The 112,579-nt window shown below is 59.1% G+C and carries 119 protein-coding genes (1 of these 119 cut by a window edge); 50 read left to right on the top strand and 69 right to left on the bottom strand.

Annotation, left to right across the window (positions count from 1 at the left end):
• A protein-coding gene (locus V6N02_RS17880; protein ID WP_371227797.1) for a WecB/TagA/CpsF family glycosyltransferase crosses the window boundary here: on the top strand, positions 1–127 show its end. The gene continues 623 nt to the left of window position 1, outside the view; the window shows 127 of its 750 coding nt (coding positions 624–750); its start codon lies off the left edge, out of view; its stop codon occupies positions 125–127.
• 6 nt (positions 128–133) lie between these two features.
• Here the strand turns inward: V6N02_RS17880 and V6N02_RS17875 are convergent, their stop codons facing one another.
• Genes V6N02_RS17875 through V6N02_RS17850 form a run of 6 tightly spaced genes read right to left on the bottom strand, consistent with a single transcriptional unit; the run spans position 134 to position 5,481 of the window.
• Positions 134–1,081, bottom strand: coding sequence for a glycosyltransferase family 2 protein (locus V6N02_RS17875; RefSeq protein ID WP_371227795.1), 948 nt, complete (start codon positions 1,079–1,081; stop codon positions 134–136).
• Positions 1,078–2,118, bottom strand: coding sequence for a glycosyltransferase family 2 protein (locus V6N02_RS17870; protein ID WP_371227793.1), 1,041 nt, complete (start codon positions 2,116–2,118; stop codon positions 1,078–1,080). The genes V6N02_RS17875 and V6N02_RS17870 overlap by 4 nt, the downstream gene beginning before the upstream one ends.
• Positions 2,119–2,121: 3 nt before the next feature.
• On the bottom strand, positions 2,122–2,676 hold the full coding sequence (locus tag V6N02_RS17865; protein WP_371227791.1) for a hypothetical protein: 555 nt from the start codon (positions 2,674–2,676) through the stop codon (positions 2,122–2,124).
• Positions 2,673–3,794 carry an exo-alpha-sialidase gene (locus V6N02_RS17860; protein ID WP_371227789.1) on the bottom strand — a complete coding sequence of 374 codons (1,122 nt, stop codon included), beginning with the start codon at positions 3,792–3,794 and terminating at the stop codon, positions 2,673–2,675. Before V6N02_RS17860 ends, V6N02_RS17865 begins: the two co-directional genes overlap by 4 nt.
• Before the next feature lie 3 nt (positions 3,795–3,797).
• Entirely contained in the window at positions 3,798–4,781 is a 984-nt protein-coding gene (locus tag V6N02_RS17855; protein ID WP_371227787.1) for an NAD(P)H-quinone oxidoreductase, read from the bottom strand.
• Positions 4,782–4,791: 10 nt separating this feature from the next.
• Positions 4,792–5,481: a COQ9 family protein gene (locus V6N02_RS17850; RefSeq protein ID WP_371227785.1), complete on the bottom strand. Its 690-nt coding sequence runs from the start codon at positions 5,479–5,481 to the stop codon at positions 4,792–4,794.
• A gap of 123 nt (positions 5,482–5,604) precedes the next feature.
• On the opposite strand from V6N02_RS17850, the gene rpsU reads away from it, so the two are divergent.
• The 3 genes from rpsU to aqpZ all read left to right on the top strand — a co-directional run bounded on the left by rpsU (position 5,605) and on the right by aqpZ (position 7,463).
• Complete coding sequence (gene rpsU, locus V6N02_RS17845; RefSeq protein ID WP_005614280.1) at positions 5,605–5,811, top strand: 30S ribosomal protein S21; 207 nt, start codon at positions 5,605–5,607, stop codon at positions 5,809–5,811.
• A 179-nt stretch (positions 5,812–5,990) separates the two neighbouring features.
• Positions 5,991–6,653, top strand: coding sequence for a hypothetical protein (locus tag V6N02_RS17840; protein ID WP_371227776.1), 663 nt, complete (start codon positions 5,991–5,993; stop codon positions 6,651–6,653).
• A gap of 123 nt (positions 6,654–6,776) precedes the next feature.
• Complete coding sequence (gene aqpZ / locus V6N02_RS17835; protein ID WP_371227774.1) at positions 6,777–7,463, top strand: aquaporin Z; 687 nt, start codon at positions 6,777–6,779, stop codon at positions 7,461–7,463.
• Positions 7,464–7,479: 16 nt separating this feature from the next.
• Here aqpZ and V6N02_RS17830 read toward each other — a convergent pair whose 3' ends face one another.
• Positions 7,480–8,514, bottom strand: a complete 1,035-nt coding sequence (locus V6N02_RS17830; protein WP_371227772.1) for a succinylglutamate desuccinylase/aspartoacylase family protein — start codon at positions 8,512–8,514, stop codon at positions 7,480–7,482.
• A gap of 118 nt (positions 8,515–8,632) precedes the next feature.
• Between V6N02_RS17830 and V6N02_RS17825 the strand changes: the two genes are divergently transcribed.
• Complete coding sequence (locus V6N02_RS17825) at positions 8,633–8,992, top strand: hypothetical protein (protein WP_371227770.1); 360 nt, start codon at positions 8,633–8,635, stop codon at positions 8,990–8,992.
• Positions 8,993–9,054: 62 nt separating this feature from the next.
• On the opposite strand, the gene V6N02_RS17820 is transcribed toward V6N02_RS17825, so the two are convergent.
• Positions 9,055–9,702, bottom strand: a complete 648-nt coding sequence (locus tag V6N02_RS17820; protein WP_371227768.1) for a peroxiredoxin — start codon at positions 9,700–9,702, stop codon at positions 9,055–9,057.
• Positions 9,703–9,877: 175 nt separating this feature from the next.
• On the opposite strand from V6N02_RS17820, the gene V6N02_RS17815 reads away from it, so the two are divergent.
• From V6N02_RS17815 to V6N02_RS17800, 4 genes are all read left to right on the top strand, one after another.
• A complete protein-coding gene (locus V6N02_RS17815) occupies positions 9,878–11,323 on the top strand; it encodes an aldehyde dehydrogenase family protein (RefSeq protein WP_371227766.1) in 1,446 nt (481 codons plus the stop codon).
• A 2-nt stretch (positions 11,324–11,325) separates the two neighbouring features.
• Positions 11,326–12,105, top strand: a complete 780-nt coding sequence (locus V6N02_RS17810; RefSeq protein ID WP_371227764.1) for a glycosyltransferase family 25 protein — start codon at positions 11,326–11,328, stop codon at positions 12,103–12,105.
• Positions 12,095–12,952, top strand: a complete 858-nt coding sequence (locus V6N02_RS17805) for an alpha-1,2-fucosyltransferase (RefSeq protein ID WP_371227762.1) — start codon at positions 12,095–12,097, stop codon at positions 12,950–12,952. The genes V6N02_RS17810 and V6N02_RS17805 overlap by 11 nt, the downstream gene beginning before the upstream one ends.
• A gap of 78 nt (positions 12,953–13,030) precedes the next feature.
• Positions 13,031–14,071, top strand: a complete 1,041-nt coding sequence (locus V6N02_RS17800; RefSeq protein ID WP_371227760.1) for a serine/threonine protein kinase — start codon at positions 13,031–13,033, stop codon at positions 14,069–14,071.
• A gap of 68 nt (positions 14,072–14,139) precedes the next feature.
• On the opposite strand, the gene V6N02_RS17795 is transcribed toward V6N02_RS17800, so the two are convergent.
• Entirely contained in the window at positions 14,140–14,718 is a 579-nt protein-coding gene (locus V6N02_RS17795) for a hypothetical protein (RefSeq protein ID WP_371227758.1), read from the bottom strand.
• Positions 14,719–14,773: 55 nt separating this feature from the next.
• Positions 14,774–15,418, bottom strand: coding sequence for an RluA family pseudouridine synthase (locus tag V6N02_RS17790; protein ID WP_371227756.1), 645 nt, complete (start codon positions 15,416–15,418; stop codon positions 14,774–14,776).
• An 87-nt stretch (positions 15,419–15,505) separates the two neighbouring features.
• Between V6N02_RS17790 and V6N02_RS17785 the strand changes: the two genes are divergently transcribed.
• A complete protein-coding gene (locus V6N02_RS17785) occupies positions 15,506–16,774 on the top strand; it encodes a flavin monoamine oxidase family protein (protein ID WP_371227754.1) in 1,269 nt (422 codons plus the stop codon).
• 68 nt (positions 16,775–16,842) lie between these two features.
• Here the strand turns inward: V6N02_RS17785 and V6N02_RS17780 are convergent, their stop codons facing one another.
• From V6N02_RS17780 to V6N02_RS17730, 11 genes are all read right to left on the bottom strand, one after another.
• Positions 16,843–17,649, bottom strand: a complete 807-nt coding sequence (locus tag V6N02_RS17780; RefSeq protein WP_371227752.1) for a methyltransferase domain-containing protein — start codon at positions 17,647–17,649, stop codon at positions 16,843–16,845.
• 222 nt (positions 17,650–17,871) lie between these two features.
• Complete coding sequence (locus V6N02_RS17775) at positions 17,872–20,316, bottom strand: GcvT family protein (RefSeq protein ID WP_371227750.1); 2,445 nt, start codon at positions 20,314–20,316, stop codon at positions 17,872–17,874.
• A 123-nt stretch (positions 20,317–20,439) separates the two neighbouring features.
• Positions 20,440–21,417: a GlxA family transcriptional regulator gene (locus tag V6N02_RS17770; RefSeq protein WP_371227748.1), complete on the bottom strand. Its 978-nt coding sequence runs from the start codon at positions 21,415–21,417 to the stop codon at positions 20,440–20,442.
• Positions 21,418–21,447: 30 nt separating this feature from the next.
• The gene (locus V6N02_RS17765; RefSeq protein ID WP_371227746.1) at positions 21,448–22,344 is read right to left on the bottom strand and encodes a homocysteine S-methyltransferase family protein; all 897 of its coding nucleotides are present in this window, start codon (positions 22,342–22,344) and stop codon (positions 21,448–21,450) included.
• Positions 22,341–23,417: an alcohol dehydrogenase catalytic domain-containing protein gene (locus V6N02_RS17760; RefSeq protein WP_371227744.1), complete on the bottom strand. Its 1,077-nt coding sequence runs from the start codon at positions 23,415–23,417 to the stop codon at positions 22,341–22,343. Before V6N02_RS17760 ends, V6N02_RS17765 begins: the two co-directional genes overlap by 4 nt.
• A complete protein-coding gene (locus tag V6N02_RS17755; protein ID WP_371227742.1) occupies positions 23,414–24,040 on the bottom strand; it encodes a LysE family translocator in 627 nt (208 codons plus the stop codon). Before V6N02_RS17755 ends, V6N02_RS17760 begins: the two co-directional genes overlap by 4 nt.
• Entirely contained in the window at positions 24,037–26,484 is a 2,448-nt protein-coding gene (locus tag V6N02_RS17750; protein WP_371227740.1) for a GcvT family protein, read from the bottom strand. Before V6N02_RS17750 ends, V6N02_RS17755 begins: the two co-directional genes overlap by 4 nt.
• 75 nt (positions 26,485–26,559) lie before the next feature.
• Positions 26,560–27,183: a LysE family translocator gene (locus tag V6N02_RS17745; protein WP_371227738.1), complete on the bottom strand. Its 624-nt coding sequence runs from the start codon at positions 27,181–27,183 to the stop codon at positions 26,560–26,562.
• Positions 27,183–27,560, bottom strand: a complete 378-nt coding sequence (locus V6N02_RS17740) for a GFA family protein (RefSeq protein WP_371227736.1) — start codon at positions 27,558–27,560, stop codon at positions 27,183–27,185. Before V6N02_RS17740 ends, V6N02_RS17745 begins: the two co-directional genes overlap by 1 nt.
• Entirely contained in the window at positions 27,557–27,946 is a 390-nt protein-coding gene (locus V6N02_RS17735) for a GFA family protein (RefSeq protein WP_371227734.1), read from the bottom strand. Before V6N02_RS17735 ends, V6N02_RS17740 begins: the two co-directional genes overlap by 4 nt.
• Before the next feature lie 11 nt (positions 27,947–27,957).
• Positions 27,958–28,530, bottom strand: a complete 573-nt coding sequence (locus V6N02_RS17730; protein ID WP_371227732.1) for a helix-turn-helix domain-containing protein — start codon at positions 28,528–28,530, stop codon at positions 27,958–27,960.
• Positions 28,531–28,708: 178 nt separating this feature from the next.
• Here V6N02_RS17730 and V6N02_RS17725 point away from each other — a divergent pair, with 178 nt between their 5' ends.
• The gene (locus tag V6N02_RS17725; protein ID WP_371227730.1) at positions 28,709–29,026 is read left to right on the top strand and encodes a DUF1294 domain-containing protein; all 318 of its coding nucleotides are present in this window, start codon (positions 28,709–28,711) and stop codon (positions 29,024–29,026) included.
• On the opposite strand, the gene V6N02_RS17720 is transcribed toward V6N02_RS17725, so the two are convergent.
• Positions 28,995–29,453, bottom strand: a complete 459-nt coding sequence (locus V6N02_RS17720) for a GAF domain-containing protein (RefSeq protein WP_371227728.1) — start codon at positions 29,451–29,453, stop codon at positions 28,995–28,997. The genes V6N02_RS17725 and V6N02_RS17720 overlap by 32 nt on opposite strands.
• A gap of 19 nt (positions 29,454–29,472) precedes the next feature.
• Positions 29,473–30,648, bottom strand: a complete 1,176-nt coding sequence (locus V6N02_RS17715) for a thiolase family protein (protein WP_371227726.1) — start codon at positions 30,646–30,648, stop codon at positions 29,473–29,475.
• Positions 30,649–30,856: 208 nt separating this feature from the next.
• Between V6N02_RS17715 and V6N02_RS17710 the strand changes: the two genes are divergently transcribed.
• The 3 genes from V6N02_RS17710 to ggt all read left to right on the top strand — a co-directional run bounded on the left by V6N02_RS17710 (position 30,857) and on the right by ggt (position 33,583).
• Complete coding sequence (locus tag V6N02_RS17710) at positions 30,857–31,198, top strand: STAS domain-containing protein (RefSeq protein ID WP_371227724.1); 342 nt, start codon at positions 30,857–30,859, stop codon at positions 31,196–31,198.
• A gap of 31 nt (positions 31,199–31,229) precedes the next feature.
• Positions 31,230–31,685, top strand: a complete 456-nt coding sequence (locus V6N02_RS17705; protein ID WP_371227722.1) for an ATP-binding protein — start codon at positions 31,230–31,232, stop codon at positions 31,683–31,685.
• 320 nt (positions 31,686–32,005) lie between these two features.
• Positions 32,006–33,583, top strand: coding sequence for a gamma-glutamyltransferase (gene ggt / locus V6N02_RS17700; RefSeq protein ID WP_371227720.1), 1,578 nt, complete (start codon positions 32,006–32,008; stop codon positions 33,581–33,583).
• A gap of 32 nt (positions 33,584–33,615) precedes the next feature.
• Here the strand turns inward: ggt and hspQ are convergent, their stop codons facing one another.
• The gene (gene hspQ, locus V6N02_RS17695) at positions 33,616–33,942 is read right to left on the bottom strand and encodes a heat shock protein HspQ (RefSeq protein WP_371227887.1); all 327 of its coding nucleotides are present in this window, start codon (positions 33,940–33,942) and stop codon (positions 33,616–33,618) included.
• Positions 33,943–34,174: 232 nt separating this feature from the next.
• Here hspQ and V6N02_RS17690 point away from each other — a divergent pair, with 232 nt between their 5' ends.
• Entirely contained in the window at positions 34,175–34,759 is a 585-nt protein-coding gene (locus tag V6N02_RS17690; RefSeq protein ID WP_371227718.1) for a transglycosylase SLT domain-containing protein, read from the top strand.
• Positions 34,760–34,811: 52 nt separating this feature from the next.
• Here the strand turns inward: V6N02_RS17690 and V6N02_RS17685 are convergent, their stop codons facing one another.
• The 5 genes from V6N02_RS17685 to V6N02_RS17665 form a co-directional block, all read right to left on the bottom strand.
• Entirely contained in the window at positions 34,812–36,086 is a 1,275-nt protein-coding gene (locus tag V6N02_RS17685) for a flavin monoamine oxidase family protein (RefSeq protein ID WP_371227716.1), read from the bottom strand.
• Positions 36,087–36,449: 363 nt separating this feature from the next.
• Positions 36,450–37,052, bottom strand: coding sequence for a LolA family protein (locus tag V6N02_RS17680; protein WP_371227714.1), 603 nt, complete (start codon positions 37,050–37,052; stop codon positions 36,450–36,452).
• Positions 37,053–37,157: 105 nt separating this feature from the next.
• Positions 37,158–40,088, bottom strand: coding sequence for a DNA translocase FtsK (locus V6N02_RS17675; RefSeq protein WP_371227712.1), 2,931 nt, complete (start codon positions 40,086–40,088; stop codon positions 37,158–37,160).
• A gap of 18 nt (positions 40,089–40,106) precedes the next feature.
• On the bottom strand, positions 40,107–41,279 hold the full coding sequence (locus V6N02_RS17670) for an aminotransferase class I/II-fold pyridoxal phosphate-dependent enzyme (RefSeq protein ID WP_371227710.1): 1,173 nt from the start codon (positions 41,277–41,279) through the stop codon (positions 40,107–40,109).
• Between the two features lie 158 nt (positions 41,280–41,437).
• Positions 41,438–42,772, bottom strand: coding sequence for an amidase (locus tag V6N02_RS17665; protein WP_371227708.1), 1,335 nt, complete (start codon positions 42,770–42,772; stop codon positions 41,438–41,440).
• 48 nt (positions 42,773–42,820) lie between these two features.
• On the opposite strand from V6N02_RS17665, the gene V6N02_RS17660 reads away from it, so the two are divergent.
• The gene (locus V6N02_RS17660) at positions 42,821–44,071 is read left to right on the top strand and encodes an FAD-dependent monooxygenase (RefSeq protein ID WP_371227706.1); all 1,251 of its coding nucleotides are present in this window, start codon (positions 42,821–42,823) and stop codon (positions 44,069–44,071) included.
• Here V6N02_RS17660 and V6N02_RS17655 read toward each other — a convergent pair.
• The 3 genes from V6N02_RS17655 to V6N02_RS17645 are packed head-to-tail and all read right to left on the bottom strand — an operon-like array spanning position 44,051 to position 46,224.
• Positions 44,051–44,440 (bottom strand): hypothetical protein, encoded by a 390-nt coding sequence (locus V6N02_RS17655; protein ID WP_371227704.1) that lies wholly within the window; start codon positions 44,438–44,440, stop codon positions 44,051–44,053. The two genes, V6N02_RS17660 and V6N02_RS17655, sit on opposite strands and share 21 nt — an antisense overlap.
• A 30-nt stretch (positions 44,441–44,470) precedes the next feature.
• Positions 44,471–45,016: a 16S rRNA (guanine(966)-N(2))-methyltransferase RsmD gene (gene rsmD / locus V6N02_RS17650; protein ID WP_371227702.1), complete on the bottom strand. Its 546-nt coding sequence runs from the start codon at positions 45,014–45,016 to the stop codon at positions 44,471–44,473.
• Positions 45,013–46,224 carry an NAD(P)/FAD-dependent oxidoreductase gene (locus V6N02_RS17645; protein ID WP_371227700.1) on the bottom strand — a complete coding sequence of 404 codons (1,212 nt, stop codon included), beginning with the start codon at positions 46,222–46,224 and terminating at the stop codon, positions 45,013–45,015. Before V6N02_RS17645 ends, rsmD begins: the two co-directional genes overlap by 4 nt.
• Before the next feature lie 90 nt (positions 46,225–46,314).
• Here V6N02_RS17645 and V6N02_RS17640 point away from each other — a divergent pair, with 90 nt between their 5' ends.
• On the top strand, positions 46,315–46,803 hold the full coding sequence (locus tag V6N02_RS17640) for a peroxiredoxin (protein WP_371227698.1): 489 nt from the start codon (positions 46,315–46,317) through the stop codon (positions 46,801–46,803).
• Between the two features lie 56 nt (positions 46,804–46,859).
• Here the strand turns inward: V6N02_RS17640 and V6N02_RS17635 are convergent, their stop codons facing one another.
• From V6N02_RS17635 to V6N02_RS17610, 6 genes are all read right to left on the bottom strand, one after another.
• Positions 46,860–47,156 (bottom strand): 4a-hydroxytetrahydrobiopterin dehydratase, encoded by a 297-nt coding sequence (locus V6N02_RS17635; protein WP_371227696.1) that lies wholly within the window; start codon positions 47,154–47,156, stop codon positions 46,860–46,862.
• Positions 47,153–48,340, bottom strand: a complete 1,188-nt coding sequence (locus tag V6N02_RS17630) for a GNAT family N-acetyltransferase (RefSeq protein ID WP_371227694.1) — start codon at positions 48,338–48,340, stop codon at positions 47,153–47,155. Before V6N02_RS17630 ends, V6N02_RS17635 begins: the two co-directional genes overlap by 4 nt.
• 50 nt (positions 48,341–48,390) lie before the next feature.
• Positions 48,391–49,158, bottom strand: a complete 768-nt coding sequence (locus tag V6N02_RS17625; RefSeq protein WP_371227692.1) for a glycerophosphodiester phosphodiesterase family protein — start codon at positions 49,156–49,158, stop codon at positions 48,391–48,393.
• Entirely contained in the window at positions 49,155–49,616 is a 462-nt protein-coding gene (locus V6N02_RS17620; RefSeq protein ID WP_371227690.1) for a RidA family protein, read from the bottom strand. The genes V6N02_RS17625 and V6N02_RS17620 overlap by 4 nt, the downstream gene beginning before the upstream one ends.
• 81 nt (positions 49,617–49,697) lie before the next feature.
• A complete protein-coding gene (locus V6N02_RS17615) occupies positions 49,698–51,002 on the bottom strand; it encodes an HlyD family type I secretion periplasmic adaptor subunit (protein WP_371227688.1) in 1,305 nt (434 codons plus the stop codon).
• Positions 50,999–52,732, bottom strand: coding sequence for a type I secretion system permease/ATPase (locus tag V6N02_RS17610; RefSeq protein WP_371227686.1), 1,734 nt, complete (start codon positions 52,730–52,732; stop codon positions 50,999–51,001). Before V6N02_RS17610 ends, V6N02_RS17615 begins: the two co-directional genes overlap by 4 nt.
• Positions 52,733–52,911: 179 nt before the next feature.
• On the opposite strand from V6N02_RS17610, the gene V6N02_RS17605 reads away from it, so the two are divergent.
• Positions 52,912–53,712 (top strand): MlaA family lipoprotein, encoded by an 801-nt coding sequence (locus V6N02_RS17605; RefSeq protein ID WP_371227684.1) that lies wholly within the window; start codon positions 52,912–52,914, stop codon positions 53,710–53,712.
• Positions 53,702–54,307, top strand: coding sequence for an MlaC/ttg2D family ABC transporter substrate-binding protein (locus V6N02_RS17600; protein WP_371227682.1), 606 nt, complete (start codon positions 53,702–53,704; stop codon positions 54,305–54,307). The genes V6N02_RS17605 and V6N02_RS17600 overlap by 11 nt, the downstream gene beginning before the upstream one ends.
• 45 nt (positions 54,308–54,352) lie before the next feature.
• Here V6N02_RS17600 and V6N02_RS17595 read toward each other — a convergent pair whose 3' ends face one another.
• Positions 54,353–56,536 carry a transglycosylase domain-containing protein gene (locus tag V6N02_RS17595; protein WP_371227680.1) on the bottom strand — a complete coding sequence of 728 codons (2,184 nt, stop codon included), beginning with the start codon at positions 56,534–56,536 and terminating at the stop codon, positions 54,353–54,355.
• 257 nt (positions 56,537–56,793) lie between these two features.
• Between V6N02_RS17595 and V6N02_RS17590 the strand changes: the two genes are divergently transcribed.
• On the top strand, positions 56,794–57,132 hold the full coding sequence (locus V6N02_RS17590; RefSeq protein WP_371227678.1) for a P-II family nitrogen regulator: 339 nt from the start codon (positions 56,794–56,796) through the stop codon (positions 57,130–57,132).
• Between the two features lie 25 nt (positions 57,133–57,157).
• On the top strand, positions 57,158–58,489 hold the full coding sequence (amt, locus tag V6N02_RS17585) for an ammonium transporter (protein ID WP_371227676.1): 1,332 nt from the start codon (positions 57,158–57,160) through the stop codon (positions 58,487–58,489).
• Positions 58,490–58,537: 48 nt separating this feature from the next.
• Here the strand turns inward: amt and V6N02_RS17580 are convergent, their stop codons facing one another.
• Positions 58,538–58,915 (bottom strand): rhodanese-like domain-containing protein, encoded by a 378-nt coding sequence (locus V6N02_RS17580; RefSeq protein ID WP_371227674.1) that lies wholly within the window; start codon positions 58,913–58,915, stop codon positions 58,538–58,540.
• 112 nt (positions 58,916–59,027) lie between these two features.
• Between V6N02_RS17580 and mutL the strand changes: the two genes are divergently transcribed.
• Together mutL and V6N02_RS17570 are read left to right on the top strand one after the other, a co-directional pair.
• The gene (mutL, locus tag V6N02_RS17575) at positions 59,028–60,869 is read left to right on the top strand and encodes a DNA mismatch repair endonuclease MutL (protein ID WP_371227672.1); all 1,842 of its coding nucleotides are present in this window, start codon (positions 59,028–59,030) and stop codon (positions 60,867–60,869) included.
• Positions 60,866–62,035: a DNA recombination protein RmuC gene (locus V6N02_RS17570; RefSeq protein WP_371227670.1), complete on the top strand. Its 1,170-nt coding sequence runs from the start codon at positions 60,866–60,868 to the stop codon at positions 62,033–62,035. Before mutL ends, V6N02_RS17570 begins: the two co-directional genes overlap by 4 nt.
• 63 nt (positions 62,036–62,098) lie before the next feature.
• Here V6N02_RS17570 and V6N02_RS17565 read toward each other — a convergent pair whose 3' ends face one another.
• The 6 genes from V6N02_RS17565 to ilvD form a co-directional block, all read right to left on the bottom strand.
• On the bottom strand, positions 62,099–63,700 hold the full coding sequence (locus tag V6N02_RS17565; RefSeq protein ID WP_371227668.1) for a BCCT family transporter: 1,602 nt from the start codon (positions 63,698–63,700) through the stop codon (positions 62,099–62,101).
• A 33-nt stretch (positions 63,701–63,733) separates the two neighbouring features.
• Positions 63,734–64,897 (bottom strand): extracellular solute-binding protein, encoded by a 1,164-nt coding sequence (locus tag V6N02_RS17560; RefSeq protein ID WP_371227666.1) that lies wholly within the window; start codon positions 64,895–64,897, stop codon positions 63,734–63,736.
• A 346-nt stretch (positions 64,898–65,243) separates the two neighbouring features.
• Positions 65,244–65,621, bottom strand: a complete 378-nt coding sequence (locus V6N02_RS17555) for a hypothetical protein (RefSeq protein WP_371227664.1) — start codon at positions 65,619–65,621, stop codon at positions 65,244–65,246.
• A gap of 25 nt (positions 65,622–65,646) precedes the next feature.
• On the bottom strand, positions 65,647–66,417 hold the full coding sequence (locus V6N02_RS17550; RefSeq protein ID WP_371227662.1) for a DUF6478 family protein: 771 nt from the start codon (positions 66,415–66,417) through the stop codon (positions 65,647–65,649).
• 109 nt (positions 66,418–66,526) lie between these two features.
• A complete protein-coding gene (locus V6N02_RS17545; protein ID WP_371227660.1) occupies positions 66,527–67,192 on the bottom strand; it encodes a hypothetical protein in 666 nt (221 codons plus the stop codon).
• On the bottom strand, positions 67,173–68,930 hold the full coding sequence (gene ilvD, locus V6N02_RS17540; protein ID WP_371227658.1) for a dihydroxy-acid dehydratase: 1,758 nt from the start codon (positions 68,928–68,930) through the stop codon (positions 67,173–67,175). Before ilvD ends, V6N02_RS17545 begins: the two co-directional genes overlap by 20 nt.
• Positions 68,931–69,074: 144 nt before the next feature.
• Here ilvD and V6N02_RS17535 point away from each other — a divergent pair, with 144 nt between their 5' ends.
• From V6N02_RS17535 to V6N02_RS17520, 4 genes are all read left to right on the top strand, one after another.
• On the top strand, positions 69,075–69,974 hold the full coding sequence (locus V6N02_RS17535; protein WP_371227656.1) for a CPBP family intramembrane glutamic endopeptidase: 900 nt from the start codon (positions 69,075–69,077) through the stop codon (positions 69,972–69,974).
• Between the two features lie 62 nt (positions 69,975–70,036).
• Positions 70,037–70,981 (top strand): acetyl-CoA carboxylase, carboxyltransferase subunit beta, encoded by a 945-nt coding sequence (gene accD, locus V6N02_RS17530; protein ID WP_371227654.1) that lies wholly within the window; start codon positions 70,037–70,039, stop codon positions 70,979–70,981.
• Positions 70,978–72,252: a bifunctional folylpolyglutamate synthase/dihydrofolate synthase gene (locus tag V6N02_RS17525; protein ID WP_371227652.1), complete on the top strand. Its 1,275-nt coding sequence runs from the start codon at positions 70,978–70,980 to the stop codon at positions 72,250–72,252. Before accD ends, V6N02_RS17525 begins: the two co-directional genes overlap by 4 nt.
• A gap of 293 nt (positions 72,253–72,545) precedes the next feature.
• Positions 72,546–73,226, top strand: a complete 681-nt coding sequence (locus V6N02_RS17520; RefSeq protein WP_371227650.1) for a LysM peptidoglycan-binding domain-containing protein — start codon at positions 72,546–72,548, stop codon at positions 73,224–73,226.
• 93 nt (positions 73,227–73,319) lie between these two features.
• Here V6N02_RS17520 and V6N02_RS17515 read toward each other — a convergent pair whose 3' ends face one another.
• From V6N02_RS17515 to V6N02_RS17480, 8 genes are all read right to left on the bottom strand, one after another.
• The gene (locus tag V6N02_RS17515; protein WP_371227648.1) at positions 73,320–76,490 is read right to left on the bottom strand and encodes an efflux RND transporter permease subunit; all 3,171 of its coding nucleotides are present in this window, start codon (positions 76,488–76,490) and stop codon (positions 73,320–73,322) included.
• A gap of 1 nt (position 76,491) precedes the next feature.
• The gene (locus V6N02_RS17510) at positions 76,492–77,535 is read right to left on the bottom strand and encodes an efflux RND transporter periplasmic adaptor subunit (protein ID WP_371227646.1); all 1,044 of its coding nucleotides are present in this window, start codon (positions 77,533–77,535) and stop codon (positions 76,492–76,494) included.
• A 332-nt stretch (positions 77,536–77,867) separates the two neighbouring features.
• A complete protein-coding gene (locus tag V6N02_RS17505) occupies positions 77,868–78,431 on the bottom strand; it encodes a F0F1 ATP synthase subunit B (protein ID WP_371227644.1) in 564 nt (187 codons plus the stop codon).
• Between the two features lie 4 nt (positions 78,432–78,435).
• Complete coding sequence (locus tag V6N02_RS17500; RefSeq protein WP_371227642.1) at positions 78,436–79,014, bottom strand: F0F1 ATP synthase subunit B'; 579 nt, start codon at positions 79,012–79,014, stop codon at positions 78,436–78,438.
• Positions 79,015–79,103: 89 nt separating this feature from the next.
• Positions 79,104–79,340 carry a F0F1 ATP synthase subunit C gene (locus V6N02_RS17495; RefSeq protein ID WP_106471144.1) on the bottom strand — a complete coding sequence of 79 codons (237 nt, stop codon included), beginning with the start codon at positions 79,338–79,340 and terminating at the stop codon, positions 79,104–79,106.
• A gap of 76 nt (positions 79,341–79,416) precedes the next feature.
• Positions 79,417–80,199 carry a F0F1 ATP synthase subunit A gene (locus V6N02_RS17490; protein WP_371227640.1) on the bottom strand — a complete coding sequence of 261 codons (783 nt, stop codon included), beginning with the start codon at positions 80,197–80,199 and terminating at the stop codon, positions 79,417–79,419.
• Entirely contained in the window at positions 80,189–80,551 is a 363-nt protein-coding gene (locus V6N02_RS17485; RefSeq protein ID WP_371227638.1) for an AtpZ/AtpI family protein, read from the bottom strand. The genes V6N02_RS17490 and V6N02_RS17485 overlap by 11 nt, the downstream gene beginning before the upstream one ends.
• A 206-nt stretch (positions 80,552–80,757) precedes the next feature.
• Positions 80,758–81,189, bottom strand: coding sequence for a universal stress protein (locus V6N02_RS17480; protein WP_371227636.1), 432 nt, complete (start codon positions 81,187–81,189; stop codon positions 80,758–80,760).
• 108 nt (positions 81,190–81,297) lie between these two features.
• On the opposite strand from V6N02_RS17480, the gene V6N02_RS17475 reads away from it, so the two are divergent.
• Both V6N02_RS17475 and V6N02_RS17470 read left to right on the top strand, forming a co-directional pair.
• Positions 81,298–81,627, top strand: a complete 330-nt coding sequence (locus tag V6N02_RS17475) for an ArsR/SmtB family transcription factor (protein WP_371227634.1) — start codon at positions 81,298–81,300, stop codon at positions 81,625–81,627.
• Positions 81,620–82,636 (top strand): glycosyltransferase 61 family protein, encoded by a 1,017-nt coding sequence (locus V6N02_RS17470; protein WP_371227632.1) that lies wholly within the window; start codon positions 81,620–81,622, stop codon positions 82,634–82,636. Before V6N02_RS17475 ends, V6N02_RS17470 begins: the two co-directional genes overlap by 8 nt.
• Here V6N02_RS17470 and V6N02_RS17465 read toward each other — a convergent pair.
• Positions 82,633–83,529, bottom strand: a complete 897-nt coding sequence (locus V6N02_RS17465) for a DMT family transporter (protein ID WP_371227630.1) — start codon at positions 83,527–83,529, stop codon at positions 82,633–82,635. The genes V6N02_RS17470 and V6N02_RS17465 overlap by 4 nt on opposite strands.
• A complete protein-coding gene (locus tag V6N02_RS17460; protein ID WP_371227628.1) occupies positions 83,526–84,407 on the bottom strand; it encodes a LysR family transcriptional regulator in 882 nt (293 codons plus the stop codon). The genes V6N02_RS17465 and V6N02_RS17460 overlap by 4 nt, the downstream gene beginning before the upstream one ends.
• A 122-nt stretch (positions 84,408–84,529) precedes the next feature.
• On the opposite strand from V6N02_RS17460, the gene V6N02_RS17455 reads away from it, so the two are divergent.
• Complete coding sequence (locus V6N02_RS17455) at positions 84,530–85,030, top strand: hypothetical protein (RefSeq protein ID WP_371227626.1); 501 nt, start codon at positions 84,530–84,532, stop codon at positions 85,028–85,030.
• On the opposite strand, the gene V6N02_RS17450 is transcribed toward V6N02_RS17455, so the two are convergent.
• Together V6N02_RS17450 and V6N02_RS17445 are read right to left on the bottom strand one after the other, a co-directional pair.
• Positions 85,031–86,344 (bottom strand): hypothetical protein, encoded by a 1,314-nt coding sequence (locus V6N02_RS17450; protein WP_371227624.1) that lies wholly within the window; start codon positions 86,342–86,344, stop codon positions 85,031–85,033. It abuts the gene before it with no gap.
• 91 nt (positions 86,345–86,435) lie between these two features.
• On the bottom strand, positions 86,436–87,239 hold the full coding sequence (locus V6N02_RS17445; RefSeq protein WP_371227621.1) for a methyltransferase domain-containing protein: 804 nt from the start codon (positions 87,237–87,239) through the stop codon (positions 86,436–86,438).
• Between the two features lie 284 nt (positions 87,240–87,523).
• Here V6N02_RS17445 and ffh point away from each other — a divergent pair, with 284 nt between their 5' ends.
• The 12 genes from ffh to trmD are packed head-to-tail and all read left to right on the top strand — an operon-like array spanning position 87,524 to position 94,740.
• A complete protein-coding gene (ffh, locus tag V6N02_RS17440; RefSeq protein WP_371227618.1) occupies positions 87,524–89,035 on the top strand; it encodes a signal recognition particle protein in 1,512 nt (503 codons plus the stop codon).
• Between the two features lie 3 nt (positions 89,036–89,038).
• Positions 89,039–89,566 (top strand): GNAT family N-acetyltransferase, encoded by a 528-nt coding sequence (locus V6N02_RS17435; RefSeq protein WP_371227616.1) that lies wholly within the window; start codon positions 89,039–89,041, stop codon positions 89,564–89,566.
• A complete protein-coding gene (locus tag V6N02_RS17430) occupies positions 89,563–90,132 on the top strand; it encodes a GNAT family N-acetyltransferase (protein ID WP_371227614.1) in 570 nt (189 codons plus the stop codon). The genes V6N02_RS17435 and V6N02_RS17430 overlap by 4 nt, the downstream gene beginning before the upstream one ends.
• Positions 90,129–90,671 (top strand): GNAT family N-acetyltransferase, encoded by a 543-nt coding sequence (locus V6N02_RS17425; protein ID WP_371227612.1) that lies wholly within the window; start codon positions 90,129–90,131, stop codon positions 90,669–90,671. Before V6N02_RS17430 ends, V6N02_RS17425 begins: the two co-directional genes overlap by 4 nt.
• A complete protein-coding gene (locus tag V6N02_RS17420) occupies positions 90,668–91,246 on the top strand; it encodes a GNAT family N-acetyltransferase (RefSeq protein WP_371227609.1) in 579 nt (192 codons plus the stop codon). Before V6N02_RS17425 ends, V6N02_RS17420 begins: the two co-directional genes overlap by 4 nt.
• The gene (locus tag V6N02_RS17415) at positions 91,247–91,852 is read left to right on the top strand and encodes a GNAT family N-acetyltransferase (RefSeq protein WP_371227607.1); all 606 of its coding nucleotides are present in this window, start codon (positions 91,247–91,249) and stop codon (positions 91,850–91,852) included.
• Positions 91,845–92,141 carry a chorismate mutase gene (locus V6N02_RS17410; protein ID WP_371227605.1) on the top strand — a complete coding sequence of 99 codons (297 nt, stop codon included), beginning with the start codon at positions 91,845–91,847 and terminating at the stop codon, positions 92,139–92,141. Before V6N02_RS17415 ends, V6N02_RS17410 begins: the two co-directional genes overlap by 8 nt.
• Before the next feature lie 59 nt (positions 92,142–92,200).
• On the top strand, positions 92,201–92,635 hold the full coding sequence (gene rpsP / locus V6N02_RS17405) for a 30S ribosomal protein S16 (RefSeq protein ID WP_371227603.1): 435 nt from the start codon (positions 92,201–92,203) through the stop codon (positions 92,633–92,635).
• Positions 92,636–92,652: 17 nt separating this feature from the next.
• Positions 92,653–93,282, top strand: a complete 630-nt coding sequence (gene bluB, locus V6N02_RS17400; RefSeq protein ID WP_371227601.1) for a 5,6-dimethylbenzimidazole synthase — start codon at positions 92,653–92,655, stop codon at positions 93,280–93,282.
• 6 nt (positions 93,283–93,288) lie between these two features.
• Positions 93,289–93,441 (top strand): hypothetical protein, encoded by a 153-nt coding sequence (locus tag V6N02_RS17395; RefSeq protein WP_371227599.1) that lies wholly within the window; start codon positions 93,289–93,291, stop codon positions 93,439–93,441.
• Positions 93,434–93,937 carry a ribosome maturation factor RimM gene (rimM, locus tag V6N02_RS17390; protein ID WP_371227597.1) on the top strand — a complete coding sequence of 168 codons (504 nt, stop codon included), beginning with the start codon at positions 93,434–93,436 and terminating at the stop codon, positions 93,935–93,937. Before V6N02_RS17395 ends, rimM begins: the two co-directional genes overlap by 8 nt.
• Entirely contained in the window at positions 93,937–94,740 is an 804-nt protein-coding gene (gene trmD, locus V6N02_RS17385) for a tRNA (guanosine(37)-N1)-methyltransferase TrmD (RefSeq protein ID WP_371227595.1), read from the top strand. Before rimM ends, trmD begins: the two co-directional genes overlap by 1 nt.
• Here trmD and V6N02_RS17380 read toward each other — a convergent pair.
• Positions 94,722–95,630, bottom strand: coding sequence for a homocysteine S-methyltransferase family protein (locus V6N02_RS17380; RefSeq protein WP_371227593.1), 909 nt, complete (start codon positions 95,628–95,630; stop codon positions 94,722–94,724). The genes trmD and V6N02_RS17380 overlap by 19 nt on opposite strands.
• Before the next feature lie 331 nt (positions 95,631–95,961).
• On the opposite strand from V6N02_RS17380, the gene rplS reads away from it, so the two are divergent.
• Both rplS and rpmE read left to right on the top strand, forming a co-directional pair.
• Positions 95,962–96,345 (top strand): 50S ribosomal protein L19, encoded by a 384-nt coding sequence (gene rplS, locus V6N02_RS17375; RefSeq protein ID WP_371227591.1) that lies wholly within the window; start codon positions 95,962–95,964, stop codon positions 96,343–96,345.
• An 11-nt stretch (positions 96,346–96,356) separates the two neighbouring features.
• On the top strand, positions 96,357–96,578 hold the full coding sequence (gene rpmE, locus V6N02_RS17370) for a 50S ribosomal protein L31 (RefSeq protein ID WP_371227589.1): 222 nt from the start codon (positions 96,357–96,359) through the stop codon (positions 96,576–96,578).
• Positions 96,579–97,005: 427 nt separating this feature from the next.
• Here rpmE and V6N02_RS17365 read toward each other — a convergent pair whose 3' ends face one another.
• The 4 genes from V6N02_RS17365 to V6N02_RS17350 form a co-directional block, all read right to left on the bottom strand.
• Positions 97,006–98,577 (bottom strand): GMC family oxidoreductase, encoded by a 1,572-nt coding sequence (locus V6N02_RS17365; protein WP_371227587.1) that lies wholly within the window; start codon positions 98,575–98,577, stop codon positions 97,006–97,008.
• Between the two features lie 15 nt (positions 98,578–98,592).
• On the bottom strand, positions 98,593–99,117 hold the full coding sequence (locus tag V6N02_RS17360) for a Twin-arginine translocation pathway signal (RefSeq protein WP_371227585.1): 525 nt from the start codon (positions 99,115–99,117) through the stop codon (positions 98,593–98,595).
• 56 nt (positions 99,118–99,173) lie between these two features.
• A complete protein-coding gene (locus V6N02_RS17355) occupies positions 99,174–99,569 on the bottom strand; it encodes a VOC family protein (RefSeq protein ID WP_371227583.1) in 396 nt (131 codons plus the stop codon).
• 93 nt (positions 99,570–99,662) lie between these two features.
• Positions 99,663–99,956: a ribbon-helix-helix domain-containing protein gene (locus tag V6N02_RS17350; protein WP_371227581.1), complete on the bottom strand. Its 294-nt coding sequence runs from the start codon at positions 99,954–99,956 to the stop codon at positions 99,663–99,665.
• Positions 99,957–100,214: 258 nt separating this feature from the next.
• Here V6N02_RS17350 and glmM point away from each other — a divergent pair, with 258 nt between their 5' ends.
• From glmM to V6N02_RS17335, 3 genes are all read left to right on the top strand, one after another.
• Positions 100,215–101,555 carry a phosphoglucosamine mutase gene (gene glmM / locus V6N02_RS17345; protein WP_371227579.1) on the top strand — a complete coding sequence of 447 codons (1,341 nt, stop codon included), beginning with the start codon at positions 100,215–100,217 and terminating at the stop codon, positions 101,553–101,555.
• 8 nt (positions 101,556–101,563) lie between these two features.
• Positions 101,564–103,348: an ABC transporter ATP-binding protein gene (locus tag V6N02_RS17340; protein WP_371227577.1), complete on the top strand. Its 1,785-nt coding sequence runs from the start codon at positions 101,564–101,566 to the stop codon at positions 103,346–103,348.
• Between the two features lie 286 nt (positions 103,349–103,634).
• Entirely contained in the window at positions 103,635–104,444 is an 810-nt protein-coding gene (locus V6N02_RS17335) for a division plane positioning ATPase MipZ (RefSeq protein WP_371227575.1), read from the top strand.
• A gap of 61 nt (positions 104,445–104,505) precedes the next feature.
• Here V6N02_RS17335 and V6N02_RS17330 read toward each other — a convergent pair whose 3' ends face one another.
• Entirely contained in the window at positions 104,506–105,375 is an 870-nt protein-coding gene (locus V6N02_RS17330) for a DMT family transporter (RefSeq protein WP_371227573.1), read from the bottom strand.
• 121 nt (positions 105,376–105,496) lie between these two features.
• Between V6N02_RS17330 and V6N02_RS17325 the strand changes: the two genes are divergently transcribed.
• Positions 105,497–105,775 carry a hypothetical protein gene (locus V6N02_RS17325; RefSeq protein ID WP_371227571.1) on the top strand — a complete coding sequence of 93 codons (279 nt, stop codon included), beginning with the start codon at positions 105,497–105,499 and terminating at the stop codon, positions 105,773–105,775.
• A gap of 8 nt (positions 105,776–105,783) precedes the next feature.
• Here V6N02_RS17325 and V6N02_RS17320 read toward each other — a convergent pair whose 3' ends face one another.
• Positions 105,784–106,341 carry a DUF2585 family protein gene (locus V6N02_RS17320; RefSeq protein ID WP_371227569.1) on the bottom strand — a complete coding sequence of 186 codons (558 nt, stop codon included), beginning with the start codon at positions 106,339–106,341 and terminating at the stop codon, positions 105,784–105,786.
• A 95-nt stretch (positions 106,342–106,436) separates the two neighbouring features.
• Here V6N02_RS17320 and V6N02_RS17315 point away from each other — a divergent pair, with 95 nt between their 5' ends.
• Both V6N02_RS17315 and V6N02_RS17310 read left to right on the top strand, forming a co-directional pair.
• Positions 106,437–107,207 (top strand): aldolase/citrate lyase family protein, encoded by a 771-nt coding sequence (locus tag V6N02_RS17315; RefSeq protein WP_371227567.1) that lies wholly within the window; start codon positions 106,437–106,439, stop codon positions 107,205–107,207.
• Positions 107,200–108,153 carry a glucokinase gene (locus V6N02_RS17310; RefSeq protein ID WP_371227565.1) on the top strand — a complete coding sequence of 318 codons (954 nt, stop codon included), beginning with the start codon at positions 107,200–107,202 and terminating at the stop codon, positions 108,151–108,153. Before V6N02_RS17315 ends, V6N02_RS17310 begins: the two co-directional genes overlap by 8 nt.
• Here the strand turns inward: V6N02_RS17310 and V6N02_RS17305 are convergent.
• From V6N02_RS17305 to pbfA, 4 genes are all read right to left on the bottom strand, one after another.
• On the bottom strand, positions 108,138–109,109 hold the full coding sequence (locus V6N02_RS17305) for a hypothetical protein (RefSeq protein WP_371227563.1): 972 nt from the start codon (positions 109,107–109,109) through the stop codon (positions 108,138–108,140). The genes V6N02_RS17310 and V6N02_RS17305 overlap by 16 nt on opposite strands.
• 41 nt (positions 109,110–109,150) lie before the next feature.
• Positions 109,151–109,939: a DeoR/GlpR family DNA-binding transcription regulator gene (locus tag V6N02_RS17300; protein WP_371227561.1), complete on the bottom strand. Its 789-nt coding sequence runs from the start codon at positions 109,937–109,939 to the stop codon at positions 109,151–109,153.
• Between the two features lie 94 nt (positions 109,940–110,033).
• Complete coding sequence (locus V6N02_RS17295; RefSeq protein WP_371227559.1) at positions 110,034–111,047, bottom strand: 2-hydroxyacid dehydrogenase; 1,014 nt, start codon at positions 111,045–111,047, stop codon at positions 110,034–110,036.
• Positions 111,044–112,390: a (R)-1-hydroxy-2-aminoethylphosphonate ammonia-lyase gene (pbfA, locus tag V6N02_RS17290; RefSeq protein WP_371227557.1), complete on the bottom strand. Its 1,347-nt coding sequence runs from the start codon at positions 112,388–112,390 to the stop codon at positions 111,044–111,046. Before pbfA ends, V6N02_RS17295 begins: the two co-directional genes overlap by 4 nt.
• Between the last annotated feature and the right edge of the window lie 189 nt (positions 112,391–112,579).

Raw genomic sequence — 112,579 nt, 5'->3', positions numbered from 1 at the left:
GCGCCGGATGGGACTGGAATGGCTCTGGCGTGCGCTCTCAAGCCCCCGCCGTCTGATCCCCCGCTATGCGCGCTGCTTTGCGATCCTGCCCGCAGAGATCGGTAAGGCCCTCAAGCTGCGCGGGTAAAGGCGGTCACTTATATTCCACAATCCCACGTTTGCGCCCCAGTGCGCGCGACAGGTAAAACCCAATCGCCCCCTGCGCTTCGGGGAATTTGCCCAGCATGGTAAACAGCGCCCTGATCCACGGTCCTCTAAGGCCCATCCGAAACACCTGCGCCGGATAAGCCAGCGCCAAAACCAGCGCGGCTACAGGCTGGGCAAACAGACATATCAGGATCAACACCGGCAGCCCCGCGCCCCAGACGAGTGCGCGCCGGGTCTCTTTCACCCAGTGCCGTTCCGGTGGCCCCCCATGCAACGCTGCCCCTTCGGCAAAGGCATGGCCCGCACGTCTAGAGCGTCTCCACCATTGCCCTACCCGGGTCATCGCGGCATCATGCCAGGTCATCGGCGCATCCAGCCGCTCGATCCCCCAGCCCGCGGCGCGCAGACGCACGCAAAGCTCGGGTTCTTCCCCTGCAATCAGGTCGTCCCGATACCCGCCCACCTCGCGCAGCGCAGCAAGGCGCATCATTGCATCCCCGCCACAAGCCAGCGCCGGGCCAATGGGCGTGTCCCACTCCCAATCGCACAGCTGATTATAGACGCTCGCCTCAGGGTGACGTTCCTGCCGCCGCCCACAGACCACGGCCAGCTTGGGGTCAGTCCGCAGCGCCACCAAGGCGGCCTCGACCCAGCCTTCCCGCAGGGCGCAATCCCCATCGATCAGCTGCACAAACTCGACATCCTCGGGCAAGATGGCCAGTCCCGCATTGCGCGCCCGTGCTGCGGTAAAGGGGTGCGTCGTGTCCAGCGTCACCACGGTCACCCCCCGCGCCTCGGCCGCCGCCACGCTGCCATCGGTCGAGCCTGAATCGACATAGATCACCGGGTCCAGAGCCTTGGGCAATGAATCAAGACAGGCCAGAAACCGTGCACCCTCATTGCGCCCGATGATCACGGTGGCGGTCCGGCTCATGTCCGGGCCTCTTCAAGATAGGCAGTAAACGCGTCTGAGCGGATCAAGAACCCGGCCTGATAAAGTGGCTCAAACCCTTGAAATCGCTCGGCCTGATCGGACCAAAGGGACAAGTCAGGCTCGGCCTCAAAACGGGCCTGCCTCTGGCGATCCTCACCATGGGGAATCGCGTTACGTCGGATCGTATCGGCATCCCGCGCGGTTGTGTCACCGGCAAATTTGTAATGTCGGATCAAGGCGGTGAAATCGGCCACCCGCACCCCTGCCGAAGCATGCGGATGCACCCCGGGCTCGACCCCGTCGACAACCCGCACAAGGGGATGTTTGCTTAGACAGCACTGCTCGCCAAAAACCCGTTTGCGCAGCCCGCCAAACAGCATCTCAACCTTTGGATTGGCCAGCCTGTTGCCCGTCAGGAACCACGAAAACCCGATGGCAGGATCATGATATCCGTGCCGCTCAACCGCGCGTAGATCGTACCAGCAAAACGTCTCAAGCGCCTGCTCATAGCTCAACTTCGCTGCGGCGCTCAGCGGCCCTTCCGGGAACATCTCAAGCATCTGCGCCATCAGCGCGCTGTGGCCGTGATCCTGCAGATATCTCGTCAACCCCGGCAGGCCGATCTGCGCCGCGCCCTCAAACTCGAACATCTCGTCCATATCGGCAAAGAGGCACCACCGGCCCTTCGCATAACGCTCGGCCGCATAACGGCGGAAGGTGTTTTCAATCTCGCCCCAGGGCAGATCGCAGCGCAGGATCACGACGTCCTTCTCGCGCTTCAACCGCTCGACCGTGCCGTCTGTTGATCCGTTGTCGCAGAACACAAACTGCGCCGCCCCAAGGGCGCGATAATGGCGCAAAAACGCATCGAGATAGAACATTCCATCGCGCACCAACGCGACGACGATCACGGCATCCTCTGGCGTCTCTGCGCGCTCGGGTCCATGCAGATGCTCTAACGCGGCATGAAACCGCCGCTGATGGCGGGCCGATGCGATGCGGCGGTGCACCCGATCAAAAAGCGACGCACCTGCCATACCCTAGCCCACCAGCCGCAACAGCAGCACCACAACCACCACCGGCACCAATGTGGCGTGCAGCATATGGTCAAACCAGTTGCTGCTGCCTTGGCCCATCACCCATAAAAACTGTGCCGCAACGGCGGCCAGAGGCACAAACCAATTGCCCGTCAAAAGCCCGTAAAGGCATAGTATCAGCACCATGATCGCAACCGGCCACGGCGCATATCCCAACCTGTAGGGATCCACCGGGAACACTCCCATCGACGCCGCCAGAAAGCCGACATAGACCACCAGAAAGGCAAATAACTCCAGACTGTTGAAGGTCGGCATCGGCCAATCCAGTGCAATCGCCACCTGTCGCAGAACCAACAGGGGCAAGATCACCCCAATCGGCTCTAGCAGCGCCATCGCCCCGTTGACTACCAGCGTGTCGCGCAAAAGCAGGATCACCAAGGCCCCGACCGCTCCGCCGATCAGGATCGAAAGCGGCGCTGCGACCACAAGCGCGGCCCCGCCCCACGCGACCCAACCAATAAGGATCGCCAGAAACAGCGATGACAATCCGCTGCTCATTGCGCCTCGACCCACGCGTCATTGAAGACCACCGCGCGAATGCCGCGCTTTGTGGCATGCGAATAGCTCAGCACGATGTCACCCCCCGGTAACCGGCGCAGCATCGGATAGCGCGCATCGCCCCCTTCATCTTCAAGCGTGTGAAGTGCCCGCCAACTGACCCCGCCATCGTCGGAGACGGCCAATCGCAACCGGTCTGCGCCCATCGCATCATCATTCATCGCCATCAACATCCGCCCGTCGCGCAGGGGAAGCGCTGCAACCGGCGCGCTGGGGTTGGGAATGTCGGTGGGCGCAACCTCGGTCCAGCTTCGACCGCCATCTTTGGTATGGCTGACCCACAAGACCCGGCTTTGATCAAAATCGCGCAGAAACGCCACGGCGCGATGCGCGTCCAACGGCACGATCATCGGTTGGATCGGTTTCACGCCCCGCGCGTCAATCCGGCGTGTGTCGCGCACCCGCCCATCCGGGGCCAGCCGCACCAGTGTGCTATGCGCGCCGCCCATCTCGAAATACGCGGGCAAAGCAAGGCTGCCATCCGCATAGGCCACCATCGGCGATTTCACCAAATGCGACCGGTTCAGAAACGGCGACAGGTTCAGCTTGCGCGCGTGCGCCACCTTGCTGCCGTCCATCCGCACATCCGCGACCGACGCCATCGCCCAGCCGCCAACCGACACCACCGTGGCATAAAGCGCATCTGCCTCGGCGTCGTTTTGTACCGTGTTGCCCAGGGTCACCACCAATTGGCGCGGATCAAAGGCCTGCCCAAGCGCGTCGCGCGTGATCATCGGTGCGCGGTCTCCGCCCACCCAGGCACCATCCTGCAAGGTGAACCGCACCGCATGAATATCCACATCCGCCTGCGCCTCGGCCGAGCCCTCAAACCACGCGATGGAAAACCCGTGCGGGTCCATCAGAATGCCGGGCGAATGGGCCTGCCCGGTCTCGGCCGTGTAATCCAGAACCTTCTCAAAACGCGGCGCGATGTCGGGGGCCGTAATCTGGGGCAGCGCAAAGCGCCAGTCCAGTGGCGTGTCGCGCGCCAGGGCAATCCCGCTCAGACCCAGGCTGACCAGTGCCAAAGCGCAGATAAACAGCGACACAGCCCCCATGCCTTAACCCACTTTCAGAACGATTTTGCCAATGTGATCGCCCGCTTCCATATGGGCATGCGCCTTGGCGGCATCGCTTAAGTCGTATTCACTGTCCATCACCGGGGCCACGCGCCCGGCCTCAATCAGGGGCCAGACATGGGCGCGCAGATCGGCCGCAATCGCCGCCTTGGCCGCATCGCTTTGCGGGCGCAGGGTGGAGCCGGTGATTGTCAGGCGGCGCATCATCAGCGGCATGAAATTCAACTCAACCTTGGGACCTTGCAGAAAGGCGATGTAAACCAGCCGCCCATCATCAGCCAAGGCCTTGATATTGCGTGGCATATAGGGCCCGCCCACCATATCAAGGATCAGGTTCGCTCCGCCTTCACCCTTCAGGATCTCGACGAAATCCTCCTCCCGGTAATTGATCGCACGATCTGCACCCAGATCGCTACAGGCTGTGCACTTTGCCTCGGACCCGGCGGTGGCAAAGACGCGCGCACCAAACGCTTTGGCCAGCTGGATCGCCGTAGTGCCAATACCGCTTGAGCCGCCATGTACCAAAAACCGCTCGCCCGCCTGCAAGCCGCCGCGCAGGAACACGTTGGACCAGACGGTGAAAAACGTCTCGGGCAAGCACGCCGCCTCGCGCAGGGCCATGCCTTTCGGAACCGGCAGGCAATGCGCGGCCGGGGTGGCGACATACTCGGCATATCCCCCGCCCGGCAACAGGGCGCAGACGCTGTCGCCAACGGCCCAATCGCTGACCCCTTCGCCCAGCGCGATAACCTCACCCGCAGCCTCAAGCCCCGGAAGATCGCTGGCGGTGGGGGGCGGCGCATAAAGCCCTGCCCGTTGCAACGCGTCGGGGCGATTGACCCCGGCATAGGCCACTTTGATCACCACCTCGCCGGGACGAGGTGTGGGAACGGGCCGCATGGTGGGTTTCAGAACCTCCGGGCCACCGGCCTCGGTGATTTCAACGGCCTGCATCTGAGTGCTCATGTCTTTATCCTTAATTGGGTCCGGTCCAGCGCCCGGGCATGCCCGTCGGCCCTTGGGCCTGTGGAGCGCGAATACGGCCCAGAACCGACAGCGGCCCGGCCATCAGCCCCGAAATCAGCTTGTTGTTGCGCATCTTGGCCTTCACGGTCTCGATCTGCATGACATCGTCAATGCGCCGATCCAGAAACGCCCATGTGGCGGCGTGATCCGGGCTGGTATCGCCCAGCCAATAGAGAACTGTCGAACTATAAACCCCCGACAGGGTCATCCGCTTGGTGTACCAGTTGATATCCTGCGAGCTGTCGCCCAGCGCAGTCCAGATCTTGTCGCAGGTGCCCCAGATCGCCTGCGCACCGTCCCCCGCATAGCTGGGCAGCGCAAACAGGGTCACGCCCCGGCGCACAAGTTCCTTGTCCTCGACAGCCTCAAGACGCAGACGCACCGCATGGGCGATCCGGTCGCGAAACCGCATCTCGCCCAGATCGGCCTGTTCCAGCGCAGCCAGCATCGCCGCATCTCCGGCCTCATGATAGGCCAGCGCCAGCGACACACCGCCGCGCGGACAGGTCGCGCGCGCCAGCCCCGGCTCCATGCCCGAATCAGCGATCGCGGCCTGAAACGTGGCCTCGCTCCACCCATCGAAAGGGACATGGGGCAATGCAGCCTCAAGCAATTGCGCCCTGGGATCAGATATTGCCATTTTTACGCCTCCTCAGGCGGTCCTCCACCCTCGCCGCACCCTAGACAAAACTAAAACGCTTTGCTATATGGGCCGTTCCTGCAAATCCTTGCAAACTCAAATTAGAAAGGTGGTGAAAACCACATGCAGGTATCGGTTCGCGACAACAATGTCGATCAGGCGCTTCGCGCCCTGAAGAAAAAACTGCAGCGTGAAGGCGTTTTCCGCGAAATGAAGCTCAAGCAACATTTCGAGAAACCGTCCGAGAAAAAAGCGCGCGAGAAAGCCGAGGCTATCCGCCGCGCCCGCAAGCTGGCCCGTAAAAAGGCACAGCGTGAGGGATTGTTGTAAGTTCACCCTACGACATTGAACGACCAAAACGACGACCCCCGGGCAGATGCTTCGGGGGTTTGTCATTTCAGGGGGCGTTAATTCAGAGGCTGGCCAAAAAATGCCCAGCGCGGCTTAAGCCTTGATGCCCGCTCACCCCTCGCCTATTTGGGCGGAAACCATTTCAAGAGGGTCAGACGATGGTCACACGCCAAGACATCGACAAAATGCTACTGATCGCCATCGGTGCGGTTCTGGTGCTGACCGTGATCATCTATCTGGTCAGCAAGGAATATTTCTGGAGCGTATTTGCCGCCGAAGACGGTCTGGTCGAATATGGCACGGCCATCGCGCTTTTGGTGGCCAGCTTTATCCTGATCCGAAACGGTTTGTCCCTGCGCAGCCATGGCACCAAATTGGCGGTCGGGCTCACCTTCTTTTACGCGCTGTTGTTTTTCTTCGGCGCGGGTGAAGAAATCTCGTGGGGACAGCGCATCTTTGGCTGGGAAACGCCTGAGGCCATGAAAGAAATCAACCGGCAGGATGAAACCACACTGCACAATCTTGAGTTCGGCGGCGTGGCCCTGACCAAGCATTTGTTTGGCCCGGTTCTGACCCTGACAATCCTGCTCTACCTGCTGGTTCTTCCCTTGCTTTACCCGCGCGTGGCGGTCTTGCGCCGCTTTGTCGATCGCATCGCCCTGCCCGTTCCGGGCAAGCGGCATGCCGCCTTTGCCCTGCTGGGCAGCCTGGTGATCGCCGCCATTGATGTCGATCGCAAATGGGAGGTTTACGAGCTGGTTTTCGGCCTGCTGATCGTGTCGATCTTCCTCATGCCGCAAAACCCCGACAAGACCAGATAGGGCTTTCCCGCCCTCATCCTCGCGTCGGTTTGTCCGATTTTCCCCGTGACTTTTTGTCAAACTCTGCGATTGGATCGTCCTCAGTAACGGCCCAAAACGGGCTTTCAAAGTTGGGGACACACCATGAAAAAGATGATCGCCGAGTTTATCGGCACGTTTACACTGGTCCTACTGGGCTGTGGCGCAGCGGTGATTGCTGGCGCTGATATTGGCCTGACAGGCATCAGTTTTGCCTTTGGTCTAGCGCTGATCGGGATGGCCTATGGCATCGGCCCGGTCTCGGGCTGCCACATCAACCCGGCCGTCACCCTTGGAGTGGTCGCATCGGGGCGGATGCAGATGGGTGAGGCCGTTCAATACATGATTGCCCAAGTGGCCGGGGCCATCGTCGGCGCGCTGGTACTGATGATTATTGCCTCCGGCAAAGCGGATTACTCTGTGGCCGAAAATGGTCTGGGTCAGAACGGCTGGGGCGCTGGGTATCTCGGCGAATACACCATGGCCGCCGCGTTCATCTTCGAGGTGGTTGCCACCTTCCTCTTCGTCGTGGTGATCCTTGGCTCCACCGGCGGCGGTGCACCCACGGCGATGGCAGGTCTGGCGATTGGTCTGGCGCTTGTGGTGATTCACCTTGTGGGCATCAACGTCACCGGCGTATCGGTGAACCCTGCGCGCTCCATCGGGCCCGCCCTTTTTGCAGGCGGCACCGCCCTTGGACAGCTGTGGTTGTTCATCGTCGCACCGATCATTGGTGGCGTGCTGGCCGGCATCCTGTTCAAGTCTGGTTTGCTGGACGGCGACGAAGCCTAGACCCTCAAGGGCGAGATCAAATGATCTCGTCCTCATCAAACAGTGGCGCGGCCTCCAATTGGGCAGAGACCCCTTCGGCAGCCGCGTCAGCACTGGGCGTTTCGGCGATGTGAAACAGCGCCTCTCCTTCGTTCACCACGGGCATGTTGCTGCGCCCGATGATGATGCCGGTGGTCTCGCAGGTCACCTCTGCTTCGGCATCACCAAAGGGATCGCTGATCGCACCCAGAACCATGCCCGGTTCAACCGCATCCCCTGTCGTCAGATAGCCGCGAAACACCCCACCAATCGGCGCGCGATACCAGTTAGAGGAGGCGCACAAAACCGGCTCGGCGTCGCTCTCAGGCAGCAGATCATCCCCGATCATGTCCAGCTGGTTCATCACCCGCAGGATTCCCGACACCCCGGCCCGCGCTGCCAACTCGTCAAAGCGCAACCCCTCGCCAGCCTCGTAAAGCAGCACGTCGATGCCTTCCTCTTCGGCAGCCATACGCAGCGAGCCTTCGCGCAGCTTGGAATACATCATCACCGGCGCCCCAAAGGCATGGCCCAGCTTGGCCAGCCGCGGATTGTCAGGCGTCAGGCGAATTTGCGGCAGATTGGTGCGGTGAATGGCGGCCGAGTGCAGATCGATGCCCACGTCTGAACGCCCCACCACCTCAGTCATGAAAATATGCGCCAGACGCGATGCCATCGATCCAGCCGCCTGACCCGGAAACGACCGGTTCAGATCACGCCTGTCCGGCAGGTATCGCGAATGGTTCAGAAACCCGAAGGTGTTGACGATAGGTACGGCCAGCAAGGTGCCCGCGATATCATCCAGCCCCTCGGCACGCAGCAAACGGCGCACGATCTCGACCCCGATCACCTCGTCGCCATGAATAGCGGCAGATACGAACAGAACAGGACCGGGACGCTCGCCATGGATCACATGCACCGACAGGTGCACAGGGGTGTGGTCCGGCAAGGTGCTGACGGGGATATCGACAGTGGCCCGTGTGCCGGCGGCAATCTGGTGGCTGTTGATCTGAAACGGGTCTCTTTTGCGCACGGTCTTCACTTATCGAAAGGTCATGCTACCGATACGCAGTTCGCCCCGGGCTGTCCATGCCCCGCCATCATCTGGCCCAATTGCTGTGCCACTCTGATGTCGATCTATGGAGAGCCCAATGAAAACTCTTGTCGTCATGGCCTTTGCGCTTGTCCCCACGATAGCCCTCAGTCAGCCTTACAGCCAGAGCATGGCCGACTGTGCCGCCATCTATCGCAATGCCGCGCAGTCTGTGCATTCAGACGCGAATGTGGACGATCTGATGGGTGTATCTCAACGGTGGTCAGAGGCGTCTGTAATTCAAGCCAGGGCCGAGGGCTTGGTCGATCCTCAAGACACGATGCATGCCATAATTGACAGCAAGACCAAGGATTGGGAAGCCAAGGGAAAAGCGGTCTTTCTGACTGAGGAGTTCCGCGATTGGACGAAATACTGCCGGTCTTTCGCCAAACACGTGGGTGTTGATGTAACCCGGTGACCGTCCTTGATCGCGAAAAACCCCGCCGAACGGGGCGGGGTTTCTAAGCGTTAGCGTTTTGCTTAACCCGGCAGCTTGGTTTTGCGCAGATAGGGCAGAACCGTTTCAAACTCGCCAAACTTGGCCTTGGCATCGTCATTGCTGACGGTCGGGGGAATGATGACATCTTCGCCTACGGTCCAGTCAGCCGGTGTGGCGACGCCGTGCTTGGCCCCGGTCTGTACCGCATCCAATGCGCGCAGCACTTCGGCAAAGTTACGACCAGCCGTCATCGGGTAAGTCATCATCAGTTTGACCTGCTTATCCGGGCCAATGATGAAAACAGACCGTACGGTAGCACTGTCCGCAGGGGTACGGCCATCCGGCAGGTAGGCATCGGCGGGCAGCATGTCGAACGCTTTGGACACGGCAAGACCTTCATCGGAAATGATCGGGAAACCGGCAGGTGCTCCGCCGACCTTCTCGATATCGCCCTTCCACTTCTTGTGATCCTCGACGCCATCAACGCTGACCCCAATCACCTTGGTGCCCCGCTTTTCCCATTCGTCGGCCAGTTGGGCCACGGCCCCAAATTCAGTGGTGCAAACGGGCGTAAAGTCTTTCGGGTGAGAAAACAGGATCGCCCAGCTGTCGCCGATCCAGTCGTGCAGCGTAAAGCTGCCCTGATCGGTGGTGACAGCGAGGTTCGGGATTTCGTCGTTAATGCGCATAGAATGGCTCCTTGATGTTGAGCAGTCAAAATCTGGTGGATGGAAACTAACCACTTATATCTCTAATTACACCCCGCGTCTTGCAGCTTGACGCGCGCAATGACAAGGTGCCGCGAAATCATGATGCCCAAGCGCCACGCATCATCGAAATTTCACGATCAAGGGAGCCATGGAGATGATCGAGAAACGCCAGTTTTACATCAACGGAGAATGGGTCAACCCGGCTGCGGCCAATGACCATAACGTTATCAACCCCTCCAACGAAGAGCCTTGCGCCGTGATCAGCCTCGGTGGGCAGGCCGATACCGATGCCGCCGTGGCCGCCGCCAAGGCCGCCTTCCCCGCCTGGATGGCCACCCCCCCGGCCGAGCGCATCGCGTGGCTGGAAAAACTGCAAGCCGCTTATAACGCGCGCGAAGAAGACATGGCCCAGGCGATCAGTCTGGAGATGGGCGCACCGATCAACATGTCGCGCCAACAACAGGCCCCCTGCGGTACCGGCCATATCGCCGCCTTCCTTGATGCCGCGCGCAGCTATTCTTTCTCGCATCCGCATGATCCGAACACACCGGGCAGCTATATCCGCCACGAACCGATCGGCGTGACTGCTCTGATCACGCCGTGGAACTGGCCGATGAACCAGGTCACGCTGAAGGTTTGTGCCGCGCTGGTGGCGGGTTGCACCATGGTGCTGAAACCGTCCGAAGAATCGCCGCTCTCCGCCATGGTCTTTGCCGAAATGGTCGATGCCGCAGGTCTGCCCAAAGGCGTCTTCAACATGGTCAATGGTGATGGCGCAGGCGTAGGCAGTCAGCTGACTGCACATCCGGATGTGGACATGGTCAGCTTCACCGGCTCCTCCCGCGCGGGCAAGCTGATCTCGAAATCTGCCGCCGATACCCTGAAACGCGTCAGCCTGGAACTGGGCGGCAAAGGCGCCAACCTGATCTTTGCCGATGCCGATGAAAAGGCCGTCAAACGCGGCGTTCTGCATTGCATGAACAACTCGGGCCAATCCTGTAACGCGCCCACACGCATGCTGGTGCAGCGCGATGTCTATGACCAAGCCGTTGAAACCGCTGCCGAAGTGGCCGCCGCGATCACCGTCGGCCCCGCCTCGCAAGAAGGCCGCCATATCGGCCCCGTGGTGAACGAAGTCCAGTTCAACAAGATCCAGGACCTGATCCAGAAAGGCATCGATGAGGGCGCCCGCCTTGTCGCCGGGGGCACAGGCCGCCCGGATGGCATGAACCGCGGTTTCTATGTCAAACCCACGGTCTTTGCCGATGTCACGCCCGACATGACCATCTATCGCGAGGAAATCTTTGGCCCCGTGCTGGCCATGACCCCGTTTGACACCGAAGAAGAAGGCATCGCCATGGCAAACGACACGGTCTATGGCCTGACCAACTATGTCCAGACACAAGACCCCGCCCGCGCCAATCGCGTCGGCGCAGCGATGCGCTCAGGGATGGTCGAAATGAATGGTCAAAGCCGCGGCGCGGGTGCCCCCTTTGGCGGCATGAAGCAATCGGGCAATGGCCGTGAAGGCGGCACCTGGGGCATCGAGGACTTTGTCGAGGTGAAATCCATCTCGGGTTGGTCCGAGGACGCTGCCTGATCATGGAGGTCCACGCGTTTGTCCTGCATCTGACCCGCGCGTCGGGACGCAAGGCAAACGCGCACCACCTGCGCGACACATTCAAGGCCATTGATGGCTTTGACAAGGTCGAGATTTGGCCCGCTGTTGACGGTTCGGCTTTGTCCTCGGGTGACTTGTCCGATATTGTTGGGGCTGATCTGTTTCACCCCAGCTATCCGTTTCCACTGAACAATGGTGAGATCGGCTGCTTTCTCAGTCATCGCCAAATCTGGGCCGAGATGCAGATGCGCGAGGCTAACGCGGCGCTGATTATCGAGGACGACGCCGGGATTGACCTTGATCATTTCACACCTGCCCTGGAACTTGCCGCACAGAACATCGCGCGGCTTGGCTATATCCAATTGCAGACCCGTCGCACGGTCAGCCCCGCAGCCCTGATCGACAGCAACGGCCCTTGCCACCTGAGTGTCCCTCGGGTTGCAGGCCTGCGGACCACCGCGCAGATGGTTTCGAAAGAGGCCGCGGCCCATCTGTTGCAGTTGTCTGAAATGATCGACCGTCCTGTTGATACTTTCGTGCAAAGCCACTGGCACACCGGGTTGCGCCCCGCAATGATCCTGCCATCTGGCGTCAACGACGTGGCCGCAGACCTTGATGGATCAACCATCCAGAAAGGCGGCAGATCGACCTTTGAAAACCTGGCGCGGACGATCTATCGCGCGCGCTATCGTCGCGGTGTTAACACGCTGTCACGGCGCAGTGCGGCACCGGCGAAGGGAGGACTGGCGAATGGCCGATAGGGCGATCATCTCGCGCCTGTTCGGGGGCGCTGGCAACCAACTTTTCCAATACGCCGCCGGGCGCGCCTTGGCCGATCAGCTTGGTTGTGAATTGGTACTCGACAGCCGCTATGTCGCTGACAGTCGGGACCGGGGGGGTTGCTTTGAGCACTTCGCCAATGCGCGGTTTGCGCGCTCGGACACGCTGCCCCCAGCCAAATCTGACGGGTTGATCCGCTATGGGCTGTGGCGCTGGTTCGGGCGCAACCCCCAGCTTTACCGCGAACATGGGTTGGGATTTGACTCCGGTTTTTTTGATTTACCTGCCGGGACTTATCTGCACGGTTATTGGCAATCCGAACAGTATTTCGCTCCGATCGTGGATCAACTGCGCCAAGACCTGACGTTTACCACCAAGCTGGACGGCGCCAACACCGCCATGGCGGATCAGATCGCAGCAGCCACGACACCGGTGTCATTTCATGTGCGACGCGGCGATTATCTTGAAGCCGGCGCTTATGCCGCCTGCACACCCGACTACTACCGGAGCGCAGCCAAGCAGCTAGGTGAGCGACTGGGCGATCTAACCTGCTTTGTCTTCTCCAACGATCCCGCCTGGGCGCGGGGCAACCTTGATCTGGGGCATGAGACCGTGGTGGTGGATATCAACGACGAGACCACCGGCCATTTCGACATGCACCTGCAATCTCTCTGCGCCCATCACGTGATCGCCAACTCCACCTTTTCCTGGTGGGCCGCATGGTTGAACCCATCACCGTCCAAACAGGTGATCGCACCTGAACATTGGTTCGCCGGGGATAAACTTTCGAATCCCGACCTGTTGCCGCTGAGTTGGACTCAGCTTTAGGCACTGACGATAGACCACAGGTGCATGCCAGGCCGCCTACCGCTTTCCCCATCGCAGCAAACCCGCTAAGACGCCCGCATGACAATCACCCCAGATATCGCCAACGCCCCTTTCATGGGCGAGACCGTACACAAGCGCGATATCTTTTCTGAAACGATTTCGGGCCATCTTGAGGGGCACCCGGATTTCCCGGTGGTGCTGCGCAAGCTGGGCGGTGTTCCGCTCTATGCCCGCCCCATCGCGTGGTTTCTGGCCCGCAAGGAGATCAGGGGCCTGCGCGCCGTACAAGGGATCGAAGGTTGCCCGGTTCTGGTGCGCACCGATCGCACCGGATTGCTGCGCAGCTGGACCAAGGGCACGCCATTGCAACTGGCCAAACCCTCCGATCCGGCGTGGTACCGCGATGCCCGCCGCCTGTTGCGCGAAATGCGTCGCGCGGGGGTCACCCATAACGATATCGCCAAGCCGCAGAACTGGTTGATGACGCCCGAGGGTCGTGCTGCTGTGATCGATTTTCAACTGGCCTCTGTACATCGCCGTCGTGGGCTTTTGTTCCGCGTTATGGCGCGTGAAGACCTGCGCCACCTGCTGAAACAAAAACGTGCCTATGCGCCGGAATTGCTGACGCCAACCGAGCATAAGATGCTGAACCGCAAGGCTTTGCCTGCACGCATCTGGATGGCCACGGCCAAGCCGCTTTACAACTTTATCACTCGGCGACTGATGAACTGGTCCGACGGGGAAGGCACCGAGGACAGGATCGAGCGGGACGGGACGGCCCTGCGTGAGACGCTTTTGGCCCACCCACAGGTGCACGACGTTGCCTTGTGTACCTATGCGTTACCCGCCAAGGGGGTAGGCCTATATGCCTTTGTTGAAACCGATCTGGGCGAAGCCGACCTGCGCAAACTGACGCCAGAGCCTGAGCTGATCCAACCCGTCGCAGCCTTGCCCCGCCACACCGATGGCAGCGCGCGTATGGATATTCTGACGCTGATTGCCACAAACCGCTTGGACGAGTTGGAACAGCTGCAGGCGGGCGATGAAGCGCTGGCAGCAGAGTTGAAACCGATCATCGCCGAGCGGTTGAACCTGACGGATCGTATTTTGAAAACTTGAAAGTCGATCATATTGGGCTTTGATCTGGCTCGAACCTGTCTCATCACTTTGCAAAAGACCTGAGGTGGTTAGCCCCTCATCCACTCAAACGGATCCTCGCCCCTCATTCGCGCGTCCGTTTGCTGAACAATCAATAAGAAGTTTTCTGACCAAAGCGCAGGCCACAGCAAGTCATTGTCCAAAACGCTTTGTGCGTACATGAAAATCGAATTAAAAACATCAACTGTTACATATAGCTCATTGGCGTATATAAGACCTATATCATGATATTCAGGATGTTCCGGGTCGCCCCGCTCCAGAACATCCCAGCTTAGCTTCGGGTGCATTTTGCGTATCGTTTCCCCAAGATAGACCCCAACATCCAGACAAAATTCGCCCCACGCAAACGTCATGTGGTCGGCACCCGGCTGCCGCTCCGCCTTACCAGAGAATAACTCGTTCAGCTTTATGATCTCTTTATCGGAGCCATCCAGCAAGATGCCCGCTGGTCGCACAAGCTCCTGAAGTTTATCCTGCCTGACCTGAAGCTGTGACTTCAGTGTTTCTAGGCCATGTTCCACCTCTTGGATATCCAGCGTTCTCGCCAATTCCCCAAAGGGGAAATCAGGGAGCTGATAGGTGGCATATTTTTTCCAGTCCAGCTTCATACCTATCGTCCTAGGATTTAAATCGTTGGTGGTTGGCCCTGAGGCATTGCAATACTCAAAAACCCGCCTTCGCCCGGAAGCTCATGCCGGGCCCGTTCTCGGGATGGTTCAGCCGCAATTCCTCGGAATGCAGCATCATCCGTGGATAGGCCCCGGCGGTTTCTTCCGCATAAAGCGGGTCGCCCAGTATCGGATGGCCAAGCGACAGCATATGCACCCTCAGCTGATGACTGCGACCGGTTTTGGGAATCAACCGCACCCGGGTTTCGCCCTCTCCATATCGCTGCACACGCCAGTCGGTCACCGCAGGTTTGCCGGTCTCGGGGCAGACCATCTGACGGGGTCGATTCTCCCAATCCACGATCAGGGGGGCATCAACCGTGCCGGTCTTCGGCTCTAACCGCCCGGCCACACGCGCCACATAGGTCTTGCGCACCGCGCGCGTTTCAAACTGCATCGACAGGGTCCGCTGCGCATGGGGGGTGAGGCCAAACACCATCACGCCCGACGTGTCGCGATCCAGCCGATGCACCAATAGGGCCATCGGGAACGCCTCTTGCACGCGGGTCAGCAGGCAATCGGCCAGATGCGCGCCGCGCCCTGGCACAGACAGTAACCCTTCCGGCTTATTGACCACGACGATCTGATGATCCTCGTGCAGCACCTCAAGCGGGGTATCGGGCGGGGCGTAGTTACTCATGACGCCCCCCTACACTATCGCGATCACGGTTTACACCCGGCATTGCCACCCTATGATTTGATCAAATCCAGAATGAGAGGCAGACCCATGACCATCACAGACTACGAGGTTGTTGTCGTGGGCGCGGGTGCCGCCGGCATTGCCGCCACCCAAGCGATCAAGACAGCAGGCCATTCGGTGATCTGCATCGAGGCCGCCGACCGCATTGGCGGGCGGACCCATACCGATTCCGAGATTTTTGGCGTGCCGTTTGATATGGGTGCGCATTGGATGCACACCGAACATGTCAACGCCCTGAAAGCACCGGGCCTTGCACTGGGACTTGATCTCTACCCCGCGCCGGATAATGGCGTGACCCACGAGCTGGAGGATGATGACGTTCTTTGGGACGAGGTCGCCGAGATCTACAAAGCCATCAAAAAGGCCGCCCGGGAGGATGCCGAAACCGAAGCGAAAACCGGTGTGCCCACCGACCGATCCCTTGCGGATATCTTTGAGGACAAGACCCCTTGGTCACTGACGGCTGTGATGATGATGGCCCTGTCGATCGCGCGGGATCTGCCTGATACATCCTTGCGCGACATGCTCGCCTGGGAAAGCGGGGGCGACTGGTTTTGCCGCGAAGGTTTTGGCCATCTGATTGCCCGCACGGCCGAAGGGCTGCCCATCAAACTGTCCACCCCCGTGACGGATGTCGAGGCGCTGGCCGACAGCGTGCGCATCACCACGACCGATGGTATCACCACGGCCCGCGCGGTGATCGTAACCGCCTCGGTCGGGGTGCTGGCCGAGGATGTGATCCGCTTTGATCCGCCGCTTGAAGCGGATCGGCGTGGCGCGCTCGATCTGATCACCATGAGCGATTACAATCACGCCGCCATGCTGTTCCGCCCCGGCGCGATCCCCGTCGAGGCCGACACATGGCTGACATACCGGTTGCACGCAAATGATGCCGGAATCGCGCAGGGCGGTGGGTTCCTGTGCAATATCTGTGGCACCGGGTTGACCAGCTTCGAGAACTCAGGCAGCTTTTCGCGGGCACTGCAAGCGGCCGGACCCGACGTCGCGATTGATCATGCGCTTGAGACATTGGTGGGGATTTTCGGCTCCGGCATCAAAAGGGATTTCATCAAGGGCCACGCCACGGCATGGCGCAACGAACCCTATGTGCGCGGCTCTTATGCCGGGGCGCTGCCGGGTGGGTATAACCGGCGCGATATCCTGCGCCGCGCCCATGCCGAACGGGTGCATTTCGCGGGCGAAGCAACCCATGCCGATGGACAGCAAGCCTCGGTCAGTGGTGCACATCTGGATGGGCTGCGCGCGGCAAAGGATGCGATGGCGCAGTTGGGTTAGGACAGCCAGAGCAAAACATAAAGGCCTATGGATGAAGCCGTCGCTGCGATAAAATCAAAACGGTTGGATCAACCCGGTTTGCGAGCCGTCAGGATGTAAGCCGATGTAGGGAAGACAGCTTTTCCAGATGGCGTTGCGTATTTGGACAGCGTCGCATCTGACTTTGTCAGCACATCGCTGATCTGATCCTCATCGAGATGGATATCGAAAAGGGGCAACCATCCGCGCAGCTCCACTTCCACCATTGTCCGAGTGCTGGGAAACTCTGCCTGCTCGCTTTTGGTTTCGACCTTTGTTCCGGCAAAACCAGCTTGCGACAACAGAGTGACAACATCGTCCGGGTTGCCCAAACAGAATGGGATCGTGACGGCATTTGCAGCCGCTGGAGAAACATGTTCTTCCAACACCGAGACAATGTCGCCGTAGGCAGGATTCCGATCAATCGAGTGCCATGCTGCGATCGCCAATGTGCCGCCCGGCTTGGCGGTCCGGTACATTTCGCTCACTGCTTTCTTTTTGTCTTGAAAGAACATCATGCCAAATTGCGAGATGACACAGTCGAACGATCCATCGCCAAAAGGTACGTCTTCTGCGCTGCCCTGAACCCATTCGATTCGGCTTTCGACTTCCTTTGCGGCGGCAAGCATGCCCGGCGCCGGATCAAGACCAACGACCCGACCGGAACTTCCCGCGCGCTTTAGTGCCGCGCGTGTCAACACGCCCGTGCCGCAGGCAATATCCAACACATGCGCGCCTTCCCTTACAGTTGCTCCTTTAATCAAGTGGCCCGCCCAAGGCGCAAACAACGCAGGCACGAACAAGGTTTCATATCCGCGACCCGCCTGCAGCTCTTCTTGCGTTACTTCGATAACCATCGGGTATCCTTTCTCCGCAATTCATCGTGGGCCCAAAGCATATCACAACGACCTCAACAGCCGGGAAAAGGTTCTCAAAGGTGTCAGAGTAGCTCTGCATCAAGTGGCGAGCAGGCATACATGAACTAAGTTTCTTCAACTGAAAAACGCAGCGCACGAAAAAGGCCAGCGCCGGGAAACCGCCGGTGCTGGCCCTGATCTCAGGCATAACGGCGTGTCAGATCACACCTTCACCCGCTCTGCCTTGGGATCGTACATCGGTTTCAGGCTGGCTTCGGCCTTGACCTTCACGCCACAGACGTCGATCTCATAGCTGGAACCCAGCACATCCGCCGCGCTTTCGCCTGCGCAGGGCACATAGCCCATACCCACGGCCCCGCCTAGCGTGTGACCGTAATTGCCAGAGCTCAGGTACCCGACATATTCGCCATCCCGGATGATCGGCTCGTTGTGATAAAGCAGCGGCTCGGGATCATTCAGAAGGAACTGCACCATACGGTTCTGTGGCCCGCTTTCCTTGCGCGCGGCGACAGCGGCCTTACCTATGAAATCATCCTTGTTCAGATCAGCGGCAAAGCTGAGTCCCGCATCAACCACATGGTCTTCACTGGTGATGTCATGGCCGAAATGACGGAAGCCCTTTTCGATCCGGCAACTGTCCATCATGTGCATACCGCACAGCTTGAGGTCCATCTCTCTGCCGGCATCCCACAGGGTTTCGAACACATGTTCAGCCATGTCGGAAGAGGTGTAAATCTCCCAGCCCAGCTCGCCCACATATGTGACACGGTGTGCCCGGGCGAGGCCCATACCGATTTCGATTTCCTGTGCCGTGCCAAAGGGGTTCACCGCATTCGAGAAGTCATTGGGCGAAACTTTTTCCAGCAAGGTACGCGCATTCGGCCCCATCACGGCCAATACGCCTTCCCCTGCTGTCACATCGGTGATGACCACACGCAGATCCCCGACATGGCGCTGGAGCCGGGTCTGATCGGCCAGACGGGTGCCGGATGGTGTCACCATCAAATAGGCCGTTTCAGACAGGCGGGTCACGGTCACGTCCGCCTCGATCCCGCCCTTGCTGTTCAGCATCTGGGTATAGACGATCTTGCCGACCGGCACCGACATATTGGCCCCGCAGACAAGGTTCACAAGCGTCTCGGCATCCCGCCCTTCGATCCGCAGCTTGCCAAAAGATGACATGTCGTACATGCCGACATTCTCACGGGCCGCCCGGTGTTCAGCGGCCGAGTTTTCAAACCAGTTCTGACGCTTCCAGGTATATTGATATTCGCGCGCCTGCCCCTCGTTGGCGAACCAGTTGGCCCGCTCCCATCCAGCCGATTCCCCATAGACCGCGCCGTTCTGGTCCAGCAGGTTGTGGAACGGCGACCGCCGTACGCCCCGCGCGGTGGCTTTTTGCCGATAGGGGTAGTGGTCGGCATAGAGCAGGCCCAGCGTTTCCTTGGACCGTTCAAACAGGTAATGCTTGTTGCCCTGGAAAGGTTGCATCCGGGAAATATCAACGCCGCCCAGATCCATCGTCTTTTCACCGGTTTCCATCCATTCGGCCAACGCCTTACCCGCCCCACCGGCAGATTGAATACCGATCGAGTTAAAGCCCGCCGCGACGAAGTAATTGCGCAGCTCGGGCGCCTCGCCCAAGTGATAGGCGTCATCGGGGGTGAAGCTTTCAGGGCCATTGAAGAACGTATGAATGCCGGTCTCTGCCAGCATGGGCATCCGGTTTACCGCCATTTCAAGGATCGGTTCGAAATGGTCGAAATCTTCGGGCAGTTGGTCGAAACAGAAATCTTCCGAAATGCCGTTCATGCCCCAGGGTTTGGCGTTGGGCTCAAAACATCCCAACAGGATTTTGCCCGCGTCTTCTTTGTAATAGGCGCATTCATCCGGCACCCGCAGCACCGGCAGTTCGGTCAGTTCAGGGATGGCTTCGGTCACGATGTAGAAGTGCTCGCAAGCATGAAGCGGCACGTTCACACCCGCCATTCTGCCAACCTCATGGCCCCACATGCCGGCACAGTTCACAACGTAATCCGATTCGATATGACCGGTTTCTTCACCAGCGGCCCAGTCAACACCGGTCACGCGGCCATTTGCCTTGCTGATCGCAGTGACCTTGACGTTTTCGCGGATCAACGCCTTTTCCATGCGTGCGCCTTTGGCTAGCGCAAGGGCAACGTTTGCCGGATCGCCCTGCCCGTCATTGGGCAGATATACGGCCCCCGTCACATCACCGATGTTCAGGTGCGGGTACATCTTCTTGGCGTCTTCAGGCGAGATTTCCTCGACATCCACATCAAAGGCACGGGCCATCGCGGCACTGCGATACAGCTCTTCCTTGCGGTCTTCTGTCAGCGCCACGGAAATCGAGCCATTCGCCTTGATGCCTGTGGAAATGCCGGTTTCGGCTTCCAGATTGTGATAGAGGTCGGTGGTATATTTTGCCAGTTTCGTCATGGTGGACGAGGCGCGCAACTGGCCGATCAGGCCGGCGGCATGCCATGTCGTGCCGCATGTCAGTTGCTTGCGTTCCAGCAGCACTATGTCTTTCCAGCCCAGCTTGGCCAGATGATATGCCACCGAACAGCCAATCACGCCGCCACCGACAATCACCACACGGGCTTTATTTGGAAGAGTGCTCATTCATCGAATCTCCTGTCGAATTCTGGTTTCGTTTTGCAGAATGCCGAAAACATCCGACATAAAATGTTCGAAATCCGTCACCGCTTCCGAAGTTTTAGTAACTAAAGTGCTGCGCGAAAAGCTTTAGTCCTTCCAGGTTTTCTGCCTGCGGCGGCGGCGGCGCATTTCCAGAGGCGTGATGCCGTAGAAACTTTTGTAAAGCACCGAAAACCCTCCGGCAAAGCCACTGGCCAATCCGACTTCGCGCACGCTTAACGTGGTGTTCAAAAGCAGGTTGTTGGCCCGGGCAAGGCGCAACTGGCGGTAATAGGTGTTCGGCGTCGTGCCCAGAAAGGTACGGAACTTCCGTTCCAGAGATCGGCTGGAAACCCCAACCGATGTCGTAAGCTCGCCAATGAGCACCGGGTCTTCGATCCGCGATTGCATGATTTCAATCGCCCGGTCCAGATCGGCATCCCCCGTGGTTGCCGCGCTGGTTCCGCCGAATGGCTGGCGGGTGCCAAAATCGCGTATCTGCTCGTGCAGGAAAATGTTCACCACGGTCTGCAATTCGGCCGATGAAATATGTTGCCCCATGACGGACAGCACGACGTCCATCGTCGCGTTCATCCCGGCGCAGGTGACAACCGGACCATCCCCACTGGCCAGCGCGTTATCTGTATCCAGAAGTTCCATCCGTTCGCGCAGAAGGGCGGAGTTTTCCCAATGGGTGGACATCCCCCAGGCCGCGCTACCCTTGTCCTTGATATAGCGGCTCGCGGCCTCGGCCAGCAGAAACACCTTCGCTCCGCGATGGGTGTATGTGTTGATCACATTGCCAAGGGTTAGCCCCGGTGCGTCCGGGTCAGTGTTGCCAATGACGAACAGGTAATCCGCGTCGGGTTTCTCCGCAAACCGTTCGGTTGGCAAGATCGCCTCGCTGCTGCTGGTGATCGTGCCCCCGCCGGCCGATCTGAAGGTCCAGGAAAACAGCGGTTGTGCCGTCACCCGGTTGGCCGTTCTCAACGGGTCCACCACGGCTGCGAATTCAGTCAGAACGAACCCGTCCGTGACGATGATATCAAAATGCTGCTTGCGCGGCTGGGCGTGTTCCGAGGTCATTGCATCTGGCCGTGGTCATGACGGGTTTTTTTAGACAATGCGATATCCTGCCCGGGTGATACACTGGGCCAGTTCCGCGATATGGGCCGGGCCAACTTCGCAGCACCCCCCCACGATCGTAGCACCTTGGCCGATCCAGCCCATGGCGAAAGCGGCATACGCCTCGGGGCCCAGATCGTGGCGCTGTTCCAACGCATCGACGGTCGGGGCATCTTTGAGGAAGCCTTCGCTGATCTTGGTAAACCCGTTGGCATACGCCCCAAAGGGCTTACCGAAACCCTTGATGATCTCTAGGGTCGGCCCAATGGCCTCGGGGCGCGAGCAGTTGATACAGATCGCATCAGGCTGATGCTTCTCGATCAGCGGCGCAACATCGGCAACACCTTCACCCGAGCGCAGCCTGGTGCCGTCTTCATCATCCACCGACAGCGCCAGCCAAACCAGCAAACCCTGCCCCATGCAGGCCAGCAGCGCGCCTTCGGCCTGCTGCAGCGAGGACACCGTCTCGATCAACAAAAGGTCAACGTGATCCTTCAGCAGCGCGACGGTCTCACCATAGATCTTCGCGGCCTCTTCGGCGGGCGGGGCCACATCTGCGCGATAGGAGGCGCCAATCGGCCCCAAGGCTCCGGCAATCCGGCCCGATCCATATGCGGCCCGCGCGCGCCGGGCAGACATCACAGCCGCCTCGGTCAGTGCTTCAAACTGATCATCCAACCCTTCGCGCGCCAGCCGATCCCGCAACACGGCATAGGTGTTGGTCGTTGCCACGCTGGCACCGGCCTGAAAGTATTCCAGATGCACTTCGCCCACCAGTTTTGGGTGTTTGATCATCACCTGGGTCGACCAAAGCGCCGTCGGCCGATCGCCCGCGCGTTTGACCAGTTCCTGCCCGATCGACCCATCCAGAAGCGTGATCTCAGTCATACCGCCAACTCCTCGTCCCATGGCCGCAAAACCAGCTTGCCGGGATAGCGTTTCGATTGAAAATCTTCCTGTGCCTCATGGATGTGCGACAGCGGGTAGGTCTTTGAGATATGCGGGCGCACGTCGCCCGCGTTCACCATGTCGATCAGTGTACCGAACGTCTCGGGCGCTTGATAAGTGCAGCCATGGATCGTGATATCTCGCAGGTAGATGCGGCGCAGATCGGCCGCGATCATTGGTCCACCGATCGCCCCGGCAGTCGCGTAATGCCCGCCGGGTTTCAGCGCATCGATCAGCGCAGCAAAGACATCCCCCGCCACCAGGTCGATCACATGGGTAAAGCTGTTTTCCGGGATCGCGGCACTTCGGTCTATCGTGGCCTTCGCCCCGGCCTCGATAACCGCATCGGCCTTGGCAGGGGATGATATGCCTGTGACCCGTGCGCCCTGTTTCGACGCCAACTGCACGGCAGCAAGGCCAACACCACCGGACGCTCCCGTGATCAGAACGTGGCTGTCCGCACTCACACCCGCGCGGTGCAACAGCCCAGCGGCGGTGCCGAAGGCACAGGGGATCGCCGCAATTTCTACGTCACTCAACGGCGAATTGGTAACGTCATACAAATCCTGCGCCGCGACCACACAGTATTGCGCGAAGGCCCCATTGTATTCCGAGCCGAGGGCGACAAAGCCCACTGGGTTCTCGGCTGTAGGACGCGGTTGGTTGATCGGGCAAGTCACACGTTGTCCAACGGCGAAACCCTCAACATCCTTACCCAAAGCCACGACTTCACCGCACAGATCCCCGCCCTGAATAAGCGGGAAGGACAGCGCCCCGCCCCAGCCACCGGCCTCAACTTCTTGATCGATCTCCTCGGTCGCGCCAGTCACCTCGGGGGCATACCAACCGATCCGCGTGTTGATATCGGTGTTGTTCACGCCAGCGGCGAGCACCTTGACCAACACATCATCCGGGCCAACCACAGGCACCGGAATATCCTGCCGCCATTCCAACGCCTCCGGCCCGCCGTGATGGGTCAGGTAGACACCAGACATGGTGGCAGGGATGCTCATTTCGCGCTGTCCTCTACAAGGTCCTTCGAGCCAAGTAGAGCAGCCGCCCCAATCATCAACGCGCCGGAAATGCGGTTGATCCAGACGCCGGTCAGGTTTTTCACCCGACCCAGCGTGCGCGTCGCGGCCCAACCCCAGAGCAACAGGATCAGCCCGTCCACAACCAGATAGGTAACCCCAAGGATTAGCAATTGCGGAAGGATAGCCGCGGCCGGATCAATGAATTGCGGAAACAAAGCCCCAAAGAAAACAACCGCATAAGGGTTGGCCGACGAGGTGACAAAGCCTTGGCGGAACAGTTTGCCACTTGGGGCCGCCTCGGCGCTGCGCTCGGTTGGTTTCGAAAACATCAGTTTCAACCCGATCCAGACCAGATAGGCCACGCCCAACCATTTCACGAGTACCAGCGCATTGGCATTGGCCGCCACAATCGCTGTCAGTCCGAAGGCTGCCAGTGTCATCTGGATCGCGTTGGCGCTGAGATCCCCCGCCACTGTCGCCATCGAGCGTTTCAGCCCATGGCGCAGTGAATTCGAGATGATCAGCAACTGGCTTGTATCCGGCGGCGTCACAAAGAACGCCGCCAAGACACCCAGATAGATCAGGTAGGTCTCTGCCGTCATGCGCGGATCCGTTCGTTTTCCGGATCCCACAAGGGCTGATCGGGCTGCACCACGGCCTTGCATTCCTGTCCGTAGATATTCACCGTCAGCTCTGTCCCCGGCACGGCCAGACCGGCCCGCACCATGCCCAGCGCCACCGAGGCATTCACCCGGTAGCCCCAGGCGCCCGACGTGGTTTCGCCGACCACTTCGCCCTCATGTGACAGGGTCGACATATAGGGGGCATCGGCCTCTCCGGCATCAACCGTCAGCATCACAAAGGCTTTCTTACGGCCCTGCTGTTTCTCTGCCAGTAGTGCGGCTTTGCCGACAAAGTCCTGCGGTTTGTCAAACTTCACGAACCGCTCCAATCCGCCTTCAAGCAATGAGTAATCGGTGGACAAGTCGCCCTTCCAGGCGCGGTAGCCTTTTTCAATGCGCAAGGAGTTCAGCGCATACATACCAAAGGGCTTGGCACCGGCGTCAAGGATCGCCTCGTAAATCGCAGGCATATCCTCGTTGGCAGCATGCACCTCCCAGCCCAACTCACCGGTAAAGCTCACCCGGATCAGGAAGGCTTTCTTGCCTGCAACGGTGCAGTGCTGATGGGTCAACCAGCCCATGGAGAGGTCCGCATCGGTCAGCGGCGCCAGCAGATCACGGCTGGTCGGGCCTGCTACCAGAAGTGCGTCGCGCTCGGTTGTGGTTTCTGTGACAGTCACACCTTCAGGCACGGAACGGCGGATCAGCTCACCGTCATGCCACTGTGCAGTGGCGGCGGTGATCAGCACGAAACTATCTTCCTCCAGACGGATGCAGGACAGTTCGGTCAGGATGCGGCCGCGCTCGTCCGCCACGTAAACCAGGTTGATCCTGCCGATCTTGCTGAGGCCCCCGGTGACAAAGCCGCGCAGCCATTCGTCCGCGCCCTCGCCCTGCACCCAGAAGCGCGAGAACCCGGGCAAATCAAGTACGCCGCAGGCATCGCGAACCGCCTCGCATTCTTCCTTGATGCGTTGCTCCCACGGGCCTTTGCGACCCCATGTGTGTGTGCTTTCCTCAGAGGTATCATCGCCCGGCTGCGCGAACCAGTTGGCCCGTTCCCAGCCGTTATAAGCGCCCATCACGCCGCCCAGTTCCTTGACCTTCGCATGGACCGGCGACAGTTTCTTGTCGCGCCCTGCGGGCCATTCGTGCTGCGGGAAATGCATGGCGTATTCGTTGCCATAGACTTCCATACCCTTGGCGACACAGTAATCGTGATCGGTGTAATCGGTATAGCGTCGCGGATCGACCGCCCACATATCCCATTCCGGCGCGCCATCGACGATCCATTCGGCCAGCACCTTGCCCGAACCGCCGCCTTGGGCGATCCCGAAGGTATAAACACACGCCTCAAACGCGTTCTCAACGCCGGGCATCGGCCCAAGCAGGGGCAGGCCATCCGGCGCATAGGGGATCGGCCCGTTGATCACGCTGCTGACACCGGAAGTCTGCATCAGCGGCACCCGCTCCATCGCGTCGGTCACGATGTCCTCAATCCGGTCCAGATCGTCCTGCCACAGCTGGAAGCTGAAATCGTCGGGGATGGCATCGCCCGACTCGGTCCATTCGCCTTTGCAGTTAGGCTCGTACGGGCCAAGGTTATAGCCGTGCTTTTCCTGCCGCAGATAGTATGAGACATCCACATCGCGGATCAGGGGCAGTTTGCCACCATGTTCCTTGCTCCATGCTTCGACCTCGGGGATCTGTTCGGTCAGCAGATATTGGTGGCTCATAACCATCATCGGCACGGTGCGACCGCCATAAGGTTTGAACATCTCGCCCACGCGCTGCGCATAATAGCCAGCGGCGTTGACCACATAGTCACATTCGATATCGCCCTTCTCGGTATGGACGATCCAGCTTTTGTCCTCTTTCTGCGTCACGTTGGTGACCGGGCAGAAGCGCACAATCTGAGACCCCATATCGCGCGCGCCCTTGGCCAAAGCTTGCGTCAGCTGGGCCGGGTCGATATCGCCATCTGAGGGATCATAAAGAACCCCTTCCAGATCATGGGTCTCAAGGAAGGGATACGCCTCTTTGGCCTGTTCTGGTGTCCACATCTCCATCTCGATGCCTTGGTAGCGGCCCATCGACATGGCACGCTCAAACTCCTGCATCCGCTCTTTGGTATGCGCCAGACGGATTGACCCGGTCTGGTGGTAGTTCATCGGGTAATCCACCTCTTCGCCCAGCCGGGAATAAAGCTCGGTCGAATAGCGCTGTATGTTCATGATCGCCCAGCTGGTGGAAAAAGTGGGTACGTTGCCCGCAGCATGCCATGTGCTGCCCGCCGTCAACTCGTTCTTTTCCAGAAGAACACAATCGGTCCAGCCCTTCTTGGCCAGATGGTACAGTGTCGAGCAGCCAACAACACCGCCCCCGATGATGACAACCCGTGCCGTTGTTGGAAAATCAGCCATTCGTTCAGACTCCCGTCAGATAGTGGCGCAGCTTCGCGCAAGATTTAGAAAGACCAAGGGGGTGGGCCATCCTGCTCACTCCCAAACCAGACGGGCCGCCAGCCCGCCAAACATCACTGCCGACAAGCGGCTCAAGACGCGCGATTTTGCACGCAAGACATGGGCAAAGGCACCTGCCGCCGCCCCAAGGCACAGCGAGAACGCCATGCCGAAAACCAGAAAGATCACCCCCAGCACGACGATCTGCATCCATATCGGGCCGATGGCAGGGTCGGTGAATTGCGGAATAAAGGCAAAGATGAACAGCGCCGTTTTGGGGTTCAGTACATTTGTCACGAAGCCACGGCGCAGCGCGCGCCACACATCTCCGGCTGCGCGCCCCTGCTCCAGCGCCCCGTCCGAGCGCCACGCCTGCCATGCCAGCCAGATTAGATACGCCGCCCCGGCATAGCGGATCACATCATAGGCCAATGGCCACGCGATCAGCAGCGCAGACAAACCCGCAGCCGCCATCGCAATATGCACCACGATACCCAGATTGATGCCCAGCGCCGCGGCCATGCCCACCTTGGGCCCGCCGCTGATGCCGCTAGCCGACACAAACACAAAATCCGCCCCTGGTGTGATATTCAGCAACAAGCCCGCAGCGATAAACGCAACCAGCACAGCAGGGTCAAAACCGGTCAGAACCTCCCACATCACGAACGCTCCAACTGCGGCAAGCCATCAGCGATCTCATAGTAATCGCCCTTGTCCGCCACAAAGATGTGTCTTTCCAAGGTCAGCCCGGTGGGTTCATCCAACGCGCCCAGCGCGAAGCTGATCGTGTCCTCGTCATGGGCGTGCCAGAACAGGAACGATCCACAGCGCGGGCAAAACCCCCGCTCGGCGGTCGCGCTTGAAGCATACCATTTGACAGGTCCGTCGATTTTCAGGGCCGTTTTCGGCACATAAGCCGAGGCCCAGTAATGGCCCGATTGTTTCCGGCATTGTCCGCAATGACAGCCGCAGGCGCCTTGCGGCGCGGCGTTAGTCTTGAAACTGATATCCCCGCACAAACACTGCCCTCTGGTCATGGCGCTTCTCCCTCATATTGCGGCAACCCGTCATCAACCGTGTAGTAATCTCCTTTGAAATCAAACCAATAATGGCCAGCCAGTCGCAGACCGGCAGGTTGGTCCAAGGATCCCATCGCGACCATGATCTTGGCACTCGCGTCGCCGCGCCAGAACAGGGTCGATCCACAGTTGGTGCAAAACCCCCGGGTCGCGATATCGGTATGACGATACCACTCCAAGGTCGAGTCACGGTGAAACTTCACCGCGCCCTTGGGTGCAGCCACCGCACTAAAGTAATGACCGGACTGTTGCCGACACTGCTTGCAGTGACAAGCAATCGGCGCGTCCAAGTCAGCGGCGACCTCAAAGGCCACAGCACCGCAAAGACAAGACCCTTTATGCATGGCGCGCCTCCCTAATAGACCGGCGGGGCAATGACCCAGATCACCACAGCCGCTTCGTCATAAGGATTCTCCCAATCATAAACCTCGCCTCGCAGCCGGAAACTGTCGCCGGGGCCAACTGTAAAAGTGTTTCCGGCAACGGTCAGATCAAGCTTTCCCGAGATCACATAGCCCACCTCTTGCGTAGGCCGCTGGTTTGGCGTGCTCAGCGAGGCACCCGGTTGAAAGGTCGAATGGATCACCTCGAATTCGTCAGTCAGATCGGGCGACAGCAATTCCTCGATCAGCCCTTCCTCGCCACTGCCCATGGGACGGCGCGCACCCGCGCGCACGACATAGCCCTGCTCTTCCGCCGGGGCACTGGCATGACCGAACAGAAACGACACCGGCACCTCCATCGCATCCGCAATCTGGCGCAGATCGGAAATAGACGGTTCGGACATGTCCCGTTCGACCTGGCTGAGCCAGCCGACCGAGCGCCCCAACTGATCGGCCAGATCGCTCAATGTCATGCCGCGCGACTTGCGCAAAGCGCGCAGGTCAGCCCCCAACGTATGAAGTTTGGCAGGATCGAACTGATGCATAAAGCGGGCACCGATGGGTTAAGGTCTATGATGCGGGCCGTGAAATTTTTGCCCAGAATTTCACGTTGCGTTGATTCCGTGAAAAAATCAAACGGAATTTCATGCCAAAGGTCAGGTTTTCCACACTCGCCTGCCAGTCCGAAAAAGAGGATTAACCGCGACAGTGAAATAGTATCGGATGTATCCAGTGAAGTTTCTTGTGCTTTTGGTTCTGGCCTATGGTCTGGCCGTTAACCTTATGACTGCCTTGCTGTTCTGGCTCGATAAAAGGCGCGCCATACTTGGCGGGCAGCGTGTGCCAGAGCGACGTTTATTAACACTCGCAGCGATAGGGGGATCTCCGGCGGCACAGGTCGCGCGGCGCAGGTTGCGACACAAGACCCACAAACAACCCTTCACCAATCACATGCGCCGGATCATAAATGTGCAACGCACCCTGCTTGTCACATGCGCTGCGTTGCTGGTTATTGTGCTTTGGCAAATATGGTCTGCATAAGCCCGCTAAGCGCCTCGGCATCCTCTTGGGTAAACGCACTCGGCTGATCCGAGTCGATATCCAGCACGCCCAATAAGTCTCCCGCGTCGTTCCAAACCGGCAGCACCAGCTCTGATCGGGTCGAACTGGCACAGGCGATATGCCCCGGAAAAGCATCCACATCATCAACAAGCTGCACTTCACCAGTGCGCGCCGCAGCCCCGCAAACCCCACGCGAAAACGGGATCGTCAGGCACCCATGCCCACCTTGATAGGGCCCGATCTTCATAAGCTCGGGCGCGACCACACGATAGAAGCCGGTCCAGTCGAACCGATCGTCGGAGTGATGCACTTCGCACACCACAGTGGCCATCAACGCCACCGTATCGTTTTCTCCTTCGGTTAACGCGTCGAGTGTCTTGCCCAACGCCGTGTAATCGACTCGCATGATGTCTCCTTGGGTGCAGCTATTCCACTCGCTCTATGGCAATCGCCGTGCCTTCACCACCACCAATGCAAATCGCCGCAACACCGCGTTTCAGCCCGCGTTTCTCTAACGCATTCAGCAATGTCACCATGATCCGCGCGCCGCTGGCCCCGATCGGATGGCCCAGCGCACAGGCCCCGCCATTGACGTTCAGCTGGTCACGCGCCACGCCCATTTCGTGCATGAACGCCATGGGTACGACAGCAAATGCCTCGTTCACCTCCCAAAGATCCACATCGCCGACGCTCCACCCGATCTGGGCGAGCAGCTTTTGTGCAGCAGGCACCGGTGCGGTGGTAAACCAGCCCGGCGCCTGGGCATGGCTGGCATGGCCCACAATCTTCGCGCGAACCTTCAACCCCTGCGCCTCTGCCGTCTCGGCCGAGGCCAGAACCAGCGCGGCCGCCCCGTCGGAAATGGAAGAGGCATTGGCCGCCGTCACCGTGCCGTCCTTGCGAAATGCCGGCTTCAGCGTCGGAATTTTCTCGGGCCGGGCTTTGCCGGGCTGTTCGTCTGTGGTGATCACCGCCTCACCGCGACGCGTATGTAGGGTAACTGGCGTAATCTCTCCCTCGAAGGCTCCGCTACGCTCGGCCTCCAGTGCGTTAGACAGCGATGCCAGGGCGTATTGATCCTGCGCCTCGCGCGTGAACTGGAATTTCTCGGCGCAATCCTCGGCGAAAGTGCCCATCAGACGGCCTTTGTCATAGGCATCCTCTAGCCCATCAAGGAACATGTGGTCTTTGACCTCGCTATGTCCGATCCGCGCACCGCCCCGCATCTTTGGCAACATGTAAGGCGCGTTTGACATGCTCTCCATACCGCCTGCGATCATCGTGTCGGCGTGGCCAAGGGCGATCTGGTCAAACCCCATCATCGCGGCTTTCATACCAGACCCGCACATCTTGTTCAGGGTGGTGGCCGGAACGTCCTCGCCCAAACCTCCGGCAAACCCGGCCTGTCGTGCCGGTGCCTGGCCCTGCCCTGCGGGCAATACACAACCCATCAACAACTCGTCCACCGTGGTTGCCCCGGCATCCGCCAAAGCCGCCCGGATCGCTGCTCCACCGAGGACGCTGGCTTCGACGCCGTCGAAATCACCCTGAAATCCGCCCATTGGTGTGCGGGCTGCCCCTGCGATGATCACGTCTTTCATAACATCCTCCTGCGGTTATCTGGCCCTTACATACCGAATGGTAAGGAATGGGGTCTAGCCTGCGCGTAGTTCTACTTAACGCGTTTCGCTCTGACACGGCCACTGATGGTCTGGATGTGGCGCGCGCAACGTACTTATTTCTCACGGCGTTTCGCGGACAACTGTGGTTCAGTTTTTTGCAGGGCGCTTTAGCAGGCGGAGACAAGAAATGAAGCTCGAAACCGATACCACGAATGACGTAACCATTCTCACCGTTACCGACACGCGCATTGATGCGGCGGTGGCTATTCAGTTCAAGGATGCTATGCGCACGGCCACCAATAATGAGGCTGATCGCGTGGTTCTGAACATGTCAAAGGTGAAGTTTGTTGATTCCAGCGGGCTTGGCGCCATTGTGGCCGCGATGAAACATATGGGCGCGGGGCGCAAGCTGGATCTGGCCGGACTGACGGCCGATGTCGACAAGGTGTTTCGCCTGACGCGGATGGACTCGGTGTTCGATATCTATCCTTCAGTCGAAGACGCTGTCGACATACGCGCGGCTGGCTGACGCCGCACCCATTCTAACGCAGGAGCGTTCGTTGACAGGGCAAGACCGGCAACTCAGCTTTCAATTGGAAACACTGGGCACACCAGAAACAGTGCGCGATATCCTTGGTGACCTGCGCGCCCGGCTTCAGAACATCGGACTTGACGAAGACCGCTGTGGCACGGTCGAAATCGTGATGGCCGAGGCGCTGAACAACATCGTGGAACATGCCTATGCCCCTCAATGTGAAGGTCCTTTGTGCCTGAGCGCACGTCTGGACAGGGGCCATCTGGTCATCAGGACGCGCGATCGCGGTCACCCACTTCCCGGTCTTACTCTGCCCAAACGGGCCCTGCCAGATGCAACAGGCCCGCTCGACAGCCTCCCGGAAGGGGGATTCGGCTGGTCCCTCATTCACGATCTGACCGAAACGGCACAATACACGCGCAAGGCGAGCGAAAATCGCCTAACCCTAACGTTCGCGATCAATCCGCCTGTTTCGGCGTAATTGTTGCCGTACGGGGGGCAAAACGCCACTGAAATGACATAATCCATGCGAAAATCCGCCTGAAATCATGGTCATACAGGTCGGGTAGCTGCAATAAGCTTCCCTCGGCGTCGCGCTGAAACAGCCCCCACCCAGTGCGCGACGCCGAGGAACTACATCCCCCTACATTTTCATTTTTTGTCAGTGCGTCTTTCCGCGTGCCGAACCTTGCCGCTTTGCCATACAAGCAAGCCACCAGTTCATCCCGATATCCTCGTACGCGCACTTGCAGTGAAACGGAAACGCCTTAGTGTCTCCTCGAAATCGTTTCAGGAGACACCATGCGCGATTTTCACCAACCAGGCCGCTCGGCGGTTCTTGCCAGCAATGGCATTTGCGCAACCTCACACCCGCTGGCCGCCCGCACCGCCATCGATATTCTGGCACGCGGCGGCAATGCGATGGACGCAGCCATAGCCGGAGCGGTCCTTCTGGGCTTTTGCGAGCCGCAGATGACGGGGATTGGCGGTGACTGTTTCGTGCTTTTCACAGACCCCGGCGCAACCAACGTGAAAGCACTGAACGGATCGGGCCGCGCGCCCGCCGCCGCGTCGGCACAGGCCCTGCGCGACGACGGTCATAACACTGTGCCGGTCTATAGCCCGCATGCCGTAACCACCCCCTGCGCTATCGAGTCGTTCTGCCGCCTGTCAGAAGATCACGGCAAGCTCGGCCTTGATGCGTTGCTTGCACCCTCGATCCGTTACGCGGACGAAGGTGTTCCGGTCGCCCCACGGGTTGCTCTGGATTGGCCCGAGGATGCCAAGGTGCTGCAGGGCCATGGCGTCACCCACTTCTCCAATGGCGGCAAGATCCTGAAAACCGGCGATCTTTTCCGCGCACCGGGTCAGGCCGAAGTGCTGCGCCGCATCGCGAAGAACGGCGCATCCGCGTTTTACGAAGGCGAAGTGGCCAACGACATGCTGGCGGCGCTGACCGCACTGGGTGGCGTTCACACGACAGAGGATTTCGCCAACCGTTCGGTTGATTACACCACGCCCATAAGCGGCACCTACAAAGGCACTGACCTGATCGAGCATCCGCCCAATGGTCAGGGAGCCACTGCGATCCTACTTCTGAACATTCTGGCCCATTTCGATATCGCAGCGATGGACCCGTTTGGCGCACAGCGCGCCCATATCGAGGCCGAAGCCAGCAAGCTGGCCTACGATGCCCGCGATCGGATTCTGGGTGATCCTGACACCACTGCACGGTTGGAGCATATGTTATCGCCTGAAACCGCCGCAAGGCTGGCGGCGTTGATCGATCCGAAAAAGGCGATGCCCGACCCGGCGCCCGTCGCGGAGGCCGTGCACAAAGATACGGTCTATATCACCGTCATCGATCGCGATCGCATGGCCGTTTCGCTGATCTATTCGATCTTTCATGGCTTTGGGTCGGGTATAGCATCAGAAAAGTTTGGTATTCTGCTGCAAAATCGGGGGGCGGGGTTCAATCTAACCCCGGGTCATGTGAACGAACTGGTCCCGGGCAAACGCCCTCTGCACACGATCATACCGGCGATGCTGGGACAGAACGATCAGGTCAGTACAAGTTTCGGCGTGATGGGCGGGGCTTATCAACCCTGCGGGCATGCCCGGTTCATGTCGAACATGCTGGATTTCGGGATGGACCCACAAAGCGCCAATGATGCGCCGCGCTGTTTTGCCGAAAGCGAAGGTTTGAAGATTGAGCGCGGTTATAGCGATGCCACCAGGCAAGCGTTGGCCGATATGGGGCATAACCTGATCACACCCCATGAACCGATTGGCGGCGCACAATCGATCACCATTCGCGAAAACGGCGTGCTGGAAGGATCCAGTGACCCGCGAAAAGATGGATGTGCTTTGGGGTACTGACTTAATCGGGCGGGGTTCAGCCCGCCACGCACTTAGTTCAGTTGGAAGTGCAGCGGGTAATGCCCGTCCTGAAACGGACCGAACAGATCGGGGATATCAGGATGATCCACCGGTTCTCCCGAATAGTCCGCCACGAGGTTCTGCTCGCTCACATAGGCCACGTAATAGCTTTGGTCATTTTCGGCCAGCAGATGATAAAAGGGCTGCTGTTTCAACGGACGGCTGTCTTCGGGAATCGCATCATACCATTCCTCGGTATTGGAAAACTCGGGATCGACATCAAACACCACGCCCCGAAACGGATGTTTTTTGTGCCGGACAACCTGTCCCAAATGGTACTTCGCGCGCGTTTTTAACATCATAACAGTAAGCCCCTCGACCCGCACACTAATCATTTCAGGCCCGGTTTGTCCAATATTGACGACAAATTTTGCGGAAACAGTCTGTCATCTTGGACACCGGGAAAGTGCCTCTCAGCAAATTGATCGCCGAATGGGGAAAATCCGCCGCCAAAGGGCGCATTTTCAGAATTGGCGATTCCCTCGTGGCGTCGTTTGCGCTAAAATGAAGAAAAAAGAAAGCGAGAGGCAGATGAGCAGAACTCTTCGCGCAATACTGGTGCTTTTGCTGGTCGCATCCTGTGGCGGGCGTGGCGGTCCTCCGCCGTCGGCAAACCTGTTGGATGATGCCTGCGCCATTTTGCGCTCAAAACCCGAATATAAACGCGCCTTCCGCGCAACCGAGCGGCGTTGGGGCGTGCCGATGCATGTGCAGATGGCGACGATCCATCAGGAAAGCAAATTCGTATCGGATGCGCGCACCCCGTTTCGCTATACTTTGGGCGTGATCCCGATGGGCCGCCAAAGTTCGGCGTTTGGTTATAGCCAGGCGCTGGATGGCACTTGGAAGGAATACCTGAAGGATACCGGCAAGCGCGGCGCACGGCGGGACAATATCCGCGATGCCACCGATTTCATGGGCTGGTACATGAAGGAATCGCGCGACAGGCTGAACATTCCGCTGTCAGATGCGCGTAACCAGTACCTGGCCTATCACGAAGGGCGCACCGGCTTTTCGCGCGGCACGTATAGCAGCAAGCCGTGGTTGTTGCGCGTGTCAGGAAAGGTTGAGGAACGTTCGCAAATGTATCGCGGGCAATTGCGCCGGTGTCGCTAAAAAGCGTGACGGGGGCTGCGGCCCCCGCCAGAACACCATCCAGTCGCTCCCACTAGCCGGCCAGTGTGTTCGCAACTTTCTTGGCGGTCTTTTTGCCCGATTTGTGCGCTCCCGCAACGGTTGCCCAGTCATCCTGACTTAACGCCTCACCCGCGAACCAGAGCCGCTCGGCCTCGGCCTTGCGTAATTCCTTGCGGCTCCATGCCCCACCAGGTTCGGCCGAGGCATAAGCGCCTTGGGTGAACGGATCGAACGACCAATCGTAAAAGGCCTGTTCCAGCAATGCGTTTTCAACGTCTGAGCCAAACACTTTTTTCAGCTCTGTGATGACAAAATCGATCGAGGCGCCAGCCCCGGCCTCGGCCATCTGACGTGCGAAATCACCACCTATGTCACAATAGGTGATGCCCGTTCCACCTGCATCTACCAATGCGGCAAATCCATGCGGCACGCCGTCTACTTCTTTTTCAACTTTATAGCTGTAATACCCGTCTTCTCCGATGCCGAAGAAGTTCTCTTTGAACTGGAGAGCGACGTGGTTGTAATGCCCCATGGTCAACAGGTTGATCGCCTCTTGCTTGCGTTCGGGAAGGGGCGGGTCGAACGCGATATCGCCGCTTTTCAGGACCCCCATCGATACGGTCACCACGACCGCGCGGGCCTCGATCGTGCCTTGATCGGTCTCGACCTGCACGCCCATACCACCCCAGCGCACGGTCTTGGCCGCCGTATTCAGGGATACGGGCACATCCCGCGCGCTGTGGGCAAAGAGGGTGCCGAACCCTTCGCGACAATAGAAATCTGTACCATCCTCAGCGGTCCACCAATCCTTGCAGGAAAAGTGGTCGAAATCCTTGGCCAACTCGTAGGGGCCGATCAGCATATGGGCCGTGATGCCCCACTCGCCCAGATCCGGCATCACGCTGGCAGCCGAGACATCCTTGCCCTTGCGTCCCGCCTTGGAGATTGCCTTAAGCGCCTTGGTTTCGGCTTGCTCATAGGCGCGCCACTCGGCATCTGTTGCCTCGCGATTGCCGACATACATCACCCCGTCATCCGGGGCGCGGTAGATATCGAAACCGTTCTCGATGCCGTAATCCGCAAAGGGGTTCTTTTCTCGGTAATGCAGCCAGTGTGCGCCGACATCATAGGGTACACCGAAGGTTTCGGTTTCGGTCCACACCCGGCCACCGACCCGGCCGGACGCTTCGATCACCGTGACAGTCAGCCCCCTGACGGTTAGCTCGCGTGCCGTTGAAATGCCCGCAGCCCCAGCCCCGATCACCACCACGTCAGTTGAGGCCGCATTGCCGCGTCGTGGGATCATTGGTGTGGCCAACAGGGCCGAACCGGACAACAAAGTCTGTCTTCTGGAAAGCAATGGCATGCGGCACCTCAATTTATGATCAAATCTGTCGAGTTAATGTGGACAGAGCCGCCGCAAAGATCAAGGTTAAGGCTGTCAGAGGCGCAAGACCTGCGCGCCTACATCAGAGTGCAGTCAAAAAAATAAACTAAGTACCTGATATTATTTATACTAGCACTCCGCGCATTGGTGGTCCGTGGGTAAGATATAGCGATCAAAGCATCATGAAACGCTCACGGCATCTTGTCGCAGCCAGCGAAGAACGCGGTGAAAATCACCATTCCTGCCTTTTTGATCAAATTTTGACGCTTTGCGCTTGGGGATTTAATCTTGCCGTCTGGTACCATCGCTGATGCCGGGGATTACGAAGATGTTGTTCGCCAATCGTCCACCCTTTTCAAGATCACCCAGAACAACGGTGGTCCGGCTGCCTGCATCGTCATTAATCACCCATTGACGCAACTCAACCGGATTACCGGTAAAGACCAGTTCGATACTGCCGTATTCCGGGTTATCCGGGTCCTGCGCCGTGACGGTTGTGGAAGTCCCGTCACTGGTATGGCCAATCACCATTCTTTCCCGCGCCAGATTCACATTCCGCGCGAGGATAATCTTTAGCGGTGTGCGGTGCAGCGGATACCCTTCAGGCTTGGTATTTGATTTGCCATCAACCACGCCCACGGTGTTGCCATCAGCCACCACCAGAATCTTTTCGGGCGGGTTGTATTCAAACCGCACACGGCCCGGGCGCTTGATATAGATTTGCCCGGTGCTGATCGTGCCGTCGTCATTGATCTGGGTGAATTCACCCGTGGCAGTGCTGAAACTGTTCAAATACTGCGAGATCTGGTTCAACGACAGTTTTTCTGCCGCTGCCGGACTGGCCACCACCAGGGCAGCCGCGATTATCGTGCGAAACAAAGTCATAACCTGAACCTATGTCTGTGGGCGGGGGATTACACCCCCCGGATTACCGGGAATCCTGCCCGATCTCTCCCCGTTAGGCGATATCGTGCCCACTGTTATCAGCTATCAATGCTGTTCGGGCACCAGAATTTCGCGCTTTCCGACATGGTTGGCCGCCGAAACAATGCCTTCTTCCTCCATCTGCTCGACCAAACGTGCGGCTTTGTTATAGCCGATCGCCAGTTTGCGCTGAATGTAAGAGGTCGAGCATTTCCGGTCGGTAATCGCGATCTGCACAGCGGTATCGTAAAGCGCGTCCTCACCATCCGTGTTTCCACCGGTGTTCAAACCCAGAACCGCGTCGATATTCCCGGCCTTGTCATCCTCAGGGCCGTCTACAACACCGCTCAGGTAATCCGGCGGGCCATAGGCCTTGAGGTTGTTGACCACTTCTTCGACTTCTTCGTCCGACACGAACGGCCCGTGACAACGGGTGATTTTACCGCCGCCTGCCATATAGAGCATATCGCCCATACCCAGCAGTTGCTCGGCCCCCATTTCCCCAAGGATGGTGCGGCTGTCGACCTTACTGGTCACCTGGAAACTGATCCGGGTGGGGAAGTTGGCCTTGATTGTACCGGTGATCACGTCAACCGATGGGCGCTGAGTGGCCATGATGAGGTGAATGCCCGATGCCCGCGCCATTTGCGCCAAACGCTGAATGCAAGCCTCGATTTCCTTGCCCGCCACCATCATCAGGTCGGCCATCTCGTCAACGATCACGACGATATAGGGCATTTTTTCAGGGATGATTTCCTCGGTCTCGAACACCGGTTCGCCTGTCTCGTCATCAAAGCCCGTTTGCACCGTGCGGGTGAAGGTTTCGTTCTTAGACAAAGCCTCTTCGACCCGGCCATTATAGCCATCGATATTGCGCACGCCCATTTTGGACATCTTGCGATAGCGTTCTTCCATCTCACCCACGGTCCATTTCAGGGCCACAACCGCTTTTTTGGGGTCGGTCACCACGGGGGAGAGCAGATGGGGAATGCCATCATAAACGCTGAGTTCCAGCATCTTGGGGTCAATCATGATCAGGCGGCATTCATCCGGCGTCAGCTTGTAGAGCAGGCTGAGGATCATGGTGTTGATCGCCACGGATTTACCCGAACCGGTGGTTCCCGCGATCAGCAGGTGGGGCATCTTGGCCAGCGATGACACGACCGGGTCACCGCCGATATCCTTACCCAAGGCCAGCGGCAGCTTCATGTTGCTGTCGCCGAAATCACGCGTCGACAGCAATTCGCGCAGAACCACCATCTCGCGGTTTTCATTGGGCAGTTCGATGCCGATCACGCTGCGCCCCGGTACGGTGGAAACCCGTGCGGAAAGTGCAGACATCGACCGTGCAATATCATCGGCCAAGCCGATCACCCGGCTGGCTTTCAGGCCCGGGGCGGGCTCCAATTCGTACATGGTTACAACCGGGCCGGGGCGCACGCTGACAATCTCACCTTTGACGCCGTAATCATCCAGCACGTTTTCCAGCATCCTGGCGTTTTCTTCCAACGCCTCGTCACTCAGATGATGACGTTGCACAACGGTCGGATTGGACAGCAGGCTGAGCGGTGGAAGCTCGTATTCGACCTTGGGTTTTTCTTCGAACTGCAAGGCGGGCTGGGCCTCGGCCTTGGCTTTTTGCGAAGGTTGTGCGGGCTTACGCGGCGGATGTTGCACCACTTTACGCGGTTCGGCGGTGGGAATGGCCATCGGTTGGGCCATGTCGGTGACGTGCATAGCCGACTCATCCACATATGGCTGCTCGTCGATCATGTCGGCAGGTGCTGGCGGCGCGCTCAAAGGCGGCTCGGACGGCATGGCGACATGCGCAGCAGTCAGCGGTGGTTCGGGCGGCAGGCCGGGCGCACTCGGCGCATCGGTGTTCAGAACCAGAGGTTGCGGCCCGCGGCCACGGCCCTTGGTCAGGGGTGCGACACTGTCGACCTGCACATGTGGATTCTGGCGGACGCGGGTTTTGATCACATCAGAAATCCGCGCCTTGATCCGGTCTTCTCCGGGGACTTCGGCATCGTGATCCACCACACCATTTTCCACCAGTTCCGGTTCAGGCATGGGTTCGGGCTTGCGCATCAAGGATGGCATCAGGGCGCGCAAACCACCGGGTTTCTCCACGACTTCGTCTTGTTCTTCGGGCAAGCGATACGCGGGTGCATCACCCGCGGTCAGTACCGGTTCAGCCGCGCGCAACACGCGGGCCGGTTGGGAGACGGCCTGTTCGGCGACCAGTTCAGCGGCACGGGCTTCGGCCTCTTCCGCGCGCAGGGCACGGCGCTCGTCATTGCGGGCTTTCAAGCCTTGCGCGACATGGGCCGCCCCATGAGCGCCACGGCCCAGAACAGACATGATTGTCGCATAGGTCATGATCACACCGACGACCATGAACCGGCCCAGACGCATCAGTTCCAACCGGGTGAAACCCAGTACGAAAGCGCCCAACACCAACATCAACGCGCCCAGCATCAGCGACACCAGTTTCAACCCCAGCGCAGCACCAATCGGCAAAATGCCCAGGATTGCCCCAAGAACAGTATCTCCAAACAAACCACCCAGCCCAAAGCTGTGCGTGCTCGCCCAGGCCTCGCCAGGGGTCAGCGACGAGGCGTAAAGCGACAACAGCGCAATCCAGATCGGGGCGAAGATCAACCGCCCGATGGCGCGCTCCTGCCCTTTATGCAAAGCGAAACGAAGGCCCCAGGCCCCCAGGACAATGGCCAGACCCCAGGCCCCCCAACCGACAATCATGAACAGAGGCGCTGCAATTGCGGCTCCGGTGGCCCCCATCCAGTTGTGCACTGCGGCATCCGTTGCGCTCATCCAACTGGGATCATCGGGGTGGTAAGATACAATCATCGCCGCCGCCGCAGCCCCCACGACTATCAGCACCAAACCCAGCAATTCCTTGCCGCGTTTCTCGATTGCTTCAGCCATGTTGCTGTCCAAAAGCGGGTCGCGCCCACCACGTGCCTGATATGCCATCTCGTCCCTCGTCCTCTTTTATTGCCAGAGACAGTCGCGCAGACGGGTCAGACCGCGCTCCATCTCGTCTGTTGGGGCCACCATCGCGGCCCGAATGTATCCATGGCCCGGGTTTTGCCCGTCGGCCTCGCGGCTCAGATAGGCACCGGGCAGAACCCGCACACCTGTTTCCTGCCATGCTTTAAGTGTTGCGGCCTCACCATCATCGACCGGAAGCCAGAGGAAAAACCCGGCTTCGGGGCTGTTGTAGCCTGGCACATTTCCCATGATCGCGTCAGCGCGTGCGTACTTCTCCTGGTAAAGCCGGCGGTTTTCAACGACATGCACCTCGTCATCCCAGACCTTTTCGGCCGCATATTGCAGCGGCATCGGCAGGGGCGCGCCAGCGTAGTTGCGCAGCTGACGCAAGCGTTTGATCGTCTCAGGGCCACCAGCGGCAAACCCGCTGCGCAGGCCCGGCAGGTTGGATCGCTTAGAAAGACTGTGGAAAATCACGACGCGCTCAGGGTCAGCCCCCATCTCACGCGCCACTTGCAAGGCCCCCACTGGCGGCTCATTACGGTAAATCTCAGAATAGCATTCATCGGCGAAGACTTTGAAGTCAAAGCGTTCCGCCAGAGTGATCAGGTCGCGCCAATACTCACGGCTGGCCACGGCCCCCTGCGGATTGCTGGGCGAACAAAGGTAAGTCACGGCCACCTTGTTCAGTACGTCATCCGAAAGCGCCGAGAAATCCGGCAAATACCCGGTCTCGCGGGTTGCTGGCAGAAACACCGGTTCTGCACCGACTGAGATCGCGGCGACCATGTAGACCTGATAAAACGGATTGGGCAGCAGCACCTTCGGCGTTCCGCCCTTGGTTTCAGGGCACAGCGCCATCATCGCGTTGTAAAGACCTTCACGCGTGCCATTCAGCGCCATCATGTTGTTCTGCTCAAGCGCAACACCATAGCGCCGGTTCACCCAGTCGCAAATTGCACGCAACAGGCCCTCATACCCTTCATTTACCGGATATTGGCCAAAGCCCGCGCTGTGTTCGGCAATCACATCCATCACCCAAGGCGGGAAGGCATGTTTGGGTTCGCCGATGGTCATATGCATCACGTCGCCGCCCGGTTCATGGACGTCGAGAAGGCTCCGCAGGCGCGGAAACGCATAGGCCGGTAGGTTCGAAAACCGCTCGGGAAACATCTAAAACTGCCTCGGTTTCGGGGTCGTTTGTCGCCCCGTTTCTTCAAAATTACCGAAAATGCCGTACGGCGTCCAACAAAAACCGTCCTGCACGGGCGAATTGTGGCCTTTTTACCAAATCCCGCCTTTCTCAGGCAAAAACATCTGATTCCAAGCGGTTAAGCCACGCCGAGTACTGCCTCTGCCGCAGATGCCACGCGCAACAATGCCTCTTCTCCGAAAGGCTTACCGCACAACATGATCCCGCAACTGGGCGTCCCGGTGGGCAACGTCACGGCACTCAACCCCATCAGATTGCCCACCCGGGTATTGCGCAGCGCCAGCAGGTTTTCGGTCACGTAGTAGTCTTCATCACTCATCAATCGCTCGCGATCCGGTGGCAGGATGGGGGCAGTGGGCATCAACACCGCATCATACCCGGCCACACGGGCGTGCCACTGCACCCGCAACGCATCCAGTTTTTGCCACGCCGCCACATAATCAGAGGCGGCAAAGGCTTTGCCCGAGCGGAATCGCTCCAGAATAGGAGCAAACATCTTGTCAGGCGCGGCTTCGATCACATCAGCCCAGGTTCCGTAAGCTTCTGATGTGAAAAGAATTCCGGACAGCGGCATCGCTTCGGCCACTTCAGGTGCCTCGATTTTCTTAATGGTTGCCCCCGCAGCTTTCAGGCGCGCCACGGCATCATCATAAGCGGCCATGGGCGCTTCGCGCATGTCATCCAGAACCACCATTTGCAGCGCCGCAAATCGCATGCCTTTCAACGATGCGCCACGTAAATCCGCCGCTTTACCCCCTTCCAAAGCCGCCAGCATCAACGCGCAATCCTCGACCGAGCGGGACAGTGGCCCAACCGTGTCGAACCGCGCGCATAGCGGCACAACCCCGCCCAAAGACACGCGGCCGGACGTGGTTTTCAGCCCTACAAGATCGTTCCAGGCTGACGGGATACGCACCGACCCGCCCGTGTCACTGCCAATTCCGCAAGCGGCCAAATCAAAGGCCACCGATGCTCCGGCGCCCGAGGACGATCCACCCGGCACAGCGTTTTCGTCATTCACGCATGGCGGTGTGGCGGTTGAGGGGTTCAAGCCCAAGCCAGAAAACGCCAATTCGCTCATGTGGGTTTTGCCCAGACAGACCAGCCCCGCCATCGTTGCGTTGCGCAAAACCGTTGCATCCCGTGTCGGCACCCGACCTTTCAACAAGGCGCTGCCCGCTTCGGTTGCAATGCCTGCGCTGTCAAACAGGTCCTTCCAACTGATCGGCACACCGTCAAGCGGCCCCAGCCGCAGCTTGGCATCGGCGCGTTCTTTGGCCGCTTTGGCTTCGGCCATCGCGCGATCGGCGGAGATCGCCGAATAGATCTTTTTTTTGTGGGAATGCGATTGAATCGCATTGAGATAAGTTTGGGTCAGAGCCACGGGATCAATCGCGCCCTTGCCGATGCCGCGCCCCAAATCCGCTGCAGTCATGCTCAGCCAGTCTTGCATCTCTGTCCCTCTTTTGTTGGTAGTTTCACGCTAGCGACGCCAGGGCGCATGGACAATCCCGGAATGCCCGCCATAAGAAGAGGCATGACATATGACTCGGATATTCTGATCGTTGGCGGCGGCTTGAATGGCCCGGCCTTGGCACTGGCATTGGCCCAATCAGGGCTGAGCGTGACAGTGATCGACGCACTGACCATCAAGGCCCGCAAGAATGCAGCTTTTGACGGGCGGGCTTACGCGTTGGCGCTGGCTTCGGTGCGGTTGCTGTCGGCGATCGGCATTTGGGAACGCGTCACGGGAAATGCGCAGCCGATGCTGGAAATCAAGGTGTCAGACGGGCGCGCAGGCGAAGGCGCCGCGCCGTTCTTCCTGCATTTCGATCATGCCGAGATCGAGGAAGGCCCAATGGGGCATATGCTGGAAGATCGTTTCCTGCGGGCCGCATTTCTGGATGCAATGAAGGAACACAAGGCAATTACCCATCTGTCCGGCACGGAAGTGGTGGCGCAGGAGGTGACACCGCAAGGTGTCACTCTGACACTCGCCTCGGGCAAGACACTTTCGGGCCGTCTGCTTATCGGCTCGGACGGGCGACGCTCGGGCACCGCCGAACGCGCCGGCATCAGCCGCACCGGCTGGAGCTATGGGCAAACCGCGTTGGTCGCAGCGATTGAACATGAATTGCCCCATAACGGCATCGCACATCAGTTTTTCATGCCCCCCGGCCCGCTGGCTATCCTGCCCCTGCCCGGCAATGTCAGCTCGATCGTGTGGTCGGAAACGGACGAAACCGCCGCCCAGTTCGCGGCCCTGTCAGACGCGGATTTCATGGAAGTTCTGCGCCCCCGGTTCGGTGATTTTCTGGGCGCGATCAAGCTGCAGGGAAAGCGGTTCACCTATCCGCTGAACCTGACCGTCGCCAACAGTTTTATCGCTGACCGCTTGGCTCTGATCGGCGATGCGGCGCATGGGATGCATCCCATTGCAGGGCAAGGCCTGAATGCCGGGCTGCGCGATGTGGGTGCTTTGGCCGAGGTCACCACCCATGCGGTGCGGCGTGGCGAGGACCTTGGCGCGCCGGATGTTCTGGCCCGGTATCAGCAATGGCGCCGCTTTGACACGACCACGTTGGCAATCACCACCGATCTGACCAACCGTCTGTTTTCCAATGACAATCCAATCCTGCGAGCGGCGCGTGATATTGGCATGGGCGCGCTAAACGCGATGCCCGGGCTGCGCCGATCGTTCATCCGCGAGGCGGCGGGCCTGACCGGAGATCTACCCGAATTGATGCGTTGAGCGGTCGCCCTCGATCACCTCGAAGGTTGGCGCGCCCCAGTCCTCTGCCATCTCTTGCACCAGCACCGGATCACCGGGGCGCACCGCGCGCAATGCGGGACGTTTTTCGGTCACAAGGGCGGTGATATAACGCGTCTCCCAAAGATCGGGATCAGATAACAGCCGTTCAGGAAGGCGGTCCTTAAGAAATACCCGACGCTTCTGCTTGCGCATAACCACGCAGTGATCGTCCCCCTGCAAGCCGCAGGTGCCGTGCAGCAAAGCGCGGCGCAGCTCAACCTCGCGCGCTTTCAACCCACGGATCTGCATGCGTAATACGGCCAACTCGTCGGCGGGATGGCGATTGATCAACATCTGAAACCTCTTCATGTCAGGTCGTTTCAGATTGGCTGACCTCGGTTAATCCAAGGTGAATATCCGTATCACCGTATCACCATATCGCCGCTCGTCCTGCAAAGACAGACCAGCGGGGGCGGCGACCTCGACATTTTCTTCCCAAACCACCAGCGCGCCGGGGGCAAGCCAACCGCCTGCCATGGCCGCATCCAGCGCCGCCTCGCCCAGCGCCTTTCCGTAGGGCGGATCAAGAAAGATCAGATCGTTGAGCATCCCGGTGCCGATCCGTCGGGCATCGCGGGCCAGAACCTGTGTGCGGTCCTCGGCGCGGCATAGCGCGATATTCTCGCCCAACAGCTTTTGCCCCGCGCGACCGCTTTCGACGAAAGTGGCCCGTTCGGCCCCGCGCGACAGCGCCTCAAGCCCCAGCGCGCCGGTTCCGGCAAACAGGTCCAACACATGCGCGCCTTCGATCACTCCATAGCTGCCCAGAATGTTGAACAGGCTTTCGCGCACTCGGTCCGAGGTGGGGCGCAAATGCGCGGCTGCATCGCCCTTGCCGACACTTGCAAGACGCCGTCCGCGAAACTCTCCGCCGACGATCCTCACGCTTTCAGAAGCGCCTTGAGATCGGTATCCGGATTGGCGATCGCATCCGGATCAGGAGACTTGTCATTGTCGATCAGCCGCTTACCGACCATGTAGGCACGCGGCTCGTTCATGGCATCCACCGCCAGCAACTGAGCGCCCTTGTAATACCAGAACGAGACATGGCCTTCGGTATCGCCGGGGCGCGTTACGATCCGGTCAAATCCGGTACTCAGCCCCGCGATCTGCAATTTGACGTCATATTGATCCGACCAGAACCACGGCTGAGGCACATAGGTCTTGCCTTCGCCCATGATGTTCTCGGCCACGCATTCGGCCATATCAATCGCGTTGGGCACAGATTCCAGACGCAAGCGACCGCCCTGATGCGGGAAGGAGGCACAATCGCCCGCAGCCCAGATATGCGCATCGCTGGTGCGGCCCTGCTCATCTGTCTTGATCCCATTGTCGATCTCAAGCCCAGCGGCTTCTGCCAATGCCGTGGCGGGCGCGATGCCGACACCAACAATAACGAAATCTACTTCCAGTTCAGATCCATCACTCAGACGCGCGCCACTAACCCGACCCTCGCCCAGCAGTGTCTCAAGGCCAACACCTTCACGGATATCAACACCGTGGCCGGTATGCAGGGCACGGAAGTAATCCGAGGTTTCCTTGGCCGCGACCCGCTGGAGGATGCGATCGGCCATCTCGACCAGCACAACGTTCAACCCTTTGCTGGCCGCCACGGCAGCCGCCTCCAGCCCGATATACCCGCCGCCAACGATCAGAACCCGCGCGCCCTCGCGAAACTCGGGGGCCATGCTGTCGACATCCTTGAGGTCGCGCACCACGTAGACGCCCTCCAACGCGCCGCCAATCGCAGCCGGCAAGCGGCGGGGGACCGATCCTGTGGTCAGCACCAGATGATCATAAGGCACCGACTGTCCGCCCGCGATCACCACCTTGCTCGCGCGGTCAATCCCGTCCACCTTTTCGTTCAGGTGCAGATCAATCCCGTTCTCGCCGTAAAACGTCTCGGGGCGCAGATAAAGCCGCTCAAGCTCCATATCCCCCAAAAGGTACTTCTTGCTCAGTGGCGGGCGCTGATAGGGCGGCGCAGGTTCTTCCCCGATCAGGGTGATCTTGCCCTCGTATCCCAGCCCGCGCAGCTTGACCACGCAGGACGACCCGGCCTGTCCGGCACCGACAACCACAACCCCCGACATCACAGTCCCTCTCTTTTCCGTATGGCGCATCCGCGCATTGCGCCTATATCTACACCCAGATGAAACGAAAGCGATAGACAGGATACGACAATGAGCATTTCTACCGGCGACAAACTTCCCGCGGCCACTTTGGGTCATATGGGGGCCGAAGGGCCAGAACAGGTGCAACTGAGCGACAAACTGGCAGGCCGCAAGGTGGTGATCTTTGCCGTGCCTGGTGCCTATACACCCACCTGTCATTCGGCCCATGTGCCCAGCTTTGTCCGCTCCATGGATCAACTCAAAGCCAAGGGTGTAGACGAGGTGATTTGCGTATCCGTCAACGATCCCTTCGTTATGGGTGCTTGGGGGGAAACAACAGGAGCAGCTGCCGCGGGCATCACCATGCTGGGCGATGCGGATGCGTCCTTTACCAAGGCCATCGGCATGGATTTCACCGCTCCGCCCGTGGGCCTCATCAACCGCTCAAAGCGTTATGCAATGCTGGTTGAGGATGGCAGCGTGGCGTTGTTGCAGGAAGAAGAAAACCCCGGCGTCTGCGAAGTGTCCGGCGGTGAAGCGCTGCTAGCCAGCATGTAAGACTATCAGGCGATGCGGGCCAGCCCGTGTCGCCTGAACGCTGGCAAAGACGACAGTCATTCGACCAGAGTGTCCATCTTGCGGGCGAGTTTCACGTCCAGCGCGCTTAGACCATCCACATCATGGGTGGTCAGTGTCACCTCAACGCGGTTGTAGACATTGAACCATTCGGGGTGATGATCCCATTTTTCCGACCATATCGCCGCCCGGGTCATAAACCCGAACGCGTCGGCGAAATTCTTGAACTTAAACGTTTTCCTGATCGCATCGCGGGCTTCATCCATCTCCCAACCGGTCTCCATCAACGGCTCCAGAGTGGTCTTACGGGCAGTGTCGCTTAATTTCTCACTCACTGGTGATCCTCCTGGTTGGATTTACGGAATGGTCCGAAACTCGTCAGTATCTCAACATCCTGCTCGACGGCACGGCGCTCGGCTTCAAGGTATTCGCCAATCGCACGGGCAAATCCGGCGTCGCGCACCCAATGCAGCGAATGGGTGGTGACAGGTAAATAGCCGCGCGCCAGTTTGTGTTCGCCCTGCGCGCCTGCTTCGACCGTTTTCAACCCCTCGGCAATCGCGAAATCTATGGCTTTATAATAACATAGCTCAAAGTGCAGGCAGGGGTGATCTTCGTTGCAGCCCCAGTATCGGCCATAAATGGCCTGCGCGCCGATCATATTCAGCGCACCCGCAATCGGCACGCCATCGCGTTCGGCCAGGATCAAGACGATATCGTCACGCAATGTCTCGTGTGCGATGTCAAAAAATCGGCGGGTCAGATAAGGCGTCCCCCATTTGCGTGCGCCGGTATCCTGATAAAACTCCCACACCGCATCCCAATGATGCGACTCAATCTGATCACCGGTTAGGGTTTTAATGTCCCCGCCAAATCCTTGTGCCTTCGCGCGCTCCTTGCGGATATTCTTGCGCTTGCGCGAACTCAGATGGCTTAGAAAGTCATCGAAATCGGCATAGCCGCGATTTTCCCAATGAAACTGTTGCGAACTGCGCTGGAACAGGCCCATCTGCACCCCGGCATCGGCCTCTTCCTGAGTACAAAACGTCAGGTGTAGTGAGGACAGATCGTTACGATCCGCCACCTGAAAAGCGCCTTGGATCAAGGCCGCTTGCCCCGCCTCTTCATGCCCCGGCTTTACCAACAGGCGGCGCCCGGTCACCGGCGTGAACGGCACGGCCATCTGCAATTTGGGATAATAACGCCCGCCTGCGCGCTCATAGGCATGCGCCCAATTATGATCGAAGATATACTCGCCCTGGCTATGGTTCTTGCCATAAAGCGGGGCACAGCCGATCACTTCGCCATCCAGTTCGGCAGTCAGATACAAGGGTTGCCAGCCCGTCCCGACCCCAACCGAGCCGCTGTCTTCCAGCGCCTTGAGGAACCTGTGGGTCGTGAACGGATCGTTGGGCCGCCCGCCACTTGCGGCTTCTGGACAGGCACAGGCATCCCAATCAGTCTGACCAATGGCCGAAAGGGTCTCGTGCGTGCTGATGGTAATTTGCGCCTCGGCCATCTGTCCTGCCCGTGATTACACGGTGTTATCTGTGGCTGGGACAGCGTGGATCAAGTCGGAAACGCGGCCAGATAGCGCTCAAAGGTGATATTGTCGGCCACCTTGCGCGCCTCGGCCTCATCCTCGGGCGACCGCACTGTCCAGGTCAGCACATGCGCCCCTTCGGCTTTCAGCCGCGCCACATGCGCGCTGCCCAAATCGGCCAGTTCGTGGCTTATGAAGCTCGCGCGGGCACGGTCGTAGTCCGGGATCGTCCTGAGATGGGCACGAGTAGCTTCGGGAACCATCGGCCAATCCTCGGGCGGATAGTGGCAGGTCACGATGCCCCTTGGCAGGCGCGGAACCAACTCGGCCAATAACACCACGGAATGCGGGTTGAATGACATCAACGCCAGCGGCCCATCATACCCCTCCAGGTCTTTGGCAACGGCACGTTCCAGAACGCCATCTGTCACACCCATTTCACCATGCTGATCCTTCAGTTCCACCAGCAAAGGCACCTGCCCCGCCACCAAGGCCAACACCTCGGCGAATGTCGGAATACCTTCGGTGCCACCGGTCAGGGATATGGAGGCCAGATCGGCAGCATGGCGTTGCCGGACCGGACCTGTGTCGCCGGTTAACCGGCCCAGATGGTAGTCGTGAAACACCATCGCCACACCATCGCGGCTGAGTTGCAGATCAATCTCGACACCATATCCCGCCGCCATCGCCGCACGGATCGCCGCGCGCGAGTTTTCAGGACGCCCATCGGTCACGTCATGCAACGCACGATGGGCGAAAGGTGTGGTCAAAAAGACCTCGGGCAAGGCGGTCATTTGATCTGGAAAATGCCTTCGATCTCAACGGCCACGCCAAAGGGCAAGGCAGCGGCGGACACGGCCGAGCGGGAATGCTTACCCGCCTCGCCCAGCGCCTCACCCAGGAAATCGGACGCGCCATTTACCACGGCGGGCTGTTCCCCGTAATCGGCAGTGGAATTCACAAAGCCGGTCAGTTTGATCACCCGCACCAGACGGTCCAGATCACCACCACAAGCCGCTTTGACCTGAGCCAGCAGCGCAATGGCGCAGACTTTGGCCGCTGCCGCCCCCGCAGGCGTTTCCATATCATCGCCAAGCTTACCTGTAATCAACGTATCGCCATCCTTCGAAATCTGACCCGACACATACAGGATGTCGCCCACCTGAACATAAGGCACGTAATTGGCCGCCGGTGCTGGCGCGTCGGGTAACGTGACCCCAAGTTCGGCCAATCGAGTCTCGAACTGTCCCATGTTTCATTCCTCCCAAACAAAGTTGGCGCGACGCTACAGCCCGATCCACGCGAAGGAAATCGAAAAACGGCCTCGCCGCGCCTATTCGCGCAACGCCTTGTTGAAATAATCGCTCAGGGGTTTGACCAGATAGGCAATCGGGGTGCGATCCTCGGTGCGGATATAGGCCTCGACCGGCATACCAGGGATCAGCGTGGTGCCTTCAGGCAACCGCGCCTGCTCGCCTTCGCTCAGCACAATTTCGGCGCGGTAGAAGGCACGTTTCGTGCTTTCATCCTGAAACGCATCCGCCGAGATTTGCACCACCTTGCCGGTCAGTTCAGGCGTATTGCGCTGATCCAGCGCCGAAAACCGTAGTGTCACGTCCTGCTCAAGGCGCAATTTATCGATATGAATCGGCGAGACTTCGGCATTAATGATCAATGGACGGTCCTGCGGCACGAGGAAAAGCACCGGATCGGCCGGGCGAATAACTGAACGCAGAGCAAACACCTGAAGCCCATAGACCACGCCTGAGACCGGCGCTGTAATCTCAAGTCTTTCGATCTGTCCGATCAGGGCGTTGCGTTCTTCACGCAATTCCAGCTCGCGAAACTGCAGGTCACGCAGGTTGGTGATCGCCTCTTCGCGCCGACGCGTGGCCAGCTTGAGGATTTCGACATCAATTTCGGTGATCCGCCCGGCGGCCTGGGCCTTTTGCGCGCGCAACTCGCCTTCGACACCGCTGAGCCGGGCGCGTTCGCGTTGCAATGACAAGACCCGCGCGGCCTGGGCCAGGCCGCGATCCAGCAGCGATTGCTGATCAACCAGTTCGACGTCGAGCAGTTCAAGCTGGCGGGTAATCGCCTCTTGCTGGGCCTCGATGCCAACAATCTGGTCTGCGATCTGCGCGCTGCGCTTGCCGAGTTGATCAATCTCTTGCGCCACTGATGCGGCGCGCGCAGCCAGCAATCGTTCCTGACCGGCAATCAGGCCTGCAACATCCGGGTTGGCATTGGCCATCTCGATCAGAAGCGGATCAAAGGTAATCGTGCCGGTGCCGTCACGTTCAGACTCAAGCCGGCCACGCCGGGCCATCAATTCGAACAACTGACTTTCGGTGATCGCCAGCCGCGATGTCAGATCGGTTGCATCCAGCCGCAACAACGTCTGCCCGGCCTCGACCCGATCACCCTCGCCCACCTCGATCGCGGCCACCACGCCGCCATCGGGATGCTGTACCACCTGGCGGTTCTGATCTACTTCGATCCGCCCAGGGGCGATGATGGCCCCGGATATCTGAGTGGTTGCGGCCCAGGTGCCAAACCCCCCGACCAGCACAAGCAGTCCGATGAGCCCGATGACCAGCGGCTTACGCGCTGGCCAGTTGCCGGATGACGCGCTCATTGCACACCTCCCGGCCCTTTGGGATCGCTTACCTCTTGATGGTTGGCCAAGACTTCGCGCAGCACCTTATCCCTGGGCCCGAATGCACGGACGCTGCCTTGCTCCAACACCAACAGCAGATCGCATTCTTTGATCGCCGCCGGGCGGTGCGCCATGATCAGGATCGATTTGCCTGCCGATTTGAAGCCGCGAATGGCTGCATTCACAGCCTCGCTGCCCTCATTGTCGAGATTCGAGTTCGGCTCGTCCAGAACAAGGATGACCGGGTCTCCATACATCGCCCGGGCCAACCCGATGCGCTGCATCTGTCCACCAGAGAGCCGCCCGCCCCCTGCCGTGACCCGTGTGTCATACCCGTCCGGCAGACGCAGGATCATTTCATGGGCGTCCGCACGGCGCGCCGCAGTCACCACCTGTTCATCGTCGGGTTTATCCGCCAGACGGGCGATGTTCTCGGAGATGGTGCCATCGAACAATTGCACACGCTGAGGCAGATATCCGACATGCTGCCCCAACACGTCGTTTTCAAACTGATCCAATGCAGCCCCGTCCAGCCTGATTTTGCCGCCAGCCGGTGGCCAGACACCGGTCAGGGCGCGGGCCAAGGTCGATTTCCCGGCACCCGAGGCCCCGATCACTCCCACCGCCTGGCCGGGTTGTACGGTAAAGCTGATCCCCTTCAGGGCCGCTTGCTGCTCTCCGGGTGGCGCCACAACCAGCTGTTGCACCTCAAGCAGTGCCTTGGGTCTGGGAAGTTTGGTCTTTGGTTTCACAGGTGGCACCCTACCGAGCAACAGGGCCAGGTTTTCCCAGGCCTGCATGGCTCGCTGCACGAACGACCATTGCCCAATCACCTGCTCAATCGGGGCCAATGCCCGGCCCAGCAGGATCGACCCCGCGATCATCGCCCCGGGCGTCAATTCGTCCAGCAAGACCAGGTAGGCACCGACACCCAGCATCGCGGATTGCAGAAACAACCGAAAAGTTCGCGTGATCGTGGTGAAGGTGCCGCCCATATCCGACGCACCGATTTGTTCGCCCAAGGCGGCGCCACGGGCCTTGTACCATCGTTTGTGGGCCGCATTGCTCATGCCCATGGCGCGAACCATTTCTGATTCGGTGCGAAGCTGTGTCAACACCTCTTCGGCGGTGGCGGTGGCATGATTCATCCGCTCAACCGGTCGACGAGTGACAATCTGATTGAAGACCGTGACCATGATCAGCAGCAATCCGCCAACAATCGCAAGTGCCCCCAGCCAGGGGTGAAATATCCAGATTGCGATGATGAAAACCGGTGTCCAGGGAAGATCAAACATCGCGGTGAGCACCGGTGACGACAACAAGCGCTGTACCGCTTCAAGGTCACGCAGACCCGTGTTGGCGGCAGGATCCGGACCAAGGGCCGTTTTCCGGATCACCGCATCGAAAACCCGCCCATCCAGCCGGGATTGGAACCGGCCAGCAACCTTGCTCATGACGCGACCGCGCGCGTAGTCCAGAATGCCCATCATGGCGAACAGAAAGGCCACCAGGGCCGATAGGGCGATCAGCGTCTCAACCGATCCGCTCCCCAATACCCGGTCATAGACCTGGAGCATGTAAAGCGGCCCGGTCAGCATCAACAGATTCACGAAGAAGCTGAACACTCCGACGAACCAATACAGCGCACGGCTTTCTTTGCGTACTGCGCGCAACTCGTCCAAACCAGTCTTGTACTGCTTCTTGTCCATGGGTTGTCCTAATATCGCGCACAACAGGTTGCCACCCAATTGATCATCGCCTGGCTTTGCCGACATAACGCGATTGTCACCATTCTGCCACAAATATCGGGGTCGTCTTTCTCGCCAGTGGGCAGTATGATGAGATGCTTTATGTAGCTTCCAGTCATTTATTGCAATTTATCAAACCCGTGTCCGATAAGAACCGCCATACCCGACCTCGCCTTGCCCGTCTGAGCCTGTTGGCTGCCGGGCTTGCCATGCTTGTCGCATGCGGCCCGCGCCAGGCGCATGAAGTCAGTCAGCCATTTGATCCGTTTGAAGCCGAAAACCGCAAGATGCACGAGTTCAATAAATCGGTCGATCGCGCTTTGGTACGTCCTGCCGGTAAAGGCTATAGCAATTTCGTGCCTGATGACATCGAAGCCGGTATCGGGCGGTTTGCTTATAACCTGTCGGTCCCCGGCATGGCTGTGAACAACATGCTGCGCGGCAATATGAAAGCCGCTTTCGAAGACCTCTTTCGTTTTACGGTCAACAGCACGCTTGGATTGGGCGGTGTGTTTGATCCGGCAACTGAATTGAACATGCCTGCCGCCTCGGACGCTGATTTTGGTCAGACTTTGCATGCCTGGGGTGTGAAGTCGGGGGCCTATGTTGAACTGCCGTTCCTTGGGCCATCCACCGAACGGGACGCGGTGGGCAGCTTCGTTGATCTGTTTACCAATCCGCTCAGCTATGTTTTGCCGGCACCGGAGCGTTTCTATGGAACCGGGGCGTCGGTGGCCTCACGGCTGGGCGATCGCGGTCGTTTCGCCGATACGCTCGACTCGATCCTCTACGAAAGCGCGGACAGCTACGCGCAAACCCGCTCATTGTACCTGCAGAACAGAAACTTCGAGCTAGGTAGAATACGTACGGATATTTATGTAGACCCTTATGATGATCCCTATGGAACTGTTTTCGAGCTAGAGGACCCGTATGATGAGTGACCTGACCCGCCGTAATTTCATCGCAACCGGTCTGGCTGCCACCGGCGCCGCCGTGTTTCCCGCCGGTGCCTTCGCCCTCACAGATGCCAAGGCAAAGGCGCTGGTTGACCGGGTCGTGGCTGAGATCAATAAGGTGATTGCCTCGGGCAAATCCCAGTCTGCGATGATCAAGGATTTCGAGCGCATCTTCCGCACATATGCCGATGTTAACATCATTGCGCGCTCGACTCTCGGGGCAGATTCCAAACGCCTCAGTTCAAGCCAGATGAAGGCCTATACTGATGCCTTCCGCGGCTATGTTGCCCGCAAATACGGCAAGCGCTTCCGCGAATTCATCGGTGGGCGGATCGAGGTCAAAGGCACGCGCAAGGTAAAATCCTGGTACGAGGTCAGCTCGACTGCCTACCTTCAGGGCGAACCCCCTTTTGAGGTGCGCTTCCTGGTGTCAGATAGGTCCGGCAAGGACTTGTTCTTTGACATGGTCATCGAAGGCGTGAGCCTGCGGCTGAGCGAACGCACCGAGATCGGTTCGATGCTGGATCGTCGCAATGGTGACATCAACGCGTTTATCGCGGACCTGCGCAAGGCTGGCTAAATTAGTTGTTCTTAGGCTTCGTGCACTCGGCAATGGCGAGGTCTTTCAGCGGTTCCGGTCTATGATCTCCTTGCCGGGGCCGGTAGCACCTGATCCCAGCAAATCTTGCAGGATGCTTTCAATCGCCGACTCAGGCTTGATCCTGACTTGGGGAACTGGTTCATAATCAACATTCTGCCCCGTACCCCGGCCGGGATTGCGCAGCATTGGCAGGGGCCGTGCCGGCACACCCTCGTGCACTCGCATCATGGTTTCGTGCCAAATCTCCGCTGGCAGTCCTCCGCCAGTGACGCCGGTCAGCGGCGTGTTGTCGTCATAGCCCATCCACACACCGGCGACGTAGTCGGCGGTAAAACCAAGAAACCAGGCATCGCGCGCCGCCTGCGTGGTGCCGGTCTTACCCGCCGCCTCGCGCCCATCCAGCCGGGCCTTGGTGCCTGTGCCTTCGGCCACCACTTTGTGCATCATGTAAATCAGCTCTTCGGCGGCATCCTTGCGGATCACCCGCTCGCCAATACCGCCTGCGGTGCCCATCAGCGCATTGTCATCGCCCAGCAGGCGAAGTTCGACCAGACCATAGGGGGTCACCGACGATCCACCGTTCAAGATACCAGCAAAGGCCCCTGTCATCTCGATCAACGTGCTTTCGGACGCTCCAAGCGCCAAGGCGGGACCAGCGGCCAGATCGCTTTCAATGCCAAACTCGCTGGCCACTTTGCGCACCAGATCAAGCCCGACACTCTGAGCCACCTTCACCGCCGGGATGTTCAGCGATTGGCGTAGCGCCTCAGTCAGGGTGACAGGGCCGTAGAATTTGTTGGTGTAATTTTTCGGGCACCACTGCCCCGAACCCGGGATATTGAGGCAATAGGGTTCGTCCACCACAATACTGTCATAGCTGTACCCCAGCTCAAGCGCGGTGGCATAAACGAACGGCTTGAACGCCGATCCTGTCTGGCGTTTGGCCATGGTCGCACGGTTGAAAGCGCCCGAAACCTTCGACTGCCGCCCCCCGACCATCGCCCGCACCGCACCGTCGGCGGACATCACCACGATTGCCGCTTCAGCCTTGGAGCCTTCACGCACCTTTTCTTCGAAGATATAAGTCAGCGCCTCTTCTGCGGCGGCCTGCAGGCGCTGGTCCAGCGTGGTCTTGATGATCACGTCTTCTGTCGTGTCTCGGGTGAAGAACTCGGGGCCCGACTCCATCACCCAGTCAGCGAAGTACCCACCGGTTTGCGCCTCAGCCGCATCGGACAAGGTGGCGGGGTTGGCCTGTGCCACGGCCATGTCCTGATCGCTGAGATATCCTTGATCGTTCATCAGGCGCAGCACCGTGGCCGCGCGATCCTGCGAACGCTTGAGGTTGGTGGTGGGGGCCAGCCGCGTCGGCGCAGTCAACAACCCGGCCATGATGGCCGCCTCGGGCGCCGTCACAGTTGCCGCCGGTTTGCCGAAATAGCGTTGCGAAGCCGCTTCGACCCCGTAAGCTCCGGCTCCCATATAGGCCCGGTTCATATAGATCGAAAGGATCTGATCCTTGGTGTACTTGGCCTCCATCGCCAGCGCGAAAACCGCTTCCTTGGCCTTGCGCGCCAATGACCCGCGACGGCAATCCCGCACGTAGTCCTGTTCACTCTCCCATTCACTTTTGTCATAGACCACGCCCAGACAAAGCAGTTTCGCGGTTTGCTGGGTGATCGTGGAGCCACCATGGCCCGACAACGGCCCGCGCCCTTCGCGCAGGTTGATTCGAACGGCACTGGCAATCCCCCGGGGGCTGAGGCCAAAGTGTCGGTAAAACCGCTTATCCTCGGTCGCAACCACAGCGTTTTTCAGATGCGGGCTGACCGTTTGGGCCGTGACCACGCCGCCAAACTGATCGCCGCGCCAAGCGTAAACCTCGCCCTCGCGATCCAGCAAGGTGACCGAGCCACGGGCGCGCCCGTCGAGAAACTCGCTCACATCCGGCAGGGTGGTGTAGGTATAGCCAACCGCAAGGCCCAGAACCACGAATGCCACCGCCACTACCCGCGAGGTGACCTTCCAGACGAGCCGCAAAATCCAGCGGGCGATCCTGAGGAAAAACGCCATGATAGGATTGCGCTTGCGGGCTGTGCGACGGCGCGCGGGCTTGGCAGCGCGCGCCTTGCGTTTGGGCGCCGCTTTCTTTTTTGGCGTTCGTTTCGGTGCCACCAAACGGGGTTTCTTACCGCCCGTATTACTCATGCTCTGTCTGCCCAAGGCCTGCTGTTTTTTTTCATACTATCGTGCCGCACTGCGAAAGTAGACCCCTTAGAACGCAATTCCTTTCACCTTTATGGCGCGCTCACTTTTTAGGCAATCACCATTAATTGCTCATTTTGTGTGCATATCATGCGATTCTTTTCGGTTTTCACGTCCGCAAGGCTGACCTTCACGGTGCAGCGCGGTTTTTCTGCACCTGCACAATAAATGTCGCTCTGCAGATACCGAAAGGGGAAGATGTGAAACTCATCATTGCAACGATCAAACCATTCAAGCTGGACGAGGTGCGCACGGCACTGACCGAAGCCGGAGTGAGTGGCATGATGGTCACCGAAATCAAAGGCTTTGGTGCACAGTCAGGCCATACCGAAATCTATCGTGGGGCCGAATACGCGGTCAATTTTGTTCCCAAGATCAAACTGGAAATCGCTGTTCCCGCTGCGATGGCCGATCAGGTTATCGGACTCATCAGCGACACGGCCCGCACCGGCAAGATCGGCGACGGCAAAATTTTCGTTCTGGACATCGAACAAGCCATGCGCGTGCGCACCGGCGAAACCAACGAGGACGCGCTGTAAGCGCGCCGGGGAAGAGGACAATCTGATGAAAAAACTTAGCTCTTTGGCGCTTGGCGCAACCATTCTGACGATCCCGTCAGTGGCGTTGGCCCAAGACGAGGTCGCGGCGGCAGTATCTGCCGAAATGGTCTGGATCATGAATACGCTGCTGTTCCTTATTGGCGGCTTTCTGGTGTTCTTCATGGCCGCAGGTTTTGCGATGCTCGAAGGCGGCCTGGTGCGGTCGAAAAACGTGACCATGCAGATGACCAAGAACGTGGCACTGTTCTCGCTGGCCACGATCTTTTACTGGGCCATCGGCTATAACCTGATGTACCCGCTGGGCACCTGGTCGGTTGAGGGCGTTCTGTCTGGCGTGATTGGACCCGGCGTGTTGGAAGCGGTCGGGATAGACTTGGCTGGCGCGGATGACGGCGAATACGCTTCGGCCGGGTCGGACTTCTTCTTTCAGCTGATGTTCTGTGCGGCCACGGCCTCGATCGTTTCGGGTGCTCTGGCCGAGCGGATCAAGCTATGGCCCTTCCTGATCTTCGTGATCCTGCTGACCGGTGTCATCTATCCGCTGCAGGCCTCGTGGAAATGGGGCGGCGGCTTCCTGGACGAAGCTGGCTTCCTGGACTTCGCGGGTTCAACCGTTGTGCACTCGGTCGGCGGCTGGGCAGCTCTGGTTGGGGCCATCATCCTTGGGCCACGCCTTGGCAAATACAGCAAGGACGGCAAGATCAATCCGATGCCCGGTTCCAACCTGGCGCTGGCGACCCTCGGGATGTTCATCCTGTGGCTCGGCTGGTTCGGCTTCAATGGCGGCTCGCAGCTGGCGATGGGCTCGGTTGGCGACATCGCAGATGTCTCGCGCATCTTCGCCAACACCAATGCCGCTGCTGCTGGTGGTGCCGTTGTTGCCCTGATCCTGACCCAGGTTCTGTACAAGAAGCCTGACCTGACCATGGTGCTGAACGGCGCGTTGGCTGGTCTGGTGTCGATCACCGCCGAACCGCTGACGCCCTCCCTGGGCATGGCGACCTTGATCGGTGGTATTGGCGGCGTGATCGTGGTCTTCGCAGTTCCCATGCTGGACAAAATGAAAATCGACGATGTTGTCGGTGCCATCCCGGTCCACCTGTTCGCCGGAATCTGGGGCACCATCGCAGTGGTTCTGACCAACCCCGATGCGAACCTGGGCACGCAGCTCTACTCGATCATTGTTGTCGGTGTGTTCGTCTGTGCTGCCTCGGCAGTGGTTTGGTTCATCCTGAAAGCCACCATGGGCATCCGTGTTGATGAAGAGGCCGAAATCAACGGTCTGGACGTCTCGGAATTGGGCATGGAGGCCTATCCGGAGTTCTCCAAAGGGTAAGCCACTCCCGATAAGCAAATGGCCCCGGGCGTCCGCGCCCGGGTTTTTTTATGCGTTGATCACCTGCGGTGCGCCTGTGGCCATGTTGGTGGTAATCAGCGGTTTTTTCGCCGCCTTCCATGCCCCAAATCCACCTTCCATATGGGCAATGTGATCAAAGCCCGCCTCAATCGCCACCCGCGCCATCTTATCCGAGCGGATGCCCGACCCGCACATCAGCACGATCTGCTTGTCGCTTTGGCCCGGCAGCTTCTCGGCCTCAAAGAACGACATCGGCATCAGCAACGCGCCGCCGATATGTTCAAACATGTATTCCTGCGCCGTGCGCACATCAATCAGGACGATTTCATTGGCGGCCCAGGCCGTCGCCACCTCCTCGATGGTCCAGGTTTCCAGACGGGCGGTTCCGATGGTTTCTGTCTGCATGTCGACCTCAGTTTAATGATCAGGAATTGCCGGGAAACCTAACTTGGAAATCAAGGCACCGCCACAGCAATGCGGTGGCCGAATCGCAGTTCGACATGCTAAGTCTTGTGGCATGGCGCAGAGAAACCCCCAGATAAGCGAAAATCGCCCTGTCATCCGACAGTTGGATGAGGCCGCCGTCAATCGTATCGCAGCCGGTGAAGTGGTCGAACGCCCGGCCTCGGCCGTGAAGGAGCTGGTCGAGAACGCATTGGACGCCGGGGCAACGCGGATCGAAGTGGCCTACGCGGATGGCGGCAAGACGCTGATCCGGGTCACGGATGATGGCTGTGGGATCGCGCCGGATGATCTGCCTCTGGCGCTGGCGCGGCATGCGACGTCGAAGATCGACGGCTCGGACCTTCTGAACATCCACACCTTTGGGTTCCGGGGCGAGGCGTTGCCGTCGCTGGGGGCCGTCGGACGGCTGAGCATCACATCACGCGCGCATGGCCACGAGGCCGCCGAAATCAGCGTGTCCAGCAGCCAGATGAGCCCCGTCAAACCCGCCGCGCTGACCGCAGGCACAATCGTCACTCTGCGCGATCTGTTCTACGCCACGCCCGCCCGGTTGAAATTCATGCGCACCGACCGCGCCGAGGCGCAGGCGATCACCGATGTGATCAAGCGCCTTGCCATGGCCGAGCCGTTCGTGGGCTTCACCCTGCGCGATGTGACAGGTGGTGGCGAAGGGCGCGTGACCTTCCGCGCGGATGCCGAAACCGGCGATCTGTTTGATGCGCTGCAAGGCCGCTTGGCCCGTATTCTGGGCCGCGACTTCTCTGATAATGCGCTGGCGGTTGACGCCGAACGCGATGGCATTGCCCTGACTGGCTATGCCGCCCTGCCGACCTATTCGCGCGGCTCGGCGATTGCCCAATATCTGTTCGTAAATGGCCGCCCGGTGCGGGACAAAATGCTGACCGGCGCGCTACGCGGGGCGTATCGTGATTTTCTCAGCCGGGATCGTCATCCGGCGGCGGCACTGTTTCTGGAATGCGACCCCACCCTGGTCGATGTGAATGTGCACCCTGCGAAATCCGAGGTCCGGTTCCGCGATCCCGGTGTGGCGCGGGGACTGATCGTATCGGCCCTGCGCCACGGGCTGGCCGAGGCCGGGCACCGTGCGTCCACCACTGTTGCTGATGCCACATTGGGGGCGATGCGGCCCGAACCCAAGGGCGCCCGGGTATATCAGATGGATCGCCCGTCCGGGTTTGCCCGCGCAGAAAGCTATCGCGCGCAATCGCCCGGCTTTGCAGACATGCAGGAAACCTATAGCGGGCGGATCGAAGAACCGGTTGTTGAGGAAGCAGGCGCGCCGCCCCTGCAATCCCTGCCTTTGGGGGCCGCGCGCGCTCAAGTGCATGAGAACTACATCATCGCCCAGACAGAAACCGGCATGGTTCTTGTGGATCAACACGCCGCCCATGAACGGCTGGTTTATGAGAAACTGAAAATCCAGATGGCCGAAAATGGTGTTGCTGCCCAAGCCCTTTTGATCCCCGAGATCATTGAGCTGTCCGAGGGCGATGCCGCCCGCCTGCTGGAGCATGCCGACGAGCTGGCCCGCTTTGGTCTGGTCATCGAACCCTTTGGTGCAGGCTCGATCGCTGTGCGCGAAACCCCCGCCATTCTGGGGCAGGTCAATGCGCAAGCACTGGTACTGGATATTCTGGACGAACTGGCCGATCAGGGCAGTAGCGAAATGGTGCAATCCAAGATCGAGGCGATCCTCAGCCGCGTGGCCTGTCACGGCTCGATCCGCTCGGGCCGCCGGATGCAGGCGGATGAGATGAACGCCCTGCTACGCGAGATGGAAGCGACGCCTCATTCCGGTCAATGTAACCACGGCCGCCCGACTTACGTGGAGTTGAAGCTGTCGGATATCGAACGGCTTTTCGGGCGCACATGATCCAGATTGGCGAAACCACATATGCATGGGATGACCCCGTGGTGCTGGCCGTTTTGGCGGGCGGGGCGATCCTGTTGCTGGTGCTGATCCTGTTGGTGATGGCGGTGCGCGCAGCCGGGCGTACGGCCCAACTGGCCGCCCCTTTGGCACAGCAAATCGATCACCTGGGGCAACGCGTGCAGGGATTGAGCGATGGGCAACAGCAGCTTGCCGGCGGGTTGAACCATGTGTCAGAAGCGCAAGCCGCCTCGCAGGCCAATATGCTGAACCTGATGGAACAGCGGTTAACCCAAGTGTCGGAAAAGATGAACGAGAACCTGCACGGCTCGGCCCGGCGCACGGCGCAGAGCCTCGGGGATCTGCAGCAGCGTTTGGAAGCCATCGACAAGGCGCAGGACAATATCACCAAGCTGTCAGGCGATGTGCTGACCCTTCAGGATATTCTCAGCAACAAGCAGACACGTGGCGCGTTCGGCGAAATCCAGCTGACCGATATCGTGTCCAAGGCCCTGCCCTCGGACAGTTTTACGCTGCAGCACACCCTGTCCAACGGCAAACGCGCCGATTGTCTGATCCACTTGCCGAACCCGCCGGGGCCAATCTGCATCGACAGCAAATTTCCGCTGGAAGCCTACGAAGCCTTGCGCAACGCGACAACGGATTGGGAGGCCAATGAGGCCGCGAAATTCCTACGCACCTCCGTCAAGAAACACATCAAGGACATTTCCGAGAAATACATCCTTGATGGTGAAACCGCCGATGGCGCGCTGATGTTCCTGCCATCGGAGGCGGTCTATGCGGAACTCCATGCCAACTTCCCTGAACTGGTGCGCGAAGGGTTTGCAGCGCGGGTCTGGATAGTGTCGCCCACCACCTGCATGGCGACGCTCAACACCATGCGCGCGATCCTGAAAGATGCGCGGATGCGGGAACAGGCGGGCGCCATCCGGCGCGAGCTGGGTCTGCTGTTCGGCGATGTGGAACGCCTCGGCACACGGGTCGAGAACCTGGACCGTCATTTCAATCAGGCAGCCAAAGATATCTCCGACATCAAGATTTCAGCAGATAAGGCCGGGCGGCGCGCCAAGCGGCTTGACAACTTCGATTTCGAAGAACTGGCCCCCGAAACCGACCCGACCATCGTGCGGATCAGCAAAGACAGCTAACCCAGACAGAAAGGGGGGGGGCGCTCAACACGCCCCCGCTGATTTTGTTAATCGGACCGAGTCTTACCGATTGAGGAATTCAAGCTCGTACTTGTCCTCGACATCCGGAACCGGGTGGTCTTCATGCAGCGACTTCACAGTCCCATAGATCATGAACAGCAGGATCACCGCGATGGGCAGGCCTGCTACGATCGATGCGGTCTGCAGCGCACTCAATCCACCGGCCAGCATCAACACACCGGCCACGATCCCCGAGGTCAGGCCCCAGAAGATACGGAACTTAACCGGAGGGTGCTCGTCCCCCATCGAAAGCATGGTGCACATCACCAAAGTGCCCGAATCCGACGAGGTCACAAACCAGCTGATCAGCAGGATCGTGATCAACACCGTGATCGGGTAGGTCAGGAAATCGTAACCGAACCCAGCCACCGTGGCGAATACGCCCGCGGCATAGTCATTGTTGACCGCATCGACGACACCGGCGTTATAGAACAGGTCCACCCCGGCGGCTGCGCCACCAAAGACACCCATCCAAAGCATCACCACCGAGGTGGGGATCAGCAGCACACAGAAGCAGAACTGCTTGATCGTGCGGCCCTTGGAAACGCGGGCGATGAAGAGGCCCACGAATGGGCACCACGCGATCCACCAGCCCCAGTAGAAGATGGTCCACCAGCCCTGCCATTGCACTTCCGGGTCGCCATTGATCCAGAAGCCCATCGGAATGACGTTCCACAGGTAATCCCCCATGCCCGAGATGGAGATCCCCAGCAGGAAGGCTGTCGGCCCAAGAATGATGAACAGCACCAGCAGGCCGATCGAAGCCATCACGTTACATTCCGACAGGATACGCACGCCCTTGCCCACACCAGACGCGGCCGAAGCCGTGCCGAGGCAGGTGATGATCGCGACAAGGATCAGCTGATTGGTCTGGGTGTTGCTCATCCAGCCAAGGTTCTCCAAACCGGCGGCAATGGGCGTCACTCCCAGTCCCAGCGACGTTGCCAAACCGAAGATCGTTCCGAATACGCCGATCAGGTCAACCAGATGCCCCCATGGCCCATAGATACGTTCTTTCAACACCGGATAAAGCGCCGTACGCAGAGTCAGGGGTAAGTCGTACCGGTAGGAGAAATAGGCAAGACTCAGCCCAACCAGCACATAAAGCCCCCAACCGTGGAAGCCCCAATGGAAGTTGGTCACCGTGACGGCAGAGATTGCCGCGTCGACACTTCCCGGTTCAAGGCCACCGCGCTCCAGATAGGGGCTGCCCTGAATATGGAACATCGGCTCGGCAACACCCCAATAGATCAGACCCGAGCCAAGGCCCGCACTGAACAGCATACAGATCCACGAGAAGGTGGAGAAATCCGGTTCGTCATCGTCCTTACCCAGTTTCACATCACCAAAGCGGCTGATCATGAGCCAGATCACAAAGAACAGCGCGGCGTTCACCACGATCACATAGAACCAGTCCATCGTGTTGATAATAAAGTCTTTCCCAGTCGCGAAGACCGCGCTGGAACGTTCCACGTCCATGATCGTATACGCGACGAAGCCGATAATCATAATCATCGACATGATGCCCATCAAAGGGTTCATCCCCTTGAACAACCCGGAACTGGCAACAAGATTGTCGGGTTTGTGTGTTGTTGTGTCACTCATTTTTCTAAACCTTTTTGTCCCTGTTGGCCCGGTTTACCGGACTGTTCCCGACGCGCCCTGACGAGCCCCGGCGGATGTCCAGATGTTGAACGCCTCTTCCAGACGGGCATGATTGGCAGCCCACCATTCCGCGTCCGAGCGGATAAAGGCCTTGTCATCATACGCCGGTCCATTCGGGATTTGCGCCAGCGTCTCTTCACTCAAAAGCGGCAGGGACGAGTTGCGCGTCGGACCATTAGGCAAATAGCTCACCATATCCGCCAGCGCCTGTGTGCTGCTGGCATATCGGATGAATTCGATCGCCTCTTCCTTGTAACGGCTGCCCTTGGGGATGCCGAACAGATCAAGCTCGATCACCCGGCCGTCCATGTTCACCAAGAAATCAGCCCCCTCTTTCTGCGAAGCCGTGGCACCAGTCGTGGCCCAAATGGACGACATGGCAACCTCGCCGGAATTAAGCATTCGCGCTGGTTCAAGCCCTGCGCTCCAAAGCTGGAGGCCGGGCCGAATACTGTCCATCATGTCAAACGCCCGCTCGACACCCTCTTCGGTCTCAAGCATCGGATACACATCCTCGCGCGCGACCCCATCGGCCATCAGAGCCCATTCCATGATCACCGTTGGGTCATCTCGAATGGCCCGGGCACCCGGATACGTCTCTGTATCAAAGAAATCGGCAATGGTGGTGGGTGGATTGTCTCCAAAGGCCGACTTTTTATGGGCAAAGGCTGTGCCCCAGACGATCACGCCAACGCCGCAGTCATTCAAGGCACCTGGCACGAAGTCTTCACTCGCAGGTGTTCCATCGGCCCCATCGGGAAGCTGGATATCCGACAGGTCTTCCAACAAGCCCTCTTCGCAGGCCCGCAAGGAATCGGCCTGTGTCAGGTCGACCACGTCCCAGACGACATTGGCACTTTCGACCTGATCGCGGATTTCGGCGATGCCGCCATCATAGTGTTCGACATGCACGCGCGCGCCGGTCTTGGCCTCGTACGGGCGCACAAAGCCCAGCATCTGACTGCGCATGTAAGGCCCCGTCCAGGACGTAAACACGATTTCGGGCACAGCAACAGGCGCGGGCAGGGTGGCTGGCGTGCCATCGCTTTCCTGCGCCTGAGCCATGCACAGCGATACGGCCAGTATCGCCACTCCGGCGATCGGCCCGCCGAGCCTGTTTTTCTTGAGTTGGATCATAAGACTCTCCCTTTGTTGCAGGCAGATGTCAGCAGACCCTCTTCACGCTTGGCGTGGTAAGCTTAAAGCGTTTCGCGAAAAGCAGTGAGTCAGGTTTTTCGCGAAACGCTTTAGGCAAATTGACTCGTTTCTTAAAACAGGGCCATCCGATCTTGATTTGGATTAGTCCACAGGCGCTGACATGGCCTCACTGTTATGGTGTGCAAAAGAACCATGTTGCATGATGCGCGCGTTTTTTTGGATTCCAAAGCACGAAACGACGTTACCAGGGGTGAAAGCGACGCGCAGAACGGGTTCTGGCAGAGAATCGCCCAACTTTTAAGCCTAGTTCATGGGCGGGGATCGCCTACATTGTCTCCAGACAATGCCGGCGAAACGCCCGTTTCAACATGTCCAGCTCTTCGCGCAGCAAGGTCACTTCGGCCCGGATATCATAGCTGAGCGCCTCGCCGGACATCAGCGCAAAACTGTTCAGCGTGTCGCCGGTCCGCTTGTCGCTGATCAGGAAGGTCTGAACGCCGTCAGCGATCAAATCTGCCGGAATTGGTACTCGCACAACCCACAGATTTTCGTCGGGCTTTTCGACAACCTCGACATTGTCCACCGGGTTTTGCAGATGTGTGACCTCAATCTCGGGTTGGAAATTCCCGGCCCCGTCATAGGTCAGCACGCCTTCCCACACACCTTCAAACAGGCGGGTCTTGGTCAGTGTCACATCACTCATGCGGGCTCTCCGTCAAAGCAGGTTCTTACAATTCGGCGCGGGGGCTGCGGCTAAAGGTGAGATCGCGCAAGATCACCTGGCTCATCTGCGGGTTCTCAAAAATCAGGTCGATCCACGCCCGCTCAAGCCGCTTTTCATTCAGGTTGGAATAGGCCAGATCAAACTCTACCATGCAATCCACCTCATTCAGGGGCAGTTCGCGCACGATCTGTTCGGTATTGGGACCGTGTTTGATATTCAGCCGCGCAAAGATCTCCAACGGCTTTTCCATCTCGACAATCGTGTCCATACGGATCAGGTGCCGTTTTTGCAGCCCCTGCACAGCCGCTTCTGGCATATCCAGAACCAGCGACAGGAACGAGCCATCAAAGTTGAACACGTCCATGCGCAAACCATAAGGGGCCAGATCGGCCTCGCGGCTGTTACGCACCTGGCGCAGGGTCAGTTCGGATTGTACACAATCGTGAAACAATGCGACTTCACTGCCCAGCATGGATTTGCTTTCAACCGAGGACATGCCTGGCACGGCAAGAGGTTCGCGCCAAAGCGCCGGGCGCCAGGACCAATCGGTACCATGCGGCTTGGGAAAGGCGTTCGATCCGATCATCGGCAGCGCCAACCGGTTATCTGCCACTGAAATAACTTCGTTCAAGAAATACCTGAGCTTACGTGCGCGGGATCGCTCCAACCGCAGCCGCGAATGCTTCATGGTCGATGCGTTGCGCGCAGCACGACCCCAGCGACGCAGGCCACGGCGATGAACGATCCAGTCCAATAGTGATGATCGCAGCTGCATGTGCTCGGATCCGTTCTGTCCCTACCCCGGTCTAGCGGGCCGGGCTTTCCATAGCATTAATCACATTCTGGAAACAATCCACCCGTAACGCGACCAAAAGTTCAGGATTTCACTGCGCGGGAGGAACTGGCGCAGCGGCCGGCGTAAAGTCTTTGACCGGGCTGAGATCACGCAGGATTTCGGCCATGCGCAGAATAACGCGGCGACCTTCGTTATTCGCCAATGAACTGCCTTTGGGCCCGTAAACCGCCAAGCCGACCACATGGCCATTGATCAACATGCCCCCTCGCCAGTAGCGCGGGTCGCCATCGGCCAACAGGGCGTTGCCACCTTGGGACAACTGCACCAACGCGATCCCATCGCCATCTTCCTGCTTCAGTGTCTTGGCCGGGGCCGCAAGGGCACTTAGCCCGGCAGCCGAGGGCGGCCTTGCCGAAAGGTTGCGCGGCAAGACCGACACGGTGATCACGGCAGGGGCAACCCCCTTGCCGATGGTCCCGGTCAGGCTTTCACAGCTGGCGATCAGCACAAAACCACCATCGCCCCCACGGCGCAGGCTTTGACGATCAATGCAATACCCCCGCGGTCCCTCAACCACGACATTGCCACGAAACAAGCTCACTTGCTTGAAGGGCGGTGGACCAGAGGCACCCGCGTCCGAGGATCTGAAAAGGCCGCCGCCCCCCTCGGTACCGTCGCCCATACACGCTGCCAATGGCAGGGCCAGCGCAAGCGCCAGCCCCGGGGCAACTCTGCTAGATATCCATGTAAACATGGCGCTCGGCCTTCCCACCGGGATGGGTAACGGCACCTTTGTAGGTGGCCCCAACCTGCTGGGCAAATTTCCACAACGCGCCCGATGCGTACATCGTCTCACGCGGGCCTTTCCACGCGTCTTTGCGTTTGGCCAGTTCATCATCAGACAGATCAACACTCAACGTGCCATTGATTGCATCAATGGTGATCACATCGCCATTTTGCAGCAAGGCAATCGGGCCGCCATGCGCCGCCTCGGGGCCAACATGACCCACACAGAAGCCGCGCGTTGCGCCCGAGAAACGGCCATCGGTGATCAATGCCACCTTCTTGCCCATGCCCTGACCTGACAGGGCGGCGGTGGTGGCCAGCATTTCGCGCATACCGGGCCCGCCCGACGGGCCTTCGTTGCGGATCACAATCACTTCGCCCTCTTCATAGCCGCGCTCTTGCACGGCTTTGAAGGCGTCTTCTTCGCATTCGAATACCCGCGCGGGACCTGTGAAAATCTGGTTCTGGCTGGGGATACCGGCCACTTTCACAATCGCGCCTTCCGGGGCCAGGTTGCCCTTGAGGCCCACAACACCACCAGTTTTGGTCAAGGGCGCATCGATGGGATAGATCACCTGCCCATCAGCCTCGCGGTCGATCAGGTCCAGCTCTTCGCCGATGCTGCGTCCCGAAGCGGTCATGCAATCCTCGTGGATCAGCCCCGCCTTGCGCAGTTCCTTCATTACCACCGGAATACCACCGGCATCATAGAGGTCTTTGGCCACATATTGACCGCCCGGTTTCAGGTCGACGAAATAAGGCGTGTCGTGGAAAATCTCGCACACGTCATCAAGATAGAACTCGATGCCCGCCTCGTTGGCGATGGCAGGCAGGTGCAGACCCGCATTGGTGGACCCACCGGTACAGGCCACAACACGGGCCGCGTTTTGCAGGGATTTCAGTGTTACCACGTCACGGGCGCGAATGTTCTTCTCAAGCAGGGTCATCACGGCACGGCCCGACGCCTCGCCATACTGATCGCGACTTTCATACGGGGCGGGCATGCCTGAACTGTTCATCAAGGCAAGGCCAATCGCCTCGGACACACAGGCCATGGTATTGGCGGTGAACTGGCCACCGCATGCCCCAGCAGACGGACAGGCCACGCGCTCCAACACGGTCAGGGCCTCTTCGGACAGGGTGCCGTTCTGGTGACGGCCCACGGCCTCGAACATGTCCTGAACGGTCAGGTCGCGATTCTTGAAATCTTCGGGCACAACCGGCAGATCGGGCGCTTTGCCCGGCAGGATCGAACCGCCATAGATGAACACCGACGGCACGTTCAGCCGCACCATGGCCATCATCATGCCCGGCAGGGATTTGTCACAGCCCGCAAGCCCAACCAGCGCGTCATAGCAATGGCCGCGCATGGTCAGTTCGACCGTGTCGGCAATTGCCTCACGGCTGGCCAAAGAAGAGCGCATTCCTTCATGCCCCATGGCAATCCCGTCGGTGACGGTGATGGTGGTGAACTCGCGCGGGGTGCCCAGCGCCTGTTTCACGCCCATTTTCACCGCCTGAGCCTGACGGTTCAGCGCGATGTTACAGGGCGCGGCCTCGTTCCAGCAGGTGGCGACACCAACAAGGGGTTGGTGAATCTCTTCCTCGGTCATGCCCATGGCGTAGTAATAGGACCGATGCGGGGCCTTGGATGGGCCTTCGGTCACGTAGCGGCTGGGCAGTTTGGCTTTGTCAAACTTGGTCATGGCGGCTCCCCTGAAACAGTTGCGCACCGGAATAGGCCGTTGGCGCGCGTGACACAAGCGGTCGGCGGCGTTGATCTTCGATTTTTCAGGGGCTTGTCGCGTCTTGCGTTGCACGCCCTTTCACCCGTCGATAGCGTGTCAGGCATGTCCTACCGCCCCCATGAACAGCTGGTCGCTCCAGCCCGGTCGACAAACGAACTGATACGGCTGATCATCGGCGCGATTGCGGTGGTGGTGGTCTTTGTCCTTCTTGGCATGGTCTATGCCGGCTTGGAACGCGCTTTGTTGCCGCCGGACATTTCCAACCAGTTGCGACAAGACCTGATCACCAGCACCACTGCGGTTTCCACCCTCGTAAATCTGTTTTTCTTTGGATTGATGACAGTGTCATTGGCGATCGTGCTGCGAATGATTCATTCGCGATCTTTGATCAGCCTGATCGGGTATCCGCCATTGGCGCTCTGGCAATTCTGGCTGGTCACCCGCGCGCTGGTGGGTCTCTACATCGCGATCTACATCCTGACCGCATTCCTTCCCGCACCTGAGTCGCTGCAAACTTCGATCAACATGGCCTTCGGCAAATGGCTGTTATTTCTGCCCCTGACGCTGCTTGGATTATTGATACAGACCTCGGCGGAAGAACTGGTCTTTCGCGGCTATCTGCAAAGCCAGCTGGCCGCACGGTTCTCACACCCGCTGGTCTGGATTGTTGTGCCCTCACTGCTGTTCGCCTTGCTGCATTTCGACCCCGAGGTGATGGGCAACTCGGCCTGGCTGATTGTTGTCTGGGCGGGTTGCTTTGGCATGGCGGCGGCTGATTTGACGGCACGCTCGGGCACTTTGGGGCCGGCCATCGCGCTACACCTGACCAACAACACAATCGCTATTGCCCTGACAGCGCCAGACGGCAATTTCGATGGGCTGGCGCTTTATACCTATCCATTTTCCATGACGGATGCCGATATCTTGATGGCCTGGATGCCGGTTGAGATGTTGGTGCTGTTATGCACCTGGCTGGTGGCGCGCCTTACATTGCGCTGCTGATTGCAATTTCCGTTCCACAGGATTATTTCAGAGCGGCAACATTGCCAAAGGGGTTATCCCGCATGAACTGGATCACCAACTACGTGCGTCCGCGGATCAATTCGATCTTTTCGCGCCGTGAAATTCCCGAAAACCTGTGGTCCAAATGCGACGAATGCGGCACGATGCTGTTTCATCGTGAACTCAGCGAGAACCTGCATGTCTGCACCAGCTGCGGTCATCACATGGCGATATCCCCGCGAGACCGATTCACGGCCCTGTTCGACGGCGGCACCTTCGCCGAGATCGCAGTGCCCGAACCAAAGGCCGATCCACTGCAGTTCCGCGATCAGAAAAAATACCCTGACCGGATGAGGGCCGCCCAGAAGGAAACCAGCGAGAAAGAAGCGATGCTGGTGGCCACCGGCGAAATTGGCCGCACCCCGATCGTGGCGGCTGCGCAGGATTTCTCGTTCATGGCCGGGTCCATGGGGATGTATGTGGGAAATGCGATCATCAAAGCTGCCGAAGAGGCGGTAAAGCTGAAGCGCCCTCTGATCCTGTTTTCTGCCGCAGGTGGCGCGCGGATGCAGGAAGGCATCCTCAGCCTGATGCAAATGCCGCGCACGACCGTGGCCGTGCAAATGCTGAAAGAGGCCGGTTTGCCATACATCGTTGTGCTGACCCATCCCACCACCGGCGGGGTTACCGCCTCTTACGCGATGCTGGGGGATGTGCATATTGCCGAACCCAATGCGCTGATCTGCTTTGCCGGACCGCGCGTGATTGAACAGACCATCCGCGAAAAGCTGCCCGAGGGGTTCCAGCGCGCTGAATACCTGCTGGATCACGGGATGCTGGACCGCGTTACGCGCCGCACTCATATGCGCGAGGAACTGATCACCATCACCCGGATGCTGTTGGGCCTACCTCCCGCCGTGGTGGGTGATTTACCGCCGCCCACAGAGGAAGATGCCGAATCCGAGCCCGAGGCCGAGACGGTCCCGGAAGACGCCGCAAAGAAATGAGCGCGCCCAAATCCGACCTCATCCTCGAACGGATGATGGCGCTGCATCCCAAGATCATCGATCTGACACTCGATCGCGTCTGGCGCCTGCTGGATGCGCTGGGCAATCCGCAAAACGATTTGCCACCCGTCATCCATATTGCGGGCACCAATGGCAAAGGTTCGACCCAGGCGATGATCCGCGCGGGGTTCGAGGCCGCAGGTAAACGCGTGCACGCCTACACCTCGCCGCATCTGGCGCGGTTTCATGAACGGATCCGGTTGGCTGGTACACTGATCACCGAAGAGCACCTGACCGAGGTTCTGGACGAGTGCTATGCCGCCAATGGCGGCGAGGTGATCACCTATTTCGAAATCACCACCTGTGCCGCCTTGCTGGCCATGGCACGCACGCCCGCTGATGTGACACTGCTTGAGGTCGGTCTGGGCGGGCGGCTGGATGCGACCAATGTGATCGAGGCCCCCGCCCTGACCATCATCACGCCGGTGTCGATGGATCATGAACAATTTCTGGGTGACACCCTCGCCAAGATCGCAGGCGAGAAGGCCGGAATCATCAAACGCGGCGTACCGGTGATTGTCGGCCCGCAACAGGGTGAGGCCGAAGAGGTAATCGAGGCCCGCGCCCGCAGGCTTGGTGCGCCGGTCCTGGCCCATGGTCAGCATTGGCATGTCACGGAAGAACGAGGGCGGCTGGTTTTTCAGGACGAAACCGGCCTGCTTGACCTGCCGTTGCCCGCCCTGCCCGGCGCGCATCAGATCGAAAATGCCGGGGGTGCGCTGGCAGCTTTGCGTCATTTGCAGATGGGCGAAGCCGCCTATGAGGGGGCAATGACCGGGGCCAATTGGCCTGCCCGGATGCAGCGGTTGAAAACCGGGCCGTTGGTCGAGGCATCTGGTGAGGCCGAGCTGTGGCTCGATGGCGGTCACAACGCCGCCGCCGGACAGGCGCTTGCCAGGCATCTGGCCAGTTTGCCCAAGCGACCCACGCATCTGATCTGTGGCATGCTGAACACCAAGGATGTCACCGGCTATCTGTCGCCGCTGGCCAACCAAGCACAAAGCCTAAGCGCCGTATCGATCCCCGGCGAGGCCAACACCCTGCCCGCAGCAGACACAGCCCGCGCCGCCAGAGATTGCAGCTTGCCTGCAAGCGAGGCCGACAGTGTCGAAGCCGCCATACGCCATATCGTTACCCAAGACCCGAACTGCCGCATTCTGATTTGCGGGTCGCTCTACCTTGCCGGGAATGTCCTGCGCGAAAACGGCTGATCGGTGGTGTGAGGGGCGTTTTTCAGTCAGTACCGGCGAAAACTATGTGCTGTGTCACGAAAACGAATCACTTCATGTTGACCGATTCGATTCTCTTCGCCTATATCTTGTGAAAGCAGTCACAGCGCGAGGCCAATTCGCCAACAAGCGCGCTAGGGGTTTGGGGGAAATCGCCGTGAATTTGACGGCAATGCAAGGACAGATCAGGCACACAGGCCTGAGACTGTCAGAGACAAGCTTTATGCAGGCATCCAACCATGCCTCCCCTTTGGGTTCTGGGGGCAGGTTCTAACATGATCCGTGCCGCAATCGTGTCTTTAGGTTTTTTGTGCGTCACGCTGGTTCTGATCATTCTGCAACCGACTTCCGAGCCCACCGAACAGACATTGGCATTGGCGGATGATAGCGCCGTCACCCGGGCCGAGACCGAATTTGAAGCCTACGATGCGCTGGCAGACAGCCTGTCATTGGTCACGGAAGGGGTGGAAAACGCGGCGCCTGAAATCGAGATAGAACCAGTCTATGCCGCCGTTGCACCGGCGACGCCGGCCGCGATCACCCCCGAAACAGATCTGGCAACCGAACCCGTCTCGTTGACCGCCACACCGATCCCGAAGGACGGGCTGGAACAGCTGGTGATCACGGCCCTCGCTCAAGGCCAGTCCAATGCCTATATCGAAGCGCTGGTGAATGATGCAGCGGCAAAGGGTAAGGTCGAGGTACCCGAAACGCTGATCACCGAAGACGGGCGCGTCGACACCACATCTCTGCTGTCGATCCTGCAAAAAAGCGGGTTGGAAGCAGGGGTCGATGAAAGCTACACGGTGCAGCCGGGCGACAGCCTCGCGGCAATTTCCTATCGCTTCTATGGAAGCACCACACAGGCGCTGGATATCTATAACGCCAATCGCGGGGTCCTTACCTCACCCAATCAATTACAAGCCGGACTGGAATTGATGATCCCGGCACTCTGACTTTTCCGAACACATGGCAGGATGGAATGAGGGGCCGGTTCAACGGCCCCCTTTCTTTTGCGGCATAAGTTCGGACATTCTGACCTGCCCTAATCAGGAAGGTGCATCACCCGTATCAGCCGCGTTCTTCACGTTGCGACTGGGGAAAAGCCGCCGAATGGCCACATAGAACACCGGCGTGAAGAACAGACCCAGGAACGTGACACCCGCCATGCCGAAGAACACCGCGGTACCCAACGCCTGACGCATTTCCGAACCGGGCCCGGTCGCGATCATCAAGGGTAGCACCCCAAGGATGAATGCGAAGGCCGTCATGAGGATGGGTCGCAGCCGCAACTGGCTGGCCTCAACCGCCGCGTTGATCGGCGACAGCCCGCGCTCTTCCTGCGCTTGCTTGGCAAACTCGACGATGAGGATCGCGTTCTTTGCCGCAAGCCCGACAAGCACAATCAATCCGACCTGCGTCAGAATATTGTTGTCCATGCCCCGGAACATCACCCCAAGAAGCGCGCCGAGAACGGCAAGCGGCACGATCAGGACAATCACGACAGGCAGCGCCCAGCTTTCGTAAAGGGCAGCGAGGAAAAGGAAAGCAAACAAAACGGAGAACGCAAAGATATAGGCGGCGGTGTCGCCTTGATTGCGTTCCTGTAAGGCAAGTTCGGTCCACTCATAATCCAGACCCGGTGGCATCACGGACTCCGCCAACGCCTCCATCGCCAGCAAGGCTTCACCGGTTGAGACACCCGGGGCGGCTGACCCCTGCACCGGGACAGAAACCTGCTGGTTGTAACGTTGAACAAGCGCCGGTCCCGCCGTTTCCTGAATCGTGATAAGTGTTCCCAATGGCACCAACGCCCCCGTGGCCGAGCGCACACGCAAATTGCGAATGTCGGCCTCGTCCAGTCGGAACCGTTCATCCGCCTGCGCGCGGACCTGAAACAGCCGCCCGAAAGCGTTGAAATCGTTCACGTAGGCCGACCCGAGATTGATCGACAACGCTTCAAAAATCGCGCCGATGGGCACGTTCAGCATTTGCGCCCGCACCCGGTCAATCTCAAGGAAGAACTGTGGGGAACCTGATGAGAAGGTCGTGAAGACCCTCTGAACCTTGTCCGACTGCGCCGCGCTGCCCATGATGGCATAGGCCGAATTCAGGACCTGCGCCATGTCTGCGCTTTCGGTTTCCTGCAATTGCAGTTTGAACCCGCCGCCGGTGCCAACGCCGCGCACCGATGGCGGAGCAATTGCAATGATAAAGGCCTCGCGCAAAACCTGCATGCGACCGAACAATTGCCCGACAATCGCTCCTGCCCCGAGGCCACTTGCCTGGCGGTCTTCAAAGCTCTCAAACGTCGTGAAAATCACACCCTGGTTGCTTGCATTGGTAAAGGTTGCGCCGGAAAACCCCGCAAAGGCCACCGCGTTGGTGACGCCGGGTGTGTCCAGCGCGATTTCCGTCGCCTGCTGCATGATCGCATCGGTTCTGCCAAGCGAGGCACCATCGGGCAATTGCACAACAACAATGGCATAGCCCTGATCTGCATCGGGAATGAAGCCGGTCGGCACTTGGTTGCTGATCCAGTAGGTCGATCCAAGAAGTCCCACAAAAACCACAAGAGATGCCAGTATCCTCCGGGTGGACCCAACAAGAAAGCGCACGATACTGCCATAGCCATGTGCGATGCGGTCAAAGCCACGGTTGAAGCCTTTTGACAGCGACTCGGTGAGCCGCGACAGCGGATTGGGAGACGGTGTGTCGCTACGGGGTTTGAGAATGCTTGCCGCCAAGGCGGGCGACAGGCTGAGCGAATTGATCGTAGAGATGACCGTGGCGACCGAAATCGTGACGGCGAACTGGCGATAAAACTGTCCTGTGATACCAGGCACCAAGGCGGCGGGCACGAAAACGGCGATCAACACAAGCGATGTGCCGATGATGGCGTTCTGCACCTCGTCCATGGTGCGCGCCGAGGCCTCTCGCGGGGCCATGCCATTGGCAATGTTGCGTTCGACATTTTCCACCACGACAATGGCGTCATCCACCACAATCCCGATCGCAAGGATAAGCCCGAACAACGTCAACAGGTTCAACGTGTAGCCCAGCGCCAACATCACCGCGAATGTGCCAATCAGGGACACGGGTATCGCCAGCAAGGGAATGATGGCCGTGCGCCACTTCTGCAGGAATATGATGATAACGGCGACAACCAGCAGCACAGCCTCGAACAGGGTCTGATAGACAGCGCTGACCGAAGCCGCGATAAATTCGGTCGGGTTGTAGACAACACGGTATTCCAATCCTGCAGGAAAATCCCTGGAAAGGTCTTCCATCACGCCAAGGATTTCCTCGGCCGAGGCAAGGGCATTTGACCCCGGCCGTTGAAAGATACCCAGTGCAACAGCGGGTTTGTTGTTGAGATACGAGTTCGTGATGTAGGACCGTGCTCCGATCTCGACACGGGCCACATCGCGCACGCGTACCACCCGCCCCTCTTCGGATGCTTTCACGATCACACGCCCAAACTCTCGCGGGTCTTCCAGCCGTCCTTGGGTGGTCAAGGTGACCTGAAAGGCGCTGGCGCTCTCATTCGGCGGTGCCCCAAGAGAACCACCGGAAACCTGTACGTTCTGTTCACGCAAGGCCGCCACCACATCCCCGGCCGTCAAACCGAGCGAGCCCATCTTGTCCGGATCAAGCCAGACGCGGGCGGAAAACTCACGTTCGCCAAAGATTAGCAAATCCCCGACGCCATCCAGTCGGACCAGCTTGTCCCGCACCCGCGAGCGGGCATAGTTCGACACGTAAAGCTGATCGAATGAATCATCCGGCGACAGCATATGCACAACCATCATCAGGTCTGGCGAGGACTTGGTCGTGGTCACGCCCAGGGCGCGGACTTCCTGTGGCAGGCGCGGCTCGGCAATCGCGACGCGGTTCTGCACCAGCACCTGTGCGGCATCCAGATCCGTGCCCAACTCAAACGTGATGCTAAGCGACATGGACCCGTCGGCGGTCGAATAGGAAGACATGTACAGCATGTCCTCGATGCCGTTGATTTCCTGCTCCAGCGGCGTCGCAACCGTCGCGGCAACCGTGGCGGCATCGGCCCCGGGATAAGATGCGCGCACGACAATCGAAGGCGGCGCGATCTCGGGATACTGTTCAATCGGCAACTGGAAATACGATAATATGCCCACGATCGTTGTGAGGATCGCGATCACGAGCGCAAAAACTGGGCGGGTGACGAAAAAGCGGCCCATCCTAGTTTTCGGCAACCAAGGGCAATTCCACCACGTCTGGTGCAACAACCATACCGGGGCGGGCTTGGATCAGCCCTTCGATCACAATGGTCTCCGATCCGTCCAGACCTTCCCGGATCACGCGATACCCATCAATGCGCGGCCCCGGGCGAACTTCGAGCGGAATCACATTCCCCTCGGCATCCACCGACATCACAAGGCGCCGGTTCTGATCAGACACAATCGCCGCATCGGGTACCAGAACGCCCTCGTAAGGCAGCGATCCCGGCACGTTCACACGGCCAAACAGGCCCGGTGTCAGCAATTCATCCGGGTTGTCCAGAACCGCGCGCACTCGCATTGTGCCGGTATCTTCATCAATGCGGTTTTCAGAGAAGTCGAGAATGCCCACCTGCGGTGGAATACTGTCGTCCGACAGAGACACGCTCACCTCAAGCCCGCTCGCCCCTTCCTGCAGCACCGATCCGCGCGCTCGAGCGTCCCTAGAATAGGCCAAAAAGAAACGCTCATCGATGTCGAAATAAAAGTAGATCGGATCACTGGCGACGATTGAGGTCAACAGCGTGTTGTTGCCCGATACTAGGTTGCCTGGATCAAGAACAGCTTGGTCGATGCGACCCGCCATGGGCGCGCGGACCTCGGAATACTCAAGGTCAAGCTGAGCTAGTTCAAGCGCGGCGCGCGCCTGCTCCAACGTGCCTTGCGCCGCCAGAAAGGCTTCGCGCCGCTCATCCACCACGCTTTCAGATATAGTCCCATTGCCCACCAGGGCCTCGGCGCGCTCGAGCTGTTCGCGGGTGAAGGCGCTTGTTGCCTCGGCCACGTCAATCTGGGCCCGAGCCTGTCGCAAGGCTGTGCGAAACTGGCGCTGGTCTATTGTGAAAAGCAACTGGTCCTTTTCGACAAGGCTGCCATCGGTGAAATGAACGGCATCCAGAAATCCCGTCACGCGGGCGCGGATGTCGACCTCGGCTGAGGCCGCAAATCTGCCAACAAATTCATCATCTTCAACGATTGTTTTGACGACCGGTTTTGCTGCTGTCACAGGCGGTGGCCCCTGTTGTGCAAAAGCGGTGCCAAGGGAAGCACACAGGGCAAAGATCAATATTGGAAGTAGTTTGTGTCGCATTTTTCAAGCTCATTGCGGCAGTGTGTCACCTGCACTCTACAGCTTTGCAGAAAGCAGCGGCGATCACAATCAAATCCATTTTTGGGATCACGGTACTGGAGGAAGAATAAGGCGTTTGCCTAAAAATTCATCACGAGCAGCTGACGCCAAAGCCGGCCGGGGGTGACAGCAGATGGCCAGCCGTGAAAGCAAAAGACCCGGCAGTTTCATTGCTGCCGGGTCTCTTAGATTTCTTGGGTCCGAAGGACTCAGTGCAGCTTGGCTTCGACCTCGCCGATGGCATCGTCGATCAGTTTGTTGCCGCTCTCTGCAGTCATCTGCTTGGCGATCACATCCTTGGCGGCAGCCACCGCGATCATGACGGCGGTGTCGCGCACTTCCTTAACAGCACCGGCCTCGGCCGAGGCAATCTGATCTTCGGCCGCTTGCAGGCGACGCGCAATCGACACTTTCAGATCAGCCTTGGCTGCCTCGGCTGCCTCCGCGGCCTCTTCCTTGGCATGGGCGACGATCCGGTCTGCCTGCTCCTGAACTTCCTTCTGCTTGCGCTCGTAGCTGGCCAGCAGGGTCTGGGCCTCTTCGCGCAGGGCACGGGCCTCATCCAACTCCGATTTGATACCCTCGGCGCGCTTGTCCAGCAAACCACCCAGCAGGGACGGAACCTTCAAATAGACCAGCACCCCAATGAAAATCAGGAATGAGATCAGAACCACGAAATTCGTATTCTGCAGCGAAAAGAACGGGCCTTTCGCGGCGAATGCCGGGCCAGCCATTGTGATGGCAAACACGGTGGGGAGGAACAATCTGGTCATGGTTCTACCCTTTCATCCGTGCAGTCACGGCGGCGGTCACCGTTTTCGCATCTGCCTTGCCACCCAGCGCGGCAACGATTTCCTTGGTGGTGTCCTTGGCCACGACCTTGACGCTTTCCAACGCTCCGGCGCGAATCTCGGCAATCTTCGCCTCGCCTTCGGCAGCCTTGGCGGCAATCTCGGCATCAGCCTTCACGATGGCTTTGTCCAGATCCACTTTGATCTCAGCCTTCGTTTCGGCCACGATGTTCTGGGCCTCGGCACGGGCATCGGCCAGCGCCTTGTTATAGGCTTCTTCGGCTTCGACCGCTTTGGCCTTCAGGTCTTCTGCGGCGGCCAGATCATTGGTGATCGTGCCTTGCCTTTCGGCCAGAACCGCGGCGATGCGCGGCAATGCGATACGCGACAGGATAAAGTAGATCACGATCAGCGTGATGACCAACCAGAATATCTGATTTCCCATCCAGGATTCGCACAATTGCGGCATCCCGACGGCGCCACCGTGCGAGTCCACGCATTTGCCAGCCTCTTCCAATTCATAAGGCGAGACATGGCCTTCTGCGGCTGTTGTTTCGGTTGCCATATCGTCGTCCTCCTTCGGGGAACTTTCCGGTTACAAGAGGTGGGAAGTCATGCGTCCCACCCCCGCGTAAGGATCAGTTTCCGTCAGGTTTAGACAGCGAACATCAGCAGAAGGGCAACAAGGAACGAGAAGATCCCCAGCGCTTCCGAGAACGCAATACCAATGAACATGGTTGCGGTTTGGCCACCGGCAGCCGACGGGTTGCGCAGGGCGCCCGACAGGAAGTTACCAACAACGTGGCCCACACCAACAGCCGCGCCGCCCATGCCTGTACAGGCCAGACCGGCACCGATGTAAGCACCCATTTGTACGATATCGCCTTCCATAGTGAATTCTCCTTACGTTGGAATTGGCATTGATAGTCGGGCGCGCCTCAGGCGCACCCATCGTTTCGGTTATCCCTTAATGGTGCGGATGCAGCGCATCTTTCAGATACACACATGTCAGGATGGTAAAGACGTAGGCCTGAATGAAGGACACCAGCACCTCAAGCGCGTAGATCGCGGTGATCGCAAGGATCGACAGCGGGGTTACAACCAGACCAATGCCGGTTGAGATGATGATCATCGGCGCAAAGGCCGCGAACACTTTGATCACCGCGTGGCCGGCCATCATGTTGCCCGCCAGACGAATGGAGTGGCTGACGGGGCGCACGAAGTAGGAAATCACCTCGATCAGGGCCAGGATGGGCCGCAGCGGCAGTGGGGCCGCGCTGATCCAGAACACGCCGAGGAAGCCCAGCCCGTTTTTGACAAAGCCCAGTATGGTCACGAACAGGAACACCGCCATCGCCATCACGGCCGTGACCGCAATATGGCTGGTTGTGGTGAACGATCCGGGGATCAGCCCCAGGAAATTCGAGAATACGATGAACAGGAACAGCGTCATGATGTAAGGGAAATACGGCAACGCGTCCTTGCCGGCGACATCCTCAACCATCTTGCGGATAAAGCCATAGGCGAGTTCGGCGATCGACTGCATGCGCGAGGGGATAGTCGAGCGTCCGGACGAGCCCAGAACCATCAAACCGATGATCGCCAGCACCGCCAGCGCCATCCAGAAGGTCACATTGGTGATCGTAAAGGTCCCAACCGGCCCATCGCCAAACAACGGCTTGACGATAAACTGATCCATCGGGTGGAAAACCAGACCAACCTCGTCAGAACCGTGCGCTTCATCCGCCATTTTTTGCCCTCTTCTCGTCACCCTCAACAGGTGTTGTTTTCTCGGCCTCGTCGGCCATTGCCTTCTGCTGGATTTCGGCAGCGCTGCGCATCATCGTTTTGATGCCTGCGGCAAAGCCCAGCAATGTGAACAGCACCAGAAAGATCGGGATTGTCCCGAACAGGCTGTCCAGCCCGTAACCAATGCCAAAGCCGATCGCGATGCCGGCTACCAATTCGATCACCATGCGCCAGGCATGTTGCGCCTGTGAATAGTGCTCATCCTGATGGGGTTTGGGCGCGTCTTTGTTTTTCAAAGCGTCGATCCGGGCTTCAAGCTGCGCAAGACGCTCGCTTTGGTCGGGATCGGTCACGCGGTTTTGCCCCTCAGAACAGTTGCCTTGTTGCTAAGCATGGCAGGGCCATGAGTCAAGCGAGAGGGGTGGCTTGGAAAGCTTGCTCTATTCATTTGATTTTAATACCTAAAATGTGATCCACTTGAAGCTGGGAAACTCTGTCGCAGAGGCGCAGCATGCAGATTCAATGGTTTGATGATATTCAACCAATCGGTTGATCTTTCTCAATCATCCAATGCGGGGTCGCGGACAACAAACACCGATATGGGCGCATGACTGGCCAACCGCCCACCGTGAGAATTGACGAAATACTCGACCCAGCCCGGCCGGTGACTGGCCATGACAACCAGATCGATCTCAAGCTCCGCGATGGCCTGCAAAAGCTTCTGGTCCACTTCGACACTGGGATCTGGCACGCCATAGTTCATGCTGCCAACCTCGACGCCATGTTCGGTCGCAAGCTCATGTGCATAGACGGCTAGACGGCGTCCATACTCTTGGGTTGAATGCGAAACCTTGCCCTGAATACCGCCACTCACACTGACCAGCGTGATTTTGGCGCTGAAATGCTCAGCCAGATCGCACGCCACCAGGGTTGCGTGGTTCCAGCTGTCTTTCTCGGCCAGATCAATCGGGACCATAATGTGCGTGAACATCGCCGCATTCCTCTCATGGCTATTTTCGCCGATGCAACACCGAAGCGCTTTGCGCTGAATCAATGCATCGCTTGACGGGCGCGTGGCCTTGGCCCAAACCATCAGGCGATGACGCACCCGCTTGATACCGTGTTTGCAGCCCTGGCCGATCCAACGCGCCGCGCGATCCTCGTGATGCTGCTTGAGGATGATATGGCCGTGACAGATGTGGCCGAACCGTTCGAGATGAGTCTGGCGGCGATTTCAAAACACCTGAACATTCTCAGCCGCGCAGGCCTGATCAGTCAGGAGCGCCGCGGCCGTGTGAAATGGTGTAAACTGGAACCCGACGCGATGCGGGACGCGAGCATCTGGATGCAAAGTTTTGGTCAGTTCGAGGCCGTCAATCTGGATGCGTTTGAACGGTTTCTTGAGGTCGAGTTGAAAAGCGATGACTGAGAACATCCCACCACCGACCGGTGAGACGGCCTCCTTGATTTCACCCAATCAACTTCCACCGCCGATTGTGGAGCCGATAGCGGATGCAGTGGTGATGCCGGTGGGGCCAGAAGCAGGGATTGGCTGTGGGGTTTTTCGCCCCGACGGCAGCTTTTGTGACCTGTCACGCACAAGGCTGTCCAGAAGCCGTTTTTCCGCGATCCCAGACCACCCCGGCACGACCACGCGCGAAAGGCTGACGGGAAACTATCTTTTCGCCGGGATCGGGCGGCATCACTTTGGTCATTTCATCATGGAGACGCTGTCCCGCCTCTGGGCGCTGGATGGGCGACAAGACCGGTTTGACGGTCTGATCCTGTTGCCCATGTACCAAATCGATTTCGGCGCCGTGCTGCGCCGTCGCCTGCTGTCCTTCCTGCGGCTGATGGGATGCAACATGCCCCTGCATCTGGTGCGCACGCCTATGACGGTGGATACACTCTATCTCCCTGCGCAGGGCTTTGGTCATATGCAATGGGCGACCGGCACGGGTGAATTCCGCAGTTATGTCCGCGACCGGATTGACCGCAATTGCCCGGCGATCGGCCCCGAGAAAATCTATGTCTCGCGCAGCAAGCTGAAATACAGCCATCAGCGGGTCGATCAGGAAGCCCGGATCGAAGCCCTGATGAAATCGGCAGGCTATGCGATCTTTCATCCTCAGCGCCACAGTATCCGGGCGCAATGCCAGATCTACCGCGCTGCCCATACAATTGTCGGTGGCGATGGCTCGGCGTTTCACCTGGCGCCGTTCGCGATGCAATCCGAAACCCGCGTTGGCCTGATCCAGCGCCGCACCCGTCAGGACGCGGTTGAGTCGATGGCCAATCAGATCAAGGCCTTTGCCCCCGTTGATCTGGTGCGATTAAACCCGATCAAGGAAAGCGCAACAGCCGCGAACAAGGACAGTGCCGCACCGATCAGTTTTGAATCGCTCAAGGAACAGCTTGAGGCCGCGCATCTGATCTAGCTCAGCGTTGGCTTGTCCTCGTCCTTCAACAACATCAACAATGCCAGAATGGTCAATGCCACTCCGCCAAGCACCAGCCCTCGCGGCACACCATGACCCAACGCGGCCTGCCAAAGGATCACCCAACTGGGCGTCAGGTACGTATAGGCCATCACCTTCGCACTGGGCAGGCGCAACGACGCATATTGCACCAGCACAAAGGTAATCGCGGTGGCAAAGATTGCCGTATAGGCAATGGTAATCCAAACAATTGCGGGGAGAGCCATCCAGTCGGTTCGGACAATATCTTGCCACCCCACGACACCTACCAGAAAGGCCGTGGCCGCCATAGCGCCAAAGGAAAACACCACCGGCGACTCGCCGCGATTCAGCTTGCGCACCAAGGGCGTGTAAAACGCATGCGCAATGCAGCCAAAGAAGTAGATCACCTCGCCCCGGCCGACATTGAATTGCAACAGCGCGTTCCAATCGGCGCGGAAGATCACCCAAAGCGCGCCACTGGCCCCTACGGCCAACGCAATCGCCATGCGACGCGTGGTGATCTGGCGCAACAACAGATAACCGAACAGCCCGGACAGGATCGGCGTCAGGGTAAAAACAGCGGCAGCCGACACGGGCGGCGCGGTTTTCAATCCCTCAAACATCAGCACGAAATACGTGCCCATCGATGCGCCCATCAGCAAATAGCGCCAGGGCGCCTGAAATGCGCTGCGTTCAACCCCCGTGACCGCAAAGGCCCATGCCCCCACGATAAGTGAGGCCAGAATGAAACGGACGGCATTCAGCGCGGTGGGCGCTACCTGTGGCGCTGCCATAGAACCCAGGGCAAACGACCCCGCAATCAAGCCGGAAAACGCCAGCATCGCCAGATGCCCCTTAAAAGCCTCGCTCATGCTGCGTCCCAAGCAGCAGCACGTTCTTTCAAAAAGCTAAGGAAAGCCTGCACCTTGGTGGTGCGGTGCAAATCCATATGGGTGACCAGCCACAACGGCGTCGACCATTCGTCACGCGGTGGCGTAACCTCGGTCAGGCCACCAAACTCTTCGGCCTGAAGCTGAGACATGAATCCGATCCCGGCCCCTTCGATAATGGCCCGGCGTTGGGCGTGAAAGTCGCCACTGCGAAACACCACGCAGTCCAGTGGTACGTTTTCCCGCATCCAGCGGGCAAAGGGCGCGCGCGATTTTGCGTCATCCATCCCGACAAAGCGATGCCCAGCGTAATCTGTGCTGTCAGAGGGGCAGCCATGTTTGTCCACATAAGCCTGGCTGGCGTACAACGTCACCTTCTGCCTGTGAAAGGGCTGCACCACGTTGTCAGGCTGATCAGGGGCGGCACCGGCGCGAATGGCAACATGCGCCTCGCCATATTCCAGACGAAATAGCCGGTCACTGGTCAGGTAGCGCACGATGATATCGGGATACTCGGCCTGAAACCCTGCCAGAACCGGCACCAAAAGATGACTCAGCCCACCCAGAGACGTCACCACCAATTCGCCGTCGACATCATTGCCCTGGCCCTTGATGCGACCCGCCAACTGGCTGAACTGATCATCAGTGGCCTGTGCCACACGCAGCAGATCCTCACCCGCCTCGGTTGGTGTATAGCCGCGGGCATGGCGCTGAAACAGCTTCACGCCCAATCGTTCTTCGAGCGCATCAATATGGCGGATGACCGTGGCATGATGCACGCCCAGCACATCCGCAGCACCACTGACCGTTCCAACGCGCGCCACGTTATAGGCAGTTCTTATCTCATCCCAGTTGTCCATGACGGCCCCTGTTCCCAGATGCACAAAAGTGCGCACCTACGCAATAATTGTTCATCAATGCATGGCCATGTAAAGCCCCAAGAGGTCTTGCAGCGCCTTGTGCCCCGCCCTAGCGTGCGACAATGAAAATCACCCGCGACACGGATGAACAGCTGATCCTCGATCATATCCCTTGGGTACTATCCATCGGGCTTGCACTGTTGGTGATCATGTTCATCGGCATTGGTCTGTTGCCCTTGGGCCAGTCCGGTGACCCGATGATGTGGCTGTTTTCTGGGATGTTCATTGTCGTGGGCGGCGGGCTGTGGTTGATGGCGCTGGGGCTGTTTGCCAAACGGTTGCAGTTCATCTTTGATCGCAACACGGATCGCATCCGCATCCGCCGCCGTTCGATCTTCAAACACTCCGAGATCACCCACAAACTCTCGCGTCTGGTTGAGGCACGGATCGAGACCGACTTTGGCAAAAACGGCCGGACGCTGCATCGCCCCGTCCTGATCCTAAGCAGCACAAGCAATGGCAAACCGTCTGAGGCCCGCGTGCCCCTGCACGACTACTTCACCAATGGCCCGGGCCCCGAGGCCATGGTGGAGGCGGTCAACAGGTGGCTGGCGCGCCGCTGATCACTCGTCCTTGTCGCGCTTGAAAAGGCCCTTCAGCTTGTCCATCGCGCCCGCTTTCGGCTCAGCTTCGTCTGTATTCTCCTGCACGGCATCATCGGGATCGCTGTCATCGTTGCCACTGCTGAACGGAAGGCGCTCTTTCACGGACGTCATGGCACCCGACAAGACCACATCCCAGAAATAGGCAAGATCACCCGAGCGCAGGGCACGCACCTCTTCGGGATCGAGCGAGAGCATATACCGAAAATCCGCCGTGCCCCCTTGCGCCCTGACGGCCTTGGCTAAGGTATTGGCTAACAGTTTCTCCGTTGTGCCAGCCTCTTGTGGAACGGCGATCTGCACCTGATCGAAGCGAATGTTCCAATCCATATCGATCCAGTCGTCCGACAAGCTCCATTTGTCATCCACACGCACCGACACCGTCCCGCCATTCAACCAGGTGAGCGGCGCTTTGGGCACAAGCAGCTTGATCTGCTCCGCTTCGACATCCTCAAAGCTCCAGAAGGTTTCGCGCCCCAGTTCGGTGATTTCACGGGTCTCCACGATCAGGTCCTGCCCCGCGATCTGTGCTGCCATGTTGGCGCGGAACAGCAGGTCAAACAGGGCCGAACGGCTGCGGAAGGGTGCCAGTTCTGCCGAGGCGATCACCAGATCATAGGGCGCGCTGTCCTTGGGGCGGATTTCCAGATCGACACCCGCGGCCTGAACCAGATCAGCGCGGAAGGCGCGACGCTTCTTTTTGGGCTTGTCCTTGTCGACGGGCGGCGGGCTGACATACCCTGTCACACCCTCAACCACTGCAAGGGTGATCACCGGTTCACTGCCAAGCAAGGTCCAAAGGTCCACATCCGCCTGTGCCCTTGCCACCCGGATATCAAGGTCTAGCCCCTCAGGGTCATCCCGGATGACATGCACATCGTTCAGCGTCACTTGCCCGGTCAGTAACATGCCGCTGGCACTTTCAAACTGCACCTCCATCCCGGCCTTCGCAGCAGCACTTGCCATTGCGTAATTCAAAATGGGTTGGAAAAAGAGAACCGACCCCAGCACAGCAAGAACCCCAAGCCCTGCAAGACCGCCCGCCGTCCAATGCAGCACTTTGCGCGGGATCAGAGGTTTGCGCGGCGCTGCTGGCACGCCATCCCTCGCAGGGGCTCGTCGCTTCTTGCGTGCTCCAAACGACCCGCCGAACAATATCGTGAAGAAGGCGGCGAGAAGTTCAAGCAACCCGGCCAACGCGGCCCCTGCGAGACCAAGAACGGGGGCAAGGCAGGCAAACAGGATTTCACCAAAAATCAGAAGAAGGGCTTCCATAATGCGTTTTGTCCAAATCAGTTTGGGTCACGCTAGCAGCCACACGGCCCCAGAAGAACCCTGAATGTTGTCTGACAGAAGAGCAGTATGGTCAGGGTTTGTAAGCGATCTGGCTGACGTAAGACATGAAACCAAAAAACGTGCTGGCCGAGACCCGGTGCCGGGCTTCGGCCTTCATCGCCGCCGCGGTATCGGGATGCAGCAAACCTGTCTCGGCCATCCTGTCAGCACCGCGATCAATAACGGTCAGGAAATAGGTCGCCTCGCCCTCGGCCACATAGCCATGCCCGCGCCGCGGGCCCAGACGAAACCCGGTCTGGTTCAACATGCCGCTTATCTGGCGCATGATCCACAGATTGGTGACGTTCTGGTTGATCATGAAGCGCACCAGTTGATCCAGCGGATCATAATCAGCAATCTGCGCCGTGGCAGTGTCATAATCGCCATCACAGATCGCCAGCACCCCGCCGGGCTTCAGAACGCGCCAGGCTTCGACAATCACATCCTGCGGCCCCGGCACATGGCACAACAGCGTATGCATCAGAACGCAGTCGACCGACGCATCCCCAAGGCCGGTTTGCTTGGCATCGCCGATCTCAAAACTCAGATCAGGGTTAGCCGCGAAATGCTGTTGCGCACGCGCCACCATCACCAGGGACGGCTCGATCCCATGCGCGCGGGCGGCACCTGAAATGGTGATCAGGTCACGCGTGACATGCCCGGTACCGGACCCGAATTCGACAGCAAACGCATCTGCCGGTAACTCCAGATCGCCCAGATAATCCTGCCTCAAAGCCACCTGTGCCGGTTCCATACAACGCGCATCCATTGCATCGGCAATCCGGTTCTGAAGGGCCGTATCTTCCTCGGCAAGATTTGAATAAGGGTCAGACATGTCGCAACCTGTTTCTATCCGGCGATTGCAGTTTATCACACCCCGGAGCAGTTATGAAAAACCAGAGCAATCCTGCCGGATCGTGACGGCCATGATCCGTTGACTCTGGTCTTTGAAAGCTTTAAAGCCGCGACAAATTCCGGAAGTTCTGTTGCTTCCGGTCCCTTGGGTTATTCCCGGGATCGCCCCCCACCAGCGTGTTACGCCCGTGGGGGCGCTTATCGTTTGAACCGTCGCCCCTTATATTGGGGTGGCAAAAAGGAACCGCCCAAGGAGGCACCGATATGTTTGAAAGTCTTTCCGACCGCCTCTCTGGCGTCTTTGACCGGCTCACCAAACAAGGTGCGCTGTCCGAAGAGGATGTCAAAACCGCCCTGCGCGAAGTGCGTGTGGCGCTGCTTGAGGCCGATGTGTCGCTGCCCGTGGCGCGCGATTTCATCAAGCGGGTTCAGGATGCAGCCACCGGTCAGGCGGTCACCAAGTCGATCACGCCGGGTCAGCAGGTCGTCAAGATTGTCCATGACGCTCTGGTCGAAACCCTCACGGGCGACGAAGACCCCGGTGCGCTGAAGATTGATAACCCGCCTGCGCCGATCCTGATGGTCGGTCTGCAAGGCTCGGGTAAAACCACCACCACCGCCAAGCTGGCCAAGCGCTTGAAAGAGCGCGAGGGCAAGCGCGTGTTGATGGCCTCGCTTGACGTCAACCGCCCGGCGGCGATGGAACAGCTGGCGATCCTTGGCACGCAGATCGGTGTGGATACCCTGCCCATCGTCAAGGGCGAAGACCCGGTCGCGATTGCCAAACGCGCCAAAACGCAGGCGAGCCTTGGCGGCTATGACGTTTACATGCTCGATACCGCAGGCCGCCTGCACATCGATCAGGAACTGATCGCCCAAGCCGCTGCCGTGCGCGATGTGGCCAATCCGCGGGAAACCCTGCTGGTGGTCGATGGCCTGACCGGTCAGGACGCGGTGAACGTCGCAACCGAGTTTGACGACAAAATTGGCGTCAGCGGCGTGGTCCTGACCCGGATGGATGGCGACGGACGCGGCGGCGCGGCCCTGTCGATGCGGGCGGTCACCGGTAAGCCAATCCGCTTCGTCGGCCTTGGCGAGAAAATGGACGCGATCGAGACGTTTGAACCCGATCGCGTCGCAGGCCGCATCCTCGGTATGGGCGATATCGTCTCCCTTGTCGAAAAGGCGCAGGAAACCATCGAGGCCGAACAGGCCGAACGCATGATGAAACGCTTCACCAAGGGGCAGTTCAACATGAACGACCTCAAGATGCAGCTGGAGCAGATGCAGAAGATGGGCGGCATGGAAGGCGTCATGGGCATGATGCCGGGCGCTGGCAAAATGGCCAAACAGATGGATGCCGCCGGGATCGACGACAAGGTGATCACCCACCAGATTGCCCTGATCCAGTCGATGACCAAGAAAGAACGCGCCAATCCCAAGCTGCTTCAGGCCAGCCGCAAGAAGCGGATCGCCAAGGGCGCTGGCCTTGAAGTATCCGAATTGAACAAGCTTCTGAAAATGCAGCGCCAGATGGGCGACATGATGAAGAAGATGGGCAAGATGGGCAAAGGCGGCATGCTGAAACAGGCCATGAAAGGCATGTTCGGCAAAGGCGGCCCCAGCCCCGAGGACATGGCCGCAGGTATGGACCCCAAGGCGCTGGAACAGGCTGCCAAGGCCATGGGCAAAGGCATGCCCGGTGGCGGGTTGCCCGGCCTTGGCGGTGGTGCGGCGCTGCCCCCCGGCCTCTCAGGCTTTGGGAAAAAGAAATAAGCCATGCCTTTGCTCCTCGATATCACACCCATCCAAACCGAGAGGCTGGTCCTGCGCGTTCCTGATGCGTCGGATACAAGCGCTATGCTGTCCTTTCTGGGGTCGGATTTTGCCGTTTATTATGGCGGGCCGATGGATCAGGAAGCCGCATGGCAGAAGTTTTCATCCGGTGTTGGGCAGTGGCTGCTGCGCGGCTATGGAATGTATAGTGTGGTTCTGAAGGAAACTGGCGAAACCATTGGTATGGTCGGGCCGCACCAGCCCGGGCACTTTCCCGAGCCCGAAATGTCCTGGCTGCTCACGGCTCCCCGGCACGAGGGTAAAGGCTACGCGCAGGAAGCCTGCGAAGCGGTGCTTGCCCATCTGTTCACCGACCTGGGTTGGACCTCTGTGGTCAGCTATATCGACAAAAGCAATCTGGCATCGCAACGGCTCGCAGAACGGCTTGGTGCGCAACCCGACGCCAACTCCAAATCGCCAATCTCTAATTGCGATGCCTTTCGCCATACACCCATGAGAGGCAGCGCATGACGTTGGCCCTCACCCCTCCCCGGTTGGAAACCGAGCGTTTGATCTTACGCGGCCCTGAGGCTGCGGATTTTGAGCCGCTTTGCGCGTTTCTGCTCAATAAAGATCGATCCTGGGGGTTTGGCACCGAAGAAGACCGCCCCAAGGCGTGGCGTTGGTTTGCCACCAATATCGGCCACTGGGCGCTGCACGGCTATGGCTATTTCACCATGGTGTGGAAAGAAACCGGACAGCCTTGCGGCATCACCGGCATCTGGAACCCCGAAGGGTGGCCCGAACCCGAAATCGGCTGGGTTGTGTTTGACGGATTTGAAGGCAAAGGCATCGCCTATGAGGGCGCCCTTCGCGCGCGCCAATGGGCCTATGAAGAGCTGGGCTTTGAAACGCTGACCTCGAACATCGTGCCGGGCAATGACCGCTCGGTCACGCTGGCCAAGCGCATGGGCGCATGGTTCGAGCGCGAGTATGACAACGTTCAGATGGGCGCCGAACAGCTGTTCCGCCATCCTGCGCCTGCCGAGCTTGGCCTGAGCGCCGACGGCGACGGCAACCCCGAGGCCTATGCATGACCCCGCATCTGGCAGATACTCCTGTTCTGGAAACCGAACGCTTCATCCTGCGTGCCTTTGGTCCGCAGGATATGGAGCGTGGTGTCGCGCATCTGATGACCGAGCGCACGAAATACATGGGCGGGCCGTGGTCAAAGGCCGATGCCTGGGATCATTGCTGCGGGCTGATGGGCCATTGGGCGGTGCGCGGCTATGGCCTGTTCTCGATCTGTCCGAAAGGGAGTGACGAGGCGATTGGGGATGTCGGGCTGCTGATGCCCGAAGGCTATCACGAACCCGAACTGGGTTGGGGTGTCTGGTCGCCGGAATATGAGGGCAAAAGCATCGCATACGAGACTGCGCTGGTGGTGCGGGACCACGCCTATCGCGATCACGGCTGGAGCACATTGGTCAGCTATATCGACCCGGACAATACCCGCTCGATTGCTCTGGCCAAACGCCTTGGCTGCACGCTGGACCCGGACGCCAAACTGCCCGACCTGCCCGAGTGGGAAGGCACGCTGACCTATCGCCACCCCGGGCCGGAGGTACTGGTATGAGCATGTATTGTGAAACCCTGCCCGTCGGTGTGCCCGCAGAAATGGCGGCGCAATTCGCCTCGATGGTGCCGGTACTGCGCACCAAGCGCCTGACCCTGCGAGCCCCGCGCGCGGATGATTTTGCACTTTATGCCGAGATTTCCTGTGGTCCGCGTGGCGTTGGCCTGGGCGGTCCGATGAGCCGCGATGAGGCGTGGTATGATTTCGCCAACCTGTCGGCGGCCTGGATGTTGCAGGGTCATGGCGGCTGGAGTGTCGAGCTGACCAAAACGGGCGAACTGATCGGCTTTGTCCTGATCGGGGCCGAGCCGGGCGATCAAGAACCCGAACTGGGCTATCTGATATCTGAGGCTGCGGAAGGCCGCGGCTATGCCAGCGAAGCGGCCAACGCCGCGCGCGATTATGCCTATGGCACCCTCAAGCTGCCATCCCTCGTTAGCTACATCCTGCCCGGCAACATCTCATCCATCGCATTGGCCGAACGTCTGGGCGCTGTGAAGGCAGGCGAGGTCAGCTATCCTGAAGACGATGAACCCTCGCTGATTTACCGCCATCCCAAACCGGAGGATGTGTGAATGCCAACTCAAAACATCCCCATTCTGGAAACCAAACGCCTGATCCTGCGCGGCCCCGAGGCTGAGGATTACCCGGATTTCAAAGCCACGTTCAGCTCGTACCGCTCGCGGTTTATGGGCGGGCCGCTGAACCCCTATGAGGCGTGGATGCTTTACGCGGCTGAAATCGGGCACTGGAACATTCGTGGCTATGGCATGTGGATGATCCATGATCGTGACACCGACCGCACGCTGGGTATGGCTGGCGGCTGGTTCCCGGCGAAATGGCCCGAGCGCGAAATTGCATGGATCATATGGCCGAATGAATCTGGTCATGGTTATGCGTTGGAAGCCACCCATGCGGTGCGCAAGCACCTTTATGCGAATGGCGGCTGGGATGGTGCAGTCAGTTACATCGACCCCAAGAACCTCGACAGCATTCGCCTAGCCGAGCGCCTGGGTTGTGTCAAAGACAAGGAAGCCGCCACCATCGACGGCAATGACGCAGTCTATCGTCATCCCAGCCCGGACGTGCTGCGGTCGGGCCAGATTGCCGATGGGATCGAGTTGGAAATCAGCCATTACTGCGACCCGCTGTTCAAGCCGAAAGGAATGCCAATTGACTGACGCCTCCTCCCGCGCCGCCGAGCTGCTGGCCGAGCATCGCACGTCGATTGATCGTCTCGATGCCGTCTTGGTGTATACGCTGGCCGAACGGTTCAAACACACGCAGGCCGTGGGTCAGCTGAAGGCTGAACACGACCTCCCGCCCTCCGATCCGTTGCGCGAAAGCCAGCAGATCGAGCGGCTGCAGCGCATGGCGCTGGATGCCGATCTTGACCCCGAATTTGCCAAGAACTTCCTCAACTTCATTATCGGGGAAGTCATTCAACACCACAAGAAACATCAGGAATAACAGAGATGTAGGGTGGGGTTTCACCCCACCTTCCCCCGCCATTCAAAGGAGAAACAACAATGGCTATGAAAATCAGGCTCGCCCGTGGCGGCAGCAAAAAACGCCCCTTCTACCGCATCGTGGCTGCCGACAGCCGCATGCCGCGCGATGGCCGCTTTATTGAAAAGCTGGGCACCTACAACCCGCTGCTGCCCAAAGACAGCGAAGATCGCGTGAAAATGAATATGGAGCGTGTGGAATACTGGTTGGGCCAGGGCGCGCAACCCACCGACCGGATCGCCCGTATGCTGGAAGCCGCAGGCGTGCGTGAAAAAACCGAGCGCAACAACCCCAATAAGGGTGAGCCGGGCGCAAAGGCCAAGGAGCGCGCAGAAGAGAAAGCCACCAAAGCCGCTGAGGCCGAAGAGGCCGCCAAGGCGCCCGCGGAAGAACCTGTCGCAGAAGAAGCACCTGCTGAGGAAGCGGCTGCCGAAGAGGCAACAGAAGAAAGCTGAGCAGGGTGTGATCTGGAATGTCGACCTTTCCACAAGACTTCCAGTCCGACCTGCTTGATCTGATGCGGTGGCGGCGCGATGTGCGCCGTTTCCGCACCGATCCGGTAGACGAGGCGCTGTTGCGGCAGTGTCTCGACAGCTTTCTGCTGGCCCCGTCTGTGGGCTTAAGCGAACCATGGCGCGTGGTGCGGCTGAACAGTTCAGCCGCCCGCGCCTGCGCGCTTACCAATTATCAGACTGCCAATGCGAAGGCTTTGGAGGGCTATGACGGAGAAGATGCGCGGCTTTACAGCACGCTGAAACTGTCCGGCATGCAGGATGCCCCGGTCCAATTGGCGATCTATTGTGATGAGGGGACCGGGAAGGGCAAGGGCTTGGGGGCCGGAACCATGCCCGAGATGCGCCGCTATTCCGTTGTGGCGGCCATCACCCAGTTCTGGCTGGTGGCACGCAGTCATGGTCTGGGCGTTGGTTGGGTGTCGATCCTTGATCCCGATCAACTGTCCCGCGATCTTGATATTTCGGACGATTGGGTGCTGGTCGGCTATCTTTGTGTTGGCTGGCCAGAAACCGACAGCGACACGCCTGAGTTGGAGCGGGCAGGCTGGGAAGACCGGCGCGGCCACCTGCCGGTCGAGACAAGGTAGATACCAATGTTCAAACTGATCCGCCTACCGATCCTTTGCGCCATCGCCTTTGTCGGGGGGATGATCTACGAACGTGCCAATGTCCGCGAGGCATGCACCGTGGTCGGTGGTTCCTCTGTCAATGGCCTTTGTATCGCACCGGAGGTGAAGCGTGAGTGACCTGATCTGTGTGGCAGCCATCGCCGGCGCGTTCGGCGTCCACGGCGAAGTGCGTTTGAAAAGTTTTACCACCGTACCCGAAGACGTGGCCACCTATGGCCGCCTGTCTGTCGAGGATGGCAGTCGAAGTTTCGAGGTGACATTGGACCGCCCGATTAAGAACGGCTTTGCCGCGCGCCTGTCGGGCATCGCCACAAAGGAACAGGCCGATGCGTTGCGTGGCACCCAATTGTTCGCCCCGCGCGAGGCCCTGCCCGGCCTTCCGGATGATGAATATTACCATGCCGATCTGATTGGCCTGTCGGTTTATGACACAGGCGGGGCCCTGCTGGGCACGGTCAAATCGGTGCAAAACCACGGGGCCACCGATTTGCTTGAGATACAGGGCGCGGGGCTGAAGGCCACGGTATTACTGCCCTTTACGATGGCCTCGGTGCCCACGGTCGATCTGGCCTCGGGGCGGATCGTGGCAGACCCGCCTGACGGGGTGTTCTGATGCCAGACACACCCGCCAAATCCCACGGTCGCAAATCGATCAGCGCCTCGCTCCAACCGCGTGATCTGATGGACCTGAACCCGCGCCTGTCCAGGGCTTGGACGGCGCAAATCATCACCCTGTTTCCCGCGGCCTTTCCCGGTGTGCTGGGCGAAAGCCTGACCGGCAAGGCGCTGAAAGACGGGTTGTGGCAGTTGGAAACCATCGACCTGCGCCCCTTTGGGGAAGGCAAGCACCGGAATGTCGATGACACCCCTGCCGGGGGCGGCGCTGGCATGGTGCTACGCGCCGATGTGATGGGCCGCGCCATTGATCATGCGGCCAAATCCGCCCCTGCTGGCGCGCGCCTGATCTATCTCAGCCCGCGCGGCACACCCTTCACGCAAGCCAAGGCGCAGGCGCTGGCCAAAACGCCCGGTGTGACCACGATTTGCGGGCGCTTTGAAGGCTTGGATCAGCGCGTGATCGACCACTACGATATTGAGGAAATCAGCCTTGGGGATTTCGTGCTGACCGGCGGCGAACTGGCAGCCCAAGCGCTGATCGACGCCACGGTGCGGTTGTTGCCCGGTGTTCTGGGCAATGACGCCTCGACCGAGGAAGAAAGCTTTTCCGGCGGCTTGCTGGAGCATCCACAATACACCCGCCCGGCCGAATGGATGGGCCACGCGATCCCACCGGTTCTGGTCTCAGGCGATCACGGCAAGGTTGCCAAATGGCGCCAGGCGCAGGCCGAAGAGCTGACGAAAGCGCGGCGTCCTGACCTTTGGCAGGCGTATCAAGATCACAAGCCCAAAGACTGAGCCGTCACCAACGGCTGCAAAGCCTCGATATGCGCCACGCCTAACCTACAGCATCCGCCGATCAACTGCACGCCTCGCTGCATCCAGATCTGTGCTTGCCTGGCATAGACTTCTGGCGGGATCGTGCCTTCAAACTGCGTCACCTGCCCGACCCAACGTGCCGAATGTGCATAAACGCCAACCGGCCCACTCCAATTTTGATCGAGGATATCCAGGCAGGCAGCCACATCTTCGACCTCTGTGTGCATGATATTGATCAGCGGCGCTTGGAGTTCTCTCAGTGCGTCCAGCAAAGGTTCGATCGGATCGCCATGCATCAGTCGCATCTCGCCCTCGCTGTCCCGTGCACAAGACAGACCCACCCAAACCGGTCGCCCGGTGCGGGCCGCAGCATTATACATTATCAGGGCCTGTTCATGGTCCACCATCATTTCCAGCATCAGCAGGTCAGCACCGGCCTCTGTCATGATGTTGGCCTGCGCCTCGGCGCTCTGCCGAATCTCGTCCAGTGACGGCACACGCCCCGACCAGGTCCAATACGACAAACCACCTGCGACCAATACATCCGGCGCATGACACATCTCGCGCGCCTCTCGTGCCAGCTCGACCGCGCGCTGGTTGTAGGCCACGAAATCGGCATCCACACCGGCATCCTCAAGCGCATAGAGCGCCGTGGCAAAGGTGTTTGAAATGATAATCTCGGCACCGGCACGAATGTAATCCGCGTGCACCTGCGTCAGAATATCGGGATGACTGAGCGCTCCACCTCCGTTCCAGGCATTATCAAGCTGTGGTACACCGCGACGCTCAATCTCGGTTCCGGTGGCCCCATCGGTCAGAATGCGGGCCCCGTCAGCGACGCGCTGCATCAGTTTATCATAGGCAGCCAACGACAGACCTCCCCATGGCATAAGCAAGCTGGTTTTCGTCCAAACCCTCGCATAAACCCAGCGACGCGCCAATCCTGACCGCGCTGCCTGAAAACACTTGAAATAGCGCCTGCTTTCTGGTTTACGCGCGTCACTCTGGTGTTGTCGGCTTTTGTGATTCCCATCTGCTTCTGACGGGCAGGTCGCAAAGGCCAATATGGCAAGTCCCGGATTAAAAGATATGACGACCTGATCTCTGGCGGGCGCTGAGGCGGACCCGGATGAAGACCAAGAGCTCTGAGGCGCAAATCAACTTTGCGGACCAACCGCAAGCATCATAGGAGTGGATCAGATGGACCTGATCGCAGAACTTGAGGCGGAACAGATCGCCTCGCTGGGAAAAGACATTCCCGATTTTAAAGCCGGTGACACTGTTCGCGTCGGCTTTAAGGTGACCGAAGGCACCCGCAGCCGTGTGCAGAATTTTGAGGGCGTCTGCATCGCCCGCAACAACGGCCATGGCATTGCCGGTTCGTTCACCGTTCGCAAGATTTCATTTGGCGAAGGCGTGGAACGTGTGTTCCCGCTCTACTCGACCAATATCGACAGCATCACCGTTGTCCGCCGTGGCCGCGTGCGCCGCGCCAAGCTGTACTACCTGCGCGCCCGTCGCGGTAAATCGGCCCGTATCGCCGAGGATACCACCTACAAACCCAAAGCCGACAAATCGGCATAAGGAGCGGCACGATGAAAAAAGAACTCCACCCCGATTATCACATGATCGACGTCAAAATGACCGACGGGACCATTGTGCAAATGCGCTCGACCTATGGCGCCGAAGGCGACACCCTGTCGCTGGATATCGATCCCTCGGCGCACCCGGCCTGGAACGGCGGCAGCACCCGCCTGATGGACGCCGGTGGCCGCGTGTCGAAGTTCAAAAACAAATACGCCGGTCTGGGCTTCTAAGGTTCACCGGATACGAAACGTCAAACGCCGCCTGAAAGGGCGGCGTTTTTTGTTTTACGGCGCACTTGGACCAAACCCACAATGGCGGCGATGCGGACGTTCTCATCCGCCGCGCGATGGCCATATTGCGGGATGGCGATCAGGTCTTTCTGTGACGCAGGTTATGATTGCCAAATCCGCAAAAAAGCATCGCGCCTCCTCGGCCAATTGCCAGCCCTTGCGGGCGGTCCTGCTGTGTCGATTGCCGGGCAATCGACTTTCGGTCAACGGACGATCATGCGGTGGAGGCTTTCTTCTTGGGGCTCAAAGCCGCCAGCCAGAACGGATTAAGGGCCTTTTTGGGATACCTGCATTTGAAGACATGCACAAAAAAGACCCCGGCGCCGGGAGATGGACGCCGGGGTCTTTCCCCCAGAATGGCAAGGGGCTAGAGGTTGCCGCTGGCCAGCTCGGCAGCGATATGATCGGCCTGGCGGATTGCCAGCGCCACGATGGTCAGCGTCGGGTTCTCCGCCGCCCCCGTGGTGAATTGCGAGCCGTCCGAGACAAACAGGTTGGGCACGTCATGCGCCTGCCCCCATTTGTTGACCACGCCGTCCGCCGGGTCCTCGGACATCCGGTTGGTGCCGAGGTTATGCGTGCTGGGGTAAGGCGGCGTGGGGAAGGTGCGTGTGGCACCGACCGCATTGTAAATCGCCTGCCCCTGCTGCCAAGCATGGTTGCGCATGGCGATGTCATTGGGGTGATCATCGAAATGCACATTGGCCACCGGCATGCCGTGCTGGTCCTTGACGTCCATGTTCAAGGTCACACGGTTGGTTTCCTGGGGCATGTCCTCGCCCACCAGCCACATACCCGCCATGTTTTCGTAGGCATCCAGGGCAGTGGTGAACTCACGCCCCCAGCCGCCGGGATCAAGGAAAGCCGCCATGAAGGGCAGGCCGAGGCTGAGCGTTTCCATCTCGTACCCGCCGACGAAACCGCGGGACGGATCATGCTTGCTTTCATCTGTGATGATACCCGCCATGGTCGTGCCACGCCACATGCGCACGGGCTGGTCGAACACCGCGTAGACCGAGGCCGTCATGTGGCGCATATAATTGCGCCCCACCTGCCCTGAGCTGTTGGCAAGGCCGTCGGGGAACATCTCGGACGCCGAGTTCAGCAGGATACGCGGGCTTTCGATGGAGTTGCCTGCCACGGCCACAACCCGCGCCTTTTGCACCTGCTCATTGCCCTCGGCATCAATGTAAACAACGCCCGTGACCTTGCCGGTATCGTCATGTTCGATCCGCTGAACATGGGCTTGCGTGCGCAGTTCAAGATTTCCGGTCTCAATCGCGGCCGGAATCTCGTCATAGCTGGGCGACCATTTCGCGGCGACCTTACAGCCCTGGAAACAGAAGCCCATCTGCTGACAGGGTACACCATCAGCGTCCTCGCTGCTTTTGATGGCCATGCGGCCAGTGTGCACGTTCTCGTAACCCAGCTTCTTGGCGCCCGCTTCCAACACTTTGAAGTTGTTGTTGCCGGGCAGGCCGGGGCGCTCGCCCGTGCGGGTCACGTGCAGCTTGTCTTCGGCTTGTGCGTACCACGGGTCCATCTCTTCGGCGTCGATGGGCCAATCCAGCAGGGACGCACCCTCAACCTCGCCATAGGTGGTCTTGGCCTTCCATTCATGAGGTTGGAAGCGAAGCGATGCGCCCGCCCAATGCACGGCCGAACCGCCAACCGATTTCACGATCCACGCAGGCAGCCCTGCAAAATCGCGGCTGACCCGCCAATCGCCCGAAGTGGTGCGTGCATCAAGCCAGGCCAACTGACCAAAGCTGGCCCACTCATCCTGCACGAAATCATCCGGGGTGTGCCACGCGCCTGCCTCAAGCGAGACGACGCTTACGCCTTTCTGCGCCAGTTCGTTGGCCAGGGTGCCGCCGCCTGCGCCGGTGCCGATGACAACGACCACAGAGTCGTCATTCAGATCAAAAGATGCTGTCATGGTGCTTGCCCTCCCTTAAAGCCAGTTGATGTCGTTGAAGCCGTGGTTGATGTAACCACCTTTTTCAAAGCTCGCGCCCTCATACCCAAACAGCGGCCAAACCGCCTTCTGGTTATAGAGACCGGTCACCAGCCCGCCGCGAATCTGCTGGAAGAACGCGCTGTCTTCCATGCTGCGCAGGATGTCGACACGGTCACGTTCCCATCCCATGGACAGGTAATCGGCATGTCCCTTGTCCTGTGCCGCCGCGTTCAGACTGGCGATGCCCGCTTCGACGCCCGCTGCGGCCTCTTCGGTGTCATAGCCTTTGACGGCAATGGCATAGAATTCATCGCCCACGTGATCATGCGGATAGATATCGCGCGCCATCTGGATCAGCGTCGCCATGGTTTCGGGCTTGAGCACGGCGCTTTCCATGGCCCATGCCGCATCTGTGCTGGCCACATAGCCCGCGCCCACGACAAAGCTGGCCCCGGCGGCCATCGAACGCGACAGCAATTCGCGCCGGGTCAGCCCTTTTTGGGGTGTTCCGTCTTTCATTTTGATTTCCTCCCTTGGTAGTCAGTCGTCCCTTGGTAGACGTGTGTTTTCTCAGGCTACTGGTAGCGTCCTCCACGCTGCAGAACCTCGATTTCGTAGCCATCCGGATCGGTTACGAAAAAGAACTTGGCGATCACCTCGCCATCCGGTGCGAATTCCACCAGCTTGCGGGGGTTCAGCCCCTCGGCTTCAAACCGCGCATGTTCCGCTTCGACATCACCCACGACCACGGCAATATGGCCATAGCCATCGCCCAGATCGTAAGGCTCGCTCCGGTCCTTGTTGACGGTCAATTCAAGCTCGAACGGGCTTTCATCATTGCTCAGGTAGACGAGGGTGAACGCCTCGAAGTCGAGCCTTTGGGCAATTTCCAGCCCCAGCGCCGTCTTGTAGAATGCAACTGATCGCGCCTCGTCGAGAACGCGGATCATGCTGTGAATGGCTTTGGCCATATGCCTCCTCCGAACCTTTGGATTGGTCCAAGAAGGCTAGCACCCGGCCTGAATGGCCGGGTAGTAAAGGAATACTACACCCTGTTTCGCGCTCTATTCAGCGGCGATCTGACCGCTGTCAGCTGGGGCGGGCAACTCGCGATAGAGCAGGCAGGTGCATCGCAGGAGCGCGGTAAAGTTCTTTGACTCCCCGTGCAGCTCCAGCACCTCGTCATGCAGTTTCGAGACGAACGCGGGCGTTGTGACGCCTTCATTCTCAGCCAGTTCATCAAGGATTGCCCAGAATGAGTTTTCCAGACGAATGCTGGTGCTCTGACCATTCAGCCGCATGCTGCGGGTTTCCAATTGATACCGGGCCGGATCCTGTCCGGCGAAAATCTGACACATGTGTTTGTCCTCCCATTGGGTCCTTTGGCACTGGAAAACGTCCCTCGCCAGACCCTTGCACACCTCTTTCTCAAGCAGGTGCGCCAAACGAAATTTTAGGGGTTTGAACGGGTTTGTAAACTGTCTCGATGCCAAGGCCCGCTGCGAGACCGCTGCGGAGGGGCACAAACCGGCCCTTGATGCACCCGGCATTGGACAGCCCCCTCGCATAGGGATATGGAGGATCAAACCGAGCGTAAACGGTGCGAGGGCAGCGACATGGCAGACAAACTCTTTGGCACGGACGGGGTGCGTGGGCAGGCCAACAGCTGGCCCATGACCGCCGAACTGGCGTTGAAACTGGCCACTGCCGCAGGGCGTCATTTCCGCCGCGACAAACAGGAACACCGCGTGGTGATCGGCAAGGATACGCGGCTGTCGGGGTACATGATCGAAAACGCGCTGACGGCCGGGTTCACCAGCACCGGTATGAACGTGTTTCTGCTGGGGCCTGTCCCAACCCCTGCGATTGGATATCTGACCCACAGCCTGCGGGCCGATGTCGGGGTGATGATCTCGGCCAGCCACAACCAGGCGACAGATAACGGCATCAAGTTTTTCGGCCCTGACGGGTTCAAACTTAGCGACGAGGCCGAGGAAAATATCGAAACCCTGATGGCAGGCAACGTACAGCTGGCCGCCCCCGAAAACATTGGCCGTGCCAAGCGGTTCGAGGATGCGCGCGGACGGTATGTCGAATATGCCAAGACCACCTTTCCCTCGGGACGGCGCCTCGATGGGCTGCGCATCGTGATTGATTGCGCCAATGGTGCGGCCTATCGCACGGCCCCTTCGGTGTTGTGGGAACTGGGCGCCGAGATGATCCCGATTGGCGTGGATCCCAATGGGTTCAATATCAACAGCGGCTGCGGCTCGACCCACCCCGAGGCTTGTGCGGCAGCGGTTTTGGAAACCAATGCCGATATTGGAATCTGCCTGGACGGGGATGCCGACCGGCTGATCATTATCGACGAGGCTGGACAGGTCGCGGATGGCGATCAGATCATGGGCCTGATTGCCAGCCGCTGGGCCAAGGAAGGGCGTTTGGCCGGCGACACTCTGGTGGCCACTGTGATGTCGAACCTTGGGCTTGAACGCCACATGAACGATCAGGGGATAGCGCTGAAACGCACCGCTGTCGGAGATCGTTATGTGGTCGAGGCGATGCGCGCGGGCGGTCACACGCTGGGCGGCGAGCAATCGGGCCATATCGTGATGACTGATTATGCCACCACCGGTGACGGGCTGATTGCCGCATTGCAATTCCTGGCCGCCATGGTCGAAACCGGCCAGAAGGCCAGCGCACTCGCAAGGGTGTTCGATCCGGTGCCCCAGAAGCTGATAAATCTGCGCTACACCGAAGGCACCGCCCCGCTGGAGGCCGACGAAGTGCAAAGCGCGATCGCCAGTGCCGAGTCCGAGCTGGGCAGCGATGGCCGCCTGTTGATCCGCAAATCCGGCACCGAGCCGTTGATCCGCGTCATGGCCGAAGCCATCGACCCGGCCCTGTTGGACAAGGTGCTGGACGATGTTGTCGGCGCTGTAAAACGGGCGATCTGAGAACGCATATGGCTAAACCCACCAAACCCAAACGCGGCCCTCTTTATTCTGAGACAGATCGCGACAATATCCGCTGGTTCTGGCGGCGCTACATGCGTGACAAGGTCAAGTGGGTTGCCCTGATCCTGGTGATGCTGGTTCTGCAGGGGCTGATCTATCAACAGTTTCTGGCCAATACCGAAACCGGCCTGCGGGTGATCTTTGAAAGTGGCTCGATCAGCGACCTGCTGTGGATTTGCGGCGTTGTCTTCGGCCTGTTCATGGCGCGCGGGCTTCTGGCCTATCTGGTCAGCATCGTCACCGTGCGGATCAGCAACGAAGCCATTTACGAGATGCGCGCCGATCTGATCGCCCATCTGATGGCCTTGGACCTGGCCTATTTCGAGCGCACGAAATCCGGCGAGATTCTGCAGAAAGTGGTGACACAGACGCAGGCTTTGGGGCTGTTCGTCTCCCTTTCGGTGTCCAATGCGGTGCGTGATGCCATCACCGTGGTGATCGTGGCGGGATATCTGATCTGGAAGAACCCGCTGTTGTTTTTGTCCGCCGTCGTGGTTCTGCCCTTCATCATCTGGATGATGAACGTGATCTCGGAAAAAGTGAAACAGGGGCAGGCCGAGGCCGAAGAGGCGTTGGGCCATTACATGAACGGCATCGAGGAAACCGTGCATGGCATGCGCACCGTCAAGATCGCCAGCCAGGAAGAGATGGAAACCGGCCGCCTTCTGGGCAGCACCGAAAAGCTGCGTTCGCTCGTGGCGCGGGTACAGCGGGTTCAGGCGCTGGCCATGCCGTCGATCGATTTCAGCTCGGCCTTTGTTTATGTGCTGGTGATCGGGGGCGGGGGCTACATGGTGCTCAGCCCCGCTTTCGATGTCGATGGCGCGGCGATCATCACCTTCCTTCTGGGCATGGTGATGATCTTTGACCCCGCCCGGCTGCTGGCGCAGTTCTTTGGCGGGTTGCAGGCCAACCTCGTGCTTTTGGATCGCATCAGAAGCCTCTACAAAGAAGTGCCCACCATTCAGGACAAAGAGGGCGCTGTTGAGGAATTTGACACCGGCGCAGACATCGTGCTGCGCGATGTCGGTTTTTCCTACAGCGCCGATCAACCCTTGTTCGACGGGCTGAACATGACCTTCGAGGGCGGCAGGATGAGCGCCATCGTCGGGGCCACCGGATCGGGCAAAACCACGATCCTGTCATTGCTCTCGCGGCTTTACGATGTCGAGGCCGGGCAGATCACCATCGGTGACCAGCCGATTGACGGGTTGAAAGTCAGCGCCCTGCGCAACGCGTTTTCCGTGGTGGCGCAGGATATCGTGATTTTCAACGCCTCGATCTGGGACAACATCCGATACGTGAACCCCGATGCCAGCGACGCCGAGGTCTGGCAGGCGGCTGAGGACGCCGAGATCGCCGATGTGATCCGCAAACGCGGCAATGATCCGGTTGGCCCCAAGGGCGCGCAGCTGTCCGGCGGGCAAAAGCAACGCATCGCCATCGCGCGGGCGTTTTTGCGCGACGCCCCTATCCTGCTTCTGGACGAGGCAACAAGTGCGCTGGATCAGGCCACCGAGGAACGCATCAAACGCGCCCTGGCCCGGCTGACCAAGGGGAAGACAACGATTGTTGTGGCGCACCGGCTGTCGTCGATTTCCGACGCGGATCAGATTTTTGTGCTGGAAGGCGGCAAGCTGGTCGAGGCGGGCAAACACGACGATTTGCTGAAAGACGACAAGCTCTATGCCCAACTCTACCAGGCGCAAAAACAGGGCTATGTGAAGGGGTGATGCTGTCTTTGAACCGATGGTTGGGTTTCGGGACCACGCGCGTCTCTGAAACCAAGCACCCAACCCATCCAAATCGCCACCTCCTGTAGGAAGGGTTAACGATGGCCTAGGGCCTGCGGCGTGTTAATCGGGCTGAAGGCGGAATGACTGCAAAGGGCTTAAAGCAGGCGAACAACAGGCGCATGACGATGGGGCCACTTGCGCGAACTCTCCCTTTCCAACGGGCCAAGGGGTGGATAGTGTAGCCAACATAACGAGGCCGGGCAGGCACGAGGGGTAAAGGGTCATGGCGCATATTATTGTCGTGGGCAACGAAAAAGGTGGGGCTGGTAAATCCACCGTCGCGATGCACGTGGCTACGGCACTGGCCCGCATGGGACACAAGGTCAGCGCACTGGACCTTGACCTGCGTCAGAAAACCTTTGGCCGCTATGCCTCGAACCGCGCACGGTTTCTGAAAAAATCTGGCCTCAGCCTGCCCGGCCCGCGCTATCACGATCTGCCCGAAGTGGATCAGACCAGCCTGAAACCCGGCGAAAACCTCTATGATCGTCGCCTGTCTGCCGCCGTGGCCGAACTGGAGCCCGACAGCGATTTCATAATCATCGACTGCCCCGGATCGCACACGCGCCTGTCCCAGGTGGCGCATTCGCTGGCCGATACGCTGGTCACACCGCTGAATGACAGTTTCATCGATTTCGATCTGCTGGCCCATGTGAACGAAGATGGCACGAAGATCGAAGGGCCGTCGGTCTACTCGGAAATGGTCTGGAACGCCCGGCAATTGCGCGCACAGGCCGGGTTGTCACCGATCGACTGGGTGGTGGTGCGCAATCGGATGGGCGCCCAGCAGATGGTGAACAAGAAGAAGATGGGCGAAGCAGTGGACGCGCTGGCCAAGCGGATCGGTTTCCGCACGGCGCCCGGTTTTAACGAGCGGGTGATTTTCCGCGAATTGTTCCCGCGTGGCCTGACCCTGCTGGACCTCAAGGATATCGGCGTCAAGCAGCTGAACATCTCGAACGTCGCCGCCCGGCAAGAGCTGCGCGACCTGATCAAAGCGCTGAACCTGCCCGGGGTCGAGCCGGATTTCTAAACTGACTAAGTGCATTTCCAAACCTGAACAGGCCATTACGAGTGTGATGCTGGGTGGGTGTTCAAGCCCGCCGTGAACCGCCCCGCATCAACACCAAAAGGTTCGACATCAACAACGCCCCGATGACCACTACACCTCCAGCGATGGCCCAGCCGCCGGGGTCTTCGCCGACAACGGCCCAGACGAGGATCGGGGCCAGCACCGATTCCAGCAGGATCAGCAGAGACACCTCGGCCGAGCTGATGTAGCGCGGGCCTAACGTGAGAAAGCAGGTCGCCCCGGCGATAAACAGCCCGTGCAAGGCCAGCAAATGCCATTGCGTGGCCACAGGCTCCATCGGTGCGGTGAAGGGCCACAGCACCAACGCCACGCCGATATAGGCGATGGGTATGGCGGGGATCATCGAGATATCCTTGACCACCCGCACGGCGGTCAGCGCAGCCGCGTAAGCCGCCGCCACATAGAGCGCAATCAGATCGCCCTTCCAAGACGCAACTTCGGACGCGCCAGACCCATAGGCGATGATGCCAAGCCCGATCATGACCACCAGCATCGTATAGACAAGACGGCGGCTGATTGGCTCACCAAGAAAAGCCCGGCCAAAAACAGCCGCAAAAATCGGCATTGAGGCAAAAATGAAAACCACATTGGCGACGCTGGTATGGGTGATCGCCAGGACAAACCCCGGCGCGGTCGAGCCAATCAGGATGATGTAAATCCAGGCAGGCCAGCCACCGCGCAGCACCGCGCGGAACCCCTTGAGGCCCGTGGCCACCAAAAGGCCAACTAGGATCATCAATCCCGATGTCAGACCACGCCAGAACGCGGTGACCATCGGCTCAGCCTCAATCAGCTTAACAAACAGGGAATCCGGCACCACCAGCAACACACCCAAAGTGGTAATCAGCAGGCCTTTGACGTGATCATTCATCCTGTGATCAGTCGGCTTTTTTGCACGAAAGTAAAGCCCTGCCAGGATGGACAAGTTTGGAAATGAACCGTGATCGGTCTATACCGACTCTGGATCGAACAACACAGTCAGTAGTGCCATCATGACAACCGCCACGCTCATCTACCTGTCCCTGAACACGGTTGTCTTTGTCATCTGGGCGTTTTTCATGTTCCGGATGCTGTGGCGTGTAACCCGCGTTTCGCTCGACCGGCAGGCCGAAACCGGTGGCGGATATTTCACATGGGTCGGGCACTCACTGAACAGCTTCTTCGCGTTCTTTCGCGACGAAGCATACAAATTCGAGCGGCGTCGGTTGATCCTGCTGAGCGTCCTTGTGATGGCGCTGACCATCGCCCAACCATTTCTGTTGCCACTTTAGAGCCCAGATCAGCCGGCCGCCTGCCAGTCGCGGATGATGTCTAGCGGGTAGAGCAGCATGATCACATTCAGCGCCAAACCATCACGGATGATCGCCATAGTCAGCACCTCGAACCCGATCACGATCACCACGCTGGCCCAGACCGGCAAGCGCGCCGACAGCCAGAACCCCAGCACCATCGCCGCCATATCCATCACCGAATTCAGAACGCTGTCGCCATAGTAATCCAGCGAAATCGTCACCTCGCGATAGCGTTCGATCACGGCATTTGTGTTTTCTGCAATCTCCCAGGCGGCCTCGACAAGCATCGCGATCACTAGACGCCAGCCCAGATCGATCCGCCGCGCAACCAGCCACAAAACGGCGTAGAAGATGAACCCGTGCAACAGGTGGCTGGGCGTGTACCAGTCAAACGGCTGCTGTGACCCTTCCGAGGTGCCCACCGTGCCCCACAGATCGACCTCGCAGGCGCACCAAGGCACCCGGCCCATCCACAGCAGAATACCCGCCGTGACCACCATGATCAGGGCCGTTAGGACATAAGGGATACGCGAAGACTGCTCCATAGGCGCACCCAATCACAGGGTGTGGGTCTTGTCACCCCTCGCCTTTGATCGGGCCCACGGTCTATGCTGTTTTCAATCACGCAAGGAGGAGCCTCATGGCGGCACCTGAAAATCTGTTTAAATCTGCGCTGTTGCGCGGCGAGACGCTCTATGGCTGCTGGGCCGGTTTTGCCGATACCTACGCCACCGAAGTGCTGGCCACCGCCGGGTTCGACTGGCTGGTGATCGACGGCGAACATGCCCCCAATGATCTGCGCAGCATGATGCAGCAGCTACAAGTGCTGCAGGGGCGGGCCAGCCAGCCGGTTGTCCGCTTGCCGATGGGCGAGGCATGGCTGATCAAACAGGTGCTGGATGTAGGTGCTCAGACCCTGTTGATCCCAATGGTGGAAAGCGCCGAAGAGACCCGCAATCTTGCCCGTGCAATGCGCTATCCGCCAGAAGGCATCCGGGGATCGGGTGCAGCACTGGCGCGCGCTTCACAGTTTTCATCAATCGCCGATTACACGCTGACGGCCAATGATCAGATGTGTCTGTTGGTGCAGGTCGAAACCATGGCCGGGATCGAGGCTCTGGACGAGATTTTGCAGGTTGACGGCGTGGATGGTGTCTTCATCGGACCCTCGGATCTGGCCGCGGACATGGGCTATCTGGGAAAGAAAGCGGATGCGCCGGTACAAGAGGTAATCCGCGATGCGCTGGCCCGGATTGCCGCTTCGGACAAGGCTGCCGGGATACTCGCAGTCGATCATGACACGGCCCTGACCTATCGCGACTGGGGCGCACAGTTTCTGGCGGTCGGTATTGATTTACTGATGCTGGCCCAGACTGCCCGCGCCACAATGAACCGCTGGCGCGATGACTGAGCGGTTGCTTCTGGCCGATCTGGGTGGGACCAATACGCGGGTCGGGCTGGGTAACGGTGCGGGCCTGATCACCGACAGCGCCCGCAGCTTTTCCAATGCCGATTTTGACAGCCTAACCCCCCTGTTACAGGCCTATCTGTCTGACATTGGCACACCACCGATCACCGCCCTGTGCGCAGGCGTTGCTGGCCCTGTAAATGGAGAGGCGGCCCAGTTGACCAACCATGATTGGATGATCAAGGCGTCCGCCTTGCGCGAGGCCACCGGTGCGACTGAAGTTCGGCTGCTCAACGACCTTCAGGCGCAGGGCTATGCGTTGGACGATCTGACTCCGGACAGCGTGACGTCACTGTTCCCCGGCGCCGCAACGTCGGATGACGCCACGCGCTTGGTTTTGGGGTTGGGTACAGGCTGCAACGTTGCTGTTGTGCACCGCACATCGCTGGGATTGCTCGTACCCGCCGCTGAAAGCGGCCATACTCACCTGCCCCATTGCGACGGCAATCTTGGCAAGCTTATCACGCATCTGGGCCAAAGCCATGCGCACCGCCCCATCGAAAGCGCCCTGTCAGGACCGGGGCTGCAAAACATTTACCACTGGGTGACCGGATCTGACCTGCCCGCAGATCAGATCATTGTTGCCGCGATCAAGGGAGATACAAGTGCCCGGAAAGCTATTGACCTTTTCACGCAGCTTCTTGGCACGGTCGCAGGCGATCTGGCGCTGACGCACCTGCCAATGGGGGGGATTTTCCTGATCGGTGGACTGGCGCGCGCCATCGCCCCTTTTCTCGCAGACTCTGGCTTTCACGCCGCCTTCACCGCCAAAGGCCCCTACACCGCAATCGCGCAGGATATCCCGGTTTTGCTGATCAAGGATGATATGGCAGCCCTTAGAGGATGCGCGCGGTATCTACGTCAAGAAATGACTCAAACAACCTTCTGAATCTCTTCAACAACAGAAAAGCCCTTAGTCCGCTTGAAAACCATGTTATGCCTAAAATTGCTCAACGCGTCTGACGGGTCGATATGTTTAAGATTGAGTTGCTCAAAACTGCTTCTAACAAAATGCACCGATAAGATCGGACTTACCTCTTTATGACCTGTAGATGAGTTCAGCATTGACGTCGCACAGGTCACAATAGTCTCAGTTACAGGAAGCATCTGAAACAGGTCACCTGCTAATCTTATTGCCACGCTTGCCACGTAGTCTTGATAGATCTCGTTGAATTCACCTTTCGGCATCTTCGTTTCGGACAGCTTTCCACTAGCCAGCTGCTTTCGGCGGAAATTGGGAATAATCTCATCTGTATGACATTGGACAAAAGCAGAAACCAATCCGGATTCAACTCCAAAACCAATCTCATTACCGATCAATCCTTCATCTGTAATAGACTGATATTCTTTGATAACTTCGATGATTGTGGTATCGTCACCAGCTAGAATATCCTTTGCGAACTTCGTGTCCCTTTCCCATTCAGAAAGCTCTTCCATATAGGCGAGGTATCTTTCAGAATTCCTTCTATCATCCTCAGCTTTGGCGCTCTCGACATCCCGCGCTAACGCTTCGGTCTTAGCTGCCACGTTACCCATCAACTTTGTTATTAGGCCAGGCTTGAAAGAGGATAAAGCTGCTTGCGCTTTTGCTTGTTGTTGTGAGGTGTCGATAGGTTTTACCGGCTGCGGTGCACTACCGAGTTTTTGCCAATCAATCTTTTCGGCCAAATTCGTGTGCACGGACATCAATGCCGTCAAGTAATGCTTCCAGTTCTCGACGTCTTCCGCGGCGCTTTGAGATATCTGCTGCTTTAAGTCAGCTTTATGCCGGCGCTCTGCTTCTCTGGCAGCTGCCTTGGTTGCGGCATTTATTGAACGCAGAGTTCCTCGCCAACCCACTTTCATACTCTCCTACATTACGACTGATTGAAGACCATGTTATTCTGCTAACCCTCATCCACCACCACGACTTCAACATCATAGCGCGCCATGCATTCGGCCATTTGCGGACTGAGGGCGCGGTCTGTCACAACCGTGTCCACATCGCCCGGACCACAGGCCACCATCGGGGCGTTCTGGCCGAACTTGGTGTGATCCGTCACAACAATCGTGCGATGCGCCCGCGCAATGACAACGCGGGCCAAGGCCGCCTCAGATGCTGCCGCCAGAAGGAAACCGGACTTGGGGTCATAGCCATCGGCGCTGACCACGGCGACGTCCAGATTGAACCTCTCGACAAAAGCGATCGTGTCGGGGCCAAAGACACCGCCTTCAACGACGCTCAGCTCGCCTCCCGCCAGAAACACCCGATTGTTGTTCTTGTTGACCAGCGATTGCGCGGCATGCAGCCCGTTGGTGACAACCGTCAAGTCCCGGTGGTTTTTCAAATTCTCCGCCAGAAACGCGGTCGTGCTGCCCACATCCAGAAAAATACACGACCCGCTGGGGATCATGCCTGCCGCAACAGCGGCGATGCGGGCTTTTTCCTGAGGACGTTTGCCAAGGCGCGAGACAACGGGCGTCATCGCCTCGGTATTGGGCAGGTAAACGCCGCCATGCACACGTTGCACCAGCCCGGATTTGGCCAATGCCTTGACGGTGCGGCGAATGGTTTCCTCAGAGACATCCATCGCCTCGGCCAAAGCCGCCGTTCTGGCCGAGCCGCCAAATCCACGCAGCTTGTCCAGCAACTCGACCTCGCGGTGGGTTGCATGCGGTTCCAGGGTGTCAGCCATATCACCTCCCGTTTTACGGGAATAGACAGGCAAATTCCCCAGATGTCCAGAAAGGTCACTATAGGCTTGCGTGTTTTTGTGGGATTATGCGGCCTCAGCCTTCAAAGATCACACCGTCGGATTGCGCCCGCAGACGTGGATCTTTGGACTTGATCTGCACCGGGCGACCTTCAAGCACCTCCTGACACCTCTCCAGGGTTTCGCTTTCAAGGCGGTGCATGGCCTGCGCGGTATAGAATGTCAGATGCGGGGTCAGGATGACGTTATCCCGCCCAAAAAGCGGGCTCAGCGGATGACCCTCGCGCGCCAAAGGCTCGGCACTGAACACATCCAGCGCGGCCCCCGCGATCTGCCCCTCATCCAGTGCTACGATCAACGCTTGTTCATCCACAATCGCCCCGCGCGAGACGTTGATCAGGCAGGCCCCGGGTTTCATCGCAGCGAACTCTGCCGCGCCGATCATGTGATGCGTCTCGGGGTTGAGCACACAATGCACCGACACAAAGTCGCTTTGCGCCAAAAGGCTGTGCAGATCGGCGCAGCGCTCTACCCCGGCGGCATCAAACACGGCTTGGTCGGTATGTGGGCTATAGGCGATCACCCGCGCGCGAAATCCAGCGCCGGCCATGCGCGCAAAGGATTGTCCGATATGGCCCAGCCCGATGATCCCCACCGTGCTGTCTGCAATATCATGGCCCATCCATTGCGGTTCGGGCCAGGCCCAGCCGTGGTTCTGTATCTGATCCTGCAAGGCTGGCAGGCGTTTGGCCAGCGACAGCATCAGCGCAAAGGCCCCTTCCGCAACGGTTTCTTCGGCATATTCCGGGATATTCACCACCGGAATGCCCCGTGCGATGGCCGCAGGAATATCAATCGCGTCGAGCCCAACGCCGTATTTCACGATGCCCTTCAGCTGCGGTGCCGCAGCAATCACCGCCGCGGTGATGGGCGTGTAACACATCAACAACAGATCGGCACCGGCCACAGCGCGGCACAACTCCGCTTCGCTCGCTCCGTCAGGCAGCGGCACCAGATCATGCCCAGCCGCGCGCAATTCATCGTCCAGAAACGGCGTCTGCAACTCGGCATCGGTGCGGACGATCTTCACGTCGCCATCTCTCGAACAGCCGTTTCAACAATCCCAAGAGCACGATCCAGATCGTCCTGCGCAATGGTCAAAGGTGGCGACAGGGTCAGCACCGACCCCGCGCTGATCTTGAAGCTCAAACCCTGTTCCAGACAGGCGTAATAGATCTTCTCGGCGGTGGCATGATCAACCTCCCGGGTTTGACGATCCGCGACAATCTCGACCCCGAACATCAAACCGCGCCCGCGGATGTCTCCGACAGCGGGGTGATCCCCAAGGCTCTCCTGCAGCCTCGCCATCGCGGCACGGCCCAAGCGGTCCGACCGCTCCACCAGCCCCTCATCTTCGATGATATCCAGCGTGGTCAGCGCGGCGCGGGCCGTCACGGGGTTTTTCTCATGCGTGTAATGCCCAATGGCAAAGTCACCGCAGACATCCAGATCGTGGCGCGCGATCACCGCCGCTAAAGGCAACATTCCACCCCCAAGGGCTTTGCCTAATGTTACGATGTCCGGGATGATTTCATCGTGATCAAAGGCAAACATGCGCCCCGTCTTGCCCAATCCTGTCGGAATTTCATCCATGATCAGCAACGTACCGTGGCGATGGCACGCCTCCTGCACGGCCTTCCAATAGCCCAGTGGCGGCACAACAGGCACGGCGCGCATTGGTTCGGCAATCACCGCGGCCACATCGCCTTCGCGGCCCAGAACATAGTCGACCATCTTGGCACAGGCCAAGCCGCAGTTTTCCGGCCCGGTGTGACCATAGGCACAGTGATAACAGTGAAACGGGGCGACATGTTCAGTGCCCGGCATCAAGGGCCCGGCGATATGGCTGCGGAATGTCGCCTCTCCGCCGACGCTGGCCGCGCCAAACCCGGCACCATGGAAGGCATCCCAGAAGCTCAGCGTCTTGAAGCGGCCCGTGGCAGCGCGTGCGATTTTCAGCGCGACCTCGTTGGCATCAGACCCACCTGTGGTGAACAGAACCTTGTTCAGATCGCCCGGGGCCAGTGCACCCAACCGTTCGGCCAGCTCGACCGAGACGTCATTTGTGAAGCGGCGCGGCGAGAAGGGCAGCGCCTCCATCTGCGCCTTCACCGCTTCGATCAAACGCGGATGACCATAGCCAATGTGATGCACCGAGTTGCCATGAAAATCCATGAAACGGCGTCCAGCGGTATCTTCGATCCAGATACCCTCGGCCTTGGCAATCGTACTGACACAGGGGCTGGACAACGATTGATGTAGAAATGCCTCGGCATCCCGGGCCAACAAATCCTGCGTTGGCTCATGATGCTCGCGTTTTGCCCAATTCGCCCGCGCGGCACTGGTATTGGCTTCGCCTTCTGTATGCTGCACTGCGTCGCTCCTTTATCTTGCCAAAAATACTCCTGCCGGAGGCCTGGATTTTTCGTACGAAAAATCTCACCTTGGCCATGGCATTGAGTATGTTTTGACGTTTGTGAAGAACTTCATGGCTTCTGTGACGCCTTCTTTGACGGCGTTACCGGAGTCTTTGATGCCGCCGAAGGGGGAGGTTTCGATGCG

This window comes from Roseovarius conchicola (assembly GCF_041403425.1).
In the GTDB taxonomy this organism is placed as follows: Bacteria; Pseudomonadota; Alphaproteobacteria; order Rhodobacterales; family Rhodobacteraceae; genus Roseovarius; species Roseovarius conchicola.
Note: the sequence above shows the minus strand (reverse complement) of the source record. Positions and strands in the feature narration are given on the sequence as shown.

Bases quoted from the DNA above. Each gene is read 5' to 3' on its own strand.
- V6N02_RS17875 (WP_371227795.1), bottom strand. From the start codon at position 1,081: ATGAGCCGGACCGCCACCGTGATCATCGGGCGCAATGAGGGTGCACGG.
- V6N02_RS17870 (WP_371227793.1), bottom strand. From the start codon at position 2,118: ATGGCAGGTGCGTCGCTTTTTGATCGGGTGCACCGCCGCATCGCATCG.
- V6N02_RS17865 (WP_371227791.1), bottom strand. From the start codon at position 2,676: ATGAGCAGCGGATTGTCATCGCTGTTTCTGGCGATCCTTATTGGTTGG.
- V6N02_RS17860 (WP_371227789.1), bottom strand. From the start codon at position 3,794: ATGGGGGCTGTGTCGCTGTTTATCTGCGCTTTGGCACTGGTCAGCCTG.
- V6N02_RS17855 (WP_371227787.1), bottom strand. From the start codon at position 4,781: ATGAGCACTCAGATGCAGGCCGTTGAAATCACCGAGGCCGGTGGCCCG.
- V6N02_RS17850 (WP_371227785.1), bottom strand. From the start codon at position 5,481: ATGGCAATATCTGATCCCAGGGCGCAATTGCTTGAGGCTGCATTGCCC.
- rpsU (WP_005614280.1), top strand. From the start codon at position 5,605: ATGCAGGTATCGGTTCGCGACAACAATGTCGATCAGGCGCTTCGCGCC.
- V6N02_RS17840 (WP_371227776.1), top strand. From the start codon at position 5,991: ATGGTCACACGCCAAGACATCGACAAAATGCTACTGATCGCCATCGGT.
- aqpZ (WP_371227774.1), top strand. From the start codon at position 6,777: ATGAAAAAGATGATCGCCGAGTTTATCGGCACGTTTACACTGGTCCTA.
- V6N02_RS17825 (WP_371227770.1), top strand. From the start codon at position 8,633: ATGAAAACTCTTGTCGTCATGGCCTTTGCGCTTGTCCCCACGATAGCC.
- V6N02_RS17820 (WP_371227768.1), bottom strand. From the start codon at position 9,702: ATGCGCATTAACGACGAAATCCCGAACCTCGCTGTCACCACCGATCAG.
- V6N02_RS17815 (WP_371227766.1), top strand. From the start codon at position 9,878: ATGATCGAGAAACGCCAGTTTTACATCAACGGAGAATGGGTCAACCCG.
- V6N02_RS17810 (WP_371227764.1), top strand. From the start codon at position 11,326: ATGGAGGTCCACGCGTTTGTCCTGCATCTGACCCGCGCGTCGGGACGC.
- V6N02_RS17805 (WP_371227762.1), top strand. From the start codon at position 12,095: ATGGCCGATAGGGCGATCATCTCGCGCCTGTTCGGGGGCGCTGGCAAC.
- V6N02_RS17800 (WP_371227760.1), top strand. From the start codon at position 13,031: ATGACAATCACCCCAGATATCGCCAACGCCCCTTTCATGGGCGAGACC.
- V6N02_RS17795 (WP_371227758.1), bottom strand. From the start codon at position 14,718: ATGAAGCTGGACTGGAAAAAATATGCCACCTATCAGCTCCCTGATTTC.
- V6N02_RS17790 (WP_371227756.1), bottom strand. From the start codon at position 15,418: ATGAGTAACTACGCCCCGCCCGATACCCCGCTTGAGGTGCTGCACGAG.
- V6N02_RS17785 (WP_371227754.1), top strand. From the start codon at position 15,506: ATGACCATCACAGACTACGAGGTTGTTGTCGTGGGCGCGGGTGCCGCC.
- V6N02_RS17780 (WP_371227752.1), bottom strand. From the start codon at position 17,649: ATGGTTATCGAAGTAACGCAAGAAGAGCTGCAGGCGGGTCGCGGATAT.
- V6N02_RS17775 (WP_371227750.1), bottom strand. From the start codon at position 20,316: ATGAGCACTCTTCCAAATAAAGCCCGTGTGGTGATTGTCGGTGGCGGC.
- V6N02_RS17770 (WP_371227748.1), bottom strand. From the start codon at position 21,417: ATGACCTCGGAACACGCCCAGCCGCGCAAGCAGCATTTTGATATCATC.
- V6N02_RS17765 (WP_371227746.1), bottom strand. From the start codon at position 22,344: ATGACTGAGATCACGCTTCTGGATGGGTCGATCGGGCAGGAACTGGTC.
- V6N02_RS17760 (WP_371227744.1), bottom strand. From the start codon at position 23,417: ATGAGCATCCCTGCCACCATGTCTGGTGTCTACCTGACCCATCACGGC.
- V6N02_RS17755 (WP_371227742.1), bottom strand. From the start codon at position 24,040: ATGACGGCAGAGACCTACCTGATCTATCTGGGTGTCTTGGCGGCGTTC.
- V6N02_RS17750 (WP_371227740.1), bottom strand. From the start codon at position 26,484: ATGGCTGATTTTCCAACAACGGCACGGGTTGTCATCATCGGGGGCGGT.
- V6N02_RS17745 (WP_371227738.1), bottom strand. From the start codon at position 27,183: ATGTGGGAGGTTCTGACCGGTTTTGACCCTGCTGTGCTGGTTGCGTTT.
- V6N02_RS17740 (WP_371227736.1), bottom strand. From the start codon at position 27,560: ATGACCAGAGGGCAGTGTTTGTGCGGGGATATCAGTTTCAAGACTAAC.
- V6N02_RS17735 (WP_371227734.1), bottom strand. From the start codon at position 27,946: ATGCATAAAGGGTCTTGTCTTTGCGGTGCTGTGGCCTTTGAGGTCGCC.
- V6N02_RS17730 (WP_371227732.1), bottom strand. From the start codon at position 28,530: ATGCATCAGTTCGATCCTGCCAAACTTCATACGTTGGGGGCTGACCTG.
- V6N02_RS17725 (WP_371227730.1), top strand. From the start codon at position 28,709: ATGTATCCAGTGAAGTTTCTTGTGCTTTTGGTTCTGGCCTATGGTCTG.
- V6N02_RS17720 (WP_371227728.1), bottom strand. From the start codon at position 29,453: ATGCGAGTCGATTACACGGCGTTGGGCAAGACACTCGACGCGTTAACC.
- V6N02_RS17715 (WP_371227726.1), bottom strand. From the start codon at position 30,648: ATGAAAGACGTGATCATCGCAGGGGCAGCCCGCACACCAATGGGCGGA.
- V6N02_RS17710 (WP_371227724.1), top strand. From the start codon at position 30,857: ATGAAGCTCGAAACCGATACCACGAATGACGTAACCATTCTCACCGTT.
- ggt (WP_371227720.1), top strand. From the start codon at position 32,006: ATGCGCGATTTTCACCAACCAGGCCGCTCGGCGGTTCTTGCCAGCAAT.
- hspQ (WP_371227887.1), bottom strand. From the start codon at position 33,942: ATGTTAAAAACGCGCGCGAAGTACCATTTGGGACAGGTTGTCCGGCAC.
- V6N02_RS17690 (WP_371227718.1), top strand. From the start codon at position 34,175: ATGAGCAGAACTCTTCGCGCAATACTGGTGCTTTTGCTGGTCGCATCC.
- V6N02_RS17685 (WP_371227716.1), bottom strand. From the start codon at position 36,086: ATGATCCCACGACGCGGCAATGCGGCCTCAACTGACGTGGTGGTGATC.
- V6N02_RS17680 (WP_371227714.1), bottom strand. From the start codon at position 37,052: ATGACTTTGTTTCGCACGATAATCGCGGCTGCCCTGGTGGTGGCCAGT.
- V6N02_RS17675 (WP_371227712.1), bottom strand. From the start codon at position 40,088: ATGGCATATCAGGCACGTGGTGGGCGCGACCCGCTTTTGGACAGCAAC.
- V6N02_RS17670 (WP_371227710.1), bottom strand. From the start codon at position 41,279: ATGTTTCCCGAGCGGTTTTCGAACCTACCGGCCTATGCGTTTCCGCGC.
- V6N02_RS17665 (WP_371227708.1), bottom strand. From the start codon at position 42,772: ATGCAAGACTGGCTGAGCATGACTGCAGCGGATTTGGGGCGCGGCATC.
- V6N02_RS17660 (WP_371227706.1), top strand. From the start codon at position 42,821: ATGGACAATCCCGGAATGCCCGCCATAAGAAGAGGCATGACATATGAC.
- V6N02_RS17655 (WP_371227704.1), bottom strand. From the start codon at position 44,440: ATGAAGAGGTTTCAGATGTTGATCAATCGCCATCCCGCCGACGAGTTG.
- V6N02_RS17645 (WP_371227700.1), bottom strand. From the start codon at position 46,224: ATGTCGGGGGTTGTGGTTGTCGGTGCCGGACAGGCCGGGTCGTCCTGC.
- V6N02_RS17640 (WP_371227698.1), top strand. From the start codon at position 46,315: ATGAGCATTTCTACCGGCGACAAACTTCCCGCGGCCACTTTGGGTCAT.
- V6N02_RS17630 (WP_371227694.1), bottom strand. From the start codon at position 48,340: ATGGCCGAGGCGCAAATTACCATCAGCACGCACGAGACCCTTTCGGCC.
- V6N02_RS17625 (WP_371227692.1), bottom strand. From the start codon at position 49,158: ATGACCGCCTTGCCCGAGGTCTTTTTGACCACACCTTTCGCCCATCGT.
- V6N02_RS17620 (WP_371227690.1), bottom strand. From the start codon at position 49,616: ATGGGACAGTTCGAGACTCGATTGGCCGAACTTGGGGTCACGTTACCC.
- V6N02_RS17615 (WP_371227688.1), bottom strand. From the start codon at position 51,002: ATGAGCGCGTCATCCGGCAACTGGCCAGCGCGTAAGCCGCTGGTCATC.
- V6N02_RS17610 (WP_371227686.1), bottom strand. From the start codon at position 52,732: ATGGACAAGAAGCAGTACAAGACTGGTTTGGACGAGTTGCGCGCAGTA.
- V6N02_RS17600 (WP_371227682.1), top strand. From the start codon at position 53,702: ATGATGAGTGACCTGACCCGCCGTAATTTCATCGCAACCGGTCTGGCT.
- V6N02_RS17595 (WP_371227680.1), bottom strand. From the start codon at position 56,536: ATGAGTAATACGGGCGGTAAGAAACCCCGTTTGGTGGCACCGAAACGA.
- amt (WP_371227676.1), top strand. From the start codon at position 57,158: ATGAAAAAACTTAGCTCTTTGGCGCTTGGCGCAACCATTCTGACGATC.
- V6N02_RS17580 (WP_371227674.1), bottom strand. From the start codon at position 58,915: ATGCAGACAGAAACCATCGGAACCGCCCGTCTGGAAACCTGGACCATC.
- mutL (WP_371227672.1), top strand. From the start codon at position 59,028: ATGGCGCAGAGAAACCCCCAGATAAGCGAAAATCGCCCTGTCATCCGA.
- V6N02_RS17570 (WP_371227670.1), top strand. From the start codon at position 60,866: ATGATCCAGATTGGCGAAACCACATATGCATGGGATGACCCCGTGGTG.
- V6N02_RS17565 (WP_371227668.1), bottom strand. From the start codon at position 63,700: ATGAGTGACACAACAACACACAAACCCGACAATCTTGTTGCCAGTTCC.
- V6N02_RS17560 (WP_371227666.1), bottom strand. From the start codon at position 64,897: ATGATCCAACTCAAGAAAAACAGGCTCGGCGGGCCGATCGCCGGAGTG.
- V6N02_RS17555 (WP_371227664.1), bottom strand. From the start codon at position 65,621: ATGAGTGATGTGACACTGACCAAGACCCGCCTGTTTGAAGGTGTGTGG.
- V6N02_RS17550 (WP_371227662.1), bottom strand. From the start codon at position 66,417: ATGCAGCTGCGATCATCACTATTGGACTGGATCGTTCATCGCCGTGGC.
- V6N02_RS17545 (WP_371227660.1), bottom strand. From the start codon at position 67,192: ATGTTTACATGGATATCTAGCAGAGTTGCCCCGGGGCTGGCGCTTGCG.
- ilvD (WP_371227658.1), bottom strand. From the start codon at position 68,930: ATGACCAAGTTTGACAAAGCCAAACTGCCCAGCCGCTACGTGACCGAA.
- V6N02_RS17535 (WP_371227656.1), top strand. From the start codon at position 69,075: ATGTCCTACCGCCCCCATGAACAGCTGGTCGCTCCAGCCCGGTCGACA.
- accD (WP_371227654.1), top strand. From the start codon at position 70,037: ATGAACTGGATCACCAACTACGTGCGTCCGCGGATCAATTCGATCTTT.
- V6N02_RS17525 (WP_371227652.1), top strand. From the start codon at position 70,978: ATGAGCGCGCCCAAATCCGACCTCATCCTCGAACGGATGATGGCGCTG.
- V6N02_RS17520 (WP_371227650.1), top strand. From the start codon at position 72,546: ATGATCCGTGCCGCAATCGTGTCTTTAGGTTTTTTGTGCGTCACGCTG.
- V6N02_RS17515 (WP_371227648.1), bottom strand. From the start codon at position 76,490: ATGGGCCGCTTTTTCGTCACCCGCCCAGTTTTTGCGCTCGTGATCGCG.
- V6N02_RS17505 (WP_371227644.1), bottom strand. From the start codon at position 78,431: ATGACCAGATTGTTCCTCCCCACCGTGTTTGCCATCACAATGGCTGGC.
- V6N02_RS17500 (WP_371227642.1), bottom strand. From the start codon at position 79,014: ATGGCAACCGAAACAACAGCCGCAGAAGGCCATGTCTCGCCTTATGAA.
- V6N02_RS17495 (WP_106471144.1), bottom strand. From the start codon at position 79,340: ATGGAAGGCGATATCGTACAAATGGGTGCTTACATCGGTGCCGGTCTG.
- V6N02_RS17490 (WP_371227640.1), bottom strand. From the start codon at position 80,199: ATGGCGGATGAAGCGCACGGTTCTGACGAGGTTGGTCTGGTTTTCCAC.
- V6N02_RS17480 (WP_371227636.1), bottom strand. From the start codon at position 81,189: ATGTTCACGCACATTATGGTCCCGATTGATCTGGCCGAGAAAGACAGC.
- V6N02_RS17475 (WP_371227634.1), top strand. From the start codon at position 81,298: ATGACGCACCCGCTTGATACCGTGTTTGCAGCCCTGGCCGATCCAACG.
- V6N02_RS17470 (WP_371227632.1), top strand. From the start codon at position 81,620: ATGACTGAGAACATCCCACCACCGACCGGTGAGACGGCCTCCTTGATT.
- V6N02_RS17465 (WP_371227630.1), bottom strand. From the start codon at position 83,529: ATGAGCGAGGCTTTTAAGGGGCATCTGGCGATGCTGGCGTTTTCCGGC.
- V6N02_RS17460 (WP_371227628.1), bottom strand. From the start codon at position 84,407: ATGGACAACTGGGATGAGATAAGAACTGCCTATAACGTGGCGCGCGTT.
- V6N02_RS17455 (WP_371227626.1), top strand. From the start codon at position 84,530: ATGAAAATCACCCGCGACACGGATGAACAGCTGATCCTCGATCATATC.
- V6N02_RS17450 (WP_371227624.1), bottom strand. From the start codon at position 86,344: ATGGAAGCCCTTCTTCTGATTTTTGGTGAAATCCTGTTTGCCTGCCTT.
- V6N02_RS17445 (WP_371227621.1), bottom strand. From the start codon at position 87,239: ATGTCTGACCCTTATTCAAATCTTGCCGAGGAAGATACGGCCCTTCAG.
- ffh (WP_371227618.1), top strand. From the start codon at position 87,524: ATGTTTGAAAGTCTTTCCGACCGCCTCTCTGGCGTCTTTGACCGGCTC.
- V6N02_RS17435 (WP_371227616.1), top strand. From the start codon at position 89,039: ATGCCTTTGCTCCTCGATATCACACCCATCCAAACCGAGAGGCTGGTC.
- V6N02_RS17430 (WP_371227614.1), top strand. From the start codon at position 89,563: ATGACGTTGGCCCTCACCCCTCCCCGGTTGGAAACCGAGCGTTTGATC.
- V6N02_RS17425 (WP_371227612.1), top strand. From the start codon at position 90,129: ATGACCCCGCATCTGGCAGATACTCCTGTTCTGGAAACCGAACGCTTC.
- V6N02_RS17420 (WP_371227609.1), top strand. From the start codon at position 90,668: ATGAGCATGTATTGTGAAACCCTGCCCGTCGGTGTGCCCGCAGAAATG.
- V6N02_RS17415 (WP_371227607.1), top strand. From the start codon at position 91,247: ATGCCAACTCAAAACATCCCCATTCTGGAAACCAAACGCCTGATCCTG.
- rpsP (WP_371227603.1), top strand. From the start codon at position 92,201: ATGGCTATGAAAATCAGGCTCGCCCGTGGCGGCAGCAAAAAACGCCCC.
- bluB (WP_371227601.1), top strand. From the start codon at position 92,653: ATGTCGACCTTTCCACAAGACTTCCAGTCCGACCTGCTTGATCTGATG.
- V6N02_RS17395 (WP_371227599.1), top strand. From the start codon at position 93,289: ATGTTCAAACTGATCCGCCTACCGATCCTTTGCGCCATCGCCTTTGTC.
- trmD (WP_371227595.1), top strand. From the start codon at position 93,937: ATGCCAGACACACCCGCCAAATCCCACGGTCGCAAATCGATCAGCGCC.
- rplS (WP_371227591.1), top strand. From the start codon at position 95,962: ATGGACCTGATCGCAGAACTTGAGGCGGAACAGATCGCCTCGCTGGGA.
- rpmE (WP_371227589.1), top strand. From the start codon at position 96,357: ATGAAAAAAGAACTCCACCCCGATTATCACATGATCGACGTCAAAATG.
- V6N02_RS17365 (WP_371227587.1), bottom strand. From the start codon at position 98,577: ATGACAGCATCTTTTGATCTGAATGACGACTCTGTGGTCGTTGTCATC.
- V6N02_RS17360 (WP_371227585.1), bottom strand. From the start codon at position 99,117: ATGAAAGACGGAACACCCCAAAAAGGGCTGACCCGGCGCGAATTGCTG.
- V6N02_RS17355 (WP_371227583.1), bottom strand. From the start codon at position 99,569: ATGGCCAAAGCCATTCACAGCATGATCCGCGTTCTCGACGAGGCGCGA.
- V6N02_RS17350 (WP_371227581.1), bottom strand. From the start codon at position 99,956: ATGTGTCAGATTTTCGCCGGACAGGATCCGGCCCGGTATCAATTGGAA.
- glmM (WP_371227579.1), top strand. From the start codon at position 100,215: ATGGCAGACAAACTCTTTGGCACGGACGGGGTGCGTGGGCAGGCCAAC.
- V6N02_RS17340 (WP_371227577.1), top strand. From the start codon at position 101,564: ATGGCTAAACCCACCAAACCCAAACGCGGCCCTCTTTATTCTGAGACA.
- V6N02_RS17335 (WP_371227575.1), top strand. From the start codon at position 103,635: ATGGCGCATATTATTGTCGTGGGCAACGAAAAAGGTGGGGCTGGTAAA.
- V6N02_RS17330 (WP_371227573.1), bottom strand. From the start codon at position 105,375: ATGAATGATCACGTCAAAGGCCTGCTGATTACCACTTTGGGTGTGTTG.
- V6N02_RS17325 (WP_371227571.1), top strand. From the start codon at position 105,497: ATGACAACCGCCACGCTCATCTACCTGTCCCTGAACACGGTTGTCTTT.
- V6N02_RS17320 (WP_371227569.1), bottom strand. From the start codon at position 106,341: ATGGAGCAGTCTTCGCGTATCCCTTATGTCCTAACGGCCCTGATCATG.
- V6N02_RS17315 (WP_371227567.1), top strand. From the start codon at position 106,437: ATGGCGGCACCTGAAAATCTGTTTAAATCTGCGCTGTTGCGCGGCGAG.
- V6N02_RS17310 (WP_371227565.1), top strand. From the start codon at position 107,200: ATGACTGAGCGGTTGCTTCTGGCCGATCTGGGTGGGACCAATACGCGG.
- V6N02_RS17305 (WP_371227563.1), bottom strand. From the start codon at position 109,109: ATGAAAGTGGGTTGGCGAGGAACTCTGCGTTCAATAAATGCCGCAACC.
- V6N02_RS17300 (WP_371227561.1), bottom strand. From the start codon at position 109,939: ATGGCTGACACCCTGGAACCGCATGCAACCCACCGCGAGGTCGAGTTG.